Source organism: Ruminococcus sp. AF31-8BH (assembly GCF_003460605.1).
Lineage (GTDB): Bacteria > Bacillota > Clostridia > Lachnospirales > Lachnospiraceae > Blautia_A > Blautia_A acetigignens.
In genome coordinates this window covers 172,756-283,677 of record NZ_QTVN01000005.1, presented here as the reverse complement: position 1 = coordinate 283,677, position 110,922 = coordinate 172,756, and the positions used below count along the sequence as shown (strand labels likewise).

Here is a 110,922-nt window from a genome sequence, read left to right as displayed (position 1 = left end):
GGCGTGGCTCCCCATCTTTTCAAAAAAGGAGCACTTTATGGGAAATGCGTTTGGAATGATCCCCGGCTTGGAACCGGACGAATGGAGCAATGACGCCTGCCGTGGTTATGTCATTATGGCAATGGAGGACTGCGGATTTTCAAAGAAGGATATACGGCGTGTTGTGGGGCAGCTTTATGAAGTATTCGACCTCAACAGCGTGGAGGACGCCAAAGAAAAGTACCTTTCCAGTCCTTACTGACCTCGGGCCACATTGACCCGAAGTGGAGAAAGCTCAAAGGGCGGCACCTGCTGGGTGCCGTCTTTTGACGTTTCCCCACGGGACAAGTGGGAAAGGCTGGCATATACACGCACTTTCGCAAAGGAGGTTTTCAATGACGCAAGCTGTCACTTATGAACGAGAAACAAAGTCTGTCGCATTTCAAGGGAAGATCATTGTGCTGGAAAGCCTCACGCCGGTGCTTCCACCGAAGGAGAAAGAACAGCGCAAAAAAGAAATTGAGCGCTGCCTTTTTGAGGTGTTCAGCAAATATGGGGACAGGTTTCCCTAATCATTCGCAACATTGTTGTCCGGGGCTGCTGATGGTATAATATAGTTGTAAGGTTGGTAGCTCCATTCCAACAAGGAAAGGAGCCCAATATGGAATTTATCAGAGAAGATTGTATTTACGCAAGACAGTCAGTAGACCGCAAGGACAGTATCAGCATTGAAAGTCAGATCGACTTTTGCAAGTATGAATTGAAAGGCGGGAGCTGCCGGGTATTCAAGGACAAGGGCTATTCCGGCAAGAACACGGACAGGCCGGAGTTTCAAAAGCTGCTGGGCGAGATTCGCAAGGGAAAGGTTCGGCGGGTCATCGTGTACAAGCTGGACCGTATAAGCCGCTCTATTCTGGACTTTGCAACGATGATGGAGCTGTTTCAAGAGTACGATGTGGAGTTTGTATCCTCCACGGAAAAGTTTGATACTTCGACCCCGATGGGCCGGGCCATGCTGAATATCTGCATTGTATTCGCCCAGCTTGAACGTGAGACAATTCAGAAGCGTGTCACAGACGCCTACTATTCCCGGTGCCTGAAAGGCTTTCACATGAGCGGACAGGCGCCATACGGTTATCAGTTAGAGCCTACTGTGGTAGAGGGTATCCGCACAAAGAAAATGGTTGCCGACCCCGTAGCCGCCGACCATGTTCGGCTGATGTTTGAAATGTACGCTGAACCGGAAACCTCCTTCGGAGATATTACCCGATACTTCGAGGAACATGACATAAAAATTTATGGCAAATCCATGTTCCGTACATTTCTTTCCCAGCTTTTAAGAAACCCCGTTTACGCACAGGCCGATTTGGAGCTGTACGAATTTTTCAAGAGCCAGGGTGCAGCGATTGTGAATGACGCTTCTGACTTTGCTGGAACAAACGGCTGCTATCTCTATCAGGGGCGGGATGTGAAGGAGGACAAGGACAGGTGCTTAAAAGACCAGATACTTGTTATCGCTCCCCACGAAGCACTCATTTCCTCTGACACATGGCTTAAATGCCGGAAAAAACTTATGGCAAACACCACATTCCAGCAGGGACGGAAACCGAAGAACACTTGGCTGGCTGGAAAAATCAAATGCGGGCATTGTGGGTATGCTCTGAAAGCCACCCATGTACCAAATAGCACCGGATATTTCCGCTGTACCAAACGGACGGAAAACAAAGGCTGTCCGGGCTGTGGGAAAATCCGCAAAGAAGAATTTGAGCAATTCATTTTCTCGGCCATGCAGGAAAAGTTCAAAGACTTTCAGATACTCCACGGCAGAGAGGAAAAAGTCAATCCGAAACTGACCGCCTATCAAGTGGAGCTGGCACAGGTGGAGGCAGAAATTGAAAAGCTGCTGGATACGCTAACCGGAGCCAATGCGACCTTGCTTGCCTACGCTAACAAAAAAATTGAAGAACTGGACACCCGACGCCAGACCATTTCAAAGGCAATCGCTGAATTGAGCGTTGAAACCATATCTCCCCAGCAGATAAAGAAGTTATCCTATTATCTCGACAACTGGGACAGCATAGATTTTGACGACAAAAGAAAAGCCGCCGATGGTTTGATCTCTACGATCAAGGCCACCAGCGACCGTGTTCAGATAGAGTGGAAAATCTGACATTTCCGCTCTATCACCCCTCATTTCTATTTTATCTTGTTTGTACCCCTTGTACACCGATGTTTTATTCCATAAAGCCTTTCTTAATATCCGTTCAATGCTCGTATTTTTTCCCTTTATACTCTGCATATTTTTTCTACGCTGTTCAGGTGTCAACTTATCCATAATCTCATCCTGTAAATATCACATTATTATCAATTACTATACTTGTTTATATTATACTCAATTTAACCAGCAAAACAACATTAATTAATATTGCAAGCAAGTAAAACCGACAAAAATCAATTCATATTCTAGGTATATTTTCATTAAATTTATAATTATTTTTGTATATTTTCAATAATTTTTCTTGCGTAACTCCTAAAATTATAATAACATCAGCTTATAAATCTCACGAATTACACAAAGGATAAAACGTTATGACTACAACTACAAATATGTCTATTGAAATACTTGTTAATGTCCTTAAATCTTTACCGAAAAATCAGGGATTTGGCTATATCCACAAGGCAACTAAGACTTTAGTTTCCATAACCGATATTGAAGGAGCATGTGGTCCAATTTCTATTCAGAGATGGGATCCCTCAAAAGGCGAAATCCAGAAGCAAGCAAAAATTGAGTCCATTTCCACTCAAATGTTATCACGAGTTGCAAATGCCATTACTCCCCAAATGCCAATTAATATAGACAGATTGCTTGGAGCTTCATATAATACTCGTTCAGCGTTAGAAACACTATTATGCCATACCCCGCAATTTTATTATTGTTTTCCTGGCAGAATTGAAAATATTAACGGAAAGCCCAAAACCAAACGCGGCCATAAGCATGTTATCTGGATTCCAGACGAACCACATGCTCTTGGAATACTTATGGAAAAAAAGGTCACTGGACTCGAAATAAGTGAACTTCCATCTAAAAGTGTAATTTATGATGCTCTCGAGCTCCCTCAAGCCCTAATAAAATCCGGAAAAATCGATTCTGAAGAAGGCAGAATTCACCTTCGTATGCAAATGGCCATATATGAAATTGGTCGCGCACTTTTCCTAAATACTTACATTGCAAAAAATGACCAGGGAGCCAAATATAAAGGCAAATTTCTTTCTGCTCAAAGTAATATGGTCACATCTTTAAATGATGTACCTCTTATAAATATTATGGACGGTGCTGCAAGAGCAGGTAGTTTAATTGACGCAATGTGGATTGGAAACAAAAGCATCCCTGCTATATTTGAAGTTGAAAATTCAACAGGTGTAACCAGCGGTTTAAATCGAATGCTTTCTTTCAAAAAACATATGCCATCACTTAGCGATATGCGTTTTATTATTGTTGCACCTGATGACCTCAGAGATAAAGTATTCAGAGAAGTTAATAGACCAGAATTTAAAGAATTGCATGCACTATATCTTTCCTATTCTTCTGTCAGTGAATTGTTAGGACTTTGCCAAGAAAGAAAACTAAAAGGCGTCCAGGCCGCATTTATTGAAACATTTTGTGAAGACTTAAATTCATAATCTAAATAAGGTGTCACACAACCATCAAAGTGGATGTTATGTGGCACCTTATTTTTAAACATTTGACAAATCTATCAATTGATAGATCTGATTTCCATTTACATTTTGTATAGCATTTGCATTTAAATAATCTCTAATAGTCTGTGCTATTCCACTTGCTAAAACATACGGTACACCATTACCTATGGTCTTAAACATATTCGACAGACTCATATCTGGTGGCAGTATAAAGTCTGCTGGTAACGTTTGAATTGCCAAAGTTTCCGCTGCTGACATCCTCCTTGCATGGTACGGATGTAAATGCACTTCATTATTGCCATAAGCTGCTGTTGGGGAATATCTCCACCTGTGAATTCTTTTATACGATTTTCTTCCAACATCCCCTTCGTCAATCGTCTGCATTTTAGCTAAGCCTGCTCTCGGCTTGAAATAATCATTTGCATTTGGATGCTCTGTCACATTATTTTGATCAAACCAATGTTGAACTGTCAGCTGCACTGGAATCCCCTCTGGTGGCTGCGTAACCTTTCCTTCTTGGAATGTTTCTGTTCCTGGCCATGGAATCTCTTTTTTTATATTCCAAAGGTCATATTGCTGATATTGTCCCCAATTAAAATTATTCAGATCATTTCCTTGATAATTAATTGGATGTAAAATATTCTGACTTACACCAAATAATAGTATTCTATCTCTATCTTGTGGAGCTCCAAATTCTAATGCATTTGTTAAGCGTTCAGTTGTTTTATATCCGGCATTTTGTAAAGATGTTTTTAATTCTTCATAAAATGCTCTATGCCTTTTCGTCTGCCAGAGTCCTTTTACATTTTCAAATAAAAAGAAATCCGGATGCATTCTTATAATCAAATCTACATATGATTGTGAAAGTCGTCCATTATCTCCATCTCTTCCTCTTTGACGTCCTGCTACCGAGAAATCCGGACATGGGGGCCCGCCGATAAAGCCTACCCATTCCCCATGATTTCTATATTCTTGCATGTCCTGCCTCATATTATTCTGCATATTAATATCATTCAAGAAATCATTAACATCACCTTGATAATACCCACACTGAGGTTCTTGAATATTAACATGCATGTACTCTCTTGCATATCTGTACGCTCTCATAAATTCTGGATTATATTCATTAACAAATACAATATCAAAGCCATTCTGTTCAAATCCTAGATCGAGAAATCCACAGCCCGCAAAAAATGAAAAAATTTTCATCGTTCGTCTCCTTTCCATTTTATATATAAAACACCCTTATCCGCAAATTTACAATATATTAGATTTAATATGGAAATAATTGGATTTGGAGATAAACCAAGATATAAGGATCCTAAAGATTTATACTTCTTCCTTATAAAATAGGATTTTAAAGATATTTTTACATCTTTCTTAGATGTAACTTTATCGCAGAATGTATAAGCATTAAACACTTATTTTCTAGTATTCAATATTTCCTTTTTATAATATAGTTTTTGGATTATAAAATGTCAAGTTATTTTTATCTTGTAAGCTTTTCTTTTCCTATTTTCTACGCTATTATTATCTGTCATTAGATATAGCATTTCTCGTCAAAAAGATGTATTTTTATGGCAGTTACTCTTAACTTCTCCCATTTTATAGGGTACAGTTGCTTAGCTTTTTTATATTAGCCTATATTTTTTCAATTTGTAATTTCTTGAGTCCTCATTGAAATCCATTTTATACACAGGAATTCCTTTTTCTTTTGCCATATCTACAATAATTTTCTGATTTATCTTACTAATTTTACGCCCTAAGTATACCCCACTTGGTTTTTGAATAACGCAAGAATGTTCTTCGTTGGCCAATAAAGTATTATCTGTTAAATAAAACATTCTCCATTCTTTTTCAGCTTTCCAATCTGTAGATTTTTTTATAGCTAACTTAGTTGCCATAAACTCATCCGGACATGGAACAACTGCGTTCAGCCATGATGCATTATATGGAAAACCTATGCTTTGAGCCATTCCTTTAAGAATTTGTATTTGAAATAAGTATGCGGCATAATCTGTAGTATCCAATCTCTTATCGTCATATATTACAGGAAACAACTTTCCCCAAACATGAGTCTGCATATTATTATCAACATAAGTAGTCTTATTCTCATTACCAAATTCATACTCTAACGCAAATCCTGTAGCGTTATTGCTATACTGCCCCCACATCATATCTGAGCAAATTTTCTGTGTAAAACACGCAAACTTTGTTATACGTTGTACTTGCTCTGTCGTATCTTTTAATGCTACGTCAAGATTTTCCAACAAATGTTGAATTAAATTGTTTGAAATATCCACTCTCTGTCCTTTTGGTGCTTCTTTCAAGCACTTAAAGATATATTCTGCATTTGGAATAAGTTCTAATAATTTTTGCGGCGGTTGTTCCATAGTTATTAATTTTTCTACCGCTTTTAGCTCTCCCTCTTCAGATAACAATGAACCAAGCCGTCCTTCTATTCTTTTCTTATCGTAATAAATCCTTGCATCAAAGTCATCATTCATTGTGCTTCCATTAGAAAACCATAATTCATCATTATAAAATGCACTTAGATTTCTTTCAGAGCAAGCTCTAAAACGATATAATTTATTTGGCAAGATACTATTAACATATTTATCAACAGCATCATAGCAAGCCTTTTTTTCTTCCACGGGAAAATTTATCGGAACTATCGTATCTTCAATAATTTTCTTAAAATCCATATGCTCCTCCACAAAGCTTCAACCTTTTCTAATATTATAAATATAACAAAAAAGTCTGTTTTCACAATCAACCGTACAAAAATCTTCTCCCCATTTATTCCTCTCCATAAGTTTTAGCTATTTGTGCCGCGCACTATTTTCACAGCACTCCCTGCTCCCGCATCTCCGCACTTACCGCCACATACTCCTTACTATTCTCCACAATCCCCAGTTTCTCCTCCCACGTAAGATTCCGCTTAATCTTCGCGGGGCTTCCCATTACCAGGGAACCGTCTGGAATTACAGTATTCTTGGTGACGAGGCTGCCGGCGCCGATGATGCAGTCGGTGCCGATTTTGGCGCCGTCTAGGATGATGGTGCCCATTCCGATTAGGGTGCGGTCGCCGATGGTGCAGCCGTGGATGACGGCGTTGTGGCCGATGGTGACGTTGTTTCCGATGTGGACGGGCATGTTGTGGCTTACGTGGATGGTGCAGTTTTCCTGGATGTTGGTTTCTGCGCCGATGGTGACGGGGGCGTCGTCGCCGCGGATGACGGCGTAATACAGGACGCAGCTGTCGCGGCCGATGGTTACGTCTCCAAGGATGATGGACTGCTTGGCGATTCTCGCGCTTTTCTCTATTTTCACATTTCTATAGCTCATTTTTTACCTCATTCTGCTCGTATTTCGGTTTTTTCTTAACATTGGGAGAATTCCATTCTTCTCAATTTTTCATTACTAAGCGAAACTAATAGCTCGTAGTAAATACTGAGATTATACCAATACCCAAAGTACCAAAAAGCCCCTTATATTGACAACAATACTTCTACATTTTCTCTAGAGCGTGTTTGAAAAAGGCTTTCTGCAAGATGTGCGTCACAATTTGTGGGAGATTTTGTCCGGATGAGGGCGCCGTAGCGGGCTACGGCAACTGAATTCGGGCAAAATATACCGCAAAGTGGGGCGTGCAGATTGCGGGAATGATTTTTCAAACACGCTCTAATCTTAGCATACTGAAAAGAGATTGTATATTTCTTTATGCTCTCAGTATTGTCTTCCCGTTTAAAAAGGCCTGTCAATAAATTTCCTGTGCATCTATTTCTAAAAAGCGGAAGATCTGTTTCAGATATTTCTCCATAGAGGAGTCATCGCTGCAGTAGATTTCATGTTTTGTTCCAGGCATATAAATATATTTACAGGAGCTGCTGCCTTGCTGCTTCACTTTTCCTGCAAATCTTTTCAGTGCGCGCACAGATACAAAATCGTCATTTTCTGCCTGAAAGAAAAGTACAGGTACCTTTATTTTTTTCCACCCCCAAATCCGCAGATACCAACTCATTTTTATAGCTGCCAAAAGCCAGCCATAGGATGCCGCACAGGTCTGCAGTTCCTTGTGCGCCCTGCGAATTTTATCATATCTTTCAAATCTTGATTCCGAGGTTCCGGCACAGGTTTCAAAGCTTTCCCCTCCATCATAGAGTTTTTGCCCTGCCACATACTTTTGAGCCTTTCCGAAAAAGCATTCAAAATGTGCAATCAAAACTACAAGCGGCCAGGGCACCTTTCCTGTAAGAGGACGGATCATAGGCGAACTTAATATGATTTTCTGAAACAGTCCAGGCTCCCAGGATGCCGAAATCCCACCAATTGCCCCTCCCATAGAATGGGCAAAAAGAATCAGGGGTAAATCCGAATGTGTTCCTTTTATTTCACGGCATACTTTCAAAAAATCCCGCACATACCTTTTCCAGATATCCACATGCACAAGAGACGGATCTGCCGTCAGCCGATAGCTCAACCCATGCCCCATATGTTCTGGCATATACACATGATACCCAGCCTTCAGAAAGTAATAAATCATCTCATCATATTTCGGCGAACCTTCTGTAAAACCGTGACTGATCACAATGACACCCCTGGGATTTTTTGCCAGATAATACTGTATGTGTATTTTTCCTGAAAAATCCTTATTTTTACCTCGAATGAAATTTTCGGCATTTGAGACATATTTTTCCTGACGGTGCAGTTCAAGATACGGCTCTGCCTCTTTGTTCATCCTGTATAAATATTCATTTTCATGTATTATTTCCATATTGGCTGCTCCTGCTGTTATTTTTGGTTTTGGATTCTTATAATTTTGTTAATCTTCTTTTCGTTGTAGAACACCAGTATAATTCCTCCTGCACAGCAAAAAGCTGCAGCACCAAAGGCAGCAATCCGATAACCGGTTCCGTTTCCTGTTCCAATTGTGGAAACTGCCGTAAAAATCAACATGGAAATGCTTTGTCCAAGCTTAAACGCAAATGTTCTTGCTGCATAAAACATTCCTTCGCGATTGCTTCCCGTTGTAATAGAATCACTTTGAGCAATGTCTGCTACAACAGCCTGTGGAAGAATTCCAAAAATTGCCATAGGAAGTGCCGCACAGACAGTCAGGATCAGTCCCTGCACGGAAGCTGGAATAAAAGGCATTTTTCCCATAAATCCAGTATAGAAATAAGCAGCGGAAAATACCGCAAATGCAAACAAAATCATCTTTTTCTTTCCAAGCTTTGGTGTCAATTTATTTACCGGAATGTAAAAGACCAGAGACAAAGCTGTCATTCCAACAAAGTACAGGGTTGTCATAGTCTCCGGAAGCTTCAGAAGGCTGGTAACAAAAAAGGGAAGTCCTGTCTGAAACATGGTAAGCGCGATCCAATAAAAAATATCAGATGCTACAAATTTTCTAAATTCTCCATTTTTGAAGGTAGCAGTAAGTGAGCCAAAAGCAGATTCCTTAGATGGAACTGTATCCACATAGTCTTTTTCCCGGATGGTGAACACCGGTACCAGCATGCATATAAATGCCACAGCTGCCATTATTGTAAATGTCACCCGAATTGCGCCTACTCTTCCAAAAACCGGGATAAATACACCCCAGATGGTGGGCGCCAGATATGCTACTGCTGTTCCTGCAATGAAAGTAAAAGAAATAACGGTAGAAATATTAAGTCGTTCCTGCTGAGTATGTCCCAGTTCCGGAATCAGCGCATTATATGGCGTACAATATGCAGTAATGGAAAGATAATATGCCAGAATCATTGCCAGCAAAAAGGCAGCATTGATCCAGCTGTTCTGATTTAGCGGAGACCAGAATACCAATACGGTGGAAAGTGCCAGCGGAAGAGATGCCCATTTCAGGAATGGGATTCTTCGCCCATTTTTTGATGTACACCGGTCTGATAAAGACGCGATCATAGGGTCTGTAAATGCGTCAAAAATCCTTCCGAAAGCTGTGATTCCTCCAATTATGGTAAAAATGCCAAGTACCACCAGCCCCTGAGGAATAAATACAGTTTGTCCCTGACTGATGGCAGTCTCATCTGGCTGATAAAAATACACCAGCCAGTTGGAAATGATTCCCGACAGCATTGCCCAGCCAAATTGTCCAGCTGCAAACTGCCAGATTTTTCCTGTTGTTAATTTCTTCATTTTGTTCCTCCTTGCGCTCATTTTTATAATTATTGCACAATATATTCCGCTATGCAATTACACTTTCGTACTTATTGTATATTTTGATATCAGGGTCAAAAGGTCAAAAAGCCGTTCATGCCTGCATGATAAGGCTTTTGAACTTGGGACCCGCCGAACATGAGGAAGTAGCGATTTACATAGTAAATCAGCGGATTCCGAATGTTCGAGAATTGCGGGAGCTGCTTTGCAGCGGAGCAATTCGTGGATATCAAGTTAGGGGCAAAAGACCTTTTGACCCTAACATCATCATATTTTGATATCCAATAAAAGCAATCGGTATTTCGTCCATGGCCAGAAGCATATAATGAATTAATTTTACCGGCAAACGGAGTTTTTCAATGAATACCCAGATAAAAAATATTCTTCCTTTTCTTTTATTTCCACTGGCAGTGGGAGCATTTGCAGCGCTTCTGACTACCGGGTCTATGGAGGCCTACGCGGACCTTTGCCAGCCGCCCCTTTCCCCGCCGGGATGGGTGTTTCCGGTGGTGTGGACCATTCTTTATCTGCTGATGGGATTCGCCGCTTACCTGGTGGCAAATTCTGGGAAATGCACCAACAATGCTTTGTTTTTTTACATTTTGCAGCTGTTTTTTAACTTTCTGTGGTCGATCTGGTTCTTTAACTGTGAGTGGTATCTGTTTGCCTTTTTCTGGCTGGCGGCGTTGTGGCTGCTGATTTTTGCCACTATAAAATCTTTCGGTGCGGTGTCCCCCGTGGCGGCGAATCTGATGCTTCCTTATCTGGCATGGGTGACGTTTGCAGGGTATTTGAATCTGGGAGTGTATTTTCTAAACTGATGTACTATGATCATCCAGCAGATAATAAAATGCTCAGCATGTATCCGCCAGAGCTTGTTTGAAAAGGGCTTTCTACAAGATGCATATTACAATTTGTGGAAAATTTTTCCCAATCAGAAAAAGACCGCTGTGCATTTCGGATTATACTGAATATGCATAGCGGCCTTTTGAATTTTTTTCACAGATGCTGCAAAAACCTCTGCACACATCTTCTGTCAAAGCTTACTGATAATTTGTCTCTTATATTCCAAAAATTCTTCTGACAGCGAGAAGTCCTCTGCCCTTGGCTTTTTCTCCCGGATCACGATTTCTTCCTTGATGGTTCCGGGAGTTCCGTTCAGAATGTAGATTCTGTCGGACAGCAAAATTGCCTCATCAATATCGTGGGTGATAAACAGGGTGGAAAGATCAATGTGCTGCATAATATCCAGATACCATTTGTGCACGCTGGCCTTAGTCAGAGTGTCCAGTGCGCTGAATGGCTCGTCCAGAAGGGCAACTCCGCTGGAGCTTAAATAGGTCCGAAGCAGGGCTGCACGCTGGCGCATTCCGCCAGAGAGCTGGCTTGGATACTGAAGCTGGGTGCCCTCAAGGCCAAATTCCGCAAATAAGGGATTGGCTTTTTCCCTGGCTTCCTGCTTCTTCATTCCCTTCAGAAGAAGGGGAAGTGCCACATTGTCAATTACCTTCTTATGGGGGAAAAGGAGGTCTTTTTGCAGCATGTAGCTGATGCTTCCGGGAGTGGAGGTCACATCCTGGTCACGCAGGTAGACTTTTCCCTCATCTGGAGTGACAAGGCCGGAAAGAATGTGAAATAAAGTAGTCTTTCCGGAGCCGCTGACTCCCAGAAGGGATACCAGCTCGCCCTGTTCCAGATGAATGGAAATGTCCTTCAGGACCTGTTTTTCACCGTATGCTTTTGAAATATGTTCTGCTCTTAGTAATGATTTACTGTTTTCTGATGACATTCTGTATTCCCTACTGTATAACTTTCTATTTCATCTGCACAGTCTCCACAGCTTTCGCATAAGCCATGGCACTGTTCTCCTCATTTACTGCGGCAGATAGTCGTTGGAAAATCCTACGTCTGTCAGGTCTTTGTCGCAAAGCTGATTCTCATACAGCCATTTGTAGAATGCGTTCCATCTCTCAGGATCGATCACGCCCCAGCTGTCTGCATCGTCAATGTATTTTGCGGAAAGGAATTCCTGGCTCTTCTTTACCAGCTCCTCTGCGTCCTTGAGGGAACCTGTGTTGTCGCCGTCGATGAGGATCTGTGCTGCCTCGTCAGGATTTTCTGCTGCAAACTCATAGCCCTTTGCAGTTGCTTCCATAAATGCTTTCGCCTGATCCGGATTTTCGCTGAGATAATCGTTGTTGGCGATAATAACCGGTGTGTAGTAGTCAAATACAGGGTTGATATCAGAGAATGCGAAGTAATCGCAGTCTACGCCTTCTACCTCTCCGTTCACGCCGCCCCAGCCTTGGAATACCCAGATGGCGTCTGTCTGATGGGCTGCAAGTGCTGCCGGCTCATCTGTGATGTCGTTGGGGATCAGGGTAACCTGGTCAAAATCCCCGCCGTCGCTGTTTACTACATTTTCCAGCATGGCAAGCTCGATTGGAGAGTCCCATGTGGAATAAGTTTTGCCAGTCAGTCCGGCTGGTGTGTCGATTCCGTCTCCTGCTCTTGAAAGGATTCCGGAGGTGTTATGCTGGATCACGGCTGCCACTGCTGTAATTCCAAGAGGCTCATCAAGTGCCAGGGAAGCTGCCATAGTATCCTGTGCCTCGATTGCGAACTGGGCCTGTCCGGCTGCGCACATCAGTGCTGCACCGTTTTCCGGCGGCTGTACGATCTCTACGTCAAGTCCTGCGTCTTCATAATAGCCTTTTGCAAGTGCTACATAAAGTCCTGTGTGGTTGGTGTTCGGTGTCCAGTCCAGGCAGAATGTGATTTTCTCATTCTCGCCATCTGCTGCGTAAACACCTGTAGGAACTGCAAATACCATTGTCAGCGCTGCAGCGGATGCAACGGCTTTTTTCAGATTCTTATTCATGATTTTTCTCCTTTTCAACCTGCAGCCAGGGCATTGCGATGCGGCTTGCCACATTTACTATGAAAAGCAGCAGCAAACTGATGATCACAATGAAAATAATAACTGCAAACATTTTGTCAAACGCGTATGCCTTTTTTACCCTTGTCATGTAAACACCAAGACCGTTAAAGCCTCCCAGCCACTCAGATACTACGGCACCTACTACGGCGTAGGATGCGGAGATCTTCAGCCCGGAAAAGAACTGGGGCAGGGCAGAGGGGAATTTCACATGGCGGAAAATCTGCATTCTGCCGGCGCCCATTGCTTTCATCAGGCGGATGGCATCCGGGTCTACACTCTTGTAGCCGTCCAGAAGCCCGATGGTGATGGGGAAAAAGGTGGTGATCACGACTAAGGTGATCTTTGGTGCCATTCCAAAGCCCATCCACAACACCAGGATCGGCGCGATGGCGATGGTGGGAATGGTCTGGGTAATGATCATAATCGGATAAAAAGCCTGATCCATTACCCGGAAACGGTCCATCACAGTTGCGAAAATAAATGCCAGAGCGATTCCAATGAGAAGTCCGTAGAAGGATTCCAAAAGGGTAAATTTCGCATGGAATAAAATAGTGGGAAGGTCGCCGATCAGCGCCTTGCACACTGCAACCGGGGAGGGAAGCATGTAGGACGGAACTAATCCGGAGATGCTTACCAGCTCCCAGAGAAGCAGGATTGCCGCCATTGCAACGACAGGGGGAATCTTACTGGTGATGTTTGGTAACTTTCTTTTCAATGGTAAGCACATCCCCTTCTGGTTTGTAAGAGATCTTTACATAGACGTTCATAGCCTTGCAGCCTGCGCGCTCTGCTACGTGCTGGCACTCTTTTACAATGTCCATAAGCTGATCGTAGTCACCCTCGATGGTTGTCTCGAAAGGTCCTACATAACAGTTAAGTCCTGTGGATTTGATGTAGGCGATTACCTCGTCTACAATGCGGATTACTTCTTCGTCATCCTGTACATTTGGCAGTACCTGAATTGCTACACTTGCGTTCATTTTTGTTTCCTCCTTTAATATGTGCCAGATCTCCGAAGCTGATTTGAAAGGGTTCCGGGCCTGGGATTTTTTATCAATCGAATAAGAACCATCTTTTTATGAATCTGCAAAAGAAAAAAGAGCATCTGCAATCACGCAAATGCTCTAAAATACATCTTCAACACTTCCTACACTGGCATGATCCAACAGGTTAAAAGGGTCTAAGGGCTACCTTACTCTCAGCTTCTCAATCGAAACTCCCCTGGTTTTTATTCAGATTTCGGTGCTAATTATAATATATCTTTCTTGAAATTACAAGCGGCTATTTCATTTCCGGCTGTTTTCTTACATAATTTTAACATTATTTATTTCCAAAATTTGCAGCCGTAGGGCGCACGGCCATTGCTTATAACCCTTGAAAAGCGGCCTGGATGCTGTCGTAGTGAAGGAATTTTCCTTCTGCGGCAAAGGCTTTGATCTGCTCCAATGTGGCGAACATGTGGCCGTCTGTTTCCTCTTCCTGAAGGTGCAGGTCTTCTTCCTGTACGTCCATGACAAAGCGGTATACGTCTACAAAGTAATTGTCTCCCTCACCCGGGTTTTCTCTTTTGTATGTGAAAAGATAGCCGCCCTGTGCACTGCTTACGTCAAGGCCTGTCTCTTCTTTCACCTCGCGGAGAACTGCGTCATAGGAGGATTCTCCTGCCTGGGCTGCGCCGCCGGATACTTCCCACCAGCCTGGCGCCCATGCTTTGGTCATGACGCGCTTGGTGATCAGGAAGGTGCCGTCCGGTCTTGCAACTACTCCGAGGACGGTGAGATGGTACTCTCCGTCCTTTAAGCACCAGTCGTTGCGCTTCATGGTGCGGCCTGTAGGTCTTTTATTAATGTCATAAATATCCCAGAATTCCATTTTTGTTACTCCTGTTATGTTTTTTACTTCAGCAGTTCCTCAACCATCTCTCTTGTATATTCCACCTTATCCACATGGTTGACCTCGATCTGGTACAGGGCGTTGGCGGCAATGTGCTCGGCTGCCTGCTCCAGGTCACGGATACCGGTGGTATTGGAATAGCGGGCAACAATGGCATCCAGAGCGTCATCTGTGATAATGCACTCGCCCTCTTCCATATGCATTCTTTTCAGAACCTTGGGCAGGGAGAATCTGGAGAAGATTACTTTCTTCTCTTCTGCTGTGTAGTCCGGAATGTCGATCACGGCAAATCTGGACATCAGCGGCGCACTGATCTGGTCACGATCATTGGCTGTGGCAATAGGGTAAACACCGCCGGTTGGAATCATACATTCCATATAGTTGTCTGTAAATCCAAGGTTGTCCAGAAGGGTAAGAAGCACGTCTGCCGGGTTTCCGTTGCCATGTCCGGAGTTTGCCTTGTCAAGCTCGTTGATGATAAATACCAGGTTGGAGGCTCCTGCCATGGAAAATGCATCCATGATAATTCCAGGTTTAGCGTTTGCATAAATACGAGGGCTACCTGTCAGCTGCTTGGAATCGTTGATGGAACTCATGTCCAGAGTCGTCCACGGAAGCTTCAGGATTCTTGCTACCGCATAGGCGATCTGGGATTTACCGGTACCTGCAGGTCCGATGAGAAGAAGTCCGTAAGCAGGCAGGGTATGGGTACGGTTGATCTGGATAATGGTCTCGATGATACGCTGTTTCACACGCTCCATTCCGTAAAGCTCTTCGTCCAGGATTCTTCTTGCTTCCACCGGGTCGATGGCTTCGAAGTAATTGTTTTTCCACTGGATGTTCAGCATAATGGAAAGAGCTCTCTGTGCGTGATGGCGCTCTTCCTGGGAAACCTCGCTGGATCTTGCCACTGCCAGGTTTCTTCTGGTCCACAGGCGGATGTTATCCGGCAGGGTTTTGCCTGCGCAGGTCATAAAATCGGTGATGCTCTGAAGGCTGGTAAGCTTCATCTCATCCCCTGTTTCCTCCTGAGTCTCGTCCTCCTCTGCTTCTGCAGGTGCATTGCTCTCAAGGAGACGCTCGATCATAAACTGCAGAAAGCCGTCCTCTGCGGAAAGCTTGGTGCCGCCCCCAAAGGCAGTCTCTCTGATGCGGTACACAGCATAGCCGTCCTCTGTATTCGCTCCTGACAGGCGCACATTGATGCGGCTGTCTCCAAGCCATTTCAGAAGGCTGGTAAATCTGGAATCGATTTTCAGCACATCGGCTGTGAAGGTGCCGTCCTCTTCCTTAAATTCAAAGGCAGTGCGGTTCACCGGATTGGTGAAAACGCCGCAGGAATGATGCTTCCAGTGTCTTTCTTTATTATCAAGCACCATAATGGGCTGGTCTGCAGATGGTGTGGTATTATTGCTTTGAAAAGTGGTATAGGTGCATTTGGCCTCTGCTTTGCTTGCAGAAGCGCCGCTGAAATCAAATACTGGCATGGCTGTGTCCTCTTTCGTTTTTAAATAAGATCAGGTATAATAATGTTTTTCCCTGATTTCTCTCCTAACTATAGCAACATTTTCCTCCAATGTCCAGAACATGTTTGAAAAAGGATTTTTACAAAACGCCTTTTTGCTGTGTTATAATAGGCTGTATAATTTTATTTGCAGATTCTGTAAAATTTACATTAAATTTTGTATCAAATTTTACAAAAAACACTTGCCAAAACGGAATTTTTCGTGTATTCTAGTATTCGAACAGCTTTCTATTATGTTGCTTATATCTTATAATTTGTTATAGATTGAATTTTTAGTGCGCAGATACCATAGTCCCTCCCAAAGCTTCTAATGGAATACTGCAAACTAAAAATAAAAGACCCCCGGTTCTCGTGAGAGTTCCGGGAGTTTTTCTATACTCTTTTCTTTTTCTGGTGTCAGGGGCAGTCCCCTGCCTTCAGGCAAGGCTTAGGAGCTGCCTGCCCTCTTTCAGCCGCTCTTCAAACTGCTCATAGAAATCCTGATTTTTTTCATAAGGCTTCAGGTAGAAACGGTTCACCACATAAAGGTTCAGATTCTTGATCAGCTGGGCATCTGTGGCACCGTAAAGCACCTCCTGCACATCAAGCAGGAAGTAATGCCAGTCTGCTACGAACTTCTCGTATTTGCGAAGCTCCGGGGTGTCGATCCATTTTTTTACCTTGATTTTGCTCCGGTTGGTCTTCTTGCATTCATGGATCTGCAGAAAATACTTGAAGCTTCCGTTTTCATAGTAGCGTCCCAACGGGAAAAGCCTGCAAAATCCAGGACGGACACTGTGAATCCGGCATCTTCCCTGGTCGTTTAGAAACACGCAGCTTTCGTTTTTCCCGGTCATGCAAAGGTGGGGAAGGATGTTTCCGTCCATGGCGTCAAACTGGATCCATCCGGCGCTTACCAGCTCTGTAGGGCTTTTTCCAAGGCCCTGGCTTAAACGGTACACATCCATAGGGTCTAACACTACGGAGTCTCCCATTCCCTCGCAGCAGTCGTGGCAGCCAGCGCAGTCCTGGCAGTCTGCCTTTACCATATCATTTAATTCATAAAGTCTTCCGTCGGAAATCTCCTCCAAAGATACTTCTCGGCGCATATGCAAATTCCTCTTTCTTTATATAATTCTAATGATACCAGTGTCAAAAGGTCAAAAAGCCGTTCGTGCTTGCACGATAAGGCTTTTGAACTTGGGACACGCCAAATATGAGAAAGTAGCGATTTACGCAGTAAATCAGCGGATTTCGAATATTTGGAGGATTGCGGGAGCAGCGTAGCTGGGTCGCAATCCGGGGTATCAAATGAGTGGCAAAAGACCTTTTGACACTCATATCCTTCTAAAGCTTACAGTTTAATCCCGGACAGGGCCTGGGCAAATGCGTTGTTTACAGGCTCATTGGCCTCTTTTTGCTGCCTGCGCAGATAGTTCTGCACATCCCGTTTGCCAACTCCTGCGCCCTCCTTCTTGCGTCTTGCCTGGAAGGCAGACAGTTTTTCCTTGTAGCCGCAGGCGCAGATGAAGGTCTCTTCCTTGCCTTTTACGTACATTTCCATGCGCTTGTGGCATTTGGGGCAGCGGGCATTGGTGGTACGGGAAATGGTCTCACGGTAGCCGCACTCACGATCCTGGCAGACCAGCATTTTGCTGTTTTTGCCGTTCACAGCCAGAAGCTTTTTGCCGCAGCGTGGGCAGACCTTGTTGGTGAGATTGTCGTGGCGGAAAGTGTCCTCTCCTGACTTGATCTCGTCCACGATTTCGCAGGTGTAGTCCCGGATCTCGTGCAGGAAATCGCCCTGACGGATCTTGCCTTTTGCAATCTGGGACAGCTTCATTTCCCAGTCTGCAGTCAGTTCCGGCTTCTTCAGATCTTCGGGAACCAATTCCAGAAGCTGTTTGGCCTTTGATGTAATGTGGATCTCATTGCCTTTTTTCTCCATCATAAAGGAGTGGAAAAGCTTCTCTATAATATCCGCTCTTGTGGCAACCGTGCCAAGGCCGCCTGTCTCGCCGATGGTTTTCACCGCTTCTTTGTCACGGGTCTCCATAAATTTCACCGGATTTTCCATGGCTGCAAGAAGAGTTGCTTCTGTAAAGCGTGCAGGCGGCTTGGTTTTGCCGGTGTTCAGCGCAGCACGCAGAACCTTCAGCTTCTGGCCTGTCTGCATTTTGGGAAGGCGCTGGTCCTTTAATTTCTCCTCGTCTTCCTCGCTTTCCTCCTGATCACCGCCCTCGTAAACCTCTTTCCAGCCCTGGCTTTTTACCACTTTGCCGCTGGCTGCAAAGGTTTCCCCGGCTGCTTTTGCTTCCATTGTTACCTGCTGGTACTCAAATGGCGGATACAAAACAGCAAGGAAGCGGCGCACAACCATGTCGTAAATCTTCCGCTCCTCGTTTGTCATGTGATCCAGCTGCACAAACTGCTCTGTTGGGATGATCGCATGATGGTCGCTGACCTTCTTGTCATCCACAAAGCTGGAATTCGCCTGTACGGGTTTGTTCATCAGCGCCCCTGCAAGCTTCCGGTAAGGACCGATTCCGCAGGCTTTCAGTCTTTCCCTGATGGTGGGGACAATGTCTTTTCCAATGTATCTGGAGTCGGTTCTCGGATAGGTGAGCACCTTGTGATTCTCGTAAAGACGCTGCATAATGTTCAATGTTTCTTTTGCGGAAAAACCATATTTCTGGTTGGCTTCTCTCTGAAGAGTGGTCAGGTCGTACAGACCGGGAGCCATGGACTTTTTGGTTTTTTCCTCGATTCTGGTCACTTCCAGACTGGCAGTCTCGGTTTTCCTGCGGATTTCTTCTGCCTTTTCCCTGGAAAAAGTGCGGAAGCTTTTTGTTTTTTCATCCCGCCAGGTCCATTTCACATCCTGGGTTTCCACGGAAACGCCGTAGTATTCCTTTGGGGTAAACTGGCGGATTTCCTCTTCTCTTCTGGCGATCATGGCAAGGGTGGGAGTCTGCACACGGCCGCAGGAAAGCTGGGCGTTGTATTTGCAGGTCAGCGCTCTTGTGCCGTTCATGCCCACCAGCCAGTCAGCCTCTGCTCTTGCAACAGCGGCGCGGTAAAGGTTGTCGTAGGCGCGTCCGTCTTTTAAATTGGCAAAGCCTTCCTTGATGGCCTTGTCTGTGACAGAAGAGATCCACAGTCTCTTAATAGGCTTGTGACAGCCAGCTTTTTCCAGGATCCAGCGGGCAACCAGCTCGCCCTCACGGCCGGCATCTGTGGCAATGATGATTTCTTCAATATCTTTTCGGAAAAGCTGGGTTTTCACCACGGAAAACTGCTTTCCGGTCTGGCGGATCACTACCAGCTTCATGTCTTTTGGCATCATGGGAAGGGTGGACATTTCCCATTTCTCGTATTTCTTATCGTATTCTTCCGGGTCCGCCAGGGTGATAAGATGGCCAAGTGCCCAGGTGACTACATATTTCTTTCCTTCCAGAACGCCGCCGTTTTTCTGATTTGCCCCAAGGACGCGGGCAATGTCTCTTGCAACAGACGGCTTCTCTGCGATTACCAGTGATTTCATATTCCTTACTCCTAAATCAAATTCTATCAGGGAAAATCTTAAGTCCTTCATAAGAAAGTCATAAGAAACAGTATAGCATACTTTAGAAAATTTTAACGATATTTTTTCAAAATTAATTTGTAATACGGCCTGTCCAATGTTATTATGAAACCAGAAAGCGACACAGGGAGACATTATGTATTATTTTATCGTTAATCCAAATTCCCACTCCGGCAGGGGACGTATCATCTGGGACCAGCTCCACCAGCAGTTATTGCTTCGGGGAATTTCTTTCCAGTACTGCCTTACAAGATATTCCGGACATGCTACAAAGATTGCTTCTGAGGCATCTTTACTTGGGATCGATTCTGAGCCCGTCTATATGATCGCAATTGGAGGGGACGGCACCATTCAGGAGGTGCTTACCGGGATCACAGATTTTGACCGGGTGGTTTTCGGCTACATTCCCACAGGCTCGGGCAATGATTTTTGCAGAAGCATGGAACTGCCTTTTGATCCTATGGAATCTCTTGAGTATATTTTAAAGGCAGAGCGCATTGCTCCTATAGATGTTCCTTATCTGATCCGCGGGGAAAAGAAGTCCCATTTCGGCATCAGCACAGGAATCGGATATGACGCGGGAGTCTGCCAGGAGGTGCTTGCTACTCCCCTTAAGAAGGTGTTCAATCGTCTTGGACTGGGAAAGCTGATCTATCTTTTTATTGCCTTAAAGCAGCTGATTTTTATTTCTCCGGGGAAAATGACGGTTACATTGGATGGGGAGAATACTTTTTCCTATGATCACGTATATTTTACGGCAGTTATGAATCAGAGATATGAGGGCGGCGGGTTTAAGTTCTGCCCGGATGCACGGCCGGATGACGGACAGCTGGATATGATCCTGGTGGAGGGCGTTGGGAAGCTGAAGCTTCTTTTCTGCCTGCCTACTGCTTTTTTCGGAAAGCATACGGGAATTAAAGGGATACATATTATGACCTGCAGGGACATTCATATTCACAGCGAGAATGCTCTTCCCGTCCATATTGATGGGGAATCCGGCGGAATCCGCCAGGATTTAACAGTTTCTATTGAAAAAAAGCCTTTAAAAATCATTTTACCTGTGGTATAATCTCCACGATTTGAAAAAGGAGTGAAAGACTTGGCACAATTTATTAAGAAATATAAGCATGGTCTGATCATACTTGTATATGCAATTGTTTACCTGATGTTTTTCGGGTATCTGGAGCACAGACCGGTACGTGGATTCCATGCAATTGACACTGTTTTTGATGATTACATACCATTTTGCGAGTATTTTATTGTCCCTTATCTGTTATGGTTTCCATATCAGGTTGTCACAGTTTTATACTTCATCTTCAAGAACAAGAATAAGAAAGAATATTATCAGTTGGTTTTCAACATGATGATGGGTATGACCATTTTCCTGATCGTGTCTTATGTGTATCCCAATGTGCTGCATTTAAGACCGTTGGAGTTTCCTAGGGAGAATGTGTTTACGGACGCGGTTCGGTGGCTGTATCGCACGGATACGCCGACCAATGTGCTTCCTAGTATCCATGTGTTTAACTCTCTGGCGATTCATATGTCACTGACTAATTGTGAGGCGCTTCGGGATAAGAAGGCCATTCGGTATGGTTCTTTGGTTCTGACCTTGCTGATCATCATGTCTACTATGTTTTTGAAGCAGCATTCTGTGATTGATGTTTGCTGTGGGGCTACATTGGCGCTGTTTGGGTATTTGTTTTTTTATCCGCAGAAGGCGGGGGAAGAAGCACGGGATGTGGCTGTAGAGAGATTTGGACGGAATAAACGCGGGAAACGCTACTAAAGATGAGAAAGACGCGAACCTCCAGGAATTGGAGGGCGCGTCTTTTTTGTCCTATTAACTAAAAACGGGCGCTTCGCTGAAGCGAGCGCCCTGGGGATTGTTAATTAAAGCCGTAGAACTTCTGACAGATCTTGTAGGCGGCTACGGAGACACGGCGGCCGCCTCGGCCTGGGAGATTCATGAAGTTGCCCATAAGGCTGTGGCGAAGTTTTCCGTAAAGGACACGGTTGGTGGAGCGGATGTACTCGAGAAGCTCTTTTTTCTTATCGAGGGCTTCTTTGGTGCCGGAGCGGATCAGCATGATGGAGGAAATGGTGGTGATGATGTCCAGGTAGCTGATCATGTAGGCTCTTGCCCGCTTGTTCATGCTGCCGCAGCTTGTGTAGGAATTGACCATCAGCTTGTTTACGCGCAGCTGCTGGTCGATTCTGCGGATCATAACAGCCTCATTGACAGACTGATCGTCACGTCCGATGAAGTAGCGGTAGAAATTGGTGTCCAGGTAGTACATGTTCTGTACATATGGAAGTGGATCAAATGCAAAAATATTGTCTACATAGAAAGTGTGCTCTGGCAAAGTCAGATTGCACTCAAGGAGCAACTGGGTACGGTAGATCATGGAATGCATGAGAAGATATTTTCCTTTAGGCATACGTCCTACTTCGTTCCAGGTGAAGATCTGGTTCACTGGCAGGCAGTGGCGGTACTGCATGACCTTCTTGCGGGCTGCGCCCTGCTTCTCATATACAAAGTTGCTGATGAGAAGGTCTACGGTCTTTGAGCCCTTTACTAGGTCCTCCAGAGTTTTCAGGATTTCTTTGTAGGATTCCTCGTTTACCCAGTCATCGCTGTCTACTACCTTGAAATAGAGACCCTGGGCATTGTGGATACCGGTGTTTACGGCGCCGCCGTGGCCAAGGTTTGGCTGATGGATGGAGCGGACGATGTTCGGATATTTCTCCTGATACTGATCTGCGATCTCTGCAGTTCTGTCCTTGGAACCGTCATCGATTACAAGAATCTCTACTTCGTCTCCTCCCGGAAGAAGAGACTGGATACATTTCTCCATATAAGCTTCGGAATTGTAGCATGGAATTGCTATACTAAGTAATTTCATTGAATTTCCTCCTTCATGTACTTCGCATATGCGCCAAACGCGGAAGGGATGGCGTAGTTTCTCTCTGATTCTTTTTTATCTGCAAAAAGAATGCCTGGGGCGTGTGTCTGTTCTAAGGATGACACACGGATCAGGTATGCCTTCATTCGCCACTCAATGTGGGAAAAAATGTGCTTGGCATCTGGCAATTCTTCTATATATAAGGGCTCTGTGCCAAGGTCTTTTACATAGTCCAGGGCTTCCTCACGGCTTAAGTAGCCTTCTGTGTTGGGAAGCTCGTATAATCCGGCAAGAAGGCCTTTGGAAGGGCGTTTGCGGATTGCGGTACAGTTTCCATCCTGAATCACAAGGACTGTGCGCTCTTCTATGACTCGGGGCTTCTTCGGGGCCTTTACCGGATATTTTTCCATGGTTCCGTGAAGTCCTGCAAGGCAGTAATCCCGCACTGGACAAATCAGACATTTGGGCTGTCCGTTGGGGACGCACACCACTGCCCCAAGTTCCATCATAGCCTGATTGAAATCTCCTGGACGATCCACAGGAATAATTTCCTGGAGCGCTTTTTCTGTTTTCTTACGAAAGGCTGGCTTCGTAATGTCCTCGGAATCCTCTGTCATTCTGGTTACCACGCGGAAAACATTTCCATCTACAGCCGGCACGGGAATGCCGTAAGCAATGGAGGCAATGGCCCCCGCTGTATAACTCCCTATACCCTTTAACGAGATAAGAAGGGAAAAGTCTTCAGGAAGTTTGCCATTATATTTTTCTACCATCTCCTGGGCTGCCAGCTGCATGTTGCGGACGCGGCTGTAATAGCCAAGGCCTTCCCACAGCTTGAGAAGCTTCTCCTGGGGACAGGCTGCCAGGGCTGGTATGTCAGGAAGCTCCCGGATAAATCGTTCAAAATAGGGCTTTACAGCTTCCACACGGGTCTGCTGGAGCATGATCTCGGACACCCAGGTGTAATAAGCGTTATGCTGATCACGCCAGGGCAGAATCCGCTTGTTCTCATCGTACCACCCAAGAAGAGGCTGTATAAACTCATCTGTCATTTTATTTCCTCCAAATTACTGCCATAGAATGGCACTAATCTCTTTCCAAACGGACAGGCACAGGGTCCTGGATCTCCATGCGGTCCGGTTCTACCAGACAGTCGTAAGCAAGAATGTGCACGCCTGCTTTCTGCGCCTTTTGTAAGGTTTCCCCGAATTCACGGTGGGTATCCCAGTTAGGCTCGAACCTTGTGACTCCTTTCATCTGGATTACCAGAAGAAGATATGCCTCGTAGCCGTCTTCCATGCAGCGAATCAGCTCTTCTACATGCTTCACGCCTCTTGCGGTAGGCGCATCTGGGAAACGCGCTACGTTATCAGCTTCCAGAGTTACTCCCTTCACTTCGATGAAAGCCTTTCTTCTGTCCGAGCAGGCGTAAAGGTCAAACCTGGAATTGCCGTAGGTTTTCTCAGGCGTCACCTGAACCTCTTCCGTGAAAAGATGACCTGCCTTTACCCATTCCAGCGCTGCTTTATTGGGAATCTGGGAATCCATGTTGATCAGGCGTCCGCTTTTATTGACGCAGACCAGATCGTAAGCTGTCTTTCTCGCCGGGTTGCCGCTCTTTTCCAAAAAGACCTGCGCCCCTGGGACCAGAAGCTCTTTACATCTGCCTGTGTTCTTTACATGAACCGTCTCGATCTGCCCGCCAATCTCCACATGGGCAATAAACCGATTGGGACGGTCAAGAAAACGGCCTTCTGTAATATTTTCGTATTTCATGATTCACCTCGCGTTACTGTCTGACATGTAATCTGATCCTGCCAAAAACTGACCAACAGGTCAAAAACAGTAACTGACTTTCTTATCATAACATAAAATCCGCAAAAAGCCAGCTAAAAATTATCTAAATAAAAACATTGCATTTTTTAAACTTCCTATATAAAATGAAATCAGTGTAAAAACACCAGAAAGGACTAAAGACCTCTAATGGACAGTATTATTTTTGACGTTGACGGTACTATATGGAATTCCACAGATGTTGTGGCGCAGGCCTGGAATGAAGTTTTGGAGAAAGAAAAGATTGACATCCGGGTGACGGCGGATCAGCTGAAGGGGCTTTTCGGAAGACTGCTTCCGGATATTGCGAAAGCGATTCTTCCCGATCAGACAGAGGCTGAGCAGCTTCGAATCATTGACCTTTGCTGCCATGCAGAGCATGAACTTTTGAGAGAAAAAGGGGCGCCGGTTTATGAAGGGCTTGAAGATACCCTGAGGGAACTGAGTAAGCGCTATCCACTTTTTGTGGTCAGCAACTGCCAGGCTGGATATATTGAGCTTGTATTTGAAAAAACAGGGCTTGGAAAGTATTTCACAGGACATCTCTGCCCGGGGGATACAGGCGAGGCTAAGGCTGCCAATATCCAGACAATTGCGAAAAAATATGAGCTGAAGGCACCTGTCTATGTGGGTGATACCTTCGGGGATTACCAGGCCTGTCAGGAGGCGGAAGTGCCATTTGTATTTGCCTCTTATGGCTTTGGGCAGGTGGATACACCGGATTATGTGATTGAGAAGCCGATGGATCTGCTGACATTATTCTGATTTTTCCAGAATAATGTCAGCTTGCAATTTTTTTGCCAAAGGATACTTCTAACAAAGTTTCCATTTTCATCACTACTTTTTGAAAAAAGTATTTCTGGCTGAAGTACTCTTTCGTTGCTTTCCACTATCTATCATGACTATGGACAACTGTACTTTCTACAAAAGAACAAGCGCCTGCATCCAACTTTTCCCGAGATGCAGGCGCTTTTACGTTTTATTTCTTACATTTCTTACGAATCAGAACTACCATAGCGATGAAGATGACAATTACCAGTACCAGGTAAATAATATCATACACATAACTCTTGATCAGCATATCCAGTCCGGTGAGAACTCCGAAAATGAGTAATGTCACACCGGAAATCAGCTGAATCTTTTTCTCGTCGTAAAGTCTCTTACGCTCGGCGGCATTTCCGCCTTTCATCAGAATATCTCCATGACCGGTAAGAAGCATTACTCCCATTACAAGAGCTGCTACAGTCAGGATCAAATCAAAGGAATCCATATTCATAGTAACTTATTCTCCACTTCTTTTGTTATCAATTAGTAAAAGCAAACAATCGGCACATTGGTATCAATAATGCTGTATAAGGTTGCTGCTGCATCCAGCGGCATGTTGATACATCCGTGGGAGCCTGCATAGGTGTAGCGGTCTCCTCCGAAGTAAGCCTGCCAGGTAGCATCGTGGAAGCCGATTCCTCCATTGAACGGCATCCAGTAGGTAACCGAAGTCTCATATTCATAAGTGCCGTCCGGCTTCTTCGCACCGCGGAGCACATCCGGGCTCTTCTTGTAATACAGGGTGAAAATTCCCGGAGGGGTTGCTCTGTCATCGTAACGGATATCACCGGAAACAATGTCAGAATCAAAAATGATGCTGCCACCCTGGTAATAATACATGTGCTGGCTGCTCAGATCCACCTCAATATAAGTGCTTCCAATATCATTGTAGCCGTAGGCATTGGCTCTCATGGAATAAACAGGCTCACGGGTAGTCTGTGTTCCAGTACGGATTTCTTCCGTCAGCTGTGCAGCCTCTGCGTCCTGGTCAATCTTCCAGCCGTATGCAGAACCATATACAGAAACGGTTCTGCCGCTTGTGGTATTGAAAGAACGGGTAGTTCCTACCGTATTGTGCTCGCTTGCCAGCTGTGCCACGAAGTCCTTCACATGCTGGGTAAAGGATGCGTCATCCTGTACCAGCTGTCCCTTCTCGTCAAACTGCAGCCAGTTCTTCAGTGTGCTTCCGTCAAGGGTCACCGTCTGATCACCAAAAGTGTAGGTGATGCTCGCCTTGGTGTAGTTGTTATAAGCATCTCTTGTTGCCTGAAGCGTGGAATCCTCACTGGTCACGGCTGCCACTGCATACACATCCGGCGTGCTGCCAAGATCAATGCTGGTCTGGCTGCCGGAAATGGCTGCATCTAATGCCTTATAGGCTTCCTTCACCTTCAGCTTGCTTCCCTCAGTCTCCGGAACAATGGTAAATTCATCCCCATTCATTGCCACATAGGCATTCTCCGGCTCCACCTGATTCTCCGGCTGGGCACAGTTCAGGGCTTTCACCTCATTCTGGAGAAGAGTCTTATCAAAGGTTACATTCTCCTGTGTGTTGTAGCTTCTTGTCTCCATAAAGCCGCGCACCCACTCATAAGGCTTCTGCTGCTTCAGAAGGTTCAGTACCTCACCGTCAGACATGTACTGGTAGCCAATTTGGCTTCCGCTGATAGTCTGAGGATCCTGATTTCTGGAAGTTACCTCAATGGAATAAGCCTCCACTGTGCTGGCAATTGCCTGCTCCACCTCATAGGCAGTCTTGTTGGAACAGTCGATCCCATTGATATAGGTTCCTTCGAAAAAGCGGTCCGCATAATAATAGGTCACTGCACCATATGCACAGCCTGCTGTCACTGCAAGAATGGCCGCAATAATTCCGGTCACCTTCAGGCCTTTATGCTTCTTTTTCTGGATGGGAACGATTTTCTCGTCCAGCTCTTCTTCAGAAATAGGAACATAGGCAATCTTGGTGGGTCTAGCGGAACGAGATGCGGGGCGGGCGCTCTGTTTCTGAGTACTTTCTTTCTTCTCCCTGCGGCTTCTCTTCCGACCGGACCTTGTGGAAAATTCTTCTACCTGAAGCTCACGCTCCTGTGGGACATCTGATTCATCATCATAGGAATCATCTTCCTCATCAAACTCTTCAGACTCCTCCTCGTCATCGTCCGCTTCAGACTCCTCCTCAAATTCATCTGAATACTCCGAATCGTATTCCTCTTCCTCCGGATATTCTTCCTCGTAATCCTCTTCTGCGGAGTCCTCCTGATCATCGGCCTCATCTGTGTCATCCCAGGAATCGAAATCCCCATCCTCAGATGACTGCGTATCCTCTTCATCAAAAAAATCTGCCCCATGGAACTCATCATCCAGATCCACTTCCAGGTCTGCCATGGCGGCATCTATTTTATCTTCGAAACCTCCCGGGCCTCTCTGAGTACGCTTTTCGTCCTTACTCATGTATAAATTTCTCCTCTAAAAAAACACCGTTGTAACAAAGTCCCGCCGCTTCACAGCGAAACCTTATTCTATTATAACATATATTTTCCAAATTGCATCTTAAAATGTATATTTCCTCTGTCTTTTACACAAACTTTTGCAACGTAAAAGAAATATTCTTCCCCAAAGACAGAAAAAATGTGCCAGATGGAAAAATGTTACAAAATTCCATCTGACACATCTATCTTATTATATTCTGTATGTATGCCTGTAATCCTTATTTTTCCTGTGTTTCCAGATTTACAGGCACGATTCGCGCTCTGTACCCGGCAGCACACTGTAATGAAACGTCTAACCTTACAGGCACAGTTTTTTCTTCATATCCTTCATCACATAGAAGTAAAGAACAATCAGAAGCACGGTGGCAACCACCCATGCAAACGGACTTGCCATGCACGCCATGGTGTAGCTCTTTTTATTCGCTGCAATAACAGCCATCACGCCTCTTCCTACAAGCTCAGCCACACCGGAAAGCATAGGCAGAAGGCCGTAGCCCATTCCCTGGAAGCCGTTGCGGTAGCAGTTTACCACATACAGCGGAACCAGGAACATTCCCACGCACCGGAGGTAGGTATCCACCATAGGAATGACCACATCTGCATTATCTGAAATAAACAGATAAGAGAAGTATTTGCCTGCGAAGAAAAGAATGAAGCCTGCAATTACCGCATACGCGCATCCGATCACATCTGTTGCACGGAAGCCCTGGCGCACACGGTCCAGCTTTCTGGCTCCGATGTTCTGGGCATTGTATGTAGAAATAGTAGTTCCAATAGCGACAAAAGCCTGGGTGAAAATATTCTCGATCTTATTTCCTGCGGTAAAGGCTGCAACCGCGTAAGAACCAAGAATATTCAGGGAGCTCTGTACCATCATGGTTCCAATGGCTGTAATGGAATACTGAAGGCCCATTGGGATTCCCACGCTGATCTGCTTCGCGGCAATGTCTTTGTTAAAATGCCAGTCTTCTCTTTTCATGCGAAGCTCCGGAACAGCTTTCCAGATGTAGACCAGGCAGAGAAGTCCGGACACTCCCTGGGAAATAACCGTTGCCCATGCAGCTCCCGGCGCACCCCAGTGGAAAAAGATAATGAACACAAGGTCCAATACAATATTAAGGCCTGCTGCCAAAATCAGGAAATACAGCGGTGTCTTGCTGTTGCCAAGAGCCCTGAGGACACTGGACACCAGGTTGTAGAGCACCTGGGTAAAAATTCCGGCACAGATGATCATAATGTAGCCATATGCCCCGTCAAAAATATCCTCCGGTGTATGCATGAAAACCAGCAGTCTGTGCATTCCCAGCATGCTGATCGCCGTCATGATCACCGCGATCACGGCGGAAAGAATGGCTGCATTGCCAACTGTCTTCCGCATCTCATCCATTCTTCCTGCCCCAAATTTCTGGGAGGTAAGTACGGTAAATCCTGTGGTCAGTCCCATCAGAAAACCAATGATCAGAAAGGTGATGGTACCTGTGGCTCCTACCGCCGCCAATCCCTTGGTACCTACAAACTTTCCTACTATAACCGCATCAGCCATACTGTAAAGCTGCTGAAATACATTACCGATAAAAACAGGAATGGTGAAATTCAGCAGCATTTTCATGGGCTTTCCCACAGTCATATCTGTCTGCATTTTAAGTTTTCCTCCATAAGAAAAAATATCGTTTGAGAGCGATTATAGGCGAAATCCCACTTACTTTCAAGCCCCTATTTTAAGAAATTTAAAAATTTTTCCAGGATGCTTTTTGAGGACAAAAAGGTGCAGCCCCTATAGGAAGCTGCACCCTGTTTTCACACAATATTCCATAACTGTCCAGCATCTGGACAGCTACTGCAATTTTATTTATTTCTCAACAAGAAGAGACTTGCCTGTCATCTCTGTCGGCTGCTCCATGCCCATAAGCTGGATCAGGGTCGGGATGATGTCTGCAAGGCATCCGTTCTCACGAAGTGTGTATTTCGGATCTGCGTTTACAAGAATGAATGGAACCGGGTTGGTGGTATGAGCAGTGTATGGCTCGCCTGTCTCATAGTCAACCAGCTGCTCTGCATTACCGTGGTCAGCACAGATGAACATCTGTCCGTCAACCTCTTTGAGAGCCTCAACAGACTTGCCTACGCACTCATCAACAGCCTCAACAGCCTTGATTGCTGCTGCCTCAACACCAGTATGTCCAACCATATCCGGGTTCGCGAAGTTGATGATGATCACGTCGTATTTCTCAGATTTAATTGCTGCTACAAGCTTCTCACAAACCTCTGGAGCGCTCATCTCAGGCTGAAGGTCATAGGTCGGAACCTTCGGGGACTTCACAAGGATTCTGTCCTCTCCCTTGTTCGGCTCCTCAACGCCGCCGTTGAAGAAGAAGGTTACGTGCGCATATTTCTCAGTCTCAGCGATACGTGCCTGAGTCATGTTGTGAGCTGCAAGGTACTCGCCGAATGTGTTGTGAAGCTGAACCTTGTGGAATGCTACCAGCTTATTGCCGATGGTATCGTCATAATCTGTGAAGCATACATATGTGAGGTCCAGTCTCTTCTCTCTTGCAAAGCCTGTGAAAGCATCGTCGCAGAAAGCTCTGGTGATCTCACGTGCACGGTCAGGACGGAAGTTGAAGAATACAACAGAGTCCTTATCAGAAACAACAGCTACCGGCTTGCCGTCCTTCTCGATTACAGTCGGAAGAACGAACTCGTCTGTCTTGCCGTCATCATAGGAAGCCTGTACAGCCTCAGCTGCATCTGTTCCCTTAACGCCCTCGCCCTTGGTAAGTGCGTTGTAAGCAAGCTCAACACGATCCCAGCGGTTGTCACGGTCCATTGCATAGTAACGTCCGGAAACAACACCAATCTCACCTACGCCAAGCTCATCCATCTTTGCCTGAAGCTGCTGGATATATCCTTTTCCGGATGCCGGAGGTGTGTCGCGGCCGTCAAGGAAGCAGTGTACGTAAACTTTCTTAAGTCCTTCATTCTTCGCCATCTGAAGAAGTCCGAAAAGATGGGTGATGTGGCTGTGAACACCTCCATCAGAAAGAAGTCCCATAAAATGAATTGCAGAATCATTTTCTTTGGCATTCTTCATTGCTGTAAGAAGTGCCTCATTCTTAAAGAAATCACCGTCCTGGATCTCTTTGGTGATTCTGGTAAGCTCCTGGTATACGATACGGCCTGCGCCCATGTTCATATGTCCTACCTCAGAGTTACCCATCTGGCCCTCTGGAAGACCTACAGCCAGTCCGCTTGCGTTACCTTTTACAAAAGGATACTCAGCCATCAGCTTGTCCATGACAGGGGTATTTGCTTCATAAACAGCGTTAGCGTCATGTCTGTCATTCAGGCCGTATCCATCAAGAATCATTAAAACCGTTGGTTTCTTGCTCATAATGTTCTCCTTTATGCGATTAAAAATTTCCCGGCTGCTGATCCCCTGGGAAACAGCAGCTTTTCTTTTGTTTGTTACTCCTTATATATAGTATCAAAAATCTGGAATTTTTCAATCACAATTTTTCAAAATTTTATTTTCCGTAAACGCGGATTGTCTTGGAAATACGCTTTACAGAGGATTTATTGGAAAGTTCCTGGACTGCGGTCTTGAAATCGCCTTCCCGCACCTTGGCTGTGATCACAACAACCTCTGCAAGATGGTCGTCCTGGCTCTGGCTGTCGCGCTGGATGATCTGGGCAATGCTTACGTGATATTTGGCAAAAACCTCTGTCATCTCAGCAAGCACACCGCAGCGGTCCTCCACATGGAGGCGAAGGAAATAACGGTTGTAAGTATCTTCCATTCTTTTTACAGGAAGCTGTTTATAGCAGGTACATCCAATGCGTCCGCAGCAATTTGCCACTATATTTCTTACAATGTCGAAAATATCGCCCACTACAGCACTGGCTGTGGGAAGCTCACCAGCACCTCTGCCGAAGAACATAGCGTCCTCTACTGCGTCACCGTGAACAAAAACTGCATTATAGGAATCATTTACCGTTGCAAGCGGATGGTCGTTTGGAATCAGCATCGGGCAAACGTAAGCCTCTACCCCGGTGTCTGTGTTGCGTGCAACGCCAAGAAGCTTGATAGCACAGCCCATTTCTTTGGCATAGCGGATATCCTTGGCGGAAATCTTGGTGATTCCTTCAATATAAACGTCATCAAATACCACTCTGGAATTAAAAGCTACGCTGGCAAGAATGGCCACCTTACGACCTGCATCCAATCCGTCAATATCTGCTGTCGGATCTGCCTCTGCATATCCAAGCTTGGTGGCAAGTGCCAGGGCATCCTTAAATTCCATGTTGTCCTGGGACATTTTGGTGAGAATGAAGTTGGTGGTTCCGTTTACAATTCCCATAACCTCACTCATATGATTGCCTGCAAGACACTGCTTCAGAGGACGGATAATGGGGATTCCGCCTGCCACAGCTGCCTCAAAAAGCAGATCCACATGGGAAGCTTTAGCTGCGTCCAGAAGCTCTTTTCCATGGACTGCGATCAGATCCTTGTTGGCCGTTACCACATGCTTGCCTGCATGAAGAGCGTCCAGGATATAAGTACGTGCGGGCTCAATTCCGCCGATCAACTCAATCACAATATCAATAGAAGGATCCTGCTTGATCTCTTCCCAGCTGTTTGTAAGCATTGCAGGATCGTCTACCTTCGCAGCTGCCTTTTCCAGATTTCGAACCAGGATCTTACGGATCTTGACCTTGCAGCCGATCTTGGTTGTCATCTCCTCTTCCTGGCCTTTCAGAACCTTGTAAACTCCGGTTCCAACTGTTCCAAGCCCCAAAAGGGCCGCGTTTATCACTTTTTCTTCCATGGGGAACTCCCTTCTTTATATAGGATTCTGTAATCATTAAACGTCAGCGTGAAAAAGACAGTTGTCTTTCGTACATTAACATTTCACTGTGTGATTCCTATACTATGGCAGAATGTGGAATTTGTCAAGATGGGGATTCGGAGAAAAAACAGAAGTAACGATGTGTTTTCCGGTTATTGCTTCTCTTCCAGCTCCTCCAGCTGCCTCTTCAGCTTCCTGATATAGTGAAATCCGGCACATAGGGTTACGGAAATGGCTATGGACAAAATGGCTGCCAGGATCACATACGCAGTTGTTCCAGCTCCGGCTACCATACAGTAAAACAGGCATCCTGCCAGAAGTCCTGCAAACACCACTTCAATTCCCGTCTCCAATACTTTCTTCAATGCTTCTCCCTCCCTTTTAGGGTCTTTATAACGACCCTATGATATTTTTAATTTTACCCCGATAATAGACATATATCAAGTACAAATTGTTCATAAATAGGAGTAGATCCTGGCTGCAGATTCGGGCTTGTTCGCTGCCTGACTGCTGCTTTGAACAATCGCAGTTATGGGGTTTGATCATGATAAAATATGACAGGTTGTGGAAAACCATGGAAGAACGTCATATTTCCCAGTATGACCTTTATACGTATTACGAGGTGAGTAAAAGTCTGCTGCATAAGTTCCGCAAGAATGAGAACATTGAGATTTTTACCCTTGACCGTATCTGCACCATTCTGGAATGCAACATTGAGGATATTGTGGAGCATGTGCCGGATGAGCAGTACACGCAATATGTAAAAATGCAGAGGAAAGCGGCGGCTGCCGATCACAGCCGGGCTTCTAGGCAAAAAGAGTACGGGGAGACGCCTTCCGAAAAATAAAATATTCGAGAACATAACGCCGATCATCCAAAAATGTGTATGATTTTTATATACACAGATATTTGTTATTGTATTCTTTTGTAGAACAGTTTGTACTTTTCTTTTTACGTTGTTATATAAAAACACCGCCAGAAATTTCCCGGTTCTATCCGGTCATTTCTCTGACGGTGTTTTGTATTTCGTATGCTTATTCTACTTCTTCCGGTTCCATGCTGAGCTTGTGCTCAACTTCCGGTCCAATGTCGTATTTCTGTCTGTATTCCTTGAAATAGCTGTAGTATTCAAGGCTGTCAGTGGGATAAATCTTGGAGTTATGGATGTGAATATCTGTCGTTTCATCATCACTCTTCATAAGCGCGGTCATGGCACTTGCACAATGGGACGCAATACGGCCGAAGCTGTTCAGGATATCACTGAATACAGTTCCCTCTTCCAGACCGCATTTGCCCTGGCTGAGACGCTCTGCATGGCGCATTTTCAGCTCATCGCAAAGTCTGGTGATTACCACGCCAAGGGGCGCAACGCGCTGTGCGGCTTCCTTGTCATCATTCATGAAAGCAGTGCAGGTGATATTGATTTCCTCACGGACTGCGTCCATAACTACATTCAGCTCATCCCATGCAGTCTGAGAGAAGGTAGTGTGGTTATCATGCATTTCATTAGACATATGCGCGATATAGGAAGCATGGTCTCCGATTCGCTCAAAGTCATTGATGGTATGCAGATAAAGGGAGGTCTGACGAGTCTGGGCTGTGTTCATCTCACGCTTGGTAAGCTGAATCAGGTATTCCCCAAGACGGCTCTCATATTTGTCGATCAGGTCTTCTTTCCGCTGTACCTTATCGTATTTATCCTGCTGGTAATCGTTCAGAAGGTTCATGGCTCTGTTCACATTCTTCCGAAGCTTCTTCGCCATGCCGTTCATTGCACGATGGCACTGGCCAATAGCAAGTGCAGGATAGTTAAGCAGACGCTCTTCCAGAAGATCGAAGTCTGCCTCGTCTTCCAGCTCCTCTGCACTGTCCTTTACCAGGTAGCATACAAGCTGCTCGATCTTCGGTATGAATGGGAACAGTACAACGACAGTTGCCACACGGAATACCGTATTCAGAAGGGCAATGGATACAGGCGACATGATCATATCCATAAATCCAAAGTGAACGATGGCATTCGCTGTGTAGAAAATAATGGACCACAGGATCAGGCCAAACAGGTCGTTCAGCAGATATACAAGGGCAGTTCTTTTACCATTCTTGTTGGCTCCAACTGCGGAGATCAGTACTGGACAGGCAGCTCCAACGCCGATACCAAGAACGATCGGAAATGCACTTGCAAAGGTAAGGATTCCGGTTACGGAAAGTGCCTGGAGCACACCGACGGTAGCGGATGCACTCTGGAGCACTGCGGTAAACGCAATACCTACCAGGATACCTGCAATGGGGTTGGAAAACATTGTCAGCATATCGATAAATACAGGACTCTCACGCAGCGGCGCAACAGCTCCACTCATCATCTGCATTCCATTCATCAAAATGGCAAAGCCCAGCATAATATTTCCGATATTTCTGTGTACGGATCTCTTACAGAATGTACGAAGAATAATACCGATCACAGCTACGACTGCTGAGATAGTAGCTGTGGAAAGGATGCTTGCAATTCCACCGGAGCCCTGGATGTAGGACAGACACAAAATCCATCCTGTGATACTGGTTCCGATATTTGCGCCCATGATAATACCAATTGCCTGTTTCAGCTTCATCATACCGGAGTTTACAAAACCGATAACCATAACCGTTGTGGCAGATGAAGACTGGATCACACTTGTAACACCGGTTCCAAGTGCAACACCCTTCAGCGGGGTATTTGTCATCTTGTAAAGAAAAGCTTCCAGCTTATTGCCGGCAACGGATTTCAGTCCGTCTCCCATCAATGACATTCCAAATAAGAAAAACGATACTCCGCATAGCAAAGATAAAACCATTGAAAAAATTGCCATGTTTTACTCCTCTGTTGTCGCTTCCCTCTCTGCTCCTTCGCATGAGTGCGACCTTTCTTCTCAAGTATTTTGTTTTCTATTAACGTGGATTTTTCTCAATTTTTACGTATCCTTAACTATTATGCCATAATCATAAGCTGATTACAATATTGGATTGATCTTAAAGCGTAATTTTTTATGCCTGGAAAAACTGTATTTTGGGTAAAATTAGCTAAAAGTTCCTTACTGCATCAAAACAAAAACGCCATAAAACGCTCCCGGCAGAACCGGAATAGCGAATTATGGCGTCTTCAACGCTTGGACACTTGTAAGATATAGATATCTTACTATTATTTAAAGAGATACGAATCTAGGTTATTTGTTGTAGTTTACGATGTCGCCGAACTCAGCTTTGAGGGAAGCACCGCCAACAAGACCGCCGTCGATATCTGCCTGAGCAAATAATTCCGGAGCAGTTTTAGCGTTTACAGATCCGCCGTACTGGATGCGGATTGCAGCTGCTGTAGCCTCATCGTAGATTTCAGCGATGCAAGCTCGGATTCCTGCGCAAACTTCCTGAGCCTGCTCAGTTGTAGCTGTTTTACCGGTTCCGATAGCCCAGATTGGCTCGTAAGCGATAACGGCTGTTTTAGCCTGATCAGCTGTAACATTCTGGAAACCAACTTTAACCTGCTGACGGATGAAGTCCATAGTTACGCCCTGCTCTCTCTGAGCAAGAGTCTCACCACAGCACATGATCGGAGTGATGCCGTGCTCGAATGCTTTAAGCATTTTCTTGTTTACGGTCTCACTTGTCTCAGCGAAGTACTCTCTTCTCTCGGAATGTCCGAGAACTACATATTTAACACCAGCATCTGTGAGCATGTTCGGGGAAATCTCGCCTGTGAAAGCACCTTTCTCCTCGAAGTACATGTTCTCAGCACCAACCTGGATGTTGGATCCTTTTGCAGCCTCAACAACTGGAAGGATATCGATAGCCGGTACGCAGAATACTACGTCAACGTCTTCGTTTGCTACTAATGGTTTTAAGGTTTCTACTAATTTAACTGCCTCACTTGGAGTCATGTTCATTTTCCAGTTTCCGGCAATAATTTTCTTTCTAGACATTATTATATAATCTCCTTTATTTTTCGGAATCACCATGTCCACTAAATTCAAGCTTCACCTTCGGTTCGCTTTCATTAAGTGGTCAGGTGGGCTTTCATACTAAATTCGGTCTGCGCCTGTGGCTTGCCCTCATTAAGTATTCAATGCCTATTTATCATTAGCTGCTGCTACACCCGGAAGCTCTTTTCCTTCCAGGAACTCAAGGGATGCACCGCCACCTGTGGAGATGTGGGTCATCTTGTCGCCATAGCCAAGGATGTTAACTGCTGCTGCAGAATCACCGCCGCCGATGATGGTTGTAGCGTCTGTATCAGCAAGTGCCTTAGCAACAGCCTCTGTACCATGAGCAAAGTTCGGCATCTCGAAGCAGCCCATCGGTCCGTTCCAAACAACAGTCTTCGCATCTTTTACAGCGTCAGAGAAAATCTTCTCTGTCTCTGGTCCGATGTCCATTCCTTCCCATCCGTCCGGAATCTCACCACGTTTTACAACCTGGATGTTGCAGTCGTTGGAGAAGTCATCACCGATTCTGTTATCTACAGGAAGAAGAAGCTTAACGCCTTTATCTTCTGCTTTCTTCATCATGTCTAATGCATACTGAAGATAATCATCCTCGCAGAGGGATTTTCCGATATGTCCGCCAAGTGCTTTGGAGAATGTATAGGACATTCCGCCGCCGATGATCAGAGTGTCAACCTTGTCAAGAAGATTGTTGATAACAGAGATCTTGCTGGAAACCTTAGCTCCGCCAAGGATAGCAACGAATGGTCTCTCAGGGTTGTTTACAGCATTTCCGAGGAAATCGATTTCTTTCTGCATCAGATATCCAACAACAGCTGTATCTACATATTTGGTAACGCCAACGTTAGAGCAGTGTGCTCTGTGAGCGGTACCGAATGCGTCGTTTACAAATACGTCGCAAAGAGAAGCAAGTTCCTTGCTGAACTCATCACCGTTCTTAGTCTCTTCTGCACGGTAACGTGTATTCTCAAGAAGAATAACATCTCCGTCTTTCATCTCTGCTACTGCAGCTTTTGCGTTTGGTCCTACAACTTCCGGATCAGCAGCAAATTTAACTTCCTGTCCGAGAAGCTCACTGAGACGTTTTGCAACAGGTGCAAGAGATAACTCAGGCTTCGGCTCTCCCTTCGGTTTTCCAAGGTGTGAGCAAAGGATAATCTTTCCACCATCTGCGATCAGCTTCTTGATTGTAGGAAGAGCTGCTACCAGACGGTTCTCATCTGTAATTTTGCCGTCCTGCAGAGGTACATTAAAGTCGCATCTTACGAGGACTTTTTTGCCTTTTACGTTGATGTCATCAACAGATTTTTTATTCAGCATCTTGTTATGCCTCCTTATTATAAATTAACTTTATACAGACAAAAGGGTCCGGTCCTATTCAGACCGGACCCTTCTCTGAGTCTTATTCATATACTGCAGAACCGCGTAGGCAGCCTGTCAGCATCCGAACCCTACTCGTCTTCTGATTAAGCGTTCAGAAGTTTGCCAAAGTGTTTGATTGTACGAACCATCTGGCTTGTGTAGGAGTTCTCATTGTCATACCAGGAAACAACCTGAACCTCTGTTGTGCCATTCTCAAGTGGAAGAACCATTGTCTGAGTAGCATCGAACAGGGAACCAAATCTCATACCAACGATATCGCTGGAAACGATCTCGTCCTCGTTGTATCCGAAGGACTCGTTGGAAGCTGCTTTCATAGCTGCGTTGATCTGCTCTTTTGTAACATTTCCTTCAACAACTGCTGTAAGGATTGTTGTAGAACCTGTTGGGGTTGGAACACGCTGTGCGGAACCGATAAGTTTTCCGTTCAGTTCTGGGATAACAAGACCGATTGCTTTAGCAGCACCTGTGCTGTTCGGAACGATGTTAACTGCAGCTGCACGGGATCTTCTCAGATCGCCTTTTCTCTGCGGTCCGTCAAGTGTCATCTGATCGCCTGTGTAAGCGTGGATTGTGCACATGATACCGGATTTGATTGCAGCAAGGTCATTAAGAGCTTTAGCCATTGGAGCTAAGCAGTTTGTTGTACAGGAAGCTGCGGAAATGATGTGATCCTCTTTTGTAAGAGTCTCATGGTTTACATTGTAAACGATTGTCTTAAGGTCGTTTCCAGCCGGAGCGGAAATGATAACGTGTTTAGCACCTGCATCGATATGAGCCTGAGCTTTGTCTTTGGATGTATAGAATCCAGTACACTCAAGAACTACGTCTACACCGATCTCTCCCCATGGAAGCTCAGCAGCGTTAGCTTTTGCATAAATTTTGATTTCTTTTCCGTCAACTGTGATGGAATCCTCGCCAGCTACAACTGTATCTGCAAGAGCGTATCTTCCCTGAGTTGAGTCATATTTTAATAAATGAGCGAGCATTTTAGGAGATGTTAAGTCGTTGATAGCAACGATCTCAAATCCTTCTGCACCAAACATCTGACGGAATGCAAGACGTCCAATACGTCCAAAACCATTAATTGCAACTTTTACTGCCATGATAAATTCCTCCTATGAATTAAATGGTAAAAATTATGTGAATGCTTCAATCTTTGTGAAAGAAACATCAACCTATAGCGTATTGTACCTAATTCTGAACAAAAATTCAAGTCCATTTTCAAAAAAATAACAGGCAAATTGCCACAAATATCCTCTAATATGGTATACTCCTTTTAAATGGTCCGGCAGTGTCCCTTTTATGACACTGGGGCCGCTTTTATCCGCACTTTTTTTCCTTTTTTCATACAGAAAGGGAGCCTATTTTTTACAAATTCAAGGAGGACATCATGAACATACAGCAAAAATCTCCGTCGATTTTGTGGGACTGCCACATGCACTCATCATTTTCCGCTGATTCTGACACTCCCACTGAGGATATGATACGCAGATCCATCGCACTTGGTCTTGAAGGGATCTGTTTTACCGAGCATCTGGACCCGGACTATCCCCCCACTCCCGATGACCTGGAATTCTCCCTTGATCTTCCGGCTTACTATAAGCGGCTTATGGAGCTAAAGGAAGCTTATAAGGATCAGATCAGCATCCGTTTTGGAATTGAGATCGGCCTGCAGCTTCATCTTGGCGAATATTTTCACAATCTTTTGAGGAAATATCCTTTTGATTTCGTGATCGGTTCCTCCCATCTGGTTCACGGCGCAGATCCCTATTACCCGGAATTTTTCCAGGGCAGGGAGGAAGAACAGGCTTACAGGGAATATTTCGAATCCATTCCGGAAAATCTTTCTGCTTTTGATGAGGTGGATACTTACGGGCATCTGGATTACATTGTCCGTTACGGTCCGAACCAGAACCGTTTCTATTCTTATGAGAAATACCAGGATATTTTGGAAGCGATCCTGAAAAAGCTGATTGAGAAACATGTGGGACTTGAGGTGAATACCGGAGGCTACCACTATGGCCTTGGAGAACCGAATCCCTGCACTGCCATTATCCGCCGATATAAAGAGCTGGGTGGTGAAATCATCACCATCGGTGCTGACGCCCATGCACCGGAGAAAATCGGGTATGACTTTGACAGGGCTGCGCAGGTGCTGAAAGAATGCGGGTTTGAATATTATACGGTTTTTAAAGAGAGGAAACCGGAATTTATCAGGCTGTGAATGCTTTCTGCAAAATGTTTGATGTTTGCCACAGAATGCGTATGAAAAAAGAAGCCGCACCCCGCGACTTCTTTTTTTACATATTCGTAATCCAGGCTATTGCCCAGAACTTATTCTTAGCTGTCATCCGGGACTTTTATAGTAATTATTTCTGCACTTTTTCCAGAAACAGTGCAATAAACCCTTTCTTTTCCCGCTCATGTGCCTTGTCATACAGAGAGCGGCACCATTCGGTGATAACTTCGATCACGACCGGGGAGAAAGTCATCAGTATGAATACCAGGATGATCATTCCGAATTCCAGGGAGCCAAGTGCCAGCAGGTTCTGCACGCATACGGCTGCAAAGAAGAAAATAAACTGCATGCCGTAGATAATAATCTTGCGGTATCGGCTAAGGGGCGCATACACGGTCTTAAGGGCTGCCATGTAGTTCCAGCCGGTTACCAGGAAACATGCGGTGCTAAGCATGACGTTGCTGTGGTACACATTCTGGCAGACCAGCATGATGGTGAATACACAGCCTGTGATGGTCACTGCTGCAGGGAATGCATTCATAAATACGTAGCGCAGGAAGCCGCTTTCAATCTTGTTGAAGTTGTTTTCCTGAGCCAGAAGGAAGGTGGGAATTCCCACTGCACAGGCACTGATCAGGGACATCTGGATAGGCTCGAAGGGATAGCTCTCGCCCCAGAAAATAGTGATCAGGCAAAGCAGTGCGGAAAAAATAGTCTTGATCAGGAACATGGATGCCGCAGTACGGATGTTGTTGACAACGCGGCGGCCCTGGTTCACGATCTCCGGCATAGCCGCAAAGTTGGAATCCATCAGCACCACGTTGGCAATGTTCTTGGCAGCGTCGCTTCCCTCTGCCATAACCACACTGCAGTCCGCTTCTTTCAGTGCCAGAACATCGTTGACGCCATCGCCTGTCATGGCAACGGTATGCTTCTGTTTCTGAAGGGCGAGCACCATTTCCTTCTTCTGCTGCGGAGTCACACGACCGAATACAGAACACTCTGCAACGGCACGCTCCATATCCTCCGGTGTGGTAATGGTTGTGGCATCAATATAGCGGTCTGCATTTTCCAGACCGGCTTTTTTCGCAATGGCGGAAACGGTCACAGGATCATCACCGGAAATTACTTTCAAGTCCACGCCCTGGTCTTTGAAAAATGCAAGCGTCTCAGGAGCATTGTCTCGGATAATATCGGTGATCATAAACAGCGCTACCGGCTTCAGGCCAGCAGGCAGCTCATTCTCCTGATTCAGGTTCGGGCTGTGGGCCAGTACCAGAACACGCAGGCCTTCTTTTCCATATGCAGCGCACTGGCGGATCAGGTCTTCGTTTCCTTCCGGGAAAAGGAACTGGGCAGCGCCCATCAGGTAAGTTCCCTTTTCTTTGAAAGCTACACCGCTGTATTTACGGTCAGATGAGAACGGGATGCAGTGGTCTACGGTCATGTCCGTTCTTCTGGAGAAACGCTTGTGGAGGGCATCTGCGGTGGCATTCTTGTCCTTCAGCACAGACATCATGTTCGCCATGACGCGCTCGATCTCGTTCATGGTCATCTCTGGCTGGGGAGTCTCCACTGCCTGCAAAGCGGTTCCAGACTGAGGAGCCTCTTCCGATGTAATTCCTGCTTCCGCAGCTGCCAGTTCTGGCTGACATCCAGCATCAGGCTTCCCCTCTGCATCCGATATATTTGCCTCATTAAACGCCCCGGCTGCATCCGCATTTCTCTGTGCCGCAGCTTTCCTCTCCATCCCTTCCACATAAGGCTGCACTTGCTCCACACACATGGTTCCTGCGGTGATCGTACCCGTCTTATCCAGGCAAAGGGTATCCACTCTTGCCAGAGTTTCAATACAATATAATTCCTGCACCAGGGTGTTCTTCCGGGTCAGGGCAAGAGCTCCCAGGGTCAAAGCCACACTGGTAAGCAGCACCAGTCCCTCCGGGATCATTCCCAAAACCGCTGCCACCATATTTACAACAGCGTCCCGGATTCCATTCCCGGCAACATAATACTGCTTGTAAAACAGCAGAAGTCCCATAGGAACAATGATCACACTGATGGTCTTCAGAATAGCATTCAAGGAATTACGCAGTTCCGAATTGTGACGCTTGAATTCCTTGGCTTCGCTGGTGATCTGGGAGGCGTAATTGTCCTTGCCAACATGGATTACCTGGCAGCATGCCTCTCCGGATGTGACAAAGCTTCCGGAAAAAAGCTCGTCTCCTTCAATCTTCTGAAGATTGTCGGATTCTCCTGTCAGAAGGGATTCGTTGACCTCAATGCTTCCTTCCAGCACCTTGGCATCCGCCGGCACCTGGTCACCTGTCTTCAGAAACAGGATGTCATCCAATACCAGCTTTTCTGTGGAGATGGTCCACTTCTTCCCTTCACGCAGTACCACAGCCTTGCTCTCTGTGAGAATCGCAAGCTTGTCCAGGGTCTTCTTGGCACGGACCTCCTGGATGATTCCGATCACGGTATTGATCACAATAATGCCCATGAACATGGAATTCTTATAGGATCCTACCAGCAGAACCATTACCATAAGTGCAAGATTCAGAAAGTTGAAAAATGTAAGTACATTCTCCCTTACGATCTGCTTGTAGCTTCTGGTATTGGGATTCTCGTTGGCATTGACTTTTCCTTCTTCGATTCTTTGTTGTACCTGTTCGTTTGTAAGTCCTGTCATCGTTACTTCCTTCATTCTTGTATTTTCTTCAAGGATTTCCAGGAAATTCCATATGGAATTTCCTGTATGCCGGATGCCTTCCCGGTATACAAAATCAGGGCAGATGATAACATCCGCCCTGATGAATTCTCTTTACGGGTCTGCCTCATCTTTACCACTCATTTATCTGTAACGAAATAAATCTGCTTATGGATTCGGTTTCCTGTAAAAATATTCTTTTTATCGATGACGACAAGCAACAGCTGCTATTCGCGCTGTTTCCAACCGCAATTAATACTCTTCTGCCTCGTCCTCTTCACCTTCGTGAATGTCAGACTTCGGTTTCTTCAGACCCTCGATCTCAATGTGGTGCTTCTGTGCATAGTCCCACAGTGCAGCATGTACAGCCTCTTCTGCAAGAAGGGAGCAGTGTACCTTTACTGGCGGAAGTCCGTCAAGAGCTTCCATAACTGCCTTGTTGGTAAGCTTCATAGCTTCCTCGATGGTTTTGCCTTTGACCATCTCAGTAGCCATGCTGCTGGTTGCTACTGCAGCACCGCAGCCGAAGGTTTTGAATTTGCAGTCTCTGATAATATGTGTCTCATCATCGATATCAAGGAAAATTCTCATAATATCGCCGCATTTGGCATTTCCTACTGTACCGACACCGCTTGCATTCTCTATTTCTCCAACATTACGTGGATGCTGGAAATGATCCATTACTTTCTCACTATACATCTTTTTTTCCTCCTGGCAAGTGTTTTAATCAATTTTTCTGTTTTTTAATAAAATCTTCATATAATGGAGACATTGCTCTTAAGCCGCTTACGATTTCTTTCAGCTTATCTACTACGAAATCAGCGTCTTCCATGGTGGTCTCTTCGCTTAATGTCATACGCAGGGAACCATGTGCGATCTCGTGAGGCAGTCCGATTGCCAGAAGTACATGGGACGGATCCAGGGAACCTGATGTACAGGCGGAACCGCTGGATGCACAGACGCCATAGTTGTCAAGCATAAGCAGCATGGACTCTCCTTCGATGAACTGGAAGCTTACGTTTACGTTGTTTGGAAGACGTTTGGTAGGATGACCGTTTAATTTCACATATGGAATCTCTTTCATGATTCTGTCGATGAAATGATCTCTTACCTGGATCTCTTTAGCGGTACGCTCTTCCATAGTGCGGATGGCACGCTCTGCAGCTGCACCGTAGCCTACGATTCCCGGAACGTTCTCTGTACCTGCGCGGCGCTTTCTCTCCTGTGCTCCGCCGTGTACGAAGGAACGGATCTTAACGCCCTTGCGAATGTAAAGGAAGCCGATTCCTTTCGGTCCGTTCAGCTTATGTCCGCTGGAGCTGAGCATGTCGATGCCTAACTCATCTACATTGATCGGCACCTGTCCAAAAGCCTGCACGGCATCTGTGTGGAAAAGGATTCCGTGCTCTTTGGCGATGGCTCCGATTTCCTTGATCGGCTGGATGGAACCGATCTCGTTGTTTGCAAACATAACGGAGATCAGGATGGTCTCAGGTGTGATGGCTTTCTCAAGCTCATCCAGCTTCACAATACCGTTCTCATCTACATCCACGTATGTGATCTTGGCTCCGCGCTCTTTCTCCAGATACTCGCAGGTATGAAGGATTGCATGATGCTCGATCTTGGTGGTGATGATGTGATTTCCTTTGGATTTATATGCTTCAAAAGTGGCTTTCAGTGCCCAGTTGTCAGCCTCTGAACCGCCAGCTGTGAAATAAATTTCTTCTCTCTTAGCTCCAAGTGCGTCTGCGATCTGGCCTCTTGCCTTGGTAACGCCTTCCTTGCTCTTGGATGCGAAATCATAAATGCTGGATGGATTTCCATACATTTCAGTAAAATAAGGAAGCATTGCTTCTACAACTTCCGGAGCGGTCTTGGTGGTAGCCGCATTATCCAGATAAATCATTTTTCCCATTTTTCTTCCTCCTGGTTTATTGGTATCAATTCGATATGAAAGAACCCCGGAAAAGGGCTTTTTTCATCTATCTCCTTAGGTACTTTTTTATTTCCTAGTAATTCGCTTGGATTTCTAGTCCACTTTACCAGATAATAACAGTTCTGTCAAGGCACATTTGGGCATAGATTATCTAAAAAGATAGTGGTCTGATCATCATGTCTGATAAGCTTTTTTTCAGGGGAACCCTGATCCTTACCTTTACTGGCCTTGCCAGCCGGATCATGGGTTTCTTCTATAGAATATTCCTTTCTCATACTATTGGTGCACAGGGAGTTGGAATTTACCAGCTTACCCTTCCCGTTCACGGGATCATCCTGGCTGCAGCGGGAATGGGAATCCAGGCTGCCATTTCCAGGCTGTGCGCCTCCTTTACTGCCCTTGAAAAAGAAAAAGAATCGCGAAATACACTGCTTCTTGGAATGTTTCTTTCCGGGGCTGTTTCCCTTCTTTTGTCGGCAGGGGTGTACCTGAATGCGGATTTTATTGCGGGGGAGCTTTTGAAGGAAGCAAGAACTGCTTCTTTGCTTCGCATTCTCTCTTTTAGTTTTCCCCTGAGTGCCCTGCATTCATGCGTCAACAGCTTTTATTATGCCAGAAAAAAAACCGGACTTCCAGCCTTTATCCAGCTTTTGGAGCAGACTTCCCGGATTGGCAGCACCTATATGATCTACCTGGTACTTCTGTCTGGTGGAAAAGAAATCACTCCCATGATTGCAGCTGGCGGTGCGCTTTTTAGCGAGATTGCGGCAACTGCTGCCTGCTTTTTAGCACTGGGCGTGGATTTTTCCCGGGAAAATTATCATCCTCTTTCGGGATTATGGAGGCAGCCCAGAAATCCTGGCTCTGTTCTTTCTTCTTTAAAGGAAATTGGAGAGATTGCGGTGCCTCATTCTGCAAACAGGCTGCTGCTTACGGTGCTTTCCGGCATTGAAATGGTTCTCATTCCCCAACAGCTGCTTCTGGCGGGAATGACGCAGACAAATGCGCTGGCTGTGTACGGGATTTTCACGGGAATGGCTCTGCCTTTGATTCTGTTTCCCGCTACTATCACCAATTCCGCTTCTGTAATGCTGATGCCTTCTGTGGCAGGACTTCAGGCACTTGGCTATGAAAAAAGGATTCGCTATGTGATCTGGCGCACACTTGGAACCTGTTTTTTCTTCGGGGCTTTCTGCACTTTGTTTTTCTTTCTTTTTGGAAAGCCGCTTGGAATTTTTCTGTTTCACAGTGAGACTGCGGGAGTGTACATAAAAACGCTGGCGTTTATCTGCCCGTTTCTTTATACCAACACCACCCTGGAAAGCATTATGAACGGGCTTGGCAGACCAGATGCCTGTCTTTTCCACAATGTTGCGGGAGTGTGCATCCGCATTGGCTTTGTGATCCTTTCCGTTCCCAGCATGGGGATCCGTGGATATTTTTATGGAATGCTGATTTCCCAGCTAATTCTTACCCTGCTTCATTTTATTTATCTAAACAGAATGAAGTTATCGGACTGATTTTCACGAAATTTGCCTATCGACATTTTTCGGTTCATAGTCTATAATATTGAAACGAAAGCAAATTTTGCCGATAAAAGGAGAAAATACCATGGGATTTGAATTCATCAAAAAGCTTCCGACACCCGACGAGATCCGCAACCAATATCCCATTGATGCAAAGATCAAGGCACTGAAAGAGAAACGTGATCAGGAGATTCGTGACGTATTCACTGGAAAATCCGATAAATTTCTTGCAATCATCGGTCCCTGCTCTGCAGATAATGAAGATGCTGTATGCGATTATCTGCTGAGACTTCGCAAAGTTCAGGACAAGATCGCGGATAAAGTTTTAATCATTCCACGAGTTTATACGAATAAACCGCGTACTACCGGAGAGGGCTATAAGGGTATGGTTCATCAGCCAGACCCGGAGAAAAAGCCGAATATGCTTGCCGGACTTGTTGCCATCCGTAAGATGCACATCCGCGCTATTGAGGAGAGCGAGTTTACCTGCGCAGATGAGATGCTTTATCCGGAGAACTGGCGCTACCTTTCCGACCTTCTTTCCTACGTAGCAGTTGGTGCACGTTCTGTTGAGGACCAGCAGCACCGTCTGACTGTCAGCGGTATGGACGTTCCGGCAGGAATGAAGAACCCTACCAGTGGAGATTACAGCGTTATGCTGAACTCTGTTGTGGCAGCTCAGGGAAGCCATACTTTCATCTACAGAGGATGGGAAGTTGAAACTACAGGTAATGAGCTTACACATACCATTCTTCGCGGTGCGGTAAATAAGCACGGAGAGGCCATTCCGAACTATCATTACGAAGACCTTCGCCTTCTTTTTGAGAAATATTCTGCTAAGAATCTCAAGAACATGGCTACTATCGTAGATACCAACCACTCCAACTCCAACAAGCAGTATGAGCAGCAGATCCGTATTGCCAAGGAAGTGCTTCACAGCCGTCAGGTTGATTCTGATGTACATGGTCTGGTTAAGGGGCTTATGATCGAGAGCTACATCGAGCCAGGCAACCAGAAGATCGGCCCGAACCATGTATATGGCAAATCTATTACAGATGCATGCCTTGGATGGGATGAGTCTGAGAAGCTGCTGTATACTATTGCTGAGATGTGCTGATAAAGGTGTATCTGGCAGAGTGATTTCTGTTTGTTCTATCTGATTAGAGAAAAATCTCCTGGATTCTGATTTTGAGAATCCAGGAGATTTTTTTATGGGGTTTCATTTTTGGGCGTGACTTCCTTAAAACTGCCCAGAATACTTTCCCGGACAGTCTTTTCGCTCTTATTCTATATCCTAGAGCGTGTTTGAAAAATCATTCCCGCAAAGTGGGGCGTACATCTTGCAGAAAGCCTTTTTCAAACATGCTCTAGTGTCTCGGATGTGCTTTCATGTACACATCTCTCATCCTGTTAATGTTCATGCTGAGGTAAACCTGTGTGGTGGAAATATCGGAGTGGCCAAGCATTTCCTGGACGCTTCTGATGTCCGCACCGTTCTGGAGCATATGTACGGCGAAGGAATGCCGCAGGGTGTGGGGTGTAATGTCTCTGTGGATTCCAGCTTCTTCTGCATAGCCCTTAAGCATTTTCCAGAAACCCTGGCGGCTCATGGCCTTGCCGGAGCAGTTGGTAAATAAAGCATTCTCGTTGTCATCCTTCACAAATACATCCCGTCCCTTGTCCAGGTACAGATCAAGGGCTTCCTTGCTCACATTGCCGACGGGGATAATGCGCTCTTTATTTTCCTGACATACTACATAGCCCATCTGAAGATTCACATCGCTCACTTCCAGATGGATCAGTTCGCTGACGCGCATGCCTGTGGCATAAAGAAGCTCCAGCATTGCCTTGTCACGAATGCCTTTTGGCGTAGTCAGGTCTGGCTGCTTCAGGAGATTGTCTACCTCCTGGATGCTGAGAATCTCAGGAAGCTTCTTCTCCACCTTGGGAGATTTCAGATTGTCTGCAGGGTTCTCATCGATTCTTCGCAGGGCGAACATATGCTGGAAAAACGCACGCATGGAAGCAACGCTTCTGGAAATAGTGGAGGACGCGAAATTTTCTTTCTCCATATAATCCATATATCCCATAAGGTCAAATTCCCGCACCTCTTCCACAGCAGCAATGCCCTTCTTCTGCAGGTACGCTGCCATCTTAGTCAGGTCACGCTGATAGGAAACCTCCGTATTCTGGGATGTCTTCTTCGTATTATGTAAATAATCAATAAATTCGCGTATTTCCTGTTCCATACTGTTTACTTCCTGTCTCTTCTGTTCTGAATTTCGCTTCATAAATCCAAATAAATGATAAATACAGCCTCAGTTCTCCGACTGCCCGCTCCATCATTATTCATCGCATTTTATGCGTATTCTTTTTTCACGCTCTAAGATATGGGCTAGTCACCCACAATAATTTAAAATGTACCTGTATTATACTTTGTAATTGACATAAAATCAAACCTTTTTTTCGCGCCGAAACCGCTTAAAATTGGGCTTTTTTCAGTTATTTTACAAAATAATGTTAATCTTATGGTAACCAGCACTATATCTTGTTGTTTTTTCTCGAATTTTGTCTAAAAAAAATTTATAAATCCAAGGATTTGCCGCAAAATCCAGGGATTTATGCACCATTCCAGAAGGATTCCAAGCCCGAATATGGCTGTCCACAGAAGGGAATTCAAAAAATAGCTGCTTACTTTTCCCGGAAAAATCCCATGATTGCGCCAGATTGCCCTGGATTCTTTGTAAACCATCCCGTAGACTTTCATCCACACGGGAATATAGATGAGATACTGGGGAAGCAAAAGCCCCGCTGCCACGGCTCCACCTGCCAATCCAAACTGCAGGATAGACATGACAAATACCATTCCAAGGCCAAGCCCCGTAAAAATCATGGACAGCACTGCAAGGGGCACCCCAAACACTGTAAATCCGCACAGCAGTGTAAGGAGAAACATCCCGCCCCGCATCCCAATGATCTGGTACAGATATTCTTTTCCATATGCGGCAGTCCGTCCATAGGTGCCAAGCAGATAAACCGCGGAAAAAGCCTGCTGCTTCCAGGTAAACCGGTAAACAAGATTGGGAATTATCATTCCTGCCAGAAATCCAAAGAGCAGCAGGGCCATTCCCGGAAAAGTGGTTTTCGTTTTGATGCAAAGTAATTTTTCCATAGCTTCACCCTGTACCATTCTACGCCGACTTTGTTTTAATTATGAAAAAAGTCAGCTGTTCCACGCCTATGCTGTTTCCACAGCTGCCGTACAGAATTTTCATAATAAAAAACCGCCTCCGCATTTCTCATATTTCATGAAAAATGCGGAAGCGGTCTCTTTGCTTTTTAATGTAAATTAACTCCGATTATTTGGCATAATCAACGGCTCTGCTCTCGCGGATCACATTGACCTTGATCTGGCCCGGATACTCAAGCTCAGCCTCAATCTGCTTCGCTATGTCTCTTGCGAGAAGTACCATCTCAGAATCGTTCACATGCTCAGGAACTACCATCACACGGATTTCTCTACCAGCCTGGATCGCAAAGGATTTCTCTACACCCTTGAACTGGTTTGTAATGTCCTCAAGCTGTTTCAGTCTGTTGGTATAAGTCTCCAGTGTCTCTCTTCTGGCACCTGGACGCGCTGCGGAAATCGCATCTGCAGCCTGTACGATGCAGGCGATAAGGCTCTCCGGCTCCACATCACCATGATGTGCTGCTACTGCATTAATAACAAGCGGGGTTTCCTTATACTTCTTGCAAAGGTTTACACCAATTTCAATGTGAGATCCTTCAACCTCATGATCAATAGACTTACCAATATCATGAAGCAAGCCTGCACGTTTCGCCATACGTACGTCTACGCCAATCTCTCCTGCAAGCAAGCCGGAAAGCTGCGCAACCTCGATGGAGTGCTTCAATGCATTCTGTCCATAGCTTGAACGGAATTTCATACGGCCAAGGAGTTTCAGAAGTTCTGGATGAATACCGTGAACACCAACATCCATAGCTGCATTCTCACCATCCTCACGGATCTGGTTTTCAACTTCCTTCTGCGCTTTCTCAACCATTTCTTCGATTCTGGCAGGATGGATACGTCCATCTACGATCAGCTTCTCAAGAGCTACTCGTGCCACCTCACGTCTGATAGGATCAAAGGATGAGAGGACAACTGCTTCAGGAGTATCGTCAATAATAAGATCTACACCTGTCAAAGTCTCCATGGTACGAATATTACGTCCCTCACGGCCGATAATACGTCCCTTCATCTCATCGCTTGGAAGCTGTACTACGGAAATAGTAGTTTCGGCAACGTGGTCTACCGCACATTTCTGAATGGCATTTACCACATACTCTTTGGCTTTTTTTCCTGCTTCTTCCTTCGCCTGATTCTCAAGTTCTTTGTAAAGCTTGGCAACATCAACCTTTACATCGTCTTCTACAGATCTGAGCAATTCTTCTTTTGCCTGTTCGGAGGTTAAACCGGAAACACGTTCCAGTTCCTGTACTCCTTTCAGCTCAAGCTCGTCTACTCTTCTTTCTTTCTTTTGCAATTCAGCAAATCTCGCTGTACACTCTGCTTCGCGCTTCTCAACTGCCTCAGCCTTCTTATCGACGGTTTCTTCCTTCGCTAAGACACGCTTCTCATATTTCTGCAGTTCGTTTCTACGTTCCTTGGTTTCCTTCTCCAGTTCATTTTTAGTGCGGAGAGATTCTTCCTTTACTTCCAATAAAGTTTCACGTTTCTTTGTTTCGGCCGCCTTTAAAGCTTCATCAATGATGCCTCTGGCCTTTTCTTCAGCTGACCCAATCGTTTCTGCGTCTTTCTTAACCTTATTATCCACAGAAACTTTACTAGTAATAGGAACCGCAATCAGTAGAGTGGCTACTACAGCGACAACTGCAACAATAATTGTTGTCACAGGAGCACCTCCTCAATATTTAGTTTTCATTGTGCAATCACAACAATACAAGTTTATCTTTTTTTTAGAATTATGTCAAGTTTTTCTACAGAAAAATGAAATTTATATTTCGTCAAGTTTCATCACAGCTCAAAAAGCCTATAAATCAAGGGTTTTCGCGGTTTGGATAAAAATTAATCTGTCGTCTATTTTCGTCTTTTTTCTTTCAAATGTCATAAAATTTGTCATAATTTTTGTCATAAAAAAGCCACCGCCCAATAAAAGGAAAGTGGCCTTGATTTTCAGATAATATTTTCTGCTTTTTTCATTTCATTCTGAATACGCTCATAGTCCGCATGATTGTAAATATCCATTGTCGTTGCAATGTCAGAATGTCCCATAATAACCTGTAACGCTTTTGGATCAATCCCAGCTTCGGCAAGACGTGTACAGGCTGTGTGTCTCAATATATGAGCTGTTATGTGCGGCAATAAAATAGGCTCCCTACATTCTCCTTCTGCTATCACACACTCTCGTTTATTATAGGTATTCACTATATTGATAAGTGGATGATCCAAACTCTGCGGCGTAAACTGCTTTCCCACAGAATTAATAAAAACAAAATTTCTTTTCCCCTCCAGGGACTTTTCCTTTGAACGTCTGCCAAGAATAAAATCAAGCTCCCTTTGCTTTATCAGGCTTTTTCGCGCCGTTTCTGTCAGTGGAATATCACGTTTGCTTGTCTCTGTTTTCAGTGGATGGATATAATACTTTTGACCTTCGCCCAGATTCTTATATATTAACTGCTGCCTTACATGTATCACACTCCCCTTTAAGTCAACATCTTCCCAACGCAGCCCACAAATTTCTCCAATACGCAGTCCTGTGGATAGTGCAAATACAATGACAGGATAATATCAAAGATTAATAAAGATTGTGCAATACAAACTAGACGAAATAAAACATTTTTCAAGAAATGAATATATATTGGGATGGGGAACGCCAGATGATATGATTTTACAGATTCCTAAAATTGCAGAAAAATATAATTACTCACTATCTTATAATTTCATGAAATGTTTTGTAAAATGGCTAAATACTAAAAATTAATTATTTAAATATCAATTATATTATTTTTATCTTTTTATTTCATTTTGTTCTAACCCATGCTATACTAACTATGTTGTCCACCCGATACCCGACAACGGGAGGAGGTGTAGTCCATATGGAAATCATCATTTCTTTTCTTGTCTCCTGTACGGCTGGTGTAGTTTGCCACTACATCATCAAATGGCTAGATGGCGACGAGTAAGGGCAACACTAACCTAGTAGTTTCTTGTCTACTATAAATAAACAAGAAGAAGCCCCCAGTATTCGCGGTACTGAGGGCTTCACTCTTTTTGTCCACATGGACTCATCATTTCTTTTGCCTAATGGCATTATAGCATATGCAAATCTTGAAATCAATATACCAACTTGCTTGAAATCCAAGAAAATTTCCGCTGTTTGTCATAAAAATGTCATAAAACTATATTTATTTGGTTTCTTTCATGTCTGGAAACGCTGTAAAATCAAGGCTTTCCAGTCCTTTCCATAGAAATATAACACTTTTCTACAGAAAAAGAGAATTTAAATTTCGTCAAGTTTCATCACATTCCCAAGAGCCCATAAAAATAAAAGATTTAAAACTCTCATTCTGACAAAAAGGAATTTCTCTCACAAGTAATGTGCATCTCATCCAGTACGTGGGAGATGTCTCCGTAGGAAAAGCCTCTGCGGAGCAAAAAGCCTTGAAGCCTTCGCATGGCTTTCTCATCCAATGCGGAGTCTGGCTGGCATTTCTTCTGGACAGTGGCGCGAAGGACGGCCAGCTCGTCGGGCTGTTCCACTTCGGCAGCTGCCTCCCAGGCTGCAAGGGCTGTGGCACGGTCAACTCCTTTACCAGAGAGCTCCTGGAGGATCTTCTGGCGGCTCTTGGTGCCCATCCGAAAGGAAATGTAGTTCTCAGCATACCGCAGGTCATTGAGATAGCCGTAGGAGCGCACATATTCCATGGCATCCTCTGTAGCTTCTGCTGAAAAGCCTGCCTGACGCAGCCGGTCAGACAGGCCTTTCTCTGTGCGGTCCATATGTTCTAAGAGAAGCATTGCCTTCCTTCTGGCATTCTTCTGCTCTTCAGATACAGACGCCATCATTTATTCCTCTTCTTCCCCAGGAGCATCAGCTGTCAATGCTGCTTCAGCAGTCTTCGTCTCCTGCTGTTCCTCTTCCTCACCTGGAAGCAGGTTATAATGAATGCGCACCTTGCGCTCGATCTCATCGCAGATCTCCGGGTGCTCCTTCAGGAACAGCTTGGCATTCTCACGGCCCTGGCCGATCTTATTGCCCTCGTAAGCGTACCATGCACCGCTCTTGTTCACAATGGAATTCTCAGCGGCAAGGTCAAGGATATCGCCTTCCTTAGAGATTCCAGTACCGAACATAATGTCAAATTCTGCCTGCTTAAATGGCGGAGCTACTTTATTCTTCACTACCTTGATTCTGGTGTGGTTACCAACCATCTCACCGCCCTGCTTCAGGGTCTCTACCCGGCGCACATCAAGACGCACGGAGGAGTAGAACTTCAGGGCACGTCCGCCGGTGGTGGTCTCCGGGTTACCGAACATAACGCCCACCTTCTCACGAAGCTGGTTGATAAAGATCACAACGCAGTTGGACTTGCTGATGATGGCAGTCAGCTTACGAAGTGCCTGGGACATCAGACGTGCCTGCAGGCCTACGTGGCTGTCTCCCATGTCTCCGTCGATCTCAGCCTTTGGAACCAGGGCTGCAACAGAGTCCACGATGATAATGTCAACAGCACCGGAACGCACCATGGTCTCTGCGATCTCAAGTGCCTGCTCGCCATTATCCGGCTGGGAAATATAAAGGTTGTCAATGTCTACGCCGATATTCTTGGCATATACAGGATCCAGGGCATGCTCCGCATCAATGAAGCCTGCGATTCCGCCGCGCTTCTGCACCTCAGCTACCATGTGAAGGGCAACTGTGGTCTTACCGCTGGACTCTGGTCCATAAATCTCTACAATACGTCCCTTGGGCACACCGCCTACGCCAAGAGCAATGTCAAGGCTTAAGGAACCTGTGGGAACGGTCTCTACCTGCATGTTGGCACTGGATTCTCCCAGCTTCATGACAGAGCCCTTGCCATACTGCTTCTCAATCTGTCCCAGCGCTGCTTCCAGGGCTTTTCTCTTCTCTTCATTTATCATGATCTCAATTCTCCTGTTCTTAATAATCAGTACAGTCCCAGATGCTGTAACCATTAAACGGACTGTATAAATATCTCTTTTTCAAAAATACGAACCTATGTTCGTTTCTTTCTGTAGTACATAGTATCTTAAATCCATTCTCTTGTCAAGCGTTTCCGTAAATTTCTGTCCGCTATTTTCCCCCTTGGTTACTGTTCACTCCGTGCCCAGTAACACGCTTCGCGATGCACAGAAATCATGCTTTGCATGATTTCGCGCCGCAATCCTCGGGTTTTCTGTGAACTTTGTTCACAAAAAACACCTCGCGGAATATTACCTATGAACAGTAGCCCCCCTTTCGCCTGCCAGCTTCAGGCACTTGACCCCACTTCGCCATGTGCCTAAATCATGCACTGCTAAAACACGGACCTTACCGCCTGCCAAATGCTTACGTGATTCAATTGTAAATCTCTTCCCCTGTTGGAATCTTCCCGGAATTCGGGTGTGAACTTCTTATGTATGCCGGAATCTGTACACATTTTCCCAAATCATGTACCAGACTTCCTGTATTTCTGAAATGATTCTGCGCGGCCTGATTGCCGCCTTGCCTGTCAGTAACTCTACTATATAGCAAAGTATCCGGAATTACAAGAGTTTTTTCCTCCGTAATCCCGGATACATAACCGTTTGGTGAGCTTTCCTCATAAACGGATGCGTCATCTGTGATTCACATCACAACAGTTCCCTTTTTCAACCACGCTCCAGAACACTTCTCACATGATCTACTTCTTCCCTTGTAGCCTGCGCCGCAGGCACGTAATAGCCTCTTGCGCGAGCGATCTGGTAAATCTCCTCCTGGGACATCTCACACTGGTTTCTCATCTGCTTCAGAGTCTGTTTCAGCTGGGGATTCTCGGTCTGCGGGATCATTTCCCCGTAGCGGGTCAGCTCGCCGTTGATTCCCGCAAGGGTATCTGCTACCATTACTTTCTCATTCATGTGTGCCACCTCCTACTGTAAATACTGCATCAGCTGGTTTTTGCAATCTGCCGCGGACTGGGCAGACTTCTGGAAAAACTGCTTTACCTGAGCGTCTGTCGCCTGTCTGGCATACTCATCCATTTTACAGTGGGTGGTGTCAAAACCACCGATCAGGTGTCTTAAATTCTGCAGATCCAGTTCTGAAATCTCGTTCATATACTCCGCCTCCTGTTCATGATTTTCTCAATGCCCGGCAGGCAAGGTAAAACCAAAGCCATAAATTGCCCATATAAGTACAGTTCCTTCATGACCTTGTCCAAAACCCGTATAAACAAAATACAGGAGAAAATCCATTCTCCTGTATCCTGAGCCGGACACCTTACAAAAGGTAATATGTCCGATTTTTCATCTTATTATGTACCGAATCTGCTTCCAGAAATTTCATTGGTACAGATTTTATTCTCCGATGAGCCAGTTGTACATCTCTTCGTACTGACGTGCGGAATTACCCCATGAGAAGTCTTTTGCCATTGCACGATCCACCATCTTATTCCATTCGCGCTTCTTATCATAGAAAATACGCTCTGCATAGCGGATTGTAGTAAGCATCTCATGTGCATTATAATTGCTGAAGGAAAAGCCGGTTCCGGTTCCCTCAAACTCATTATACGGCTCTACAGTATCCTTCAGACCGCCTGTCTCTCTGACGATTGGAAGTGTTCCGTAACGAAGGCTCATCAGCTGGCTTAAGCCGCATGGCTCAAACAGAGACGGCATCAGGAACGCATCGGAAGCTGCATAGATTCTGTGGGACATGCTCTCATCATAATAAATCTGTGCAGATACCTTGCCATGATACTTCCAGTCAAAGTGACGGAACATATTCTCATAACGCTCATCACCTGTACCAAGTGCCACGATCTGTACGGAATCCTGGCAAAGCTCATCCATAATATAGGCGATCAGGTCAAATCCCTTCTGGTCTGTCAGACGGGAAACGATACCGATCATCATGGCCTTCGGATCTTCCTCAAGGCCTAAATCCCTCTGAAGCTGGATCTTGTTCTTCACTTTCTCCTTGCGGAAGGTAGCTGCATTGTAGCATGCAGTCAGATTGCGGTCTGTCTCCGGGTTAAAATCTGTGTAGTCAATACCGTTTACAATACCTCTAAGGCTGTTGGAACGTGCGCGGAGCAGTCCGTCCAGTCCCTCGCCGTAGAACGGTGTCTTGATCTCATCTGCGTAGGTATTGCTTACAGTGGTAACCGCATCCGCAAATACGATACCGCCTTTGAGGAAATTGCCGTCCTTGTATGCCTCAAGCTTATCCGGTGTAAAGTAATAATCGGAAAGTCCGGTAATCTCCTTGATGGTCTTCACATCATACACGCCCTGGAATTTCAGATTGTGGATGGTCATAATGGTCTTGATTCCCCAGAAGAACTGATTCTGCTGGAAGCTGTCATGGAGGTAAACAGGAACAAGGCCTGTCTGCCAGTCATGGCAGTGGATAATATCAGGACGGAAGCCGATCACCGGAAGTACGGAGAGCACTGCCTTGGAGAAGAATGCGAATTTCTCCAGATCCCACGGAGCGCTGTCATACGGCTTCGGGCCGCTGAAATAATATTCATTATCTATAAAGTAGAACTGGATACCGTCATATTCCATCTGTAGAACACCTACATAGCAGTTCTTGTAGCCCAGATCCATGTAGAAGTGTGTGACATATTCCATTTTGTCCTTCCACTCCTGTTTCATGCAGGCATATTTCGGTAAAATTACGCGAATGTCAAAATAGCGTTTATCAAAGCATTTCGGCAGTGAGCCAGCAACGTCAGCTAATCCCCCGGTTTTAATAAAAGGCACTGCTTCTGATGTTGCAAAAAGAATTCTTTTCATTCAAAAAACCCTCCTTAGTAATAGCAAATAGCTTCTGATAGATTACATTATACCCTATTTTCCTCCTATTGGAAAGAACGATTTTTATATTCCAGCCGGATTTTATCCGCAATCAGGGCAATAAATTCAGAATTAGTAGGTTTTCCCTTCCCATTACTTACTGTGTAGCCAAATAACTGGTCAATGGTGTCCATTTTTCCCCGGCTCCAGGCTACCTCGATGGCGTGGCGGATGGCACGCTCCACACGGCTTGGGGTGGTCTGGTGACGCTTGGCTATGGTGGGATAGAGAATTTTGGTAATGGAGTTCAGCATTTCCATATCATTTACGGATAAAATAATGGCATCCCGCAGATACTGATAGCCTTTGATATGGGCGGGAACTCCGATCTCATGTATAATGTCCGTCACGTCCGTTTCCAGATTTCCGGGATTGTATGTACCTTCCTCTTCTCTTTTTCTGGGGCGGTTCACTTCCTTCATCCGGCGTTCTCCAGCCCGGCGGATGTGCTTGATCCGGTTCAGAAGCATTTTGTTGTCAAAGGGCTTCAGCATAAAATAGTCCGCCCCAAGATCAAAAGCATCCTCTGTGATCCGTTCCTGTCCCACAGCAGAAACTACGATAAAAGAGGGAACCTTTTTCAGATTGTCGTCATGACTTAACCGTTCCATTACAGAAAGCCCGTCCAGCTTGGGCATGATAATATCCAGAACAACCACGTCCGGCTGCTTTTCTTTTATAATATTACAGATTTCTTCTCCGTTATGTGCTTTTCCAACCAGCTTCAGATCCTCGTCCTGATCAATGATCCTGCTTAGTACTTCCACCATTTTCTCATTGTCGTCTGCGATTGCCACATTCAATTTTTCCATGAGGCTATTCTCCTCCTATTTCGAAAATCCTCCAACAGGCTTCTGTCGGAGATATATTGATGCCGGGGTAAAAAGTCACTTTCTACCAGTCCGGCATCCTATGATTGCTTGTACAAAACATCTGGGCCCTGTTTGCTCTTGCACATTTTTCAGAAAAATTTTCCTTTGCTGTAACAACGTCTATTATAGTGGAACAGCCATGGGGAAATCAAGCCGAAACTGCCGATTTTACTGGATTTTCGTTCGATTTGTTTCGAGGTTTTTTGCTCATTTTCCAGACAGAAAAAAGGCATTTTCCCAATTAAATTTTATAATGTGACAGCATTCCCCACAGTGTCTCATTTTAACCTTTGTTTGTCATTTTTCGCATTTTATGATTGAAAGAAATGGAATCCGTTCATAAAAATACAAGACTGAAATTATGATTTTCCCACATACTAAAAAAGAATCGAAGAAGCAGATATCAAGTTAAGGACAAAAAACCTTTTGACCCTAACTTCATTTGATCTGACAAACAAAAGAAAAGGATGTGACAGACATGAACCAGAAACGAAAATACAGACATTTTATCCTGTTTTGTCTGGTCCTGGATCTTCTTGCAGTGGTATTTCTCGGCTATCGTTATCTGGACCGGAAAATTCCGGATGAAATCCACATTGACAGAAATTCGGGACTGGATTTTTCCAGTCTTTCCGGGATCCCTTTTGTTTCTTTCGGGGATACCATTACGGTGTCGGGAGAAGGAAGCTATCAGCTGCCCTGCACGCTTTTGGGGAAAATACATTTTAAGGATATCAAAGTGACACCCACGGAGGCGGACAGCATTCTGGTCAGCGGGAGCAGCGTGGGAATTTACATGGAAACCTCGGGCGTGCTGGTGATCGACACCGGGGAAATTCTTTCCAGCGACGGACAGATTCAGGATCCTGCGAAAAATCTTCTGAAGCCTGGTGACTATATTGTTGCCCTGAACCAGCAGAAAATATCCTGCAAGCAGGACCTGATTGACGATCTGAAGGATCTGGACGGCAGCGCGGTTACGGTGAGTATCCGAAGGGAAAACAGCCTGGTTCCGGTGTCTCTCACGCCTGTGCAGGATTCTTCGGGCAAATACAAGCTCGGCATCTGGGTACGGGATGATACCCAGGGAATCGGAACTTTGACTTTTGTTACAGAGAATGGAAAATTCGGTGCACTGGGACATGGGATCAGTGATGTGGATACCGGGAATCTTCTTTCTATTAAGGGCGGAAAGCTTTACTGCGCGCAGATTCTCGGAGTGCAAAAAGGTGCCAAGGGAAAGCCCGGAGAGCTTTCTGGGCTGATACGGTATCGGAATGATAATGTGATCGGGACAATTAACTCTAATAGTGAGAATGGAATTTATGGAAATTTTACGGGGAATTTCGGCAGTGATTCCCAGCAGTCAATCGCTTTGAGAAAAATGAAAATCGGATACAAGCAGGAACTTCAAGTCGGTCCTGCCTCTATCCTGTGCAACGTAGGTGACGGCGTGAAGGAATATGACGCCAAAATCACCCGAATCGATATGAACCACGAGGACTCCAACAAAAGCTTCGTAATCCAGGTAACAGACCCTGAGCTTATCGACACCACCGGCGGCATCGTCCAGGGAATGTCCGGCAGCCCGGTGCTGCAAAACGGCAAGGTAGTGGGCGCCATCACACACGTTTTCGTTCAGGATGCGGCAAGCGGATATGGGATTTTTATTGAAAATATGCTGGACACATAAATGCTCAAAAAAACAGTAAAAGCCCGCCAGCCCGAAGTTTGTTTCGCACACTCCAGGCTGGCGGGCCTAATTTCATAGGAACCTTATTCCATTATCTTTTTACAGAATGGACATAAACCACTCCACGGTCTTCGGATCGTAATGGGAGAAGAACAGGCTCTCGCCGCCGTCCAGGATGGCTACCCAGACCGGGTTAACATCCCGCTGACAGACGAAGAAGCACATGTAACCTTTTATGCCATAAAAAGAGAAACCGACCGCTGCAAAAATTCTTCTGAAAAATAAGTAAAAAAATAGAGATACCTGCATTTTGCAAGTATCTCTATCTGTTCCAATATGAAAAGAGTTCTGTATTTCTACAGACCTGCCTTGCACTCTCCTGCCAGCTTTTTCATCTCTCTTGCGTTCTCGAGGACGGCGTCGGTGATCTGGGCGCCGCCTAACAGGCGGGCCAGTTCGCGGATGGAGGACTCCTGGTCCAGGGTATGTATCTGGGTGGTGGTCTTGGTGCCTTCTACCTGCTTCTCGATTTCGAAATGGGAATCTGCCATGGCTGCGATCTGGGGCAGGTGGGTGATGCAGAGTACCTGATGGTGGTGGCCAATCACTGCCATTTTCTCGGATACCTTCTGGGCGGTGCGGCCGCTGATTCCGGTGTCGATCTCATCGAAGATCAGAGTCTCAATCTGGTCACGGTCGGCAAGGATTGCCTTCAACGCCAGCATGATTCTGGAAAGCTCACCGCCGGATACGATCTTGCCAAGAGGCTTCAAGGTCTCCCCTGGGTTGGTAGAAATCTCATACTGAATCTCATCGAAACCGTTGTCTGTGAAGCTGCTTCTTCTGGCAAAGGTGATGGCAAACTGCACATCCAGGAAATTCAAATCTTTCAGGCCCTGGATCACCTTTTCCTCCAACTGATGGCTGTATTCCCTTCGCACTTCAGAAAGACGGCCGCAGGCTGCTTCCAGCTTCTTCTCGGCCTTAACTAATTCCGCCTTGGCTGCCTCAAAAATTTCCTCATATTTCTGAAGCTTCGTCAGCTTCTCCTGCTGCTTTTTCTGGTATTCCTGGATTTCCTCGATCCGCTGTCCGTATTTTGCTTTTAGGCCATTGATCAGATCCAGACGGCGCTCTGTCTCATAAAAAACAGATTCGTCAAAAGTCATATCATCCATATAAGAGGACAGTTCCCTGTTAAAGTCGTTGAGAAGCCCGTCCACCTCGCTTAAAGTCTGGGAAAGGGATTCCAGCTGATCATCATACTCCGTCACTCTGGAAAGCTCACGAAGAGCCTCTCCCACAGCTTCTCCCGCTCCCTGACCGTCATACCCGGTAAGGGCGTGGGCACTCTGGAGGGAATCGATAATTCTCCGTCCATTGGAAAGCTTCCGGTACTGCTTCTCCAGTTCCTCATCTTCCCCCGGAACCAGGGCTGCTTTCTCGATCTCATTAATCTCAAATTCCAGAAAAGCCATCTCCCGGTTCTTCTGCTCCTCGTCCATATCAAGGGATTTCAACTCTGCCTGGCACTTCCGGTATTCCTGATAGGCTGCCTTCACCTTTTCTTTTTCCGGGAAAATCCTCTCACGGCCGTAGGCATCCAGAATCTCCAGCTGCTTCTCCTCGTAAAGAAGGGACTGGTGCTCATGCTGTCCGTGAATGTCAAGAAGACATGCCGCTGCAGCCTTCATCTGGCTTACCGTACTTGTCTCCCCATTTATCTTATTGATGCTCCTGCCGTCCATGATCTTCCGGGACATCAATACCTGTCCGTCCTCCGGGTAAATATCCAGTGCGGCAAGCGCCTCCTTTGCTTTCGTATTCTCCACCTGGAACAAAAGCTCCACCAGCGCATAGGGAGCATTTTCCCTGATCATGCTTCTGGATGTCTTTCCTCCCAGGATCAGCTGCATGGAACCAAGAAGAATGGACTTACCAGCACCGGTCTCACCAGTGAGGATATTAAGTCCAGGCCCGAATTCCACTTCAATTTCATCTATGAGTGCAAGGTTTTTTACGTGTAAATGTACTAACAAAGCTGACCTCCTTACGATTCGCTCATATTATGCTGCCAAAGCCAAACCCTCAAAAACAATCGGCGGCAGCTGTTTCAGATAATGCTTTTTTCAGACAACAATCGAGCAGGAAATTCCTGCCCGATTTATTTTTTGCGGAAACGTTCCAAACTCTTTTGGCCAAATCGTCCCTTTTTATCTTCTGTTCAAAATACCGCCAAGCTTCTCCATAACGCCTTCGGCCAGCTCGGTGCTTTTGCAGGCGCACATGATGGTGTCATCTCCTGCGATGCAGCCCAGGATTTCCGGCCACTTCAGGGCATCCAGGGCAGTGGCAACTCCCATTGCCATTCCGGTAACGGTCTTGATCACCACAAGATTCTGTCCCACATCAATGGAGACAATGGCATCGTTAAGCACCCTTGTGTACTGGTCTCCCAGTCCTGGCTGTGTGTCCTGCAGGATCGCATAACGGGATTTCCCGTCCTTTCCTGCAACCTTGGTCATTTTCAGGGCACGGATATCCCGTGAAACCGTTGCCTGTGTCACCTTAAAACCGGCTTCATTTAATCTGGCTGCAAGCTCTTCCTGTGTATCTATGTCATATTCCTGAATCAGTTCGATAATCTTTTCATGTCTTGCTAATTTCACGTCTCAACCTCCCTGCAGATATCCGTCCAATTCTCAGATGATCTGCAATTGTCTCAAAATGATATCCGTTCTGCCATATACCGCAAAGTGGGGCGTGCAGATTGCGGGAATGATTTTGGGGCACACTCTGATCAGCTGTCCCTCATCTTCTGGCGCAGCACCTCAACAAAACTCAGGTGATTCAGCTTCAGAATCCTGGTCTTCACCTCAGCCTTGCGGATCACGATCCTGTCTCCTGTGATCATGGGAATCTCGGAATCCCCATCAAAAGATGCCAGTCCTTTCTCGCAGTCATTGTGGCGTCCCTCGCCCATCTCCACTGTGATCACATCCTCCGCCGGAAAAACAATGCTTCTGGTGTTCAGGGTGTGGGGTGCAATGGGCGTCATAATGGTCATCTCCCCGCTTGGGGAAACAATGGGACCGCCTACAGAAAGGCTGTATCCTGTGGAGCCTGTAGGTGTGGAAATAATAATGCCGTCTGCGTTGTAGGAATTCAGATACTCATCATTGACGAAGTTCTTGAACCTTACCACACGAAGAGAGCCTTCCCTGGAAATAACAATGTCATTTAAGGCAATGTCTTCCCCGATGGCTTCCCCATTCCGGTATACCGTACCAGACAGCATCATCCGCTCCTCCACCTCATAAATATCTGCGATCAGTTTATCCAGTGCCTGGTATACAGACTGCCGGTCCACCTCTGCCAGAAAGCCAAGATGGCCCAGGTTCACACCCAGAAGAGGAATCTGGCTGCGCTTCTCATCATGGGCTGCCTGAATATCCCTGGCGGCCTGCAGAAGAGTTCCGTCACCGCCAAGCACAATAATACACTGTGTTTCCTCCGGGATTTTCCTGGGGTCTGTATAGTGGAACGGACCTTCCTCCTGCCGTCCGGCAAGCTGCACTTCACAGTGTTCGCCCCGTTTTCCAAGGTAATCTACCACATGATTGGTAAATTCCAGATTATTATCTTTTTCACTGTTGGTTATAATATAAAAGTTATTCATAACTGGTTTTAGTTCGCTGCTCCCGGTTTGTCCAGTGCTCCGTGAGCCTGTGCGACCACATCCTCCACCTTCACAGTCAGGCTGTCCGGAACCTGGGTTCCTTCCGGTCTTTTCTTCAGATGAAGAAGGTATTCAATATTTCCCTCCGGTCCCTTGATCGGGGAAAAAGAAAGGTGACATGGCTCAAGGGCAATACTCATGGCGTAATCCCTTACCTTCTCGATGACTTCCTCATGAACGGCAGGGTCGCGGACAACCCCTTTTTTGCCAACCTTTTCCCTGCCAGCCTCAAACTGGGGCTTGATCAGGCAGACGATCTCGCCGTCCTCGGTAAGCAGATTTCTCACAGGGAGCAGTACCTTGGTCAGGGAGATAAAGGAAACGTCGATGGAGGAAAAAGCAGGTCTTTCCTGAATGTCCTCCGGCACTACGTAACGGATGTTTGTTTTCTCCATGCAGATCACTCTTGGGTCATTGCGAAGCTTCCAGTCTAACTGTCCGTATCCCACATCAATAGAATACACCTTGACGCCGCCGTTCTGGAGCATGCAGTCTGTAAAGCCGCCGGTGGATGCACCAACGTCCATACAGACCTTGCCGGACAGGCTCACATCAAATTCGTTCATGGCCTTCTCAAGCTTCAGACCGCCGCGGCTGACATAGGGAAGGGTATTGCCCCTGACCTCTACCTTTACGGTATCTGCAAACATGGAGCCTGCTTTATCTTCTTTCTGGCCGTCCACATAAACCTGTCCGGCCATAATGTATGCTTTTGCTTTTTCTCTGGAAGGTGCAAGAGCGCGTTCCACAAGCATCATATCCAATCTTTTCTTCATTCTCTTATTCCTTCCGGTAATTCTTAATTCTTTCGGTAATGGCAAACGGACAAAGCCCAAGCTGCTTTCTCAGGCTGTCAACGCCGCCGTGGGCAACAAAACGATCCGGGATTGCCACTGGCAGCACATGGCAGTCTGGATGGTGTTCTTCCATATAGCTGCATACATGCTCCCCGAATCCGCCGTTTTGCACATTCTCCTCTACGGTTACGATCAGATCATGGTTCTTCGCCAGCTGATCCAAAAGCTCTGTGTCCATAGGCTTCACAAACCGCACGTTCACAAAGGTCGGATCACTGCCTGCGTTTCTGAGATTCTCGCAGACCTTCTGACAGACCTCCACCATGCTTCCAATGGCCAGAACCGCGATCTGGCTTCCATTTCTTAAAACCTCGCTTTTGCCAAGGCAGATGGGAGCCTGATGCTCCTTCATTCCCTGGTACGCATTTCCTCTTGGATAGCGGATTGCCACCGGGCCTTCGGCCTTCACTGCAAAATGCAGCATTTCCCTTAACTCCCAGTCGTTCTTTGGCGCCATGACCGTCATTCCCGGCATCATGCCAAGATAGGAAATATCAAAATTCCCCTGATGGGTCTCTCCATCAGCCCCTACCAGTCCCGCTCTGTCCACTGCGAAAATCACATGGAGCTTCTGCATGCACACATCATGAAGCATCTGATCTACAGCGCGCTGCAAAAAGGAGGAATAAATTGCCACAACCGGAACCACGCCCCCAAGGGCAAGTCCTGCGGCAAAGGAAACCGCATGCTCCTCCGCAATTCCCACATCAAAGAAACGGTCCGGATACCTCTGGGAAAACTTCTTAAGCCCGGTTCCTCCCGGCATGGCTGCTGTGATGGCAGCCAGTTTCTTCTCTTCCTCTGCCTCCTGGCAAAGCGCCTCAGAAAACACATCTGTATATCCCGGACAGGACTTCTGCTCCGTAGGTCTGCCTGTCTTCACATCAAAAGGCCCGATTCCGTGGAACATATCCGGATTGCGTCTGGCCGGCTCATAGCCCCGGCCTTTTTCTGTAAGCACATGAACCACAACTGGTCCTTTCACACGCTTGGCTTCATTGAAAAGACGCATCATCTGGCGCATATTGTGCCCGTCTACAGGTCCTAAATAGGTAAGGCCCATATTCTCAAAAAGCATTCCCGGGATAAACAACTGCTTGATGCTGCTTTTGGTTCTTCGCACGGCATCCACCATGGCAGTTCCCACATGTGGAATCTTCTTCACAGCCTTGTTAACGCTCATTTTCATTCCGGTGTACGCCTCTGCGGTACGGATGGCGCTAAGATAGTGGGACATTCCGCCTACATTGGGGGAAATGGACATATTGTTATCATTCAGGATAATGATAAAGTTCGTCTCCAGCTCCGCTGCGTTATTAAGGGCTTCATATGCCATTCCGCCGGTAAGGGCTCCGTCTCCGATCACAGAAACCACATGGTATTTCTCACCCAGAATATCCCTGGCTCTCACATAGCCGAGGCCTGCGGAAATGGAATCTGAGCTGTGCCCTGCATCAAAGGAATCACAGCTGCTCTCTCCACGCTTTGGAAAACCGCTTAAGCCGCCTTCCTTGCGCAGAGTCTCAAATTCGTCCTTGCGGCCAGTGAGGATCTTGTGAGTGTAAGCCTGGTGCCCCACATCCCAGATCAGCTTGTCATCTGGAAAATCCAGTACATTATGCAGTGCCAGTGTAAGCTCTACCACGCCAAGATTGGATGCCAGATGTCCTCCTGTCCTGCTGACGGATTCAATCAAAAAGCTTCGTATTTCATCAGCCAGCTGCGGAAATTCCGCCAGAGGAATCTTGTGAATATCGTTGGGCTTTTTTATTTTCTCCAGAATCATTTGTATCCTTCTTTCACTTCCTGCGTCCCACCAGCTCCTTCACCAGGGTAAACAGGAATTCATTTTTCTTATTCAGCCCTTCCAGAAGCTTCACCGCTTCCTCTGACAGCTCTGCCACCTGCTGTGACGCCTTCTCGATTCCCATCAGGGTCACGTAAGTGGTCTTATGGTTCTTCTCATCGCTGTGGATAGGCTTTCCAAGCTCCTCGGCAGTGCTTGTCACATCCAGGATATCGTCCTGGATCTGAAATGCAAGTCCAATTCCGGAAGCTGCCTTTTCCACCACAGCCACTTCTTCTGCTGAAGCGCCGCCAAGAATGGCGCCTGCCATCATGGAGCCTTCGATCAGGGCAGAAGTTTTGTTCTCGTAAATATAGTTGATCATTTCACGGCTCATAGGCTTGCCGTCATTTTCCACGTCCACGCTCTGGCCGCCCAGCATTCCGTAAAGTCCGGTCTTGTGGGACATTACCTTCAGCGCCTTGATCACACGCGCTCTGGCCTTCTCGTCCTCAGCCAGATCAAAAGCGGTCAGCATCACCTCATAGGCATAGTTCAGAAGTGCCACGCCGCTTAAAACGCCCATTGCTTCCCCATAAACCTTGTGGGTGGTCAGACGCCCCCTGCGGTAATCGTCATTGTCAAGAGCAGGCAGGTCATCATGGACCAGGGAATGGGTGTGGATCATCTCCATAGCCGCCATAAAAGGATAAGCCAGCTTGTCCTCACCGCCAAACATTCTGCAGGTCTCCAGGATCAGCATAGGGCGAAGACGCTTGCCTCCTGCCAGTACACTGTAATTCATGGCCTGTGCCATAGTTTTGGCAAAGCCCTCCTCCCTAGGAAGATAGGACTTTAACACAGCTTCGATCTCTTCTGTTCTTTTCTTTAATTCATCTTGAAAATTCACCAAGGCTACCATCCTCATTCATCTGAAGCATTTTCTTTTCCACAGTGTCAAGTTTGTCATTGCAAAATTTCAGAAGCCCCATTCCCTGCTTGTAAAGCCGGAAGGAATCCTCCAGAGAGGTCTCACGGTCTTCCAGCTTGTCAGCCAGAACATCCAGCTCTGAAAATGCCTCCTCCAGAGTTTTCTCTTCTTTTTGGTTCTCAGCCATCGTCCCGCTCCTCCTTTCTTGTATCCTGAACAGCGGCACGGATGGTGCCGTCTGTCACATAAACCAGCAGACTATCCCCTTGTTTTACCTGGGAAACAGATGTGACGGTCTTTCCCTTCTCATCTGAAACATAGGAGTAGCCCTGATTCAGCTTGCGAAGTGGGGAAAGTCCGTAAAACCGTTCCAGATACAGAGACAGTCTGTGTCTTTTATCCTTTATCTTCTGTTCCATAGCAGAGGAAATCCGCTCCTGCATGTCCGCCGCATACTGCTGTTGGTCTCTTAACCTGCTCTCCGGATTCAGGTACTGAAGGCGTGTCTGGTAACGCTCCACCTTCGCCCGATTCACATCGATCCGGTTCCATATAGCACGTTCGATTCGCTCCTGGTAGCCCTGCATGGCATACAGAAAGCTTCTGCAGTCAAAATAAGCAAGTTCAGCCGCTGCTGACGGAGTGGGTGCACGAAGATCCGCCACAAAATCCGAAATGGTAAAATCGGTCTCGTGACCCACTGCGGAGATCACTGGCGTACGGCATTCAAAGATTGCCCTTGCCACCTCTTCCTCATTAAAAGCCCACAAGTCCTCAATGGAACCGCCGCCCCGGCCTACAATGATCACATCCACGCCGGCTTCATCCAGCATCTGGATTCCCTTTACAATACTGGCAGCCGCCCCCTCCCCCTGCACAAGTGCAGGATAAAGAATGGTCTGGACAAATGGATTGCGCCGGGTGGAAACGTTGGCAATGTCCCGGATGGCTGCACCTGTAGGGGAAGTAACCACTCCCACCCTGCGGGCAAATTCCGGAATAGGCTGCTTGTATTCCTGTGCAAACATGCCCATGTCTTCTAGCTCCTGCTTCAGGGCAAGAAAGCGCTCATAAAGGGCACCTGCCCCTTCCAGGGTGATCTCCCTGGCATAAAACTGGTAGCGTCCGTCCCTCTCATACACGTCCACCCTGCCGCCTGCCACAACCTTGTCCCCGTCCTTCATGCGGAAAGCCAGTCCCTTGCGGGAGCCAGCGAACATAATGCAGCTTAAGGTACCGCTTTCGTCCTTCAGGGAAAAATAAATGTGGCCGCTTGTGTGGTATTTGCAGTTGGATACCTCGCCTTTTACATAAATATTCTGTAAAAAATAGTCCTGGGTAAACATGTTCTTTACATAACGGTTTACCTGCGCTACAGAATATACATTATTCATTCTTATTTTCCGGTGCCTTGGATCTCACATTGGAGTTCACGACAACGATGGTCTTGGACGAATCCTTCACCTTGAAGCCGGACTTCGGTTTTGCAGGGGATTTCTCCTGGGATTTGGCAGGAGATTTCTTTGCAGCAACCTTCTTATCCGGATTGGCGATCTTGCCAAGGATACCGTTTACGAATGCGCCGGACTCCTCGGAGCCGAAGCATTTGGCCAGCTCTACTGCCTCATTGATGGCAACTCCTACAGGCACTTCTTCTTTCTCATATTCCAGCTCATAGACAGCCAGACGAAGCACGGTAAGGTCTACGCGGTTCATACGGCTGGTCTTCCATCCCATGCTGATGCCGTTTAACTTGGCATCCAGCTCATCGGTATGGTTCATAATGTTCATATATTTTTTGCTGATGTATTCCTTATCCTTCTCTTCCAGATTCTCAATATCAGCAAAGTATAAAGCAAGCTGCTCTTCCATCTCTTTCTGTGAATTGAATTCGCTCATAAAAAGCAGCTTGAAAATGTGTTCTCTCTGTTCCCTTCTTCTCATGGTTCCTCCTATTTATGACTCCCGGATAATTACAGGGTAATGTCTGCTGACGCAGACATTTTTATTTTTTTTACTATGAAAGTCATAGTAAAAAAAGGAAAGGTTTACTTTCCTTTTTCGTTCTCCATATCTACGCTTGCAATATGAATATTGACGTCTGCCACTTCAAGGCCGGTCATGTTCTCAATGGCTGCCTTGACTTTCTCCTGGACCTTCTTGCTGGTCTCGAGGATGTTCATGCCGTACTCAATGTTCAGTGTCAGATCAACGGTTACAACGCCGTCCAGAACTTCTACCTTCACGCCCTTGGAAAGATTCTTCATTCCAAGCTTGCTTACCAGCTCATTGGTAATGTTGCCTGCCATGGAAGCAACGCCGTCTACCTCTGTAGCTGCAAGTCCGGCAATAATAGTAACCACCTCATCTGCGATCTGAACCTCGCCGATTCCCTCAAGATCCTGTATCTTATATGTTGTTCTCTTCTCTGCCATATTTCAAAACCTCCTAGGTTTAATCCATCGCAGCTGCTTCACACATCCACAGCTGCGAACCATCTAAGTATTCCTATTATAGCAAAATGCCGCAAAAATGAAAAGAGTTATTTACTGAATTCTGTTAATATTAAGTCTGGATTTCGATCCTCTGTCATGCCCACGCTCCATGCATTGACAAACAAAAGCAGCGGATTGCCCTTCAGGTCGGTAACCTTCTTCATATCAGAGGTTCCCGCGATCTTGTCCACATTGACTTCCTCTTTGTTTGCGATCCATCTGATATGCTCATAAGGCAGGTTCTCCAGGCGGATCTCCACGTTATACTCATTTTCCAGACGATATTTCAAAACATCAAACTGAAGCACACCTACAACGCCCACAATGATCTCTTCCATATTTCCGTAAAGCTCCTGGAAAATCTGGATGGCACCTTCCTGCGCAATCTGGTTGATGCCCTTTACAAACTGCTTTCTCTTCATGGTATCCAGAAGTCTTACCCTTGCAAAATGCTCCGGTGCGAAAGTCGGGATTCCCTCGAAAGCAAATTTATTTCCCGGTGCACAGATGGTATCACCAATGGAAAAAATACCCGGGTCAAAGACACCGATAATATCTCCTGCATAAGCTTCATCTACCACATGGCGGGATTCTGCCATCATCTGCTGGGGCTGGAGAAGTCTCATCTTCTTCTCGCCTTGCACATGGTAAACCTCCTGGGAAGCGTCAAATTTGCCGGAGCAGATACGCATAAAGGCAATTCGGTCACGGTGTGCCTTGTTCATATTGGCCTGAATCTTAAATACAAAAGCGGAGAAATCATCGCTCATAGGATCTACAAGGCCGCAGTCTGCCATTCTTGGAAGAGGGGATGTGGTCATTTTCAGGAAATGCTCCAGGAAAGTCTCCACACCAAAGTTGGTAAGAGCTGATCCAAAGAATACAGGAGTCAGTTCTCCTTTACTTACCATCTCCTGATCAAACTCTGCGCTTGCGCCGTCCAGAAGCTCGATTTCCTCAAGAAGCTGGTCCTTCTGCTCCGGGTCCATCACCTCAAGCACGTGAGGATCATCCAGGGAAATCTCCTCGAAGCTTCCCTCCTTGGTACCCTTCTGGGTATCGGAGAAGGTCAGGATCTTGTTAGTGTTGCGGTCGTAAACACCGCGGAATTTCTTACCGGAACCAATTGGCCAGTTAATAGGACAGGTTGCGATTCCAAGCTCCTTCTCGATCTCATCCAGAAGATCGAAGGTGTCGTTGGCATCACGATCCATTTTGTTAATAAAGGTAAAAATAGGAATATGTCTCATTACACAGACCTTGAACAGCTTTCTGGTCTGGGCCTCAACACCTTTGGAACCGTCAATTACCATAACTGCGGAGTCCGCAGCCATCAGGGTACGGTAGGTATCCTCTGAGAAGTCCTGATGTCCGGGGGTGTCCAGGATATTGATGCAATATCCGTCGTAATGAAACTGCAGTACGGAAGAAGTAACGGAAATACCTCTCTCCTTCTCAATTTCCATCCAGTCTGATACTGCATGGCGGGCCGTTGCCTTTCCTTTTACGCTTCCGGCCAGATTAATGGCTCCGCCATACAGCAGGAATTTCTCTGTAAGAGTGGTCTTACCTGCATCCGGGTGGGAAATAATGGCAAAGGTTCTTCTTTTTTCTATCTCTTTCGTATACTTCGACACGTTTAGCCTCCTATTGATCTATATATGCCGCTTGCGGCGGCACGCTTCATGAATGCGTTCCTAATTTTTTACAGCATTCCTATTCTATTATACGGAATACCGCACTGTCAAGGGGTTACTGTTCACTTCGTGCACAGTAACACGCTTCGCGATGCACAGAAATCATGCTTTGCATGATTTCGCGCCGAAGTTCTCGGGTTTTCTGTGAACTTTGTTCACAAAAAACACCTCGCGGAATATTACCAGTGAATGGTATCATCAAGGGGTATCGTCATCGATATCTACAGATGTTGACATGGATGCAGTCTCATCTGCAGAGTCTTCCATGCTCTCGTTCAGCGGCGTGATCACAATGTTCTCCGGGGCGATTCCGGTTTTGCGCTTTACAATGTCCTCGATCTGTGCCCTTTTGGCATCGCTTAGGTCTGCTTCCGGCACTACGATGTCTGCCGTTTCCCCGGTGAGGTTGACGATCACGTTCTCGAAGCCCTTTGCCTCCAGAAGAAGCTCTGCAGCAGATTCCTTTTCCGTCAGGTCCGCCATGGATACCATGGTGCTGACTGCCTCCTGCTTCTGGTCATCTCCAAGCTCCTGGTTGTTGATGATCGCCTGCAGGTCTGCCTTGTTCTGGGAACGGATCTGCTCCCTGGACAATTTGGCCTGGGCTGCAAAATCCGACGCAGCCGTAAGTACAGCTTCCCCAGGTGTGCTGGTTGCCTGATCCGACACATCCGAAAGAGAGCCATCTGCCCCGTTCTCATCCAGAAGGGCTGTTTCATCGGTAAGGTCATAATCCACATCTTCCAGGATACTGCTGCCGTCCGTGCTTGCCGCCTGATCCTTAAATCCCAGATCCACATCCGCGAAATTCAGGTATCCGGCAACTGCGATCAGAACCGCCAGCGAAGTAATGATTACCTGGTTTTTTTTCAGAATCTTTTTCACTTTACCTCTCCTCATTTCATTTTCATTACTCTAATCTTATGGGCATCTACTTGAAATAATGCCATAACTGCCTCTACAATATTCCGGGAAACAACAGAATTGTCGGCTCCCTGGGCTGCGATCAGCACCCCTGTGACAGTTTCCTTTCCCGAGCTGTAAAAGCTCTGGCTGTCCGGATTCTCCCCTGTCATCAGTACTACGCGCACTTCCCCCACACCCTCAACCTTTGACAAAAGGTCCTCCAGCTTTTCTTCCAGTGCAGTTCTTTGTACCTCTGCATCGTCAGAAGCAGTATCTGTAAAAATCCCGGTGCTTTGGCCTTTCCCCGAACTTTTTTCCCCTTTTTTATCGGACACCGGAAGTGCGATCACTGTCAGAAGCAGTCCCAGAAGAAGAAGGATCACCCACTGTCTGGTTCCCATCTTCCCCAGAAAGGATCTCACAGTTTTCAGCCCGGATTCCCCATTCTTTTCCAAGTTCATCCTTTATCCTCCCCTCAAGATCCTCATCCGGCACCTCTTTGGTCCATACAGAGGCTTTTAAAAGCTCCCCTTCTATATGTACTTCGCAATACAGGACTTCTATGCCATTCTTTTGCAAACTTTCCAGAATATTTTCTCCAAGCTGCTCCTCCATTCCTGTTTCCAGCAGGTTTTTCTGGAGATTCTCCATTTCCAGTTCCAGGCGCTTCTGCTCTTCCTGCTGGTAAAGTCCCGAAAAACTGTCTGGCAGCTGACGGCTTTTTTCCAAAAGGGAAAGCACGGGCGTGACCAGCATGACCATGAGAACCAGGCCCATGAAAAAACGCACATAGCGCTGGTATTTCTCTGTTGGGACTAAGTGGAGAAGCATGGTCAGAAGAATGTAAAAGATGGCAAGACATTTGATCCAGCTATAGATGGCTTCCTTCATAGCACACCTCCTTCCTGACTGGCTTCTGCTGCATTCCCCAAACAGACCGCCTATCGGCAATAACTCCATATTTACCCACCAACAGACGCCATCAGAATCACAAAGGTAAGGATGCACATCACCTCCGCCGTGATCATGATCCGAAGGAGCATGGCGCACCCTTCTCCCATGGTTCCAAGGCAGCCCACAATCCGCTTATCTGACACCGGCTGGGCCGCGGCGGCAAGGAAACGGTAGCTAAGGGAAAGTACGCCGTAATGGATCACCGGTCCTGCACCAGCCAGAAGAAGAGCCACCACAGCCACCGCGCCCAGGCAGTTTTTCACAAGAAGGGCACCAGTGAGAATCAGCTCTGTCACCACGTTCACCGCATTTCCCACTGCCGGAATGGCTCCCGCTGTTTTGCCGATGGCAGTCCGCTTGATGGCATCCATGGCAGGCGCCACAAGCCCCCGCACAGCCTGAAGCCCAAGCACAGCCCCCAGCATGGTTTTCAGACTCCAGCTGATCAAGGTTTCCAGAAGCTCTGCCATTTTGCTGAGCATGTCCTCCTTTGACAGATGATTTACCAGGCAAAGAAGCACGTACAAATTGGCTCCCGGCAGGATCAGGGTGAGCAGCAGCCATTCCACAAGCCAGACAAGAAGCAGCACTCCCTGATAAAAAGCAGTGGCAGTCAATGCCCCGCTTGCCGCGGAAACCGCCACAAAATAGGCAGGGGCAAGTCCCTTCATAAACTGGGTCAGCCAGTCCAGCTGTTTTCCCAGGGAAATCCCAAGACTTTGGTAGCTGTTCATCAGGATCGTGAACAAAAGAAGATAGATCATATAAAAGCTCACATCCCCGATCTGCCCATTTTCAAACACTGCCGCAAAATTGGAAAACAAGGCGGCCGCCAGCACCAGCAGAAGAATGCGCATAAAGTTGGCCCGTTCCTGCTCCAATCGATCAAAAAAGAGGCTGCGCAAAAAGCTTTGCACCGCCTCTTTTGAAAATACAGTTTCCCCGCTTATCATATTTTTCAGAGCTGTTTCCATGGAAAAACTCTCTTCCCCAAGCATCTCGTCCATCAGCTTCTGAACCTGCTCAAAGGACATGTCCGAAACCAGTTCCTGGGAAACCGGATCTGAAGTTCCCGAAACCGTTCCAGCATTGGTCTCATCTGCATCCTTTTCCGTTTGCAGCCCATAGGAATTACTTTGCTTTCTCTCTTCCATGGCACTTACCTGCCTGGAGCAGAACTGCCCGCAAAACAGCGCCAGCAGCAAGCCCAAAACGATTCTGCGCCAATCCGTTTTCCTTCTCCCACCGCTAGGTCTCATACCATAAACTCCTGAATGGTCCGAAGAAGCGCCATAAGCACAGGCATACTCAGAACCATCACAGACAGCTTGCAGAACAGTTCGATCTGGACCGCTGTGGTGCTGTACCCGGCGTCCTTGCAGATTCCGGAAGCAAACTGCCCGATGTAGGTGATTCCTACCATTTTTACCAGAGTGGAAATATATTCCGTATCCACAGGCAGGGCTTCCTGGATTTTCCCCAGGGATTCAAACAGATACCGGATTTTTCCCACAGCAAGTCCCATGATCACAAGCCCGATCCCCACAGTAATAAAACAGGCGTATTCCGGTTTGGTTCCTTTCATGAGAAAGCCGAGCATCACACCGCATACGCCTAATAAAGAAATTTTTATAATGTCCATATTCCACCTATAGCTCAAACAATTTTTTAATACTGTCAAAAAGCTCATAAATGTAAGGTACGATCCAGAAAAGCACCACCAGAAGTCCCGCAAGACTGACCAGAAATGCCTGTTCCTCCCTGCCGCTGTGCTTGAGCACCTGGGAAAGTACAGAGACCAGGATCCCTACAGCAGCAATTTTAAAAATAATACTGACTTCCAAGGGCTCCTCCTTTCTGGCATCACCACATCAGCACAGCAAGCAGAATCCCGCCCAGAATTCCCATGCTCTGGTACATTTTCTGCCGCTTCGGCATCCCGCTTTTCAGTTCCCGGATCCGTTCCCTTAATTCCTCTTCCAGAAGGGTCAGCTGCGCCACCTGCATCTCTTTGTCCAGATATCCCAGCTTTTCACCAAGAGAAAGAAAGCACTCCTGCTCTTCCGGCGAAATTTTCTCCATAGGCAGGCACTTAAAGGCACATTCCCGGAAAATAACTTCAAAGGCAATGCCGGATCTCTCCCCGATCCTTCCGGCCGTCTCTTCCAGAAACAGCCTGTACTCTCCCGGCATCTTTTTCGCCACATCTAAAAAGGCATCCTCAAGAGAAGCTCCCGTGCAGCGGATTTCTCCCTTTAACAGCAGAAGAAGCTGAGCCAGCCTCTCCAGTATTTTCAGTCTTCCAGACAACTCCATGCTTTTGCAAAGCCCAAGACCGGTTCCTGAAAAAATGATCAGAATGATCCCTGTTGTTTTCAACAACGCCTCCCGTTTCTGTCATAGATTCCCTGTATGGTTCCTGCATGATCTCCCCTATCCAGGAAAATGTAGCGCTCAAACACCCGTCTTCGCACCAGATTTTCAAATAAGGGCTGCTGGATCACATCCTCAATGGAATTGCCGTGAGCTGTTGCAATCACCTTGCAGCCGCTGTGGATCACCGATTCCACGGCCTTGAAATCTTCTTCCCGTCCCAGCTCATCTACAGCTACAACTGCCGGGGACATGGAACGGATCAGCATCTCCATGCCTTCCGCTTTGGGACAGCCGTCCAGCACATCGGTGCGCATGCCAAGGTCATTCTGGGGAACGCCCTGATAGGACCCTGCAAGCTCACTTCTCTCGTCCACAACTCCCACTGTCATTCCCGGGAATTTTTCTTTCCCGTTGCTGAGCTGGCGGATAATGTCACGAAGCAGAGTGGTTTTGCCTCCCCTTGGCGGGGAAACGATCAGAGTGTGGGCCACCCAGTCTCTTTTTCGGATGTAAGGCATCACCGGGTCTGCACAGCCTACCACCTCATGGGCAAGGCGCACATTGATGCAGGAAATATATTTCATTCCCCGGATCTCATTTCCATCCAGGATTACCTTTCCGGTAACGCCTACCCTGTGGCCGCCCTGAACAGTGAGAAAGCCCTGGCGGACCTCATCCTCATAAGAATACAAGGAGTAGCCGCTTACGTACTCCATGGTTTCCTTTAAATCTTCCCGGGTCACCACATATTTGCCGTCCTCGTCAGTGAGAAACCCCTCACCGCCGTCATAGGTGTAAAACAGGGGGCGCCCCACTCTCAGGCGGATCTCGTATATTTTGTCATAATCAAGGTCTGCATTTATCAACAGTCTGCGGATATTGCCTGCAAACAGGTTCTGGATCTGCTCTGCTTCTATCTTGTATCACCTCTCAATTTTAATATATGTGGACAATCCCGGATTCATGCACATTAGAACGTGTTTGAAAAAAGCTCTAGTACTGGCTTACAGAGTTCTGGGTACTTTTCTGGTATTCTTCCATTCTTGGAAGGCTCAGCTTTAATACCCTGTCCACTATATTCACGGATGCTGCGCTGTATGCATAGGCAGCGGATTCAAACAGCACATACAGATCGTCCCCGTCCACAAAGATCTGCTCGATCCGCTCCGGGAAACGATAGCTGATGGCTGAATTTTCATCTACGTAAAGACGCTTGTCGGATTTCTCGTAAAATACCACGCGGGAAGGCAGAATTCCAAAGGAATGGGACAACAGCAGCTTGTCATTATAGAAGGTCATTCCCTGTGCCTGCTCGGAGATGGTGGAATAATCAAGAGGCACTGCCATCTCGAAGTTCATTCCAAGTCCCTCATCCATGGTATTGATCAGATTTCCCTCATCGTCCACTGCGTATCTTGCAATGGCGCTTTCCGTATATTTAGTAAAACAGCCAACGTACAGGCAACCCTCATAAAAGGTCATAAAGGAATCCCTTACGATTCCGTAAAGGCTGGCGATCTGGTTGGTCGCAATGGGACGCTGGCTCTTATCATAGTCATAATTCTTGATGGATTCCATGGTAAGGCTTACCGCCTGGGCAAGCTCCTGGGTATTGGAGGAATACCACAGAATCTGGTGCTCGCTGTCATAGGCCAGACCGCCCACATGAGGCTGTCCGGGCAAAACAATTTCTTTAATAAATCTGTGTGACTCCTTATCGATCATGTAGATCACAGAGTTATGCTTCTTCGCATGACAGTAGGCACTTACAAAAACATAGTCTTCCGTTACAGCCAGCCCCTGAGGCGTCATAGTGGTGCACATGGCCGGCATATCACCCTCGCTGGTAAGAAGGGTTCTGGTTGATTTCAATCCGGGAATAATATAGGTTCCGTATTCCCGCTCTTTTTTCCGATCATCAAAGGCAAATGCCATCAGCTCTTCCTTCTGGGAAAGCATCTGGATCTGCCCTCTTAAGGTGTAATAGGCCGCCTCCTGGTTGGTAACCTTCCGCTTGGCAGGCGGCTCATTTCTTCCTCTGTATATAAACGCATAAGCGCAGTAAGAACCCGCAAGGACCAGGATCATGATCAGGATCCGGATCCAGAATAAGCGGTTTCTCCATTTCAGTTTTTTCGTCATTTATCTCCACTGCTTTTTGCAACTGGTCACTGCCTGCCTTTTCACGGCAGACAAATGGTTCTGTTTCTCATTTGCTGCAATGCTGTACTGTTTCGCACAACATTCCACATTATACTTTATATTCCTGGTGTTTACAAGGGGAAATATTACAGACCGGTTTCCTCCAGAAATCTGGATGGGTCTCTTTCCTTCTCATACTGCCGTCTCACATAGCACAGGGTCAGTTCTTTTTTCGCACGGGTCATTCCCACATAGAAAAGCCTGCGCTCCTCTTCCAGGGCTTCCTCCAGAACCGCCTTTTTGTAGGGGATGCTGCCCTCATTTACATTCATAATGTAAACCTTGTCGTACTCAAGGCCCTTTACTGCATGAAGGGTGGACACCACAATTCCCTCCCGTTTCTTTTCCTGCTTTTTCGCCTGCTCGGCAAGCTTTTTTGTGTAATCCTCAATGTAGGCCTGCCACTCTTCCAGGGTTTTCATCCCCTTGGTGCTCTCCTGGATCCGGTCAAGGACCTCAAGAAGCTCCTCCGGGCGGATTTTCCGGTACTGGGCATACTCCATTAAGTACTGCTCGTAGCCCATTCCCTTTCGTATGAAATTCACAGCCGCATAAGGTGCCAGGGTGGAAAGGATCCGAAGATGGGTTTCCAGGGTGGTGATCCGGTCGCACATCCAGTCCTTGTCCTTGTAAAATTCCTGCAGGGCATCAAAAGAAACAGTAGCAGATGTAAGGGCATCCCTTGCAATGTAGCGGTTCGGGCGGTTCATGATTTCCAGAAACGTCTTTCTGTTTCGGTCTCCTGCTGCCATCTCAAGGTACGCCATCAGATTCCGGCTGATCCAGTGGCGGAACAGATTGGGCAGCTGTTCTTTCATGGTAAAAGGAATCTGATACTCCATCAGGGCGCCTACAAGCCCCTCTGCCTCCTGGTTGGTGCGGAAAAGAACTGCCGTATCCTCCAGGTCTTCCCCTGCATCCAGGCGCTTTTTCAGAAAAGCGGAAACTCTCATATACTCTTCCCTTGGATTGTCAAACTCCATCATGCGCACAGGCTTTCCCTGTTCATTTGGAGTAGACAGCTGCTTCTGGAAACGTTTTTTGTTGCAGTCCACCACGTTCATGGCAGCCTGAAGCACGTTTTTGGTACAGCGGTAATTGATGTTCAGAAGCACAGTCTCTGCCTTTGGATAATCTTTGGTAAAGTTCAGCATGATTTCCGGCTTGGCGCCGCGGAAATGGTAGATGGACTGGTCGTCATCCCCCACAATGAAAAGATTGTCCCTTGGCTTTGCCAGCATACGCACAATGTCGTACTGGAGGTGATTAATGTCCTGGAATTCATCCACCATAATGTACTGGAACTTATTCTGCCACGCTGCCAGAATATCCTTTCTCCTGTCAAACAACTGGTAACAGCAAAGAAGCATGTCATCAAAATCCAGTTTCCGCCTTTCACGCAGGGTTTTCTGATAGCCTGTGTAAATCTGCCGGAACACATCATCCGGGCAGCAGGAGGAATAATAGTGATCCAGGGCGATCCGGTTTCCTTTTACCACGCTGATCTCCTTTGCCACATCCTCCTGGAAATCCCCTTCCTGGGCCAGCTCCTGTCCGTATTCCAGGGTCATTTCCTTCAAAATGGCGTACTTTTCCTCCTCGGAGAGAATATTTCCCGCGCCAAGCCCGTAGGCATGCTTTAAAATGCCGTAAAACACGCCGTGGAAGGTTCCGAAGGTCACATCCGTAGAGACCTGTCTTGTAAATTTCAGGAAGCGCTCCTTCATTTCTCTGGCAGCAGACCTGGAAAAGGTCACAACAAGAACAGAGGATCCGGGTATTTTGCCCTCACCAGTCATATATGCAGTTCTTTCAACGATCACTGAGGTTTTCCCCGAACCGGGGCCTGCCAGAACCATCATAGGTCCTGACAGGTGAGCGATTGCTCTTAATTGAGATGGATTTCTTTTCATTACAGATTTTCAAGCTTTTCAATAGCTGCGTTTACACGGCGGAGGGTCTCCTCCTTGCCGATGATCTCCATGATCTCAGTAGCGCCTGCAGGAGTCATCTGCTTGCCGGAAACAGCTGTACGAAGCGGCCACATTACATAACCGTTCTTGTAGCCTTTCTCCTTGACAAATTCACTTAAGGAAGCGAAAAGCGGATCGTTAGTGTAATCCTCCTGTGCCTCCAGAACCGGAAGAGCTTCCTTGAGTACGGTAAGGGAAGTCTCTTCGTTTGTTTTCATTTTCTTGTGGCAGTACATGGATGCGTCGTACTCCGGAACAGCCTCAAAGAAATCGATGAGCGCCGGGATATCCGGGAAGGTCTCGATTCTGGTCTGAACCATACCTGCGATCTTCTTAAAGTTGAAGTCCTTTGTGAGAACCTGCTTCATGTATGGAAGTGCTTTCTCATAGAATACGTCCGGATCCATTTTCTTGATATACTCGCCGTTCATCCAGCGAAGCTTGTTGATATCAAATACAGCCGGGGACTTGTTGATGTGGTGGTAATCAAATTTCTCAACCAGTTCCTGGAGGCTGAAGATCTCGTTATTGTCTGCCGGGCTCCATCCAAGAAGTGCAACGTAGTTTACAATTGCCTCGGAAACGAATCCCTGGTCCAGAAGATCCTCGTAGGAAGAATGTCCAGAACGCTTGGACAGCTTGGCATGTGTCTCGTCTGTGATCAGCGGGCAGTGTACGTAGGTAGGGATTTCCCATCCGAAGGCTTCGTAAATACGGTTGTATTTTGGAGAGGAAGAAAGGTACTCGTTTCCTCTTACTACGTGGGTGATTCCCATCAGATGGTCGTCTACAACGTTGGCAAAGTTATAGGTTGGGTATCCGTCGGATTTGATCAGGATCAGATCCTCCAACTCCTCGTTGTTTACTGTGATGTCTCCGTAGATTACATCATGGAAGGTGGTTGTTCCTTCTGTAGGCATGTTGAAACGGATTACATGGGGCTCGCCTGCATCCAGACGGCGCTGTACTTCTTCCTTGGAAAGCTTCAGGCAGCGTTTGTCATAGATAGAGATCTCCTTGCCTGCAACTACGCGCTTCATGCTCTCCAGTTCTTCCTTCTGGCAGAAGCAGTAGTAAGCGTCTCCCTGGTCTACAAGCTGCTTGGCATATTTCAGGTAAATGCCCTGTGCCTGGCGCTCGCTCTGTACGTACGGTCCGTATCCGCCGTCCTTATCCGGTCCCTCGTCATGAAGAAGGCCTGTCTTCTCCATGGTGCGGTAAATAATGTCAACAGCGCCCTCTACATAGCGCTCCTGGTCTGTATCTTCAATACGGAGGATGAAATCTCCGCCTTCATGCTTGGTAATAAGATATGCGTATAACGCGGTTCGTAAATTTCCAACATGCATTCTGCCTGTAGGGCTTGGTGCAAATCTGGTTCTGATCTTCGTCATGATAATTGTTTCTCCTGTTTCTTTATTTGCGGCTGTTTCCCGCTATCGATACCTGCCCTGGAGCACGTTTGAAAAAGGCTCTGGCAGATTTCTCAAAATGGGTGTCGCGCCGCATCTTTTCTGTCTTTTCCCATTATATGATATCAGGGGCAAAAGACTTTTTGACCCTAACATTATTATATACCTAAAGGTTAAAAAATGTCTATAGGCTTTCCCGGACAAAATTTCTGGGAAATGCCGAAAAAAATCTCCCCGAAGCAGGTCCGCCTCAGGGAGATCAGCGCGCGTAAAAATTATGCGTCGATTCCTTTATCTCTCAGGTAGTCGATTACGTCGCCAACTGTATTCAGCTCTGTAAGCTCCTCTGCCGGGATCTCAATGTTGTACTCATCTTCCAGAGCCATAACAAGCTCGAAGAGGTCAAGGGAATCTGCTCCTAAGTCATCCTTAAAAGAAGTATCTGCGGTAATTGTCTCTGCGTCGCAGTTAAGCTGCTCTGCGATCATTTCACTCATCTTTTCTAACATTGTTCATTCTCCTTTAAATAAATATCGTAACCGTTCATCACCCTCACAGTTACGCCCTTCGCGATGCATCAAAATCATTCTTCACATGATTTCGCAGCCAGGTTCTCGGCTTCTCTTGCGCCGTATTTCATACACTGCGGAAAGTATATAATCTGGTGGCGCATTTGTCAAGAGAATTATAGTATAAATTCCGGTTCCTGGAATTTAATCTGTCTCGCCACGCTGAGGGCCAGTCCCATCTCTGCCATCAGGAACAAAACCGAGGTTCCTCCATAGCTGATAAAGGGCAGGGTAACACCTGTGTTCGGCATCAGATTCAGCACAACCGCCACGTTCATAATGACCTGAAGGGCAATATGTATAAACACACCGCTTACCAGCATGGAACCGAACAGATCCGGTGCATTCTGGGCAATAAAAAACAGTCTGTACAAAAGATAGGCAAACAGGGCCAGCACCATAAGTGCCCCAAAGATTCCCAGTTCCTCGCAGATAATGGAAAAGATCATATCGTTCTGTGCCTCAGGCACGCTTCCTAACTTCTGGATACTGTTTCCAAGCCCTCTTCCAAAAAAGCCGCCGGAACCAATGGCATAAAGGGCCTGCAGAGTCTGATAGCCGTCTCCGCTTGCATCTGCCTCCGGGTGAAGCCATACCTGGATACGGCGCAGACGGAAGCTTCCCTCTACTACATCCATGCGGGAAACAACATACACCAGGATTGCTGCCAGAACGACTCCCACTGCTGCCACGAGAATAAAAGGCTTGGTCTTTGGATGTGCAATAAATACCAGACCAACTGTAATTCCGAAAATAATAATAGCAGTACTTAAGTTCTGTGTCAGCCAGTATGCAAGAAATGCCTGGAAGCCTCCGACCCCGAGAAGTACCATAGATGCCTTTAAGGTTTTCACACGCTTGCCCATTTTCACGATCAGATAGGACAGACAGATGATCACCGCGATCTTGGCGACCTCTGCAGGCTGGAACTGAACTCCTAACTTCAGCCATCTTCTGGCACCGTGGGAGGTTACTCCAAGAGGCGTTTTAACAAGTACCATCAGCACCACAGCTGCAAAATAGATCAGCATAGGGATTTTCTGCAGAAGATGATAGTCAAAATAAGACTCTATAATTGCCATCACAAGACAGCCTATGCTGTAAAGAGCCTGCTTCTTGAAATAAAACATATCGTCCCCTTCATTGATCTGTGCCATGTAGGAGCTTGTACTGTAAAGCATAATAAGACCGAAGCACATGATCAGGATAATGACCGCTACCAGATTGAAGTCATAGTAGTCCGATTTCCCGATTTTCAGTGCTTTTCGGATTTCATAGGCAAGGCCTTTTTTCTTCTTTGCTGACCTGGCACCTGCCTTTTTGTTTTTCGCAGCATCCATTGAATCACCTGTTCCTGTTTCTTTCTATGTCAGTTTCTAGTCCTCTTCCCAATTTGTTTCATTATAGCAGACTCCTTTTGGGGACGCAAGGGAGTATAAGGGTTCCGCCTCATGAACCCATAAAGAAAGGGGCAGGATCATCTCCTGCCCCATCTTGCTTCTGTTATATTTTCGAAAACAGTTCTGTCAATTCAGGATCAGTCTTCGCTGCCGTCATCAAAGCCTTCTGTCTCGATAATGAACTTCACGTTTCCGCTCATGGAATCATCAAGACCTGTGAAGGATGTGTAAGCTGCGTCGTCAGACTGAAGTGCTTCCAGACGATCCAGTACGCTCTGGAAATCATCTTCCATGGTATCTTTCAGTTTCTTGATACCTTCATCGTAGAATTCCTTCTCGCCGTCTTTCAGTTCTTCTGCTCCGTCTTTCAGATCCTTAGCTCCGTCATTCAGTTCCTTAGCTCCATCTTTCAGATCCTTGGCTCCGTCTTTCAGATCCTTAGCTCCGCTCTTCAGATCACTTGCTCCGCTGTCCAGAGTCTTAGCTCCGCTCTTTAAGGAGCTTGTTCCACTCTTCAGAGTCTTGGCACCGTCATTCAGTTCCTTCGCACCGCTCTTTAAGGAGCTTGTTCCGTCTTTCAGAGTGTTTGCTCCGCTTGCAAGATCACTGGTTCCGTTCTTCAGATCACGCATTCCGTTGTTTACGCTGTTTGCTCCGCTTCTTAACTGAGATGCTCCATCTCTAAGATCAGCAGCTCCGCTCTTCAGCTGTGCAATACCAGCTTTCACCTGACCGCTTGCTGCTACCAGAGTACCAGCTCCGCTTACCAGATCACTAGTTCCTGCTGTAAGCTGTGCTGCCCCGCTGTTCAAAGAAGCGCTGTTGGAAGTCAGCTGATTTGCTCCGCTTCTAAGCGCTACGCTGTTTGCTGCAATTGTGCCAACGCCTGTTACCAGCTGGCCGGTTGCCTGGCTGATAGAAGAAAGTCCGCTGTCAAGGCTGCTCTTTGCACTCTTAAGAGTGGTTGCTCCGTCGAGAAGGGCATTTGCGTTTGCATTGTCCTTACCCTGAAGTGCGGTGATTCCGTTTGTAATAGTGTCTTTATTCTTAAGAAGTTCATCAGCACCTGCTGTCAACTGCTCTGCTGCACCAGTTTCTGTCAGCTGCTTGTAGCCAGCCTGAAGCTGCTCGTTTCCTGCGGAAATCTGTTTGGAACCTTCTACCAGCTTGTTTACATCATCTGTCATGGTGGAGATATCTCCAAGTCCTGCTACAAGGCTGCTTACTGCTGTCAGGCTCTCTCTAACCTGTGTACCGCCTTTTTTCAGCTGTGCTGCACCTGTTACAAGCTGGCTGTTGCCTGCTTCTTTCAGCTGTGCAAGACCGCTGTTTAAGTTAGATGCGCCAGTGCTTAAGGTAGATGCACCAGAAGCTGCGCTGCTTGCGCCGTCTGCTACGGAGGATGCACCGGAAATTAATTTGTCTGTCTCACCTTCCAGAGTGCTTACGGAATACTCGCCTGCAGAAGTAACTTTTCCAGCTGTATCATACAAACCGCTTGCAAGCGCATTTAATGTGGCCTTAATATCATCTCCATTTGTTTCAGCTGTTACAGATACCTGTGACTGTGCTTCGATATTGCTCAGTTCGCCCTGTGCTGCGGATGCATTGTCTGCACTGCTGTATAATTGTCCTAATGCACTATTGATCAGTGCCGCTGTATTCTCATCCAGGGCAGAAGTATCAATGCTTTCCAAACTTGCAATTGCACTGCCTACAGAACTAGAAACTGCACTGATTTCACCGGATGCAGTACTTGTGGATACACCGGCTGACTGTGCTTCAACACTTGTCTGGATGTTTGCTGCTGCAGCACTAATTTGGTCTGCATAACTATTCATTGCTTCAGATGCAGTGCTGCTAATCTGCTTGATTGCGTCAGAGGTTCCTGTTTTCAGGCTTCCAAGTCCGTCTCTTACCTGAGCTGCACCAGTTGCAACTGCTGCGGTTCCATCTGCAAGACTCTTAGCTCCGTCTGCCACGCTCTGTGCTCCGTCTGCTGCCTCGCCAACCTTTGCCACATACTGTGTAGCTCCATCTGCAAGCTTATCTGCTCCGTCTACATAAGTATTCAGGCTTGCTACCATCTGATCCGGCTGAGCCTTCTCTACATTTACGGCTACCTCTGCCAGCTGAGTTGCTGCCTTGCTGATTCCGGCTGCTGCCTCATCGATTCCAGGTGCCAGCTGTCCAACGCCCTCTACAAGAGCTGTGGTTCCTTCCACATAAGCCTTGGTTCCCTCAGCCAGTGTGCTTGCGCCTGTTACATAAGTACTTACGCCATCGGTAAGCTGAGTTGCACCGTTTACATAAGAGGTAACACCATCTGCCAGCTGATTTCCACCAGCTACGTACTGATTCACACCATCGGTAAGCTGCTGCATTCCTTTGTTATACTCTGTAAGATTGGAGTTTACAGTATCTACACCTGCTGTATAGCTCTGAACACCATCTGCCAGGGAAGCAACACCGCTTGTGTACTGCTGCACACCGCTCTGCAGGGATTTCGCACCGCTGTTTAACTGGGAAGCACCGCTCTTGGCACTTGCAACACCTGCGTCAAACTCATTGTAGCTGGATGCCAGTGTGCTTGTTCCGCCGTACAGGGTTCTGGTTCCATCATAAAGATTCTTGGTTCCGCTGTACAGGGAATTGGTTCCGGAATAAAGCTGTCCAGCACCTGTATTTAAGGTCTTGGCTCCGTCTGCCAACTCAGCGGCTCCATCATCCAGATCCTTGCTTCCATCATAAAGGGTCTTGGTTCCGTTTGCCAGATCTCTGGCTCCGTCGTCCAGTTCCTTACTTCCATCGTAAAGCTCTTTGGTTCCGTCTTTCAGATCTTTGGTTCCGTCATAGAGATCCTTGGTTCCATCATAAAGAGTCTTAGTTCCATCGTAGAGATCCTTGGTTCCATCATAGAGATCCTTGGTTCCATCGAAAAGATCTTTAGAACCGTCTACCAGCTTCACTGCTGCATCATCCAGCTCATCCAGGGAATCCTGAAGATCATCCAGATCCTCGGAGTTCTCAAGATCCAGGCTGCTGAGAAGGTCTGTCACTGCCATGGTGAAGGTATTTTCCATGGTGCAGTCTGTTACGTCAGCTTCCATTGTGAAACCTTCCGGAATATCAATCTTATCAGAAAGATCATCGCTCAGATCCAGGCTGTCCTTCAGGCCAGGAACTGCAACTCCAACAACCATTTCCTTGTCGCCGTCAGAAATGACTTTACCATTATCAATGGTGACATTGGAGAAGTTGTCGGAAGAAAGGATCATTCCTGTTACCATAACAAATGGAGAATAAACTTCTACGTTCTTGTTATCTACCTTTACGGTCTTCTTGGATTTGTTGGTGTAGGAAACCTCCATACGAAGATGTCCGCTCTTGCCTGCGAGCTCATCCGGTGTGATTTCCTGATCGTCCAGGTAATATTTGATCTTCATATCAACAGGAAGTTCTTTATTGGAAGTTCCCTGATAATAAATATCACTGCTGTCTGTATTCCAGGTCACGTTCTCGCCGTCCTGGGTAAAGGTCTCATCACCCTTTACATTCTTAATTCCTTCCAGGTCAGATACATCGGATACATCTCCGTCTGCTGATCCGGAATTCTTCAGCCAGTCAGATACGGTAATATCTTTCACTTCACCTTCTGCTGTGGCATTTACGTATACGGTTTCTTCCTTGGAAACTGCATTCTCTGTATCCTGTGTGGCTGCAAGGATCGGGGTAGTTCCAAGTACGGCAACCATTCCAGCAGCCATGGTAGCGTTCAGAATTTTTTTATTTCTATTCATCACAATACAACTCCTTATTAAAATCATCGGTTAGTCATCTCTTAGCCTATAGAAGTTATACAACAAAACTGACCAGTAGTCAATATCTGCTTTTTATCCAAATCTTTTCCGGTTTTGATATTGACTTTTGGTCATTTTTGTTTAAAATAAAAATGAATCCACCGTATAACCGTACACAATGAGGAGGAACAGGCATGGGAAAACTGGAGTTAAACAAAATGAGAAAGAAAAGTGCTCTGTACAACACAGCCTTCGAACTCTTTACCACTAAGGGCCTTGCGAAGACCACTATCTCTGATATCGTGGAAAATGCAGGCGTGGCAAAGGGAACCTTCTACCTTTATTTTAAAGATAAATATGACATTCGAAACAAGCTGATCTCACATAAAGCAGGGGAGCTTTTCTCCCAGGCACGGGATGCACTGGAGCAGGCACATGTTACCGGCTTCACCGCACAGCTGCACTTTCTGGTTGACAATATTCTGGACAGGCTGGAGACAGAAAGCGATCTTCTTGGTTTCATTTCCAAGAATCTGTCCTGGGGTGTTTTTAAGGATGCCTTCCAGGAGCAGGCGGACGAGGATGATTTTCCTTTTTTCCAGGAGTATCTGAATCTTCTGGATCAGTCCGATGTACAGTATGACTCCCCGGAGCTGCTTCTTTTTACCATTATCGAACTGGTAAGCTCCACAAGCTACAGCTGTATTCTGCACTCCCAGCCCGTCTGTCTCGCTGAGTACAGGCCCTATCTTCATAAGACCATCGACTGTATTCTGCAGGCCTTTGCCCACACTGACGAGTCAGGGCTTTCCGCAGCGAATATGAATGTAATTTCCGATAAACATTTCGACCAGAATTAAAAAAGACATCCTGAACAAACGCAAAGCATTTTGCTTCACACTTGCCCAGGATGTCTTTTTTATTTAGGTATACTTTCTTTTACATTTTTTCCAGCTTCACCCGAAATGAGATAGTCCGGGGTGTTTCCATTCCGTCGAAAAGAATGGCGTAGGCACTTTTTTCTGTATCTACATCTACGATAGTTCCCGGGCCGAAAATCTTATGCAGGATTTTCTGGCCTATAGGGTAATGGGATGGGGCTTCGTCGGTGAGAAGGCAGCGACTGCTCAGTTCAATGTATTCCCGTGCCTCTTTGATCAGTCCTTCTTCTGGTTTCCGGTCGTATTCCAGAAGATTCTGGTCAATGTCCAGGATGAATCTGGAAGGATATCTTGGGGAGCCATCCAGATTTCGTCCTTTGGCTTCTGAAAGATACAGGCGCTTCTTCGCTCTGGTCATGGCTACAAATGCCAGCCTGCGCTCTTCTTCCATTCCTTCTCTTGTCTTAGTCTTTCTGGATGGGAAAATACCCTCATTCATACCGCATAGAAATACATAGGGAAATTCCAGTCCCTTGGAGGTGTGCACGGTCATCAGCTTCACCTTGTCATGCTCCGGCTGTGCGTCGCTGTTGGAGAAAAGGGCAACATGGGCCAGATAGTGTTCCAGCATGGCTTCCTCCCCACAGGTGGTCTCGTACTCGTAAACAGACTGCTTCAGTTCTGCCAGATTGTCCAGTCTCTCCTGGTTCCCCTCTGTGCGCAGCATTCTCTCATACCCGGACAGATCCAGAACAGCAGAAAGGATCTCTGATACCGGGCGATCCTGATAATTAGCTGCAAAGCTTTCAATCAGCTGGACAAATTCCCCAGCTTTGGTTCCCTTGAAAATATCCTGGTCCAGATTCCGGCAAAGCGCTTCATACAGGCTGCAGGAATTCTCTCCGGCATACTCCTGAATAAACTTCATACGCCGTTCTCCCAAATTTCTCTTTGGAACATTAGCAATCCTCAGAAACGACAGATCATCCCTGTAGGCAATCATCCTCAGATAGCTAAGAGCATCTTTGATCTCCATGCGTCCGAAAAACTGTACTCCGCTGTAAATGGTATAGGGAATTTCTTCCTTGAGAAATACCTGCTCGATGCTTCTGGTCAGGTAATGAGCCCGGTATAATATGGTAATATCTTTGTAAGGAACTCCTTTTTCCTTTAGTATTTTAATCTGTTCTGCCATCCACAGAGCCTCTTTTTCCTGGTTCTCCCCGTGACAGCAGAGCACGGAGCCGCCTGAGGGCAGTGTGGGAATCAGATCCTTTTTCATGCGGAGAAGATTCTTGCTGATCAGGGAGTTAGCTGCCCGCAGAATCTCAGGTGTGGAACGGTAATTTTCCATCATCATAATGGTCTGTACATCTGGAAAATTCCGGTGAAAATCCAGAAGATACTTCACATTGGCGCCGCGCCAGGTGTAAATGGTCTGGTCCGGGTCTCCCACAATAAACAGGTTTTTGTGATAGCCGCACAGAACACACATCAGGCGGTACTGCAGGTCATCAATGTCCTGAAACTCATCGATCATAATGTATTCCAAGCGTTTCTGCCATTTTTGTTTGATTTCTTCGTTATTTTCAAAAATATATAAGGTAAATTTGATAAGATCGTTATAATCCAGGCCGAAGCATTTCTTCTCCTGGTACAGATAGCCGTAAAAAATAATTTCCGATGTCTCTGTGGCCTGCATATATTTCTCATAAATCTGATCAATGGACATGGTGATCATATCCTGATAATACTCTGGCTCCTTATAAAGCTTGCGAATCTCGATCATGTCTCTGGCACTGGAAAAAGTCATATTCCGAAGGGTCAGGCCACGCTCCTCATAGATGATCTTCAGCATGGAATCAATGTCGGAGTTGTCAAGTACCAGAAAGCTCTTGGGATACTGGACTGCGTAGCTCTCCTCCTGCAGGACGGATACGCAGACGCCGTGGAAGGTATTGATATATCCGGTGTCATTGTCTCCGGTAAGATTGTGGATTCTCTGGCGCATCTCATTGGCAGATTTGTTGGTAAAGGTGACGCACAGAATGTTTCCAGGCAGAATTCCGATCTCATTTACCAGAAAGGCAAACCTGTGGGAAAGTGCCCTGGTTTTACCGGAACCCGCACCGGCGATGACACGTATATATCCTTCTGTAGCGGTTACTGCCTCTGTCTGTGATCGATTTAATCTGTCCAGAATATCCATTTTCGTTCCTCCATGATGTGAGATTGCGTCCTTAAACTGTAAATGTTCTTTTAGTATACCATTCCATAGCATCATATGCAACCATACGTTCGGTTTTATATTTAAATTCTTGCTTTACAAACAGCTGGATTTACCATACTATGGTTATAACAGACTGCCAGAGCTGAAGTCTTTCCTGCTGCTCTGGCGGCACAAAATTTTCGGATTATCATAAACTTAAGGAGAACCCTCACATGAAAGAAAAATTATACACCATTCCCTTAATGGACGCCTTCAAGGCGGATGACGAATGCCCCTTCTGCTTTGTGGAGCGGCAGCTGGAGCAGCACACTATGGACTTTGTTCTCGGGGCCGGAGCCTCTTATATGGAAGATGATGTGCGTGCGGAAACAGATAAAATGGGATTTTGCCGCACCCACTACAAAAAGATGTACGACTATGGCAACCGTCTTGGCACCGGTCTGATCCTGAAGACCCATTTCCAGTACAAAACCAAGGAACTCCATGAGCAGATCAAAATGTTTGCCCCATCCAAGGCTTCTGTTTTTTCCCGTTTCAAAAAAGGAAATGCAGACACAGGCTCTGCAAAGACTTCCCTTGGTGCCTGGGCAAAGGCACAGGAAGAAAGCTGTTATATCTGTAATTTTTACAAAGATACATACGCCCGTTATCTGGACACCTTCTTCGACCTTTTTAAGAAAAATCCGGAATTTCTGCCTCTTTTCAAAAACTGCAAGGGCTTTTGCATTCCTCATTTCGGGGATCTTGTGGAGACTGCGGAAACCGCTTTGTCTGACAAAGAAAAGAAAGCCTTCTACGACATTCTGTTCCCTATGATGGAGCAGAACATGCAGAGACTTTCCGACGATCTGGACTGGTTCTGTGACAAATTCGACTACCGCAACAAGGACGCCGACTGGCGTACCTCCAAGGATGCTCTCCCCCGCGGCATGCAGAAAGCAGCAGGCGGTTACCCGGCAGACGAACCGTATACTATGGACAAATAAAAAGCAAACCGCAGGCTGTACTGAAATTATCTGCACAGCCTGCGGCATTTTTACTACACAAAACATGTTTTCAATCAGCAGCGCTATCATATTATGAATAGCAGCAGCTTTTCATTTAAAACTTTCTCCAGGTATCCCTCTTAAATAAAAGCAGCAGCGGGAACACCTCAAGTCTTCCAGCCAGCATATCAAAGATCATCACCAGCTTGGAAATATAAGAATAGCATCCAAAGTTTCCGGTAGGTCCTACCGCCCCAAGTCCCGGTCCAATATTATTCAAGGTAGCTGTGATCGCCGTAAAGTTGGAAATCATGTCCAGATTATCCAGACTGATCACCAAAAGGGATGTCACAAAAATCATAATATACACAAACAGGAACATATTGGTAGCTCTTACCACTTCGTGAGGAATGGCCTTCTCGTCCATCTTGATCTTCTTCACTGCATTGGGATGCAGGTAAAGCTGCAGCTCCTTGCGTGCGGATTTGCAGAGGATCAGAAGACGGGAAACCTTAATACCGCCGCCTGTACTTCCTGCGCAGGCTCCCACAAACATTAGGATCACAAGTATGGTCTTGGAAAATACCGGCCACACGTTAAAATCCGTAGTGGCATATCCGGTTGTGGTAATAATGGAACCAACCTGGAAGGCTGCCTGCTGGAACGCCCTGCCGAAGCTGGTAAACATGCCTCTTGTGTTAACGGCAATGGCCACAATGGCCAGGCCAATAATCCCAAGGTAATAGCGAACCTCCTCATTCTTGGCTGCCTGCATTACTTTCTTGGAAAGAAGAAGGTAATAGGCATTAAAATTCACTCCAAAAAGGATCATAAACACGGTAATGACAATCTGATTGTAGGTACTGTAGCTGGCAATACTGTCGTTCTTAATACCAAAGCCTCCGGTACCTGCTGTACCAAAGCTCAGGCACAGTGTATCGAACAGCGGCATGCCTCCAAGAAGCAGGAAGACCATCTCCACAACTGTCATCAAAATATAAATGGTATAAAGAATCTTGGCTGTGGACTGAACCTTGGGAACCAGCTTGCTTACAGAAGGTCCCGGGCTCTCTGCTTTCATCAGGTTCATGTGGTAGCCTCCGGTCAGAGGCAGAAGGCAAAGGATAAACACCAGCACTCCCATACCCCCGATCCAGTGGGTAAAGCTTCTCCACAGCAGGATACAGTGGGAAAGTGACTCCACGTCGGAAAGAATGCTGGCTCCTGTTGTAGTAAAACCGGAAACGGTCTCAAACAGAGCGTCCACCGGATGAGGAATGCTTCCTGAAATCACAAAAGGAAGCGCCCCTGCGATACTAAGTACCAGCCAGCTAAGAGCAACGGTAACCGCACCTTCCTTAGCATGGAAAACTCTATTCTTACGCTTTGTCCTGGTAAGGGGAATTCCGATTGCCAGGCAGACGATCATGGTGACCAGAAATGCCAGCCCGTCCCTCTCCCGGTAAATAATCGCGGTAATTCCAGGCAGGAGCATAAAAGCTGCCTCGAAATTAAAGATCCAGCCAAGAATGTAAGATATCATGGAATAATTCATGTCCAGACTCCTTTACTTCGCAAGAATGTCATTGATGTCACGAAGACCTCTGTTGGTGGTAACAATTACTACGCTGTCACCGATTTCCAGGGTATCGTGGCCTCGTGGAATACGGACAGTGCCATCTCTGTAAAGGCAGCCAACCAGAAGATTCTTCTTCAGGTTCAGTTCCTGCAGAGTCTTGCCCACAATAGGAGAATGATCGCTGATCTTAAACTCCAGGGCTTCTGCCTTGCCATCCAGAATGTGGTACAGGGTCTCCACATTGCTTCCGATGGAGTTCTGGGTTGCTCTCACATACTGCAGAATGTAATCTGCCGTAATATACTTCGGATAAATGACGCTTCCAATATCCAGGCTGTCAATGATGTCGTCATAGGCCAGACGATTTACCTTCGCTACCAGCTTGGCATTTGAAATGGTTTTTGCAAAAAGGGACAGGAAAACGTTCTCCTCGTCCATATTGGTCAAGGTAACAAAGGACTCTGCACTTCCAAGGCCCTCTTCCAGAAGAAGGGATCTGTCTGTACCATCTCCGTTGATAATGGTGGCATCCACCAGCTCCTCGCTTAAGAACTCACAGCGGTTCTTATCCTTCTCAATTACCTTCACCTTGATCTTCATGGCAAGCAATGCCTTGGTAAGATAATAGGAAATGGTTCCACCGCCTACGATAATGGCATTCTTTACCTGATGGGTCTTAAGCCCGATCTTCTTGAAAAATGCCGCTGCATTCTGCGGTGTGGCAAGAATGGACACCATATCTCCGTTGCGGATGGTATTGGTACCGCCTGGAATGGTGGTAAAATCTTTTCCCTCAATGGCGCAGAAAAGAACGTCACAGCGGAAGTGCTCTGTGATCTCCTGGATACTCTTTCCATCCAGATTGAACTCCGGCATTACCTTGAATTTCAGAAGCTCTACCTTGCCTCTTGCAAAAGTATCGATCTTGATCGCAGAGGGAAAACGCAGCAGTCTGGAAATCTCCTGTGCTGCAGCCAGCTCCGGATTGATGATCATGGTCACGCCAAGGCGCTCCTTGATAAAGCCGATCTCCTTGCTGTAAATCGGATTGCGCACACGGGCAATGGTATGGCAGTGCCCTGTTTTCTGAGCAATCAGGCAGCACAGAAGATTCATCTCATCTGACACCGTAACTGCGATAAGAATATCCGCAGTCTCGATTCCGGCTTCCATCAGGGTATTGATGCTGGCGCCGTTTCCTACAACACCCATGGCATCTACTTCATCTGTAATCTCATTAATGGTATCTGCATTGATATCAATCAGGGTTATGTCTGTATCTTCTTCCTGTAATTGCTCTGCAAGGGTACGTCCTACTTTTCCGCACCCAACAATTATAATTTGCATAGTTCCTCCAAATGTATAAAATACTTCATATAAACAGTGCTATTATAGCACTCCTGTATGTTTTTGGAAATAGTCTTTTTCTTACAGTAAATAACGTCATAATTATGGGAAATCCCGGCACAATTTTAGGTGCCGGGATCTCCCTTTTAGAATATGTTATTTTATTTTTTCTATACTGTTTTTCAGATGATTTCTTTGATTTTCGCAGTGAGGGCATCTGCAAGCTGTCTGTGGCCTTCTGCGGTCAGGTGCATGAAATCAATGTGATTCGGGGATGCGCTGATCACCTCATTGGCATCCAGGTAATGGCACCCTGTAAGCTCTGCAACTGCCTTGTACTGCTCTCCAAGGCCTCTTGACTTCTCGGCACAGCCTGCTCCCATGGTTGTGCGCACTGCCGAATGCTCATACTCATCCCCGATATTCTGAGGAGTTACCACCAGGATCCGGGGCTTTTTGTCACGCCAGCAGTCGGTCACGGAAACAGCCTTCTGTACCAGTCTTTTCAGCCCAAGGCCGATGCAGGCTGCAGACGCGCCAAAGCGCTCCTTGGTATCGTTGGTTCCCAGCATGATCACCAGAAGATCTACAGGCTCATGGCTCATCAGACAGGGGTAAATATAATCCAGTCCTGAAAGCCCTTCAAATAAGGGATCGTTAAAACAGGTCGTTCTGCCGCTTAAGCCTTCCTCAAGCACCAGATAATCCTCTCCCAGATTTTTCTGAAGAAAGCAGGTCCATCTCTCGTTTTCGTCAAATCTGCCGTCATTCATGGCACAGTAGCCATGGGTATTGGAATCTCCAAAGCATACAATATGTTTCTTCATGCTGTTACCACTCCTTTGTATCCTCTACTGCCTTTCGGATATCATGATAAAGCTCCACAAGCTTCGGATCATCTGTTGCAACCGGAAGGAACGGAAGTCTTGGGTCACCCATCGGGCAGCCGTCCAATGTAATGATTCCCTTCACAGCACCATGCATAGACGGGAAACTGCACAGACGGTAGATCAGAGGCGTTACGATTTCCTGAAGCTGCGCTGCCTTTTCCCATTCGTGGCGATGGATCAGCTCATCCATTTTCAGGTAAAGCTCCGGCATTGCGCCGTAGGTTCCGCCGATTCCGGCATCTGCGCCAAGAAGGCGTCCTGCTACGAACTGCTCGTCCGGACCGTTAAATACGATGAAATCCTTTCCGCCAGCGTGCTTGAATCTTAAAATATCCTGAGCCGGATCTGAAGAGCACTTCACACCTGCAACTCTTTCATTTTCCAGCATTCTGTTAAACAGATTCATAGAAAGATTAAATCCGGTGAGTTGAGGAATGTTATAAATAAAGAACGGAAGGTCTGCTGCTTCTGTGATCTTGGTCCAGTGCTGGTAAACGCTCTCCTCGCTTGGACGGTAGTATACACATGGAACTGCTGAGGTGGCAGCTGCGCCGATTTTCTCGGCATGGGCAGCCAGAATGCAGGAGTGTCTGGTATCCGGGCAGCCTACGTGAACAATAATGTTCATGTCTTTTCCCACTTCATTGACTACGGTCTCTGCGACCAGCATTCTCTCCTCAGTGTCCAGAAGGAAGCCCTCTCCTGTGCTGCCGCACACATACATCTGCTTGATTCCCTTGTCACGGAAATATCTGCACACTGCTTTTATGGCATCTATGTCCACGCTGCCGTCTTTTTTAAAAGGTGTGTTTAATGCAACTGTTACGTTTCTGAATTTGCTCACATCATACTTTGACATAATCCATCCTCTCTTTCTCTTATCCCCTGTTTTCTACTGCCTTGATAAAGCGTGCGGCGATCTCAAGGGGTCTTGTGATCGCGCCGCCTACTACCACTGCAAATGCGCCTGCTTCCAGCATCTTCACTGCTTCTTCCGGAGAGTGCACACGGCCTTCCCCAATCACCGGAATGTCCACAGTCTGGGAAAGCTTTGTTACAAGCTCATAATCCGGTCCGTCTAACTTCGGGGAATGGCTGGTGTAGCCGCTCATGGTAGTGCCCACAATGTCCATGCCCAGCTTCCATGCACGCACGCCTTCCTCGTATGTGGAAATATCTGCCATCAAAATAGCATCCGGATATTTGGTTCTTACTTCTGTGATAAACTGATCCACTGTCTTGCCGTCACCGCGCTTCATGTCTGTGCAGTCCAGCGCAATCACATCGGAACCAGCCTCCACCAGCTCATCTACCTCCTTCATGGTAGGGGTGATATAGCTTTCAAATCCCGGATATTTGATCTTGATCAGTCCGATTACCGGAAGCCCGGTCTCTTCCTTGATGGCGATCACATCCCGGATGCTGCTTGTGCGGATTGCAGGGGTTCCCGCCTGTTTGGCTGCTCTTGCCATGAGATACATAATGGATTTCTCTTCCACATAAAGAGGTTCTCCCGGCACAGCCTGGCAGGATACGATTACTTTGCCTTTGATGCTGTCAAAAAGTTCCTGTTTTGTCATAAGTGATTCTCCCTTCTGCTGCTTATCAGCCTTTTACAGCGCCCATTGTAATTCCTTTGGTAAAGTATTTCTGGAAAATAAGGAATACGACGATGATCGGAACTGCTGCAAGAGCTGCACCAGCCATAATAAGACCAAAGTCTGTCGCATTCTCAGCCTGAAGCTTGGCAATACCAAGAGAAATAGTAAGGTTGCTGGTACTGCTCAGCATGATCAGCTGCATAAAATAGTCGTTCCATGAATTAATGAATGTGAAAATCGCAAGTGCTCCAACCCCTGGCTTGATCATAGGGTAAGCGATGGCGGTGAATGTTTTCCACTCGTTAGCACCGTCGATCTTGGCTGCCTCCATCATTTCCCCTGGGATTCCCTCGCCAAACTGCTTGATCAGGAAAACGCCGAAGGGCCATCCGACAATGGGCAGGATTACTGCCCAAATCGTGTTATACAGATGAAGGGATGACATTTCACGAAGCAATGGGATTAAGATAACCTGTTTCGGAAGTGCCATGGCACATACGATCAGGGTAAATACAACGGAACGTCCGATAAAACGTTTCTTTGCCAGCGCATATCCGGCCATAGCTGCAGTAAAGCAGGTAAGAAGCATGGATACCACTGCCATGAAAATAGTGTTCAGAAGCCAGCGGATAGCTGCCGGAACTACCGGGCCTGCAAAGGATTTGCCAGTAAAAGGAATTCCGATTTCCCATAACGGTGCGGTCTGTCTGCTGAAAAGCTTCTGATAGTTGGCGGAAACCCATTCCTGGGGCCACCACTGAGGGGTTGGTGCATTGATCGCCATACTGGTTTTGAAGGATCCTGTGATGATCCAGTACAGAGGAAATGCAAATCCGATTGCAAGCAGGGTGATCACAATAACGGAAAATACGCGGTAAACCTTGGAGCCTGTATTGCTTTTCTTTTTCATTTGCTTCTCCTCCTTTCTCAGTCTGACTGTGCAACCTTAAACTGAATACCGGACAGGATGGCAATTGCAATGGCAAGGACTACGCCCATTGCATTTCCATATCCATAGCGGTACAGCTTAAATGCGGTGTGGTAAATGTAGTACATAATGGTATCTGTGCTGTGGTTCGGACCGCCGCTTGTAAGAAGCTGGATCAGAGCGAAGCACTGGAAGCTGTTGATGGTAGTGATAACCAGAATGTAAAGTGTGGTTGGCTTGATCTGCTGCCATTTGATTTTCCAGAAGCACTGCAGCTTGGTGGCACCGTCTACTTCTGCTGCCTCCACAAGGCTCTGGTCTACGTTATTCAGAGCAGATACGTAAAGCACGATGGGCTGTCCCACGGAAGTCGTAAGAAGGATTAGGATGATACAGCCGAGGGCATATCTCTCATCTCCCAGCCAGTTAATGTTCTGGTCAATCAGGCCGGTTGCCTTGCCTACATAGTTAAAAATACCATAGTAATTATTGAACATCCATTTCCATACAACAGTAACGGCTACAGAACCGGTTACAACCGGAAGGTAGAAGATACAGCGGAAAATGGAGCATAATGGGCCGCTTAAGTTATGGATGACAGAGCTTACCCACAGGGAAAAAACACAGACTACCGGAACGGAAACCACTACGATAATGACCGTGTTCCGAAGAGCCCCAAGGAAAACCTTATCCTGAAACAGTTCTATGTAATTGCCAAAACCAATAAAAATATCCTCTCTGTTCATAGTGGAATCAAAGAAACTGGTAATCACGCACTGAACCATGGGATAGATGACAAATCCAAAGAAGAAAATTAAGCTTGGAAGCATAAATGCGTATCCCGCAATGGTCTCTCTTCTTACCAGCGCCTTTGACATACGGCTTTTGTTTGACACGTTGTCTCCTCCTTTTTTCAAAAAAACACCCTTCCCGCACGGAAAATACAGGAAGGGTGCGTGACTTTTAGTTGCAAAGTCTCTTTTTAGTTTTCATACTTAGATGATTCAGATTATTTAGCTGCTGCAGCGTTTGCTGTGGTTACGAATTCTTCTACAGCTTCTGTTACGTCTGCACCGGAACCGATCTGCTGAAGCATGTTCCACCATGCGGTACGAGCTTCTGCCCATCCGCCAACTACCTGATAGTAGTCGCCCATGTACTGGATAAATGTGGAGTACTCTGTCATCAGGTCATCGCCTTCGTAGATATTTCCAAGGTCTTTTACCGGCCAGTAGCTGGAAGCCTTAACGCTCTCTACTACCTGTGTCTCGTCGTTTGCCATGAAATCGATAAATGTCTTGGAAGCTTCAACCTTAGCTTCATCACCATTATCAAATACACCAAAGCCCCAGATACCGCCGCAAAGCTGTGGTTTGCCATCCTCTGCCGGGAATGCCATTGGAAGTACGTCAAAGCTTAAGTTCTCAGCATTATTCTTCTCCTGTGCAACATTCCAGCAGAATGCCATTGCAAGTGTACCGTTGCAGAAAAGATTGATTTCATCTCCGCCTGCGATAGAAGCATCAAAGTTGATTCCATCCATAGAGGAAAGAAGCTCAAGAGCTTTAATGTTCTCTTCGCTGTTAGCTGTGTATTCAGTATGCTCCGGATTCGTAAAGGTTCCGCCGAAAAGATTGTTTACAAGTGCTCTTGTACCCTGGTCACCGCCCTGTCCACTGCAGTAAACAGCACCAACATTCTCCTGACCGAAATCATAAACTGCCTTAACTGCCTTCTGGAAATCTTCTGCTGTCCAGGTACGTGTCTCTTCGTCAATATACTGAAGCGCACCAGCCTGCTCGAAAATGTCTTTATTGATTGCCATTGTATGGGCTGTCATACAAAGCGGATACTCATAAAATACGCCGTCGTTATTCTGGCACGCAGATTCTACTGAATCATAAATGGCTTCTTTCGCTTCGTCTGTCCACAGATCGGAAAGATCTGCCATAAGTCCTCTTGCGCCCCAGTTCGCAACCAGACGCTCCGGTCCTTCCAGAACGATATCAGGAGCCTGTCCGCCTTCGATAGCGGTATTGATCTGATCATCACCATTGGTGTAATCAAGGTACTCAACGGTTACGTTGATCTCTGGATGAGCTTCATTAAAATTGGAAATCATCTGATCAACAACTGCTGAATCTCCCCAGCTTCCTACTGGATAAGTCCACAGTGTAATGTCTGTGGTATCTCCGCCTTCTGCCAGAACGCTCACTGCGTTTAAGGAAACTGCCATGCTAGCTGCAAGTGCAAGTGCCATAACTTTACGGAATTTCATAAATAAACCCTCTCTTTCTTACCTTACCTTCTTCATAAATATTTGATTGTTTTTGCTATTTAGTTTTTGCTATTTAGTTTTTGCTATTTACTGAAAATCTTCCATTGATTCTCAGCCTGTCTCTTTGCCTTGGTGCAAGTCATGTTCCGCATCGGCCTTTTTCATAATGAAAAGGAAAGCCTACATGCCTTACACATCTGGTGCAAAATTTCGTCCCGGGTTTGTGAAATCTCGCTAATGATTATGGTTGTATCATACATTCTTTTGTGCTGTTTGTCAATATATTTTTAAAATAATTTTCATTTTATTTTTATTTTGAAAATATTTTGCATTTTTAAAGCAGCAAAGGTTGCAAATGAAAAAGCCTTTTGTTATAGTTATAATTAACATGAAACGGAAGATTTCCAGGAAGAAGGAGCTTTTTTCCCGGCATCCGGTCAGGAGGCAAGATGCATATCCTGGCTTTTAAAATAAAAAAGAAATGAGGAATTCGGTTATGAAAACCATGGTTCTTGACATTGGCGGAACCGCCATCAAATCTGCAGTTGCCGAAAACGGAGTTCTCAGTGATATCCGTGAGACCCCTACCCAGGCTTCTCTTGGAGGAGAGCATGTTATGGCACTTGCCAAAGAGATTATTGCTTCTTATAAAGAGCACTGGGATTTTGCCAGAATCGGGATCAGCACTGCAGGACAGGTGGACCCGGAAAAAGGCAGCATCATATACGCCAACCACAACATTCCCGGCTATACGGGAACTCCCATCAGAGCCATCATGGAAGAGGCATTCCATGTTCCTGTCTATGTGGAAAATGACGTAAACGCTGCTGCCATCGGGGAGGCACATTTTGGCGCAGGCAGGAGGGAACGTGATTTTGTCTGCCTGACTTACGGAACCGGAGTGGGCGGTGCTGTTTTTACTGACGGCAAATTGTACCATGGAAGCTCTTTTTCCGCTGGGGAACTTGGGGCGCTGATCGTCCATCCGGAGTTTCGCCGTCCTGAAGAAGATATGTACTCCGGCTGCTATGAGAAATATGCTTCCACCACTGCCCTGGTGGCACGGGCTATGGAATATGATCCTTCCATCACCAACGGCAAGCTTCTTTTTGCCCGTATTGAGGAAAAGGAGATTCAGCTGATTGTAGATCAGTGGATTCAGGAAATCGTATACGGCCTTGTTTCCATTATTCATCTGCTCAACCCTTCCTGTATCATTCTGGGAGGGGGCATTATGGAGCAGCCTTATATTCCGGCACAGATTGAGAAGCAGCTGATGTCGGCTATTATGCCAAGCTTTCGCGGGCTTACTATTAAGAAAGCTGAGCTTGGAAACCAGGCAGGAATGCTGGGCGCTTCTATCCTTGGCGATGAAGATTAAACTTACAAAGGAGGATTTGTTTTGGCGAGCAATATTTTAGAATCCATAACTGCACAGTATCATTCCCTGACCCGTTCCGGGAAAAAGCTGGCAGATTATATTTTTGCACATACAGGAGAAGCACAGTATTTCTCCATTTCCACGCTGGCGGAAAACAGCGGCGTCTCCGAAGCTTCCATTACCCGTTTCTGTCATGGGCTGGGGCTTGCGGGATACAATGATTTCAAACTGGCGCTGGCAAAAACAGACCATGTCACAGATATGGGCGAGCTTTCTGATTCTCCCCAGGGAATTGCTTCCGAAGACAGTCTGAATACTATTTTCCAAAAGATCCACAAGGCCAGTGTTTTGTCCCTAAACGAAACCCTGGAACTTCTGGATGAGAACGCCATCAACAAAGCTGTGGATCTTCTGGTGCAGGCGGACCGGGTTTTTTGCTTTGGAAACGGCGGCAGCATGGTAATGGCTATGGAGGCGTGGGCACGTTTTTCCACAGCTACCTCACGTTTTGTCCATGTTTCGGACTCCCATATGCAGATTATGAACACCGCACTTGCCACTTCCCGGGATGTGCTCCTGGTATTCTCCTACTCCGGCTCCACCAAGGATATGGAGGATACCCTGCAGATTGCCAGGGAACATGGGGTTTCCATTATCCTGGTGACCCATTATCCCAATTCAAGGGCTGCCCAGTTTGCAGATGTGGTGCTTCTTTGCGGATACAATGAGGGACCTCTTCAGTCCGGCTCCATTCCGGCAAAGGTGGGGCAGCTTCTGCTGATTGACTGTCTGTTCTACGGTTTCTGCCGGAGAAATCCAGAAGCCAGCGCCGCAGCAAGGTCGGCTACGGCGGAGGCGGTTGCGCGGAAGATGTTGTAGGGAAATGAAATAAAAACAGCCGCTCCAGTGCAGTTCAATCAGCACCAGAGCGGCAAAAACTACATTTCTGCAGACAGAATTTTTTTATAAAAACTTATCTTGCTTCCGGCGCACAGCTTGCTTTGCATGGATTGTCAAAGCTTGGGTTAAATGCGTAGAAATTATTGGCATCCAACTGCTCCTGGATAGAGCGGAGAGCTTCACCGAAACGCTGGAAATGCACCACTTCTCTTGCCCGCAGGAAGCGAATGGGGTCAGCAACTTCCGGGATATTTCGTACTACTCGCAGGATATTGTCATAGGTGGAGCGTGCCTTTTGTTCCGCAGCAAGGTTTTCAAAAAGATCTGTGATCGGATCCCCTTTACTCTGGAACTCACATGCGTTAAATGGAACGCCTCCTGCAGCCTGGGGCCATACTCCGACTGTATGATCAATATAATATGGCCCAAGGCCGGAATTCTCAATTTCTTCCATCGTAAGATCCCGAGTCAGCTGGTGAACGATGGTGGAAACCATTTCCAAATGCGCCAGTTCCTCCGTACCGATATCATTCAGTACTGCCATAGAAGTTCTGTTCGGCATGGTAAAACGCTGGGAGAGGTAGCGCATGGATGCTCCAATCTCGCCGTCGGGGCCACCGTACTGACTCATGATGAACTGTGCCAATTTGGCGTTTGGCGTGGTGATGTTAACCGGATACTGCAGACGCTTTTCATAATTCCACATAAAAGATCACGCTCCTTCCCTTTCCCACGGGAATGGCTGCTGGGACCATTTCCATGAAGTTTCGCAGGTTTTGGATGCGGTGTCTACGGTCAGTGGGCCGTAGTCCTTCGCATACTCTGCCAGCAGCTGGTTACGCCTGTCTGAAACATCTTCAAAAAATGCCAGGGCTTTCTCATCGTCCGGGTGAGTATCCAGATAGAGAAGAATATCGTTGACAGCGAAGCTGACTTCATTGATCTGCTGAAGCAGGCAGCGACGCTTGGAGGTCTGATTTTTCATCATCTTCGAACACCTCGCTTTCCGCAGAATGGCTTGCACAGCTGTGGAAAAATAGTTCCTACAGAAAGGGCGTAGTCAAGGTCATAAGAAGAAGTAAAATTCTGGTATGGCACATAAGCCATAGCTGGAACCAGATGCTTCAGATGGTCATACATATTCTCCTGTGAACGGGAAGAACAGGGACAGTTGGGAGTACTGGAATTGGAAGGTTTCATCATTCCGCAGGTTCTATTATAAGGGCGGCAGCCCGAACGGTTCATCTGATAATTTTCCATGAACAGATCCTTTCAGACTTAGTCAATTCGTTCCCTTTATTTTATGTAGAACCCGTCGGAAATGTTTATGACTTGGGTTTCAGAAAATATACGTGGACAAAATAAATCAGTGCTGGAATCAGAAATACAAGATTGATTCCATTGACTGTAAAGCCAGAAAAAACAGGCGCTTTCAATGAAAAGCCAAGAAACAGGTACAAGGCGCCGCAAAGAGTGCTGGCTCCCCAGTTTCCAAATCCAAGCCAGCCAAGAATTCCTGCAAAGATCAGGCAGAATTCTCTGTAATACATAAGAAACTCTCGCTGGGAAAAGGGAAAGGCATTTCGAAGCAGGTAAAATCCCAGAATAATTTCCAGGATATTCATAATCCGCATCACCTCAAAAACCAGGCTGGTGCTTTTCAGAAGGGAGCAGTTTTCCCATAATTTCACATCTAATTTGTTGGCTGCGCTGATGGCCGCTTTGGTAAAGGTGCCGTTGGTCATAACAATGCAGCGGTCACAGTCGTAATATTTGCCACCGGCGTATACCTCCTGAACTGCCTTGTTTCCAACCGGATAGGAGTAGTATTTGCACTGGATCGCATACTTGGAAAAATGCTTGTAGGCGATGATGTCAACTCCCTGATCGCCGCTTTTCTTAGTGACTTCTACATGGTGAAAACCCTTTCTTCGCAGCATTTGTGCGCATCTGTGCTCATATTTATGTCCGTTCATCTGGTAAAATTCCTTTGTTTCGTGTATGTGTTTCGTGATTTTGTGCAAAAATATCTAAAATCGTTTCACTCTTTTTTCAAATGTATTTCACATTTTTGTCACATTTGTTTCGTATATTATTAACTGTAGAAAGCACCAAGTCTTTCTTAATTTAATATTTTTCTTTTTCATACGCGCCGGTGCGAAAGCACCGGCCTCCTTCCATTTCAGGAGAAATTTTCCACGTTTTTGATAAGATATTTCTATATTACTATATATCCATCAAAAAGTAAACGTTTGCTATCTCATTATTGTTTTAACAACCTTCTTGTTGCTTTGTATTGACATACCAGTATTTTTAAAATAGACTATTCTTACAGTAAATAAAAAGGTAAATCCAATAAGTGTTGGAAATATGACCCTCAATAACGACACAGAAATTACCCATTCTGTAGCACACTTGAGCGCTTAGTCACCGCTATTAGCAAGCTTCCCCAAGAGGGAGACATCAAAAAGTTGCAGGGAACTGACGGTTACCGTTTACGAGTTGGTGATTTTTGTGTAATATTTGATGTGAATGGAATTATTGTTGATATCATTGAAATTGGAAATCGCGGTCAGATTTATAAAGTCAGGATGAACTTTCCCCAGATGCACAGAGGCGTGTGCTCCTGGACTATGCTAAGAATAACAGAATCTTGCTGCTGCCAAATCTCAGGGACATCCTTACCTTGTGCCTGTGACACCTGGGCGGTTTTCTTATCTCATTAAATTCTTTTCATACCCCTTCATAATCAAACGCCGGAATAAAGCTCTCCTTGGCAGTTTCCCCGTCCTGGAAATAGCCGTTTTCGATACCAAGCGCAATCGCTCCGTCTAACACCTTCTCATATTCCCTTCTTGTCACCTTTCGGTTCAGTTCCTGGTATTTCTCCTGTTTGAAAACTGGCGTGTACTGGTTCATTACGCTGATAAAAATATCATTTCCGTAAGTCTCATGCAGTTCCTTCAGCACAGCCAGGGAATTTCTGGTATGTCCCGGCAGAATCAGGTGGCGGACAATGGTTCCCCTTCTGATATAGCCATCCTCCACGAACTGACAGGGGCCAGTCTGGCGAACCATCTCGGCAATGGCGGCACGGGCCTTCTGCGGATAATCCTCTGCATGGGAAAAAGCAGCGGCAAGCTTTTCATTCGCATATTTCATATCCGGCAGATAAACATCCACATATCCTTCCAGCAGCCGAAGGGTTTCCACATTTTCATATCCGCTGGAATTATACACTACCGGCAGCATCAATCCCTTTCTTCTGGCGATTTCCAGGGCGGAAATAATCTGCGGTACATAGTGAGCACCTGTCACCAGATTCAGATTCGCCGCCCCCTTTTGCTCCAGCTCCAGAAAAATATCTGCAAGCCGCTGCACCGTAATCTCTTTTCCGCTGTCCCCAATGGCAATGTCCCGGTTCTGACAGAAACAGCAGCGCAGTCCGCAGCCGGAAAAAAATACAGCTCCGGAGCCTTTTTTACCGGAAATACAGGGCTCCTCCCACATATGAAGAGCGGCACGGGCAGCTCTTATTCTACTGTCCATGCCGCAATAGCCGCGCATTCCCTCCAAACGGTTCACTTTGCATTCCCGAGGACACAAGGTACAATTCTCTAATAATTTCTCATACATCAGCTTATGAATTCTCCTCTCTGATCTTCTCAGTTAGTTCCTGTCCTCCCTGCGCATACCATTCCTGTACAAATGTATCAAAATAGTCCATAGGCTGCTCTCCCATAATCAGCTGAATAAACGCATTTTTTTCCAAAGAGGCTAGTATATTGGGAACTTCACCGTCAGACTCTTCCAGATACTGTCGCTGCAAAGGTTTATAGTTTCCATCTACAAGCACTCCCACAGCAGAAATCCTTGATTTATATGCAGCCCAATCCTCTGCTGTTACATCCTCGCCGCTTAAATATTTTATGCATGCACTGTAATAAGATTTTTCCAATGCGCTTAAATTGCTTTCCTTCTGTGTTCCTGCAATTACACGACGAATATCCTTTGTGACATTGTATATTGCTTCGTTGTAATCCACATTAATTACCAACGGACGGGCAGTAGGATCTACATTCAGGCCAAAGTAGCTGTTAATCTCATCTGCATTTTCCTTATCCTCAAAGCGGCTGTAATCAAACAGTACGCTGACAATCTTCATAATAATTTCGGGATGCTCATAGCCCTTGCGTACCACTACATATTTGTTATCTGAAAAAGAAGTATACACGTTATTTTTTTCCTGATAATCTGCGGTCAGATAATAGGGTTCCCAGTCAGCCTCAGGATCATTCTCAATTTCCTCCATAAGCGGATTGTTTGGAGTCCACCACAGTCCGAAAAATGCTCCGCATTTTCCTTCCACAACAAGATCCCTTAAATTATTCTGAGCCCGAAGCGCAAAATTCTCATCCAATATTCCTCTTTTGTATAATTCACGAAGATAAGCCAGGGCGGATTTCGTTTCCTTTGTCAGGGAACCATAAACGATTTCTCCGTTTTCATCCTTGATCCATCTTCTGGGATAAGCATAAAACTTCTCAAATACAGGCTCCACAGAATAATTCTGACTGGTTACAGAAACTAAATTCGTATCACATACCAGGCCTACAGGCTCTTCCCCTTCTTCAGCTCCCATTCTGTTTTCCTGGAAAGCCTGGATAATATCCATGGCTTCCTCAAAACTCTCCGGCTCCTCAAGACCAAGCTGCTCCATCCAATCCTTTCTAAGCCACAAAAGACATGGACCATGGTCAATCACAGCTTCCGGAAGTGCCATCAGTTTTCCGTCAAAGGTTCCGGCGCCAAGAAGCTGAGAACCATAGCTGTTGTACATAGCTTTAATCCTTGGAGAAGTACAGTTTGCATAAACCTCTGTCAAATCTTCAATAAGGTCATTTTCAACCAGATTATACAAAGTTTCCCTATCACAAACTACCAGCACATCAGGCAAAGTATGATCGTTAACCAGCACATTCACATAATCATTATAACGATCCTCCCGCTCCATATAGATACTCTGGTTCTGAACATTCAGAATTTCTTTTAAGTAGCGGGTATAAGCATTGTCTTCATAAGTATTTCCTTCCGGAAGGTTGGAATTATTAGCGCCGTTTAGCTGACCAAGAGTATAGGTTACAAGCTCTGGATATTTCCCATAAGCAGTGGTGGAAGCTTTTTCCCAGGAATTATCAGAATCTGCCTTCCCATTATCATCTGATGTGGTATCACTGACTGTGCTATTGGTATTACCGATTATTCCTTCGATATCCGAACTTTCTGCATTTTCTGCTTTTAGTTTCTCCCAGTGTTTCGATTTTTCATTTTCACTATTCTCAACTCCACAGCCTCCCAAAGAAAAGGCCATGGAAAAAGCAAGCCAAAAGGCAAGTATTCTTTTTTTATTCTTCATCTTCCATCACCGTTCCTTTTTGTTGGTCTGCAAGCTGTTATCCTCTGGACTTTGCAGAAACTTCTTGGCAGAAAATATTTCCTCATCTCTCGTTTCTTTATCTGCACTTTGACAGGGAATCCGCATTTCTACCCTGGTGCCTTGACCGATCTTACTATATATCCGGATTGCATACCTCTCTCCATAGAGAAGCAGCATTCTGTCATTTACATTCTTAAGTCCGTATCCGGAAACCGGATAGTTTACCAGCTTATCTGCCTCTTCCTGCTTCATTCCCGGACCATTGTCTTCCACTGCAAGAAGTACATCCTCTTTGTCCTTTACAAAGAACAGCTTCAGTATCTTCTCTCCATCTTCCTTCATGTCAAGGCCATGCTCCAGTGCATTCTCCACCACCGGCTGCAAAAGCAGCTTCGGTACAATATCTCCTTTTACCTCAGGATCAATTTCCCACATAACCTGAAACTCATTATCATGCATTACCAACTGAATATCAAGATACGCCTTGATATTCTGAATACAGTTATCAACTGTAACCATATCCTGCCCTTTACTTAGCGCAGTCCGATAAAACATGGATAAGGACAAGGTTACCTTACTGATTTCCTTCTGATGACTGCGGATTGCCATCCAGTTGATAATAGACAGGGAATTATAAAGAAAATGCGGATTGATCTGAGCTGTCAGGGCCTTAAGTTCAAACTCCTTCAACGCAATCTTATTTTCATAAACCTCATGGATCAGACGGTTGATTTCATCCATCATGCTTCGAAAGCTCCGGATCAGAAGTCCAATCTCATCATCTGCATCACTATCTACCGTAACCTCCCGGCTTCCCTGGTTTACACGGTTCATATTGTCTGTAAGTTCCTCGATCTTTCGGGTAAAAATCCTGGAAAAGGCAAGTCCCAGCACCAGAATGATTGTCAGGCAAACTGCAATCAGCGGAATCTCGCTCACCAGAATTCCGGAAACAGAGCTGTTAACTGCTGACTGCAGCTTATACAGGTAAAAATTCCATCCGCAAGATGCATTCCTGCGTTTTACAAAGGCATAATCCTTCTGTCCAGACTCCAGATTTTCACAGGAAACCAACGGCTCCGGCTCATTTGCTTTGGCATTTTCATCTATGAGCAATTCCTTCTGAAAAAGAACATTCCCATCTTCGTCCAGAATAATTCCGCCTGAACCTTCTGAAATAATGTTTTCAAAGGTTTGAAAAATTTTGTTGTAATCCAAGGTAATGCACAAAACTGCGGTCTGCTCTCTTCCCTGATAAATTCGCCTTACTGCTGCTATTTCCGGTCTTTCCCTGTCAACTACCCATTGAACGGAAACGTCCTCTTTCAGATGCTCATACCACCATTCTTTTTCTACCTCGCTTAAAGGCACAAGGGTATACTCATGACGCACCTTAATGCTTTCTGCAAAAAGCTGAATCTGCAGGATTGCATTATGATAGGATTTTGGTACGGTAAGAAGCGGATCTGCCACTTCCGTATATTTCTTATAGGCATAATAATTATCCATATTTTTCTCTGTAATCAGATCTTCGATATCAGGGGAATAGGTTAGATAATTCAAAAGACTGGAAAAAACTTCGATCTGACTGTCCACTCCCTCTCCTGTCTGCTCCAGGATGGAGGACATGTCCTCCATCTCTTTTTCATAGAGCAGGCTGCTCATACGGTCATGGCTGTACCATACCAGCAGGATCATGGGAGCCAGGCTTGCAGTCACAAGAAGAACAATTAATTTGTGACGATATTTCATATTCTGAAATTTACATTTTATTGCTTCCGTTACTCTCATCCTCTTCACCGGTTCCTTTCCGATAGGATTCCGGACTGCATCCATAATATTCTCTGAAGCTTCTGCAGAAATAGGAAACATTCGGAATTCCCACCTGTTCACTAACCTGCGCTACCTTCATATTGGATGAGCACAAAAGCTCCTTCGCCTTTTCCATGCGCACCACACGTATAAAACGGTTCAGGTTCATGCCAGTTTCTTTTTTGAAAATAAAGCTGAGGTAGCCGGATGACAGATACACCTTCTCTGCCAGAGTCTCCAGGCTTAAATCCTCTGCATAATGCTGATAGATATAATTTTTCACAGAAGCTACCTCATCTCTGGAACCGCTCATAGAGCGCTCCAGAAATTCCTCATACTTCTGAATATTCTCCTGTGTAATGGCAAGGATCTGTTTCAGATTCGTGCAGCTATACAGGCGTTCTACTTCATGATCCAGCTTGTACTCTTCTGAAAACTGATTTTCCTGAAACAGCTCCTGAATCACGTTTGAAAAAACAAATTTCACATACATAGCGGAAAAACGGGTGTCATTTTCGTATTTCTTTACCAGACATTCAAAATGCTTCTTCAGCTGATCTACATCCTTACGGGAAATATCCTCAGAAATTTTCTCCATTAATCTGGAATCCTGAGTTTCTGCACTTACCGGATGATTCTCATCTCCTTCATTTGTAAATACATGCATATCAGGATGATAAAATTTTTCTTCCATGGTCTGCTCCAGCTGAGACATAATCTCAGGAAGTGCTTCATGTCCCTCGAATCGGCTGCTTACTGCCAGGTGGAAGCTGCCGGGATATTTCTGCTTCAGAAGGTCATACAGATGTTTGGCAACCAGCTGATAGTCGCAGTACACATCGGAAAAGAACAGTACAGATTGTCTGGTATTCAGATTCAGATAAAAAAAGGTGCGATGCAGATCTTCCATAAGCTCCTTATCAATGCTATCTGATACTGTATCAAAAAAGGTTTTATCAGATTCTATAAGAATGGCACAATGCCACTGTTCCCAGCTAGATGCATCCAGAATATCTCCGGCCTTTTTCAGTACTTCTCCATTTCCGGAGTACAGATATGCCTGAAGGAAATACTGAAGAAGAAAATTCTTCTCTTTCTCAGCCTTCTGTTTCTGAGTTCTTCTGCTTGATATTTCAGCCTTCACCTTATCAATGGTCTTATGAAAGGTATCCGGATCCACAGGCTTTAATACATATTCCTTTACTCCATAGCGCATAGCCTCCTGAGCAAAGCCAAAATCACTGTATCCGCTGAAAATTACTATTGGAATCTCAGGATTTTCCTCACTTACTCTGGCAGCCAGCTCCAAGCCGTCCATATGAGGCATTTTAATATCAGTAAGAAGAAAATCTATTTCCTGACTGTGTATAATATTAAGCGCCTGTTTTCCATTGGATGCTTCCTGAATCTCATATTCTCCTTCTTCCATGGAAAGAAGAAATTTAATTCCCTCACGTTCGATTTTTTCATCGTC

At 46.2% G+C, this 110,922-nt stretch carries 99 protein-coding genes, 3 pseudogenes and 1 riboswitch (1 of these 103 only partly in view); of the genes and pseudogenes, 19 read left to right on the top strand and 83 right to left on the bottom strand.

Annotated elements, in window-relative coordinates; translation table 11 throughout:
• The first annotated feature begins 37 nt into the window (after window positions 1-37).
• The 3 genes from DWZ38_RS08730 to DWZ38_RS08725 all read left to right on the top strand — a co-directional run bounded on the left by DWZ38_RS08730 (window position 38) and on the right by DWZ38_RS08725 (window position 2,149).
• Complete coding sequence (locus DWZ38_RS08730; RefSeq protein WP_117851693.1) at window positions 38-241, top strand: hypothetical protein; 204 nt, start codon at window positions 38-40, stop codon at window positions 239-241.
• Between the two features lie 133 nt (window positions 242-374).
• Window positions 375-551, top strand: coding sequence for a hypothetical protein (locus DWZ38_RS22200; protein ID WP_167541534.1), 177 nt, complete (start codon window positions 375-377; stop codon window positions 549-551).
• An 89-nt stretch (window positions 552-640) separates the two neighbouring features.
• Complete coding sequence (locus DWZ38_RS08725; RefSeq protein ID WP_005927564.1) at window positions 641-2,149, top strand: recombinase family protein; 1,509 nt, start codon at window positions 641-643, stop codon at window positions 2,147-2,149.
• 60 nt (window positions 2,150-2,209) lie between these two features.
• Here the strand turns inward: DWZ38_RS08725 and DWZ38_RS23085 are convergent.
• Window positions 2,210-2,314: pseudogene (locus tag DWZ38_RS23085) on the bottom strand (very short patch repair endonuclease); the annotation flags it as partial.
• A 254-nt stretch (window positions 2,315-2,568) separates the two neighbouring features.
• Here DWZ38_RS23085 and DWZ38_RS08715 point away from each other — a divergent pair.
• Window positions 2,569-3,660, top strand: a complete 1,092-nt coding sequence (locus DWZ38_RS08715) for a restriction endonuclease (protein WP_117851685.1) — start codon at window positions 2,569-2,571, stop codon at window positions 3,658-3,660.
• A gap of 54 nt (window positions 3,661-3,714) precedes the next feature.
• On the opposite strand, the gene DWZ38_RS08710 is transcribed toward DWZ38_RS08715, so the two are convergent.
• The 4 genes and pseudogenes from DWZ38_RS08710 to DWZ38_RS23415 form a co-directional block, all read right to left on the bottom strand.
• The gene (locus DWZ38_RS08710) at window positions 3,715-4,887 is read right to left on the bottom strand and encodes a DNA cytosine methyltransferase (RefSeq protein WP_021926496.1); all 1,173 of its coding nucleotides are present in this window, start codon (window positions 4,885-4,887) and stop codon (window positions 3,715-3,717) included.
• Between the two features lie 422 nt (window positions 4,888-5,309).
• Window positions 5,310-6,383: a DUF2971 domain-containing protein gene (locus DWZ38_RS08705; RefSeq protein WP_117851678.1), complete on the bottom strand. Its 1,074-nt coding sequence runs from the start codon at window positions 6,381-6,383 to the stop codon at window positions 5,310-5,312.
• 139 nt (window positions 6,384-6,522) lie between these two features.
• Window positions 6,523-7,026, bottom strand: a complete 504-nt coding sequence (locus DWZ38_RS08700; protein ID WP_117851674.1) for a gamma carbonic anhydrase family protein — start codon at window positions 7,024-7,026, stop codon at window positions 6,523-6,525.
• Window positions 7,027-7,169: 143 nt separating this feature from the next.
• Window positions 7,170-7,295, bottom strand: a pseudogene (locus DWZ38_RS23415) (DUF6783 domain-containing protein); the annotation flags it as partial.
• Here DWZ38_RS23415 and DWZ38_RS23410 point away from each other — a divergent pair.
• Window positions 7,245-7,445: pseudogene (locus DWZ38_RS23410) on the top strand (DUF6783 domain-containing protein). The pseudogenes DWZ38_RS23415 and DWZ38_RS23410 sit on opposite strands and share 51 nt — an antisense overlap.
• Here DWZ38_RS23410 and DWZ38_RS08690 read toward each other — a convergent pair.
• Both DWZ38_RS08690 and DWZ38_RS08685 read right to left on the bottom strand, forming a co-directional pair.
• Window positions 7,439-8,455, bottom strand: a complete 1,017-nt coding sequence (locus tag DWZ38_RS08690; protein ID WP_117851670.1) for an alpha/beta hydrolase — start codon at window positions 8,453-8,455, stop codon at window positions 7,439-7,441. The pseudogene DWZ38_RS23410 and the gene DWZ38_RS08690 sit on opposite strands and share 7 nt — an antisense overlap.
• A 17-nt stretch (window positions 8,456-8,472) precedes the next feature.
• Complete coding sequence (locus tag DWZ38_RS08685) at window positions 8,473-9,837, bottom strand: MFS transporter (RefSeq protein WP_117851666.1); 1,365 nt, start codon at window positions 9,835-9,837, stop codon at window positions 8,473-8,475.
• A 380-nt stretch (window positions 9,838-10,217) separates the two neighbouring features.
• Between DWZ38_RS08685 and DWZ38_RS08680 the strand changes: the two genes are divergently transcribed.
• Window positions 10,218-10,679 carry a TspO/MBR family protein gene (locus DWZ38_RS08680; protein WP_021926860.1) on the top strand — a complete coding sequence of 154 codons (462 nt, stop codon included), beginning with the start codon at window positions 10,218-10,220 and terminating at the stop codon, window positions 10,677-10,679.
• Between the two features lie 215 nt (window positions 10,680-10,894).
• Here the strand turns inward: DWZ38_RS08680 and DWZ38_RS08675 are convergent, their stop codons facing one another.
• The 8 genes from DWZ38_RS08675 to DWZ38_RS08640 all read right to left on the bottom strand — a co-directional run bounded on the left by DWZ38_RS08675 (window position 10,895) and on the right by DWZ38_RS08640 (window position 19,740).
• On the bottom strand, window positions 10,895-11,647 hold the full coding sequence (locus DWZ38_RS08675; protein ID WP_117851662.1) for an ABC transporter ATP-binding protein: 753 nt from the start codon (window positions 11,645-11,647) through the stop codon (window positions 10,895-10,897).
• 84 nt (window positions 11,648-11,731) lie between these two features.
• Entirely contained in the window at window positions 11,732-12,739 is a 1,008-nt protein-coding gene (locus DWZ38_RS08670) for an ABC transporter substrate-binding protein (protein ID WP_021926862.1), read from the bottom strand.
• Window positions 12,732-13,514 carry an ABC transporter permease gene (locus DWZ38_RS08665; RefSeq protein ID WP_021926863.1) on the bottom strand — a complete coding sequence of 261 codons (783 nt, stop codon included), beginning with the start codon at window positions 13,512-13,514 and terminating at the stop codon, window positions 12,732-12,734. Before DWZ38_RS08665 ends, DWZ38_RS08670 begins: the two co-directional genes overlap by 8 nt.
• Window positions 13,483-13,779, bottom strand: a complete 297-nt coding sequence (locus DWZ38_RS08660; protein WP_021926864.1) for a thiamine-binding protein — start codon at window positions 13,777-13,779, stop codon at window positions 13,483-13,485. Before DWZ38_RS08660 ends, DWZ38_RS08665 begins: the two co-directional genes overlap by 32 nt.
• Before the next feature lie 146 nt (window positions 13,780-13,925).
• Window positions 13,926-14,032, bottom strand: a riboswitch (TPP riboswitch).
• Window positions 14,033-14,164: 132 nt separating this feature from the next.
• Window positions 14,165-14,671, bottom strand: a complete 507-nt coding sequence (locus tag DWZ38_RS08655) for an NUDIX domain-containing protein (RefSeq protein WP_021926865.1) — start codon at window positions 14,669-14,671, stop codon at window positions 14,165-14,167.
• Window positions 14,672-14,694: 23 nt separating this feature from the next.
• Window positions 14,695-16,179, bottom strand: a complete 1,485-nt coding sequence (locus tag DWZ38_RS08650; protein WP_021926866.1) for an AAA family ATPase — start codon at window positions 16,177-16,179, stop codon at window positions 14,695-14,697.
• A gap of 454 nt (window positions 16,180-16,633) precedes the next feature.
• Window positions 16,634-17,305, bottom strand: coding sequence for a YkgJ family cysteine cluster protein (locus DWZ38_RS08645; protein ID WP_021926867.1), 672 nt, complete (start codon window positions 17,303-17,305; stop codon window positions 16,634-16,636).
• A 245-nt stretch (window positions 17,306-17,550) separates the two neighbouring features.
• Window positions 17,551-19,740 (bottom strand): DNA topoisomerase III, encoded by a 2,190-nt coding sequence (locus DWZ38_RS08640; RefSeq protein WP_117851659.1) that lies wholly within the window; start codon window positions 19,738-19,740, stop codon window positions 17,551-17,553.
• Between the two features lie 175 nt (window positions 19,741-19,915).
• Between DWZ38_RS08640 and DWZ38_RS08635 the strand changes: the two genes are divergently transcribed.
• Both DWZ38_RS08635 and DWZ38_RS08630 read left to right on the top strand, forming a co-directional pair.
• The gene (locus DWZ38_RS08635) at window positions 19,916-20,848 is read left to right on the top strand and encodes a diacylglycerol kinase family protein (protein WP_117851655.1); all 933 of its coding nucleotides are present in this window, start codon (window positions 19,916-19,918) and stop codon (window positions 20,846-20,848) included.
• 30 nt (window positions 20,849-20,878) lie between these two features.
• Window positions 20,879-21,568 carry a phosphatase PAP2 family protein gene (locus tag DWZ38_RS08630; RefSeq protein WP_117851652.1) on the top strand — a complete coding sequence of 230 codons (690 nt, stop codon included), beginning with the start codon at window positions 20,879-20,881 and terminating at the stop codon, window positions 21,566-21,568.
• A 100-nt stretch (window positions 21,569-21,668) separates the two neighbouring features.
• Here DWZ38_RS08630 and DWZ38_RS08625 read toward each other — a convergent pair whose 3' ends face one another.
• The 3 genes from DWZ38_RS08625 to sfsA are packed head-to-tail and all read right to left on the bottom strand — an operon-like array spanning window position 21,669 to window position 24,461.
• Window positions 21,669-22,685 carry a glycosyltransferase family 2 protein gene (locus tag DWZ38_RS08625; RefSeq protein ID WP_117851648.1) on the bottom strand — a complete coding sequence of 339 codons (1,017 nt, stop codon included), beginning with the start codon at window positions 22,683-22,685 and terminating at the stop codon, window positions 21,669-21,671.
• On the bottom strand, window positions 22,682-23,737 hold the full coding sequence (gene mutY, locus DWZ38_RS08620) for an A/G-specific adenine glycosylase (RefSeq protein ID WP_021926872.1): 1,056 nt from the start codon (window positions 23,735-23,737) through the stop codon (window positions 22,682-22,684). Before mutY ends, DWZ38_RS08625 begins: the two co-directional genes overlap by 4 nt.
• Window positions 23,738-23,771: 34 nt before the next feature.
• On the bottom strand, window positions 23,772-24,461 hold the full coding sequence (gene sfsA, locus DWZ38_RS08615; RefSeq protein ID WP_117851644.1) for a DNA/RNA nuclease SfsA: 690 nt from the start codon (window positions 24,459-24,461) through the stop codon (window positions 23,772-23,774).
• A 207-nt stretch (window positions 24,462-24,668) separates the two neighbouring features.
• On the opposite strand from sfsA, the gene DWZ38_RS08610 reads away from it, so the two are divergent.
• Window positions 24,669-25,283, top strand: a complete 615-nt coding sequence (locus tag DWZ38_RS08610) for an HAD family hydrolase (RefSeq protein WP_021926874.1) — start codon at window positions 24,669-24,671, stop codon at window positions 25,281-25,283.
• A 214-nt stretch (window positions 25,284-25,497) separates the two neighbouring features.
• Here DWZ38_RS08610 and DWZ38_RS08605 read toward each other — a convergent pair whose 3' ends face one another.
• The 6 genes from DWZ38_RS08605 to DWZ38_RS08580 form a co-directional block, all read right to left on the bottom strand.
• Window positions 25,498-25,794, bottom strand: coding sequence for a DUF3784 domain-containing protein (locus DWZ38_RS08605; RefSeq protein ID WP_021926875.1), 297 nt, complete (start codon window positions 25,792-25,794; stop codon window positions 25,498-25,500).
• Between the two features lie 32 nt (window positions 25,795-25,826).
• The gene (locus tag DWZ38_RS08600) at window positions 25,827-27,797 is read right to left on the bottom strand and encodes a L,D-transpeptidase family protein (protein ID WP_021926876.1); all 1,971 of its coding nucleotides are present in this window, start codon (window positions 27,795-27,797) and stop codon (window positions 25,827-25,829) included.
• Between the two features lie 336 nt (window positions 27,798-28,133).
• Complete coding sequence (locus DWZ38_RS08595; protein ID WP_117851641.1) at window positions 28,134-29,474, bottom strand: MATE family efflux transporter; 1,341 nt, start codon at window positions 29,472-29,474, stop codon at window positions 28,134-28,136.
• A 210-nt stretch (window positions 29,475-29,684) separates the two neighbouring features.
• Window positions 29,685-31,226, bottom strand: coding sequence for a 2,3-bisphosphoglycerate-independent phosphoglycerate mutase (gene gpmI, locus DWZ38_RS08590; protein ID WP_021926878.1), 1,542 nt, complete (start codon window positions 31,224-31,226; stop codon window positions 29,685-29,687).
• Window positions 31,227-31,359: 133 nt separating this feature from the next.
• On the bottom strand, window positions 31,360-32,661 hold the full coding sequence (locus tag DWZ38_RS08585) for a homoserine dehydrogenase (protein ID WP_117851637.1): 1,302 nt from the start codon (window positions 32,659-32,661) through the stop codon (window positions 31,360-31,362).
• Between the two features lie 173 nt (window positions 32,662-32,834).
• Complete coding sequence (locus DWZ38_RS08580; protein WP_021926880.1) at window positions 32,835-33,047, bottom strand: hypothetical protein; 213 nt, start codon at window positions 33,045-33,047, stop codon at window positions 32,835-32,837.
• A gap of 179 nt (window positions 33,048-33,226) precedes the next feature.
• Between DWZ38_RS08580 and DWZ38_RS08575 the strand changes: the two genes are divergently transcribed.
• Window positions 33,227-33,529 (top strand): helix-turn-helix transcriptional regulator, encoded by a 303-nt coding sequence (locus tag DWZ38_RS08575; RefSeq protein WP_117851632.1) that lies wholly within the window; start codon window positions 33,227-33,229, stop codon window positions 33,527-33,529.
• A gap of 187 nt (window positions 33,530-33,716) precedes the next feature.
• Here DWZ38_RS08575 and DWZ38_RS08570 read toward each other — a convergent pair whose 3' ends face one another.
• The 4 genes from DWZ38_RS08570 to gap form a co-directional block, all read right to left on the bottom strand.
• Entirely contained in the window at window positions 33,717-35,525 is a 1,809-nt protein-coding gene (locus DWZ38_RS08570; protein ID WP_117851628.1) for a Na/Pi cotransporter family protein, read from the bottom strand.
• A gap of 354 nt (window positions 35,526-35,879) precedes the next feature.
• A complete protein-coding gene (tpiA, locus tag DWZ38_RS08565) occupies window positions 35,880-36,632 on the bottom strand; it encodes a triose-phosphate isomerase (protein ID WP_117851624.1) in 753 nt (250 codons plus the stop codon).
• A gap of 147 nt (window positions 36,633-36,779) precedes the next feature.
• Entirely contained in the window at window positions 36,780-37,973 is a 1,194-nt protein-coding gene (locus DWZ38_RS08560) for a phosphoglycerate kinase (protein ID WP_117851621.1), read from the bottom strand.
• A gap of 146 nt (window positions 37,974-38,119) precedes the next feature.
• The gene (gene gap, locus DWZ38_RS08555) at window positions 38,120-39,139 is read right to left on the bottom strand and encodes a type I glyceraldehyde-3-phosphate dehydrogenase (RefSeq protein WP_117851616.1); all 1,020 of its coding nucleotides are present in this window, start codon (window positions 39,137-39,139) and stop codon (window positions 38,120-38,122) included.
• Window positions 39,140-39,426: 287 nt separating this feature from the next.
• Between gap and DWZ38_RS08550 the strand changes: the two genes are divergently transcribed.
• Window positions 39,427-40,260 carry a histidinol-phosphatase HisJ family protein gene (locus tag DWZ38_RS08550; RefSeq protein WP_178105303.1) on the top strand — a complete coding sequence of 278 codons (834 nt, stop codon included), beginning with the start codon at window positions 39,427-39,429 and terminating at the stop codon, window positions 40,258-40,260.
• 145 nt (window positions 40,261-40,405) lie between these two features.
• Here DWZ38_RS08550 and DWZ38_RS08545 read toward each other — a convergent pair whose 3' ends face one another.
• From DWZ38_RS08545 to nifS, 3 genes are all read right to left on the bottom strand, one after another.
• Entirely contained in the window at window positions 40,406-42,982 is a 2,577-nt protein-coding gene (locus DWZ38_RS08545; RefSeq protein ID WP_243000207.1) for a cation-translocating P-type ATPase, read from the bottom strand.
• A 255-nt stretch (window positions 42,983-43,237) separates the two neighbouring features.
• On the bottom strand, window positions 43,238-43,684 hold the full coding sequence (gene nifU, locus DWZ38_RS08540; RefSeq protein WP_117851605.1) for a Fe-S cluster assembly scaffold protein NifU: 447 nt from the start codon (window positions 43,682-43,684) through the stop codon (window positions 43,238-43,240).
• A gap of 28 nt (window positions 43,685-43,712) precedes the next feature.
• A complete protein-coding gene (gene nifS / locus DWZ38_RS08535) occupies window positions 43,713-44,900 on the bottom strand; it encodes a cysteine desulfurase NifS (RefSeq protein WP_021925506.1) in 1,188 nt (395 codons plus the stop codon).
• Window positions 44,901-45,097: 197 nt separating this feature from the next.
• Here nifS and DWZ38_RS08530 point away from each other — a divergent pair, with 197 nt between their 5' ends.
• Together DWZ38_RS08530 and DWZ38_RS08525 are read left to right on the top strand one after the other, a co-directional pair.
• Window positions 45,098-46,441: a polysaccharide biosynthesis protein gene (locus DWZ38_RS08530; RefSeq protein ID WP_117851601.1), complete on the top strand. Its 1,344-nt coding sequence runs from the start codon at window positions 45,098-45,100 to the stop codon at window positions 46,439-46,441.
• Window positions 46,442-46,532: 91 nt separating this feature from the next.
• Window positions 46,533-47,564, top strand: coding sequence for a 3-deoxy-7-phosphoheptulonate synthase (locus DWZ38_RS08525; RefSeq protein ID WP_021925504.1), 1,032 nt, complete (start codon window positions 46,533-46,535; stop codon window positions 47,562-47,564).
• Window positions 47,565-47,814: 250 nt separating this feature from the next.
• On the opposite strand, the gene xerD is transcribed toward DWZ38_RS08525, so the two are convergent.
• The 10 genes from xerD to spo0A form a co-directional block, all read right to left on the bottom strand.
• A complete protein-coding gene (xerD, locus tag DWZ38_RS08520) occupies window positions 47,815-48,696 on the bottom strand; it encodes a site-specific tyrosine recombinase XerD (RefSeq protein WP_021925503.1) in 882 nt (293 codons plus the stop codon).
• A 323-nt stretch (window positions 48,697-49,019) separates the two neighbouring features.
• On the bottom strand, window positions 49,020-49,619 hold the full coding sequence (locus DWZ38_RS08515; protein WP_147342992.1) for a hypothetical protein: 600 nt from the start codon (window positions 49,617-49,619) through the stop codon (window positions 49,020-49,022).
• Between the two features lie 187 nt (window positions 49,620-49,806).
• Window positions 49,807-51,363 carry a ribonuclease Y gene (gene rny / locus DWZ38_RS08510; protein ID WP_117851594.1) on the bottom strand — a complete coding sequence of 519 codons (1,557 nt, stop codon included), beginning with the start codon at window positions 51,361-51,363 and terminating at the stop codon, window positions 49,807-49,809.
• A gap of 281 nt (window positions 51,364-51,644) precedes the next feature.
• The gene (locus DWZ38_RS08500) at window positions 51,645-52,247 is read right to left on the bottom strand and encodes a site-specific integrase (RefSeq protein ID WP_117851589.1); all 603 of its coding nucleotides are present in this window, start codon (window positions 52,245-52,247) and stop codon (window positions 51,645-51,647) included.
• Window positions 52,248-53,033: 786 nt separating this feature from the next.
• Window positions 53,034-53,537, bottom strand: a complete 504-nt coding sequence (locus DWZ38_RS08495; protein ID WP_243000206.1) for a regulatory protein RecX — start codon at window positions 53,535-53,537, stop codon at window positions 53,034-53,036.
• Window positions 53,538-54,614 carry a recombinase RecA gene (recA, locus tag DWZ38_RS08490; protein WP_117851587.1) on the bottom strand — a complete coding sequence of 359 codons (1,077 nt, stop codon included), beginning with the start codon at window positions 54,612-54,614 and terminating at the stop codon, window positions 53,538-53,540.
• A 729-nt stretch (window positions 54,615-55,343) separates the two neighbouring features.
• The gene (locus tag DWZ38_RS08485) at window positions 55,344-55,592 is read right to left on the bottom strand and encodes a spore coat protein (RefSeq protein WP_117851585.1); all 249 of its coding nucleotides are present in this window, start codon (window positions 55,590-55,592) and stop codon (window positions 55,344-55,346) included.
• Window positions 55,593-55,604: 12 nt separating this feature from the next.
• Window positions 55,605-55,790, bottom strand: a complete 186-nt coding sequence (locus tag DWZ38_RS08480) for a hypothetical protein (RefSeq protein WP_021924443.1) — start codon at window positions 55,788-55,790, stop codon at window positions 55,605-55,607.
• 240 nt (window positions 55,791-56,030) lie between these two features.
• Window positions 56,031-57,476 carry a glycogen synthase GlgA gene (gene glgA / locus DWZ38_RS08475; protein ID WP_021924444.1) on the bottom strand — a complete coding sequence of 482 codons (1,446 nt, stop codon included), beginning with the start codon at window positions 57,474-57,476 and terminating at the stop codon, window positions 56,031-56,033.
• A gap of 65 nt (window positions 57,477-57,541) precedes the next feature.
• Window positions 57,542-58,348 (bottom strand): sporulation transcription factor Spo0A, encoded by an 807-nt coding sequence (gene spo0A / locus DWZ38_RS08470; RefSeq protein WP_021924445.1) that lies wholly within the window; start codon window positions 58,346-58,348, stop codon window positions 57,542-57,544.
• A 538-nt stretch (window positions 58,349-58,886) separates the two neighbouring features.
• Between spo0A and spoIVB the strand changes: the two genes are divergently transcribed.
• Together spoIVB and DWZ38_RS22195 are read left to right on the top strand one after the other, a co-directional pair.
• The gene (gene spoIVB / locus DWZ38_RS08465; protein WP_117851582.1) at window positions 58,887-60,101 is read left to right on the top strand and encodes a SpoIVB peptidase; all 1,215 of its coding nucleotides are present in this window, start codon (window positions 58,887-58,889) and stop codon (window positions 60,099-60,101) included.
• Between the two features lie 141 nt (window positions 60,102-60,242).
• The gene (locus tag DWZ38_RS22195) at window positions 60,243-60,386 is read left to right on the top strand and encodes a hypothetical protein (protein WP_178105302.1); all 144 of its coding nucleotides are present in this window, start codon (window positions 60,243-60,245) and stop codon (window positions 60,384-60,386) included.
• A gap of 71 nt (window positions 60,387-60,457) precedes the next feature.
• On the opposite strand, the gene recN is transcribed toward DWZ38_RS22195, so the two are convergent.
• From recN to DWZ38_RS08335, 25 genes are all read right to left on the bottom strand, one after another.
• Entirely contained in the window at window positions 60,458-62,140 is a 1,683-nt protein-coding gene (recN, locus tag DWZ38_RS08455) for a DNA repair protein RecN (RefSeq protein WP_021924448.1), read from the bottom strand.
• 174 nt (window positions 62,141-62,314) lie between these two features.
• Window positions 62,315-62,770: an arginine repressor gene (argR, locus tag DWZ38_RS08450; protein WP_021924449.1), complete on the bottom strand. Its 456-nt coding sequence runs from the start codon at window positions 62,768-62,770 to the stop codon at window positions 62,315-62,317.
• A gap of 131 nt (window positions 62,771-62,901) precedes the next feature.
• Window positions 62,902-63,780, bottom strand: coding sequence for an NAD(+)/NADH kinase (locus DWZ38_RS08445; RefSeq protein ID WP_117851580.1), 879 nt, complete (start codon window positions 63,778-63,780; stop codon window positions 62,902-62,904).
• 8 nt (window positions 63,781-63,788) lie between these two features.
• Window positions 63,789-64,616 (bottom strand): TlyA family RNA methyltransferase, encoded by an 828-nt coding sequence (locus DWZ38_RS08440; RefSeq protein WP_117851578.1) that lies wholly within the window; start codon window positions 64,614-64,616, stop codon window positions 63,789-63,791.
• Between the two features lie 4 nt (window positions 64,617-64,620).
• Window positions 64,621-66,483 (bottom strand): 1-deoxy-D-xylulose-5-phosphate synthase, encoded by a 1,863-nt coding sequence (dxs, locus tag DWZ38_RS08435; RefSeq protein WP_117851576.1) that lies wholly within the window; start codon window positions 66,481-66,483, stop codon window positions 64,621-64,623.
• A gap of 13 nt (window positions 66,484-66,496) precedes the next feature.
• Window positions 66,497-67,393 carry a polyprenyl synthetase family protein gene (locus DWZ38_RS08430; RefSeq protein WP_117851740.1) on the bottom strand — a complete coding sequence of 299 codons (897 nt, stop codon included), beginning with the start codon at window positions 67,391-67,393 and terminating at the stop codon, window positions 66,497-66,499.
• Complete coding sequence (gene xseB, locus DWZ38_RS08425) at window positions 67,377-67,601, bottom strand: exodeoxyribonuclease VII small subunit (protein WP_021924454.1); 225 nt, start codon at window positions 67,599-67,601, stop codon at window positions 67,377-67,379. The genes DWZ38_RS08430 and xseB overlap by 17 nt, the downstream gene beginning before the upstream one ends.
• On the bottom strand, window positions 67,594-68,808 hold the full coding sequence (gene xseA / locus DWZ38_RS08420; RefSeq protein WP_117851574.1) for an exodeoxyribonuclease VII large subunit: 1,215 nt from the start codon (window positions 68,806-68,808) through the stop codon (window positions 67,594-67,596). Before xseA ends, xseB begins: the two co-directional genes overlap by 8 nt.
• A complete protein-coding gene (gene nusB, locus DWZ38_RS08415) occupies window positions 68,801-69,358 on the bottom strand; it encodes a transcription antitermination factor NusB (protein ID WP_021924456.1) in 558 nt (185 codons plus the stop codon). The genes xseA and nusB overlap by 8 nt, the downstream gene beginning before the upstream one ends.
• A gap of 104 nt (window positions 69,359-69,462) precedes the next feature.
• The gene (locus DWZ38_RS08410) at window positions 69,463-69,849 is read right to left on the bottom strand and encodes an Asp23/Gls24 family envelope stress response protein (RefSeq protein ID WP_021924457.1); all 387 of its coding nucleotides are present in this window, start codon (window positions 69,847-69,849) and stop codon (window positions 69,463-69,465) included.
• Window positions 69,850-69,956: 107 nt separating this feature from the next.
• Window positions 69,957-71,546 carry a peptide chain release factor 3 gene (locus tag DWZ38_RS08405; protein WP_117851571.1) on the bottom strand — a complete coding sequence of 530 codons (1,590 nt, stop codon included), beginning with the start codon at window positions 71,544-71,546 and terminating at the stop codon, window positions 69,957-69,959.
• A 258-nt stretch (window positions 71,547-71,804) separates the two neighbouring features.
• Window positions 71,805-72,491, bottom strand: a complete 687-nt coding sequence (locus DWZ38_RS08400) for a SpoIIIAH-like family protein (RefSeq protein ID WP_021924289.1) — start codon at window positions 72,489-72,491, stop codon at window positions 71,805-71,807.
• A gap of 11 nt (window positions 72,492-72,502) precedes the next feature.
• Window positions 72,503-72,913 carry a hypothetical protein gene (locus DWZ38_RS08395; RefSeq protein WP_243000205.1) on the bottom strand — a complete coding sequence of 137 codons (411 nt, stop codon included), beginning with the start codon at window positions 72,911-72,913 and terminating at the stop codon, window positions 72,503-72,505.
• Window positions 72,837-73,403, bottom strand: coding sequence for a stage III sporulation protein AF (locus DWZ38_RS08390; RefSeq protein WP_178105301.1), 567 nt, complete (start codon window positions 73,401-73,403; stop codon window positions 72,837-72,839). Before DWZ38_RS08390 ends, DWZ38_RS08395 begins: the two co-directional genes overlap by 77 nt.
• A gap of 71 nt (window positions 73,404-73,474) precedes the next feature.
• On the bottom strand, window positions 73,475-74,725 hold the full coding sequence (locus DWZ38_RS08385; protein WP_117851567.1) for a stage III sporulation protein AE: 1,251 nt from the start codon (window positions 74,723-74,725) through the stop codon (window positions 73,475-73,477).
• Window positions 74,722-75,108 (bottom strand): SpoIIIAC/SpoIIIAD family protein, encoded by a 387-nt coding sequence (locus tag DWZ38_RS08380; RefSeq protein WP_117851564.1) that lies wholly within the window; start codon window positions 75,106-75,108, stop codon window positions 74,722-74,724. The genes DWZ38_RS08385 and DWZ38_RS08380 overlap by 4 nt, the downstream gene beginning before the upstream one ends.
• Window positions 75,109-75,115: 7 nt before the next feature.
• Window positions 75,116-75,310, bottom strand: a complete 195-nt coding sequence (spoIIIAC, locus tag DWZ38_RS08375) for a stage III sporulation protein AC (RefSeq protein ID WP_021924294.1) — start codon at window positions 75,308-75,310, stop codon at window positions 75,116-75,118.
• A gap of 19 nt (window positions 75,311-75,329) precedes the next feature.
• Window positions 75,330-75,845, bottom strand: a complete 516-nt coding sequence (locus DWZ38_RS08370) for a stage III sporulation protein AB (protein WP_243000204.1) — start codon at window positions 75,843-75,845, stop codon at window positions 75,330-75,332.
• Window positions 75,842-76,744 (bottom strand): stage III sporulation protein AA, encoded by a 903-nt coding sequence (gene spoIIIAA / locus DWZ38_RS08365; protein ID WP_330385693.1) that lies wholly within the window; start codon window positions 76,742-76,744, stop codon window positions 75,842-75,844. Before spoIIIAA ends, DWZ38_RS08370 begins: the two co-directional genes overlap by 4 nt.
• A 91-nt stretch (window positions 76,745-76,835) precedes the next feature.
• Window positions 76,836-77,984 carry a hypothetical protein gene (locus DWZ38_RS08360; protein WP_021924297.1) on the bottom strand — a complete coding sequence of 383 codons (1,149 nt, stop codon included), beginning with the start codon at window positions 77,982-77,984 and terminating at the stop codon, window positions 76,836-76,838.
• Window positions 77,985-78,130: 146 nt separating this feature from the next.
• Entirely contained in the window at window positions 78,131-79,957 is a 1,827-nt protein-coding gene (locus DWZ38_RS08355) for an ATP-dependent helicase (protein ID WP_117851556.1), read from the bottom strand.
• Window positions 79,957-81,411: a glutamate--tRNA ligase gene (gene gltX / locus DWZ38_RS08350; protein ID WP_117851554.1), complete on the bottom strand. Its 1,455-nt coding sequence runs from the start codon at window positions 81,409-81,411 to the stop codon at window positions 79,957-79,959. The genes DWZ38_RS08355 and gltX overlap by 1 nt, the downstream gene beginning before the upstream one ends.
• A 293-nt stretch (window positions 81,412-81,704) precedes the next feature.
• A complete protein-coding gene (gene acpP / locus DWZ38_RS08345) occupies window positions 81,705-81,938 on the bottom strand; it encodes an acyl carrier protein (RefSeq protein WP_021924300.1) in 234 nt (77 codons plus the stop codon).
• A gap of 176 nt (window positions 81,939-82,114) precedes the next feature.
• On the bottom strand, window positions 82,115-83,338 hold the full coding sequence (locus tag DWZ38_RS08340; protein WP_021924301.1) for a putative peptidoglycan glycosyltransferase FtsW: 1,224 nt from the start codon (window positions 83,336-83,338) through the stop codon (window positions 82,115-82,117).
• Between the two features lie 197 nt (window positions 83,339-83,535).
• Window positions 83,536-87,198, bottom strand: a complete 3,663-nt coding sequence (locus DWZ38_RS08335) for a hypothetical protein (protein WP_178105300.1) — start codon at window positions 87,196-87,198, stop codon at window positions 83,536-83,538.
• Window positions 87,199-87,392: 194 nt separating this feature from the next.
• Between DWZ38_RS08335 and DWZ38_RS08330 the strand changes: the two genes are divergently transcribed.
• Window positions 87,393-88,058 carry a TetR/AcrR family transcriptional regulator gene (locus tag DWZ38_RS08330; RefSeq protein ID WP_021924327.1) on the top strand — a complete coding sequence of 222 codons (666 nt, stop codon included), beginning with the start codon at window positions 87,393-87,395 and terminating at the stop codon, window positions 88,056-88,058.
• 79 nt (window positions 88,059-88,137) lie between these two features.
• Here the strand turns inward: DWZ38_RS08330 and DWZ38_RS08325 are convergent, their stop codons facing one another.
• The gene (locus DWZ38_RS08325) at window positions 88,138-90,288 is read right to left on the bottom strand and encodes a UvrD-helicase domain-containing protein (protein ID WP_117851549.1); all 2,151 of its coding nucleotides are present in this window, start codon (window positions 90,286-90,288) and stop codon (window positions 88,138-88,140) included.
• Between the two features lie 233 nt (window positions 90,289-90,521).
• On the opposite strand from DWZ38_RS08325, the gene DWZ38_RS08320 reads away from it, so the two are divergent.
• Window positions 90,522-91,295 carry a DUF6062 family protein gene (locus DWZ38_RS08320; protein WP_021924329.1) on the top strand — a complete coding sequence of 258 codons (774 nt, stop codon included), beginning with the start codon at window positions 90,522-90,524 and terminating at the stop codon, window positions 91,293-91,295.
• 115 nt (window positions 91,296-91,410) lie between these two features.
• On the opposite strand, the gene DWZ38_RS08315 is transcribed toward DWZ38_RS08320, so the two are convergent.
• From DWZ38_RS08315 to DWZ38_RS08280, 8 genes are all read right to left on the bottom strand, one after another.
• Window positions 91,411-92,850, bottom strand: coding sequence for a TrkH family potassium uptake protein (locus DWZ38_RS08315; protein WP_117851547.1), 1,440 nt, complete (start codon window positions 92,848-92,850; stop codon window positions 91,411-91,413).
• Between the two features lie 12 nt (window positions 92,851-92,862).
• Window positions 92,863-94,221 (bottom strand): Trk system potassium transporter TrkA, encoded by a 1,359-nt coding sequence (gene trkA, locus DWZ38_RS08310; RefSeq protein ID WP_117851544.1) that lies wholly within the window; start codon window positions 94,219-94,221, stop codon window positions 92,863-92,865.
• Between the two features lie 182 nt (window positions 94,222-94,403).
• On the bottom strand, window positions 94,404-95,048 hold the full coding sequence (locus DWZ38_RS08305; protein ID WP_117851541.1) for an SGNH/GDSL hydrolase family protein: 645 nt from the start codon (window positions 95,046-95,048) through the stop codon (window positions 94,404-94,406).
• A gap of 4 nt (window positions 95,049-95,052) precedes the next feature.
• Complete coding sequence (locus tag DWZ38_RS08300) at window positions 95,053-95,970, bottom strand: dihydrodipicolinate synthase family protein (protein WP_021924333.1); 918 nt, start codon at window positions 95,968-95,970, stop codon at window positions 95,053-95,055.
• A gap of 19 nt (window positions 95,971-95,989) precedes the next feature.
• Window positions 95,990-96,691, bottom strand: a complete 702-nt coding sequence (locus DWZ38_RS08295; protein WP_021924334.1) for an N-acetylmannosamine-6-phosphate 2-epimerase — start codon at window positions 96,689-96,691, stop codon at window positions 95,990-95,992.
• A 25-nt stretch (window positions 96,692-96,716) separates the two neighbouring features.
• Window positions 96,717-97,622 (bottom strand): carbohydrate ABC transporter permease, encoded by a 906-nt coding sequence (locus tag DWZ38_RS08290; RefSeq protein WP_021924335.1) that lies wholly within the window; start codon window positions 97,620-97,622, stop codon window positions 96,717-96,719.
• 17 nt (window positions 97,623-97,639) lie between these two features.
• Window positions 97,640-98,518: a sugar ABC transporter permease gene (locus tag DWZ38_RS08285; protein WP_117851731.1), complete on the bottom strand. Its 879-nt coding sequence runs from the start codon at window positions 98,516-98,518 to the stop codon at window positions 97,640-97,642.
• Window positions 98,519-98,649: 131 nt separating this feature from the next.
• Window positions 98,650-99,918 carry an extracellular solute-binding protein gene (locus tag DWZ38_RS08280; protein ID WP_021924337.1) on the bottom strand — a complete coding sequence of 423 codons (1,269 nt, stop codon included), beginning with the start codon at window positions 99,916-99,918 and terminating at the stop codon, window positions 98,650-98,652.
• A gap of 496 nt (window positions 99,919-100,414) precedes the next feature.
• Here DWZ38_RS08280 and DWZ38_RS08275 point away from each other — a divergent pair, with 496 nt between their 5' ends.
• Together DWZ38_RS08275 and DWZ38_RS08270 are read left to right on the top strand one after the other, a co-directional pair.
• Complete coding sequence (locus DWZ38_RS08275; RefSeq protein WP_117851537.1) at window positions 100,415-101,299, top strand: ROK family protein; 885 nt, start codon at window positions 100,415-100,417, stop codon at window positions 101,297-101,299.
• 21 nt (window positions 101,300-101,320) lie between these two features.
• Complete coding sequence (locus tag DWZ38_RS08270; protein ID WP_117851535.1) at window positions 101,321-102,178, top strand: MurR/RpiR family transcriptional regulator; 858 nt, start codon at window positions 101,321-101,323, stop codon at window positions 102,176-102,178.
• A 94-nt stretch (window positions 102,179-102,272) separates the two neighbouring features.
• Here the strand turns inward: DWZ38_RS08270 and DWZ38_RS08265 are convergent, their stop codons facing one another.
• The 8 genes from DWZ38_RS08265 to DWZ38_RS08225 all read right to left on the bottom strand — a co-directional run.
• Window positions 102,273-102,905 (bottom strand): manganese catalase family protein, encoded by a 633-nt coding sequence (locus tag DWZ38_RS08265; RefSeq protein WP_021924340.1) that lies wholly within the window; start codon window positions 102,903-102,905, stop codon window positions 102,273-102,275.
• A gap of 6 nt (window positions 102,906-102,911) precedes the next feature.
• Window positions 102,912-103,187 carry a spore coat protein CotJB gene (locus tag DWZ38_RS08260; RefSeq protein ID WP_021924341.1) on the bottom strand — a complete coding sequence of 92 codons (276 nt, stop codon included), beginning with the start codon at window positions 103,185-103,187 and terminating at the stop codon, window positions 102,912-102,914.
• The gene (locus DWZ38_RS22190) at window positions 103,184-103,459 is read right to left on the bottom strand and encodes a spore coat associated protein CotJA (protein WP_173766407.1); all 276 of its coding nucleotides are present in this window, start codon (window positions 103,457-103,459) and stop codon (window positions 103,184-103,186) included. The genes DWZ38_RS08260 and DWZ38_RS22190 overlap by 4 nt, the downstream gene beginning before the upstream one ends.
• A gap of 65 nt (window positions 103,460-103,524) precedes the next feature.
• Window positions 103,525-104,175 carry a restriction endonuclease gene (locus DWZ38_RS08250; protein ID WP_021924343.1) on the bottom strand — a complete coding sequence of 217 codons (651 nt, stop codon included), beginning with the start codon at window positions 104,173-104,175 and terminating at the stop codon, window positions 103,525-103,527.
• Between the two features lie 757 nt (window positions 104,176-104,932).
• On the bottom strand, window positions 104,933-105,835 hold the full coding sequence (locus tag DWZ38_RS08240; RefSeq protein WP_178105299.1) for a radical SAM protein: 903 nt from the start codon (window positions 105,833-105,835) through the stop codon (window positions 104,933-104,935).
• Between the two features lie 4 nt (window positions 105,836-105,839).
• Complete coding sequence (locus DWZ38_RS08235) at window positions 105,840-107,615, bottom strand: sugar ABC transporter substrate-binding protein (protein ID WP_117851530.1); 1,776 nt, start codon at window positions 107,613-107,615, stop codon at window positions 105,840-105,842.
• 6 nt (window positions 107,616-107,621) lie between these two features.
• Entirely contained in the window at window positions 107,622-109,508 is a 1,887-nt protein-coding gene (locus DWZ38_RS08230; protein WP_243000202.1) for a histidine kinase, read from the bottom strand.
• Window positions 109,399-110,922 carry the 3' portion of a response regulator gene (locus tag DWZ38_RS08225; RefSeq protein ID WP_117851527.1) on the bottom strand. Its footprint extends 21 nt past the window's final position, so 1,524 of the gene's 1,545 nt are visible here — the last part of the coding sequence; the start codon falls outside the window, past its right edge; it ends in the stop codon at window positions 109,399-109,401. Before DWZ38_RS08225 ends, DWZ38_RS08230 begins: the two co-directional genes overlap by 110 nt.

Excerpts from the sequence above, each read along its gene's own strand:
- xerD (WP_021925503.1), bottom strand. The coding sequence starts at position 48,696 with ATGGAACAGGAAATACGCGAATTTATTGATTATTTACATAATACGAAG.
- dxs (WP_117851576.1), bottom strand. The coding sequence starts at position 66,483 with ATGATTCTGGAGAAAATAAAAAAGCCCAACGATATTCACAAGATTCCT.
- DWZ38_RS08355 (WP_117851556.1), bottom strand. The coding sequence starts at position 79,957 with ATGAAAAGAAATCCATCTCAATTAAGAGCAATCGCTCACCTGTCAGGA.
- DWZ38_RS08730 (WP_117851693.1), top strand. The coding sequence starts at position 38 with ATGGGAAATGCGTTTGGAATGATCCCCGGCTTGGAACCGGACGAATGG.
- gap (WP_117851616.1), bottom strand. The coding sequence starts at position 39,139 with ATGGCAGTAAAAGTTGCAATTAATGGTTTTGGACGTATTGGACGTCTT.
- DWZ38_RS08560 (WP_117851621.1), bottom strand. The coding sequence starts at position 37,973 with ATGCTGAATAAAAAATCTGTTGATGACATCAACGTAAAAGGCAAAAAA.
- DWZ38_RS08480 (WP_021924443.1), bottom strand. The coding sequence starts at position 55,790 with ATGAACGAGATTTCAGAACTGGATCTGCAGAATTTAAGACACCTGATC.
- DWZ38_RS08710 (WP_021926496.1), bottom strand. The coding sequence starts at position 4,887 with ATGAAAATTTTTTCATTTTTTGCGGGCTGTGGATTTCTCGATCTAGGA.
- DWZ38_RS08600 (WP_021926876.1), bottom strand. The coding sequence starts at position 27,797 with ATGAGTAAGGACGAAAAGCGTACTCAGAGAGGCCCGGGAGGTTTCGAA.
- DWZ38_RS08685 (WP_117851666.1), bottom strand. The coding sequence starts at position 9,837 with ATGAAGAAATTAACAACAGGAAAAATCTGGCAGTTTGCAGCTGGACAA.
- DWZ38_RS08320 (WP_021924329.1), top strand. The coding sequence starts at position 90,522 with ATGAAAGAAAAATTATACACCATTCCCTTAATGGACGCCTTCAAGGCG.
- DWZ38_RS08330 (WP_021924327.1), top strand. The coding sequence starts at position 87,393 with ATGGGAAAACTGGAGTTAAACAAAATGAGAAAGAAAAGTGCTCTGTAC.
- DWZ38_RS08690 (WP_117851670.1), bottom strand. The coding sequence starts at position 8,455 with ATGGAAATAATACATGAAAATGAATATTTATACAGGATGAACAAAGAG.
- DWZ38_RS08280 (WP_021924337.1), bottom strand. The coding sequence starts at position 99,918 with ATGAAATTCCGTAAAGTTATGGCACTTGCACTTGCAGCTAGCATGGCA.
- DWZ38_RS08530 (WP_117851601.1), top strand. The coding sequence starts at position 45,098 with ATGTCTGATAAGCTTTTTTTCAGGGGAACCCTGATCCTTACCTTTACT.
- DWZ38_RS08495 (WP_243000206.1), bottom strand. The coding sequence starts at position 53,537 with ATGATGGCGTCTGTATCTGAAGAGCAGAAGAATGCCAGAAGGAAGGCA.
- DWZ38_RS08290 (WP_021924335.1), bottom strand. The coding sequence starts at position 97,622 with ATGAAAAAGAAAAGCAATACAGGCTCCAAGGTTTACCGCGTATTTTCC.
- DWZ38_RS08605 (WP_021926875.1), bottom strand. The coding sequence starts at position 25,794 with ATGAATATGGATTCCTTTGATTTGATCCTGACTGTAGCAGCTCTTGTA.
- DWZ38_RS08325 (WP_117851549.1), bottom strand. The coding sequence starts at position 90,288 with ATGGATATTCTGGACAGATTAAATCGATCACAGACAGAGGCAGTAACC.
- DWZ38_RS08285 (WP_117851731.1), bottom strand. The coding sequence starts at position 98,518 with ATGTCAAAGGCGCTGGTAAGAAGAGAGACCATTGCGGGATACGCATTT.
- DWZ38_RS08230 (WP_243000202.1), bottom strand. The coding sequence starts at position 109,508 with ATGTTTCCTATTTCTGCAGAAGCTTCAGAGAATATTATGGATGCAGTC.
- DWZ38_RS08675 (WP_117851662.1), bottom strand. The coding sequence starts at position 11,647 with ATGTCATCAGAAAACAGTAAATCATTACTAAGAGCAGAACATATTTCA.
- trkA (WP_117851544.1), bottom strand. The coding sequence starts at position 94,221 with ATGCAAATTATAATTGTTGGGTGCGGAAAAGTAGGACGTACCCTTGCA.
- xseA (WP_117851574.1), bottom strand. The coding sequence starts at position 68,808 with ATGAATAATGTATATTCTGTAGCGCAGGTAAACCGTTATGTAAAGAAC.
- DWZ38_RS08545 (WP_243000207.1), bottom strand. The coding sequence starts at position 42,982 with ATGAAGGAAGTAACGATGACAGGACTTACAAACGAACAGGTACAACAA.
- spoIVB (WP_117851582.1), top strand. The coding sequence starts at position 58,887 with ATGAACCAGAAACGAAAATACAGACATTTTATCCTGTTTTGTCTGGTC.
- DWZ38_RS22195 (WP_178105302.1), top strand. The coding sequence starts at position 60,243 with ATGGGAGAAGAACAGGCTCTCGCCGCCGTCCAGGATGGCTACCCAGAC.
- DWZ38_RS08360 (WP_021924297.1), bottom strand. The coding sequence starts at position 77,984 with ATGACGAAAAAACTGAAATGGAGAAACCGCTTATTCTGGATCCGGATC.
- DWZ38_RS08650 (WP_021926866.1), bottom strand. The coding sequence starts at position 16,179 with ATGCCAGTATTTGATTTCAGCGGCGCTTCTGCAAGCAAAGCAGAGGCC.
- DWZ38_RS08595 (WP_117851641.1), bottom strand. The coding sequence starts at position 29,474 with ATGCAGACAGATATGACTGTGGGAAAGCCCATGAAAATGCTGCTGAAT.
- nifU (WP_117851605.1), bottom strand. The coding sequence starts at position 43,684 with ATGTATAGTGAGAAAGTAATGGATCATTTCCAGCATCCACGTAATGTT.
- DWZ38_RS08275 (WP_117851537.1), top strand. The coding sequence starts at position 100,415 with ATGAAAACCATGGTTCTTGACATTGGCGGAACCGCCATCAAATCTGCA.
- DWZ38_RS08670 (WP_021926862.1), bottom strand. The coding sequence starts at position 12,739 with ATGAATAAGAATCTGAAAAAAGCCGTTGCATCCGCTGCAGCGCTGACA.
- DWZ38_RS08335 (WP_178105300.1), bottom strand. The coding sequence starts at position 87,198 with ATGAATAGAAATAAAAAAATTCTGAACGCTACCATGGCTGCTGGAATG.
- DWZ38_RS08655 (WP_021926865.1), bottom strand. The coding sequence starts at position 14,671 with ATGGAATTCTGGGATATTTATGACATTAATAAAAGACCTACAGGCCGC.
- DWZ38_RS08385 (WP_117851567.1), bottom strand. The coding sequence starts at position 74,725 with ATGAGACCTAGCGGTGGGAGAAGGAAAACGGATTGGCGCAGAATCGTT.
- DWZ38_RS22200 (WP_167541534.1), top strand. The coding sequence starts at position 375 with ATGACGCAAGCTGTCACTTATGAACGAGAAACAAAGTCTGTCGCATTT.
- DWZ38_RS08515 (WP_147342992.1), bottom strand. The coding sequence starts at position 49,619 with ATGGAAAAATTACTTTGCATCAAAACGAAAACCACTTTTCCGGGAATG.
- DWZ38_RS08380 (WP_117851564.1), bottom strand. The coding sequence starts at position 75,108 with ATGGACATTATAAAAATTTCTTTATTAGGCGTATGCGGTGTGATGCTC.
- nifS (WP_021925506.1), bottom strand. The coding sequence starts at position 44,900 with ATGGGAAAAATGATTTATCTGGATAATGCGGCTACCACCAAGACCGCT.
- spo0A (WP_021924445.1), bottom strand. The coding sequence starts at position 58,348 with ATGGAAAAATTGAATGTGGCAATCGCAGACGACAATGAGAAAATGGTG.
- DWZ38_RS08705 (WP_117851678.1), bottom strand. The coding sequence starts at position 6,383 with ATGGATTTTAAGAAAATTATTGAAGATACGATAGTTCCGATAAATTTT.
- DWZ38_RS08585 (WP_117851637.1), bottom strand. The coding sequence starts at position 32,661 with ATGGAAGAAAAAGTGATAAACGCGGCCCTTTTGGGGCTTGGAACAGTT.
- xseB (WP_021924454.1), bottom strand. The coding sequence starts at position 67,601 with ATGGCTGAGAACCAAAAAGAAGAGAAAACTCTGGAGGAGGCATTTTCA.
- DWZ38_RS08260 (WP_021924341.1), bottom strand. The coding sequence starts at position 103,187 with ATGATGAAAAATCAGACCTCCAAGCGTCGCTGCCTGCTTCAGCAGATC.
- mutY (WP_021926872.1), bottom strand. The coding sequence starts at position 23,737 with ATGACAGATGAGTTTATACAGCCTCTTCTTGGGTGGTACGATGAGAAC.
- DWZ38_RS08295 (WP_021924334.1), bottom strand. The coding sequence starts at position 96,691 with ATGACAAAACAGGAACTTTTTGACAGCATCAAAGGCAAAGTAATCGTA.
- DWZ38_RS08340 (WP_021924301.1), bottom strand. The coding sequence starts at position 83,338 with ATGGATGCTGCGAAAAACAAAAAGGCAGGTGCCAGGTCAGCAAAGAAG.
- gltX (WP_117851554.1), bottom strand. The coding sequence starts at position 81,411 with ATGACGAAGATCAGAACCAGATTTGCACCAAGCCCTACAGGCAGAATG.
- nusB (WP_021924456.1), bottom strand. The coding sequence starts at position 69,358 with ATGAGAAGAAGGGAACAGAGAGAACACATTTTCAAGCTGCTTTTTATG.
- DWZ38_RS08315 (WP_117851547.1), bottom strand. The coding sequence starts at position 92,850 with ATGAATTATTCCATGATATCTTACATTCTTGGCTGGATCTTTAATTTC.
- DWZ38_RS08640 (WP_117851659.1), bottom strand. The coding sequence starts at position 19,740 with ATGAAATCACTGGTAATCGCAGAGAAGCCGTCTGTTGCAAGAGACATT.
- DWZ38_RS22190 (WP_173766407.1), bottom strand. The coding sequence starts at position 103,459 with ATGGAAAATTATCAGATGAACCGTTCGGGCTGCCGCCCTTATAATAGA.
- DWZ38_RS08575 (WP_117851632.1), top strand. The coding sequence starts at position 33,227 with ATGATAAAATATGACAGGTTGTGGAAAACCATGGAAGAACGTCATATT.
- DWZ38_RS08625 (WP_117851648.1), bottom strand. The coding sequence starts at position 22,685 with ATGAAATTACTTAGTATAGCAATTCCATGCTACAATTCCGAAGCTTAT.
- DWZ38_RS08680 (WP_021926860.1), top strand. The coding sequence starts at position 10,218 with ATGAATACCCAGATAAAAAATATTCTTCCTTTTCTTTTATTTCCACTG.
- DWZ38_RS08390 (WP_178105301.1), bottom strand. The coding sequence starts at position 73,403 with ATGAAGGAAGCCATCTATAGCTGGATCAAATGTCTTGCCATCTTTTAC.
- DWZ38_RS08550 (WP_178105303.1), top strand. The coding sequence starts at position 39,427 with ATGAACATACAGCAAAAATCTCCGTCGATTTTGTGGGACTGCCACATG.
- DWZ38_RS08445 (WP_117851580.1), bottom strand. The coding sequence starts at position 63,780 with ATGAATAACTTTTATATTATAACCAACAGTGAAAAAGATAATAATCTG.
- DWZ38_RS08410 (WP_021924457.1), bottom strand. The coding sequence starts at position 69,849 with ATGGCAGAGAAGAGAACAACATATAAGATACAGGATCTTGAGGGAATC.
- glgA (WP_021924444.1), bottom strand. The coding sequence starts at position 57,476 with ATGAAAAGAATTCTTTTTGCAACATCAGAAGCAGTGCCTTTTATTAAA.
- DWZ38_RS08645 (WP_021926867.1), bottom strand. The coding sequence starts at position 17,305 with ATGCGCCGAGAAGTATCTTTGGAGGAGATTTCCGACGGAAGACTTTAT.
- sfsA (WP_117851644.1), bottom strand. The coding sequence starts at position 24,461 with ATGAAATACGAAAATATTACAGAAGGCCGTTTTCTTGACCGTCCCAAT.
- DWZ38_RS08525 (WP_021925504.1), top strand. The coding sequence starts at position 46,533 with ATGGGATTTGAATTCATCAAAAAGCTTCCGACACCCGACGAGATCCGC.
- DWZ38_RS08715 (WP_117851685.1), top strand. The coding sequence starts at position 2,569 with ATGACTACAACTACAAATATGTCTATTGAAATACTTGTTAATGTCCTT.
- acpP (WP_021924300.1), bottom strand. The coding sequence starts at position 81,938 with ATGTTAGAAAAGATGAGTGAAATGATCGCAGAGCAGCTTAACTGCGAC.
- DWZ38_RS08305 (WP_117851541.1), bottom strand. The coding sequence starts at position 95,048 with ATGAAGAAACATATTGTATGCTTTGGAGATTCCAATACCCATGGCTAC.
- DWZ38_RS08300 (WP_021924333.1), bottom strand. The coding sequence starts at position 95,970 with ATGTCAAAGTATGATGTGAGCAAATTCAGAAACGTAACAGTTGCATTA.
- gpmI (WP_021926878.1), bottom strand. The coding sequence starts at position 31,226 with ATGAGCAAGAAACCAACGGTTTTAATGATTCTTGATGGATACGGCCTG.
- recA (WP_117851587.1), bottom strand. The coding sequence starts at position 54,614 with ATGATAAATGAAGAGAAGAGAAAAGCCCTGGAAGCAGCGCTGGGACAG.
- DWZ38_RS08265 (WP_021924340.1), bottom strand. The coding sequence starts at position 102,905 with ATGTGGAATTATGAAAAGCGTCTGCAGTATCCGGTTAACATCACCACG.
- DWZ38_RS08570 (WP_117851628.1), bottom strand. The coding sequence starts at position 35,525 with ATGGCAATTTTTTCAATGGTTTTATCTTTGCTATGCGGAGTATCGTTT.
- DWZ38_RS08240 (WP_178105299.1), bottom strand. The coding sequence starts at position 105,835 with ATGTATGAGAAATTATTAGAGAATTGTACCTTGTGTCCTCGGGAATGC.
- DWZ38_RS08660 (WP_021926864.1), bottom strand. The coding sequence starts at position 13,779 with ATGAACGCAAGTGTAGCAATTCAGGTACTGCCAAATGTACAGGATGAC.
- DWZ38_RS08635 (WP_117851655.1), top strand. The coding sequence starts at position 19,916 with ATGTATTATTTTATCGTTAATCCAAATTCCCACTCCGGCAGGGGACGT.
- DWZ38_RS08235 (WP_117851530.1), bottom strand. The coding sequence starts at position 107,615 with ATGAAGAATAAAAAAAGAATACTTGCCTTTTGGCTTGCTTTTTCCATG.
- tpiA (WP_117851624.1), bottom strand. The coding sequence starts at position 36,632 with ATGTCTAGAAAGAAAATTATTGCCGGAAACTGGAAAATGAACATGACT.
- DWZ38_RS08250 (WP_021924343.1), bottom strand. The coding sequence starts at position 104,175 with ATGAACGGACATAAATATGAGCACAGATGCGCACAAATGCTGCGAAGA.
- DWZ38_RS08610 (WP_021926874.1), top strand. The coding sequence starts at position 24,669 with ATGGACAGTATTATTTTTGACGTTGACGGTACTATATGGAATTCCACA.
- DWZ38_RS08440 (WP_117851578.1), bottom strand. The coding sequence starts at position 64,616 with ATGAAGAAAAGATTGGATATGATGCTTGTGGAACGCGCTCTTGCACCT.
- DWZ38_RS08700 (WP_117851674.1), bottom strand. The coding sequence starts at position 7,026 with ATGAGCTATAGAAATGTGAAAATAGAGAAAAGCGCGAGAATCGCCAAG.
- DWZ38_RS08395 (WP_243000205.1), bottom strand. The coding sequence starts at position 72,913 with ATGGGAACCAGACAGTGGGTGATCCTTCTTCTTCTGGGACTGCTTCTG.
- DWZ38_RS08725 (WP_005927564.1), top strand. The coding sequence starts at position 641 with ATGGAATTTATCAGAGAAGATTGTATTTACGCAAGACAGTCAGTAGAC.
- DWZ38_RS08485 (WP_117851585.1), bottom strand. The coding sequence starts at position 55,592 with ATGAATGAGAAAGTAATGGTAGCAGATACCCTTGCGGGAATCAACGGC.